The 114,942-nt window shown below is 45.0% G+C and carries 122 protein-coding genes, 3 pseudogenes and 2 riboswitches (1 of these 127 cut by a window edge); of the genes and pseudogenes, 96 read left to right on the forward strand and 29 right to left on the reverse strand.

Going from position 1 to position 114,942, the window contains the following annotated elements:
- The first annotated feature begins 89 nt into the window (after positions 1-89).
- The 9 genes from AC58PV_RS08960 (at position 90) to AC58PV_RS09000 (ending at position 13,437) form a co-directional block, all read left to right on the forward strand.
- On the forward strand, positions 90-2,132 hold the full coding sequence (locus tag AC58PV_RS08960; RefSeq protein WP_497431918.1) for a (Fe-S)-binding protein: 2,043 nt from the start codon (positions 90-92) through the stop codon (positions 2,130-2,132).
- Positions 2,133-2,143: 11 nt separating this feature from the next.
- Positions 2,144-4,537: a 3-hydroxyacyl-CoA dehydrogenase/enoyl-CoA hydratase family protein gene (locus AC58PV_RS08965; RefSeq protein ID WP_497431919.1), complete on the forward strand. Its 2,394-nt coding sequence runs from the start codon at positions 2,144-2,146 to the stop codon at positions 4,535-4,537.
- Between the two features lie 69 nt (positions 4,538-4,606).
- Positions 4,607-5,794, forward strand: coding sequence for an acetyl-CoA C-acyltransferase (locus AC58PV_RS08970; protein ID WP_497431920.1), 1,188 nt, complete (start codon positions 4,607-4,609; stop codon positions 5,792-5,794).
- Between the two features lie 62 nt (positions 5,795-5,856).
- Positions 5,857-7,629, forward strand: a complete 1,773-nt coding sequence (locus AC58PV_RS08975) for an acyl-CoA dehydrogenase FadE (RefSeq protein WP_497431921.1) — start codon at positions 5,857-5,859, stop codon at positions 7,627-7,629.
- 36 nt (positions 7,630-7,665) lie between these two features.
- Positions 7,666-9,336, forward strand: a complete 1,671-nt coding sequence (locus AC58PV_RS08980) for a long-chain-fatty-acid--CoA ligase (protein WP_497431922.1) — start codon at positions 7,666-7,668, stop codon at positions 9,334-9,336.
- Between the two features lie 52 nt (positions 9,337-9,388).
- Complete coding sequence (locus tag AC58PV_RS08985) at positions 9,389-9,805, forward strand: PaaI family thioesterase (protein ID WP_497431923.1); 417 nt, start codon at positions 9,389-9,391, stop codon at positions 9,803-9,805.
- Between the two features lie 219 nt (positions 9,806-10,024).
- Positions 10,025-11,626 carry a PucR family transcriptional regulator gene (locus AC58PV_RS08990; RefSeq protein WP_497431924.1) on the forward strand — a complete coding sequence of 534 codons (1,602 nt, stop codon included), beginning with the start codon at positions 10,025-10,027 and terminating at the stop codon, positions 11,624-11,626.
- 412 nt (positions 11,627-12,038) lie between these two features.
- On the forward strand, positions 12,039-12,380 hold the full coding sequence (gene ytxJ, locus AC58PV_RS08995; RefSeq protein ID WP_441992397.1) for a bacillithiol system redox-active protein YtxJ: 342 nt from the start codon (positions 12,039-12,041) through the stop codon (positions 12,378-12,380).
- Positions 12,381-12,555: 175 nt separating this feature from the next.
- Positions 12,556-13,437: a DMT family transporter gene (locus AC58PV_RS09000; RefSeq protein WP_497431925.1), complete on the forward strand. Its 882-nt coding sequence runs from the start codon at positions 12,556-12,558 to the stop codon at positions 13,435-13,437.
- Between the two features lie 135 nt (positions 13,438-13,572).
- Here AC58PV_RS09000 and AC58PV_RS09005 read toward each other — a convergent pair whose 3' ends face one another.
- The gene (locus AC58PV_RS09005) at positions 13,573-14,739 is read right to left on the reverse strand and encodes a M20 family metallopeptidase (protein ID WP_497431926.1); all 1,167 of its coding nucleotides are present in this window, start codon (positions 14,737-14,739) and stop codon (positions 13,573-13,575) included.
- A gap of 130 nt (positions 14,740-14,869) precedes the next feature.
- On the opposite strand from AC58PV_RS09005, the gene AC58PV_RS09010 reads away from it, so the two are divergent.
- From AC58PV_RS09010 to AC58PV_RS09025, 4 genes and pseudogenes are all read left to right on the forward strand, one after another.
- A complete protein-coding gene (locus AC58PV_RS09010; protein WP_497431927.1) occupies positions 14,870-15,178 on the forward strand; it encodes a hypothetical protein in 309 nt (102 codons plus the stop codon).
- Positions 15,179-15,247: 69 nt separating this feature from the next.
- A complete protein-coding gene (locus AC58PV_RS09015) occupies positions 15,248-15,901 on the forward strand; it encodes a GDSL-type esterase/lipase family protein (RefSeq protein WP_497431928.1) in 654 nt (217 codons plus the stop codon).
- Positions 15,902-16,034: 133 nt separating this feature from the next.
- Positions 16,035-16,668, forward strand: a pseudogene (locus AC58PV_RS09020) (SDR family NAD(P)-dependent oxidoreductase).
- Positions 16,669-16,873: 205 nt separating this feature from the next.
- Complete coding sequence (locus AC58PV_RS09025; RefSeq protein ID WP_497431929.1) at positions 16,874-17,716, forward strand: DegV family protein; 843 nt, start codon at positions 16,874-16,876, stop codon at positions 17,714-17,716.
- A 61-nt stretch (positions 17,717-17,777) separates the two neighbouring features.
- Here AC58PV_RS09025 and AC58PV_RS09030 read toward each other — a convergent pair whose 3' ends face one another.
- Positions 17,778-19,940, reverse strand: a complete 2,163-nt coding sequence (locus AC58PV_RS09030) for a HelD family protein (RefSeq protein WP_497431930.1) — start codon at positions 19,938-19,940, stop codon at positions 17,778-17,780.
- A gap of 186 nt (positions 19,941-20,126) precedes the next feature.
- Here AC58PV_RS09030 and AC58PV_RS09035 point away from each other — a divergent pair, with 186 nt between their 5' ends.
- The 6 genes from AC58PV_RS09035 (at position 20,127) to AC58PV_RS09060 (ending at position 26,388) form a co-directional block, all read left to right on the forward strand.
- Positions 20,127-20,606, forward strand: coding sequence for a glutathione peroxidase (locus tag AC58PV_RS09035; protein WP_497431931.1), 480 nt, complete (start codon positions 20,127-20,129; stop codon positions 20,604-20,606).
- 23 nt (positions 20,607-20,629) lie between these two features.
- The gene (locus tag AC58PV_RS09040) at positions 20,630-21,298 is read left to right on the forward strand and encodes a PIG-L deacetylase family protein (protein WP_497431932.1); all 669 of its coding nucleotides are present in this window, start codon (positions 20,630-20,632) and stop codon (positions 21,296-21,298) included.
- 321 nt (positions 21,299-21,619) lie between these two features.
- On the forward strand, positions 21,620-21,946 hold the full coding sequence (locus AC58PV_RS09045) for a DUF1904 family protein (RefSeq protein ID WP_497431933.1): 327 nt from the start codon (positions 21,620-21,622) through the stop codon (positions 21,944-21,946).
- Between the two features lie 222 nt (positions 21,947-22,168).
- The gene (locus AC58PV_RS09050; RefSeq protein WP_497431934.1) at positions 22,169-23,254 is read left to right on the forward strand and encodes a glycosyltransferase family 2 protein; all 1,086 of its coding nucleotides are present in this window, start codon (positions 22,169-22,171) and stop codon (positions 23,252-23,254) included.
- A gap of 159 nt (positions 23,255-23,413) precedes the next feature.
- Positions 23,414-25,672, forward strand: a complete 2,259-nt coding sequence (locus AC58PV_RS09055) for a type IA DNA topoisomerase (protein WP_497431935.1) — start codon at positions 23,414-23,416, stop codon at positions 25,670-25,672.
- Positions 25,673-25,692: 20 nt separating this feature from the next.
- Positions 25,693-26,388 (forward strand): uracil-DNA glycosylase, encoded by a 696-nt coding sequence (locus AC58PV_RS09060; RefSeq protein ID WP_497431936.1) that lies wholly within the window; start codon positions 25,693-25,695, stop codon positions 26,386-26,388.
- A gap of 93 nt (positions 26,389-26,481) precedes the next feature.
- Here the strand turns inward: AC58PV_RS09060 and AC58PV_RS09065 are convergent, their stop codons facing one another.
- On the reverse strand, positions 26,482-27,414 hold the full coding sequence (locus AC58PV_RS09065) for a zinc dependent phospholipase C family protein (RefSeq protein WP_497431937.1): 933 nt from the start codon (positions 27,412-27,414) through the stop codon (positions 26,482-26,484).
- Positions 27,415-27,603: 189 nt separating this feature from the next.
- Between AC58PV_RS09065 and AC58PV_RS09070 the strand changes: the two genes are divergently transcribed.
- The gene (locus tag AC58PV_RS09070; protein WP_497431938.1) at positions 27,604-29,778 is read left to right on the forward strand and encodes a PAS domain S-box protein; all 2,175 of its coding nucleotides are present in this window, start codon (positions 27,604-27,606) and stop codon (positions 29,776-29,778) included.
- Positions 29,779-29,841: 63 nt separating this feature from the next.
- Here AC58PV_RS09070 and AC58PV_RS09075 read toward each other — a convergent pair whose 3' ends face one another.
- Positions 29,842-30,072: a hypothetical protein gene (locus AC58PV_RS09075; RefSeq protein WP_497431939.1), complete on the reverse strand. Its 231-nt coding sequence runs from the start codon at positions 30,070-30,072 to the stop codon at positions 29,842-29,844.
- A gap of 342 nt (positions 30,073-30,414) precedes the next feature.
- Here AC58PV_RS09075 and AC58PV_RS09080 point away from each other — a divergent pair, with 342 nt between their 5' ends.
- The 4 genes from AC58PV_RS09080 (at position 30,415) to AC58PV_RS09095 (ending at position 32,589) form a co-directional block, all read left to right on the forward strand.
- Positions 30,415-31,071, forward strand: coding sequence for a deoxynucleoside kinase (locus AC58PV_RS09080; protein ID WP_497431940.1), 657 nt, complete (start codon positions 30,415-30,417; stop codon positions 31,069-31,071).
- Between the two features lie 124 nt (positions 31,072-31,195).
- Entirely contained in the window at positions 31,196-31,348 is a 153-nt protein-coding gene (locus AC58PV_RS09085) for a hypothetical protein (protein WP_157264939.1), read from the forward strand.
- Between the two features lie 123 nt (positions 31,349-31,471).
- Positions 31,472-32,191, forward strand: coding sequence for a copper homeostasis protein CutC (locus AC58PV_RS09090; RefSeq protein ID WP_497431941.1), 720 nt, complete (start codon positions 31,472-31,474; stop codon positions 32,189-32,191).
- A gap of 89 nt (positions 32,192-32,280) precedes the next feature.
- The gene (locus tag AC58PV_RS09095; protein WP_497431942.1) at positions 32,281-32,589 is read left to right on the forward strand and encodes a DUF4870 domain-containing protein; all 309 of its coding nucleotides are present in this window, start codon (positions 32,281-32,283) and stop codon (positions 32,587-32,589) included.
- Positions 32,590-32,656: 67 nt separating this feature from the next.
- Here the strand turns inward: AC58PV_RS09095 and AC58PV_RS09100 are convergent, their stop codons facing one another.
- A complete protein-coding gene (locus AC58PV_RS09100) occupies positions 32,657-33,415 on the reverse strand; it encodes an MBL fold metallo-hydrolase (RefSeq protein ID WP_497431943.1) in 759 nt (252 codons plus the stop codon).
- Positions 33,416-33,671: 256 nt separating this feature from the next.
- On the opposite strand from AC58PV_RS09100, the gene AC58PV_RS09105 reads away from it, so the two are divergent.
- The 6 genes from AC58PV_RS09105 (at position 33,672) to AC58PV_RS09130 (ending at position 39,793) form a co-directional block, all read left to right on the forward strand.
- Positions 33,672-33,932, forward strand: coding sequence for a hypothetical protein (locus AC58PV_RS09105; RefSeq protein ID WP_068667232.1), 261 nt, complete (start codon positions 33,672-33,674; stop codon positions 33,930-33,932).
- A gap of 229 nt (positions 33,933-34,161) precedes the next feature.
- Entirely contained in the window at positions 34,162-35,151 is a 990-nt protein-coding gene (gene cyoA, locus AC58PV_RS09110; protein WP_497431944.1) for a ubiquinol oxidase subunit II, read from the forward strand.
- Positions 35,152-35,191: 40 nt separating this feature from the next.
- Positions 35,192-37,162, forward strand: a complete 1,971-nt coding sequence (locus AC58PV_RS09115; RefSeq protein WP_497431945.1) for a cbb3-type cytochrome c oxidase subunit I — start codon at positions 35,192-35,194, stop codon at positions 37,160-37,162.
- Entirely contained in the window at positions 37,162-37,776 is a 615-nt protein-coding gene (cyoC, locus tag AC58PV_RS09120; RefSeq protein WP_497431946.1) for a cytochrome o ubiquinol oxidase subunit III, read from the forward strand. The genes AC58PV_RS09115 and cyoC overlap by 1 nt, the downstream gene beginning before the upstream one ends.
- Positions 37,777-38,106 carry a cytochrome o ubiquinol oxidase subunit IV gene (cyoD, locus tag AC58PV_RS09125; protein WP_497431947.1) on the forward strand — a complete coding sequence of 110 codons (330 nt, stop codon included), beginning with the start codon at positions 37,777-37,779 and terminating at the stop codon, positions 38,104-38,106.
- 205 nt (positions 38,107-38,311) lie between these two features.
- Positions 38,312-39,793 (forward strand): L,D-transpeptidase family protein, encoded by a 1,482-nt coding sequence (locus AC58PV_RS09130; RefSeq protein WP_497431948.1) that lies wholly within the window; start codon positions 38,312-38,314, stop codon positions 39,791-39,793.
- A gap of 73 nt (positions 39,794-39,866) precedes the next feature.
- On the opposite strand, the gene AC58PV_RS09135 is transcribed toward AC58PV_RS09130, so the two are convergent.
- Entirely contained in the window at positions 39,867-40,982 is a 1,116-nt protein-coding gene (locus tag AC58PV_RS09135) for an aminopeptidase (RefSeq protein ID WP_497431949.1), read from the reverse strand.
- A 169-nt stretch (positions 40,983-41,151) separates the two neighbouring features.
- On the opposite strand from AC58PV_RS09135, the gene AC58PV_RS09140 reads away from it, so the two are divergent.
- Complete coding sequence (locus AC58PV_RS09140; protein ID WP_497431950.1) at positions 41,152-41,694, forward strand: hypothetical protein; 543 nt, start codon at positions 41,152-41,154, stop codon at positions 41,692-41,694.
- Positions 41,684-42,841 (forward strand): MFS transporter, encoded by a 1,158-nt coding sequence (locus tag AC58PV_RS09145; RefSeq protein WP_497431951.1) that lies wholly within the window; start codon positions 41,684-41,686, stop codon positions 42,839-42,841. Before AC58PV_RS09140 ends, AC58PV_RS09145 begins: the two co-directional genes overlap by 11 nt.
- A 49-nt stretch (positions 42,842-42,890) precedes the next feature.
- On the opposite strand, the gene udk is transcribed toward AC58PV_RS09145, so the two are convergent.
- Both udk and AC58PV_RS09155 read right to left on the reverse strand, forming a co-directional pair.
- Positions 42,891-43,526, reverse strand: a complete 636-nt coding sequence (udk, locus tag AC58PV_RS09150; protein WP_497431952.1) for a uridine kinase — start codon at positions 43,524-43,526, stop codon at positions 42,891-42,893.
- Positions 43,527-43,637: 111 nt separating this feature from the next.
- Positions 43,638-43,955, reverse strand: coding sequence for a hypothetical protein (locus AC58PV_RS09155; protein ID WP_497431953.1), 318 nt, complete (start codon positions 43,953-43,955; stop codon positions 43,638-43,640).
- A gap of 41 nt (positions 43,956-43,996) precedes the next feature.
- On the opposite strand from AC58PV_RS09155, the gene AC58PV_RS09160 reads away from it, so the two are divergent.
- The 12 genes from AC58PV_RS09160 to AC58PV_RS09215 all read left to right on the forward strand — a co-directional run bounded on the left by AC58PV_RS09160 (position 43,997) and on the right by AC58PV_RS09215 (position 53,813).
- Complete coding sequence (locus AC58PV_RS09160) at positions 43,997-44,131, forward strand: hypothetical protein (protein WP_497431954.1); 135 nt, start codon at positions 43,997-43,999, stop codon at positions 44,129-44,131.
- Between the two features lie 145 nt (positions 44,132-44,276).
- A complete protein-coding gene (locus tag AC58PV_RS09165; RefSeq protein WP_497431955.1) occupies positions 44,277-44,657 on the forward strand; it encodes a hypothetical protein in 381 nt (126 codons plus the stop codon).
- A gap of 8 nt (positions 44,658-44,665) precedes the next feature.
- Positions 44,666-46,204: a sensor histidine kinase gene (locus AC58PV_RS09170; RefSeq protein ID WP_497431956.1), complete on the forward strand. Its 1,539-nt coding sequence runs from the start codon at positions 44,666-44,668 to the stop codon at positions 46,202-46,204.
- On the forward strand, positions 46,201-47,769 hold the full coding sequence (locus tag AC58PV_RS09175; protein ID WP_497431957.1) for a DUF3369 domain-containing protein: 1,569 nt from the start codon (positions 46,201-46,203) through the stop codon (positions 47,767-47,769). The genes AC58PV_RS09170 and AC58PV_RS09175 overlap by 4 nt, the downstream gene beginning before the upstream one ends.
- A gap of 81 nt (positions 47,770-47,850) precedes the next feature.
- Positions 47,851-47,991 (forward strand): hypothetical protein, encoded by a 141-nt coding sequence (locus AC58PV_RS09180; RefSeq protein ID WP_167355910.1) that lies wholly within the window; start codon positions 47,851-47,853, stop codon positions 47,989-47,991.
- 270 nt (positions 47,992-48,261) lie between these two features.
- Positions 48,262-49,113, forward strand: a complete 852-nt coding sequence (locus AC58PV_RS09185) for a patatin-like phospholipase family protein (protein ID WP_497431958.1) — start codon at positions 48,262-48,264, stop codon at positions 49,111-49,113.
- Positions 49,114-49,195: 82 nt separating this feature from the next.
- Positions 49,196-49,304, forward strand: a riboswitch (TPP riboswitch).
- A gap of 182 nt (positions 49,305-49,486) precedes the next feature.
- Positions 49,487-50,503 carry an ABC transporter substrate-binding protein gene (locus AC58PV_RS09190; RefSeq protein WP_497431959.1) on the forward strand — a complete coding sequence of 339 codons (1,017 nt, stop codon included), beginning with the start codon at positions 49,487-49,489 and terminating at the stop codon, positions 50,501-50,503.
- Positions 50,504-50,531: 28 nt separating this feature from the next.
- Positions 50,532-50,822, forward strand: coding sequence for a thiamine-binding protein (locus AC58PV_RS09195; RefSeq protein ID WP_056621187.1), 291 nt, complete (start codon positions 50,532-50,534; stop codon positions 50,820-50,822).
- Complete coding sequence (locus AC58PV_RS09200) at positions 50,822-51,589, forward strand: ABC transporter permease (protein WP_497431960.1); 768 nt, start codon at positions 50,822-50,824, stop codon at positions 51,587-51,589. Before AC58PV_RS09195 ends, AC58PV_RS09200 begins: the two co-directional genes overlap by 1 nt.
- An 18-nt stretch (positions 51,590-51,607) precedes the next feature.
- Positions 51,608-52,384: an ABC transporter ATP-binding protein gene (locus tag AC58PV_RS09205; RefSeq protein ID WP_497431961.1), complete on the forward strand. Its 777-nt coding sequence runs from the start codon at positions 51,608-51,610 to the stop codon at positions 52,382-52,384.
- Positions 52,371-53,171, forward strand: a complete 801-nt coding sequence (locus AC58PV_RS09210; protein WP_497431962.1) for a TatD family hydrolase — start codon at positions 52,371-52,373, stop codon at positions 53,169-53,171. The genes AC58PV_RS09205 and AC58PV_RS09210 overlap by 14 nt, the downstream gene beginning before the upstream one ends.
- 81 nt (positions 53,172-53,252) lie before the next feature.
- Positions 53,253-53,813, forward strand: coding sequence for a DNA-3-methyladenine glycosylase I (locus tag AC58PV_RS09215; RefSeq protein WP_497431963.1), 561 nt, complete (start codon positions 53,253-53,255; stop codon positions 53,811-53,813).
- Positions 53,814-53,877: 64 nt separating this feature from the next.
- Here AC58PV_RS09215 and AC58PV_RS09220 read toward each other — a convergent pair whose 3' ends face one another.
- The 3 genes from AC58PV_RS09220 to AC58PV_RS09230 all read right to left on the reverse strand — a co-directional run bounded on the left by AC58PV_RS09220 (position 53,878) and on the right by AC58PV_RS09230 (position 55,646).
- Positions 53,878-54,183 (reverse strand): hypothetical protein, encoded by a 306-nt coding sequence (locus AC58PV_RS09220; protein ID WP_497431964.1) that lies wholly within the window; start codon positions 54,181-54,183, stop codon positions 53,878-53,880.
- A gap of 134 nt (positions 54,184-54,317) precedes the next feature.
- Positions 54,318-55,304: a YpdA family putative bacillithiol disulfide reductase gene (locus tag AC58PV_RS09225; RefSeq protein ID WP_497431965.1), complete on the reverse strand. Its 987-nt coding sequence runs from the start codon at positions 55,302-55,304 to the stop codon at positions 54,318-54,320.
- Positions 55,305-55,466: 162 nt separating this feature from the next.
- Positions 55,467-55,646 (reverse strand): hypothetical protein, encoded by a 180-nt coding sequence (locus AC58PV_RS09230; RefSeq protein WP_068667294.1) that lies wholly within the window; start codon positions 55,644-55,646, stop codon positions 55,467-55,469.
- A gap of 171 nt (positions 55,647-55,817) precedes the next feature.
- On the opposite strand from AC58PV_RS09230, the gene AC58PV_RS09235 reads away from it, so the two are divergent.
- The 3 genes from AC58PV_RS09235 to AC58PV_RS09245 are packed head-to-tail and all read left to right on the forward strand — an operon-like array spanning position 55,818 to position 57,077.
- Entirely contained in the window at positions 55,818-56,126 is a 309-nt protein-coding gene (locus tag AC58PV_RS09235; RefSeq protein WP_497431966.1) for a Dabb family protein, read from the forward strand.
- A gap of 15 nt (positions 56,127-56,141) precedes the next feature.
- Positions 56,142-56,396: a DUF2164 domain-containing protein gene (locus tag AC58PV_RS09240; protein ID WP_497431967.1), complete on the forward strand. Its 255-nt coding sequence runs from the start codon at positions 56,142-56,144 to the stop codon at positions 56,394-56,396.
- Positions 56,397-56,438: 42 nt separating this feature from the next.
- Positions 56,439-57,077 (forward strand): NUDIX hydrolase, encoded by a 639-nt coding sequence (locus AC58PV_RS09245; protein WP_497431968.1) that lies wholly within the window; start codon positions 56,439-56,441, stop codon positions 57,075-57,077.
- Positions 57,078-57,191: 114 nt separating this feature from the next.
- On the opposite strand, the gene AC58PV_RS09250 is transcribed toward AC58PV_RS09245, so the two are convergent.
- Entirely contained in the window at positions 57,192-57,356 is a 165-nt protein-coding gene (locus AC58PV_RS09250) for a hypothetical protein (protein ID WP_157276792.1), read from the reverse strand.
- Positions 57,357-57,370: 14 nt separating this feature from the next.
- Positions 57,371-57,625: a YpbS family protein gene (locus AC58PV_RS09255; protein WP_497431969.1), complete on the reverse strand. Its 255-nt coding sequence runs from the start codon at positions 57,623-57,625 to the stop codon at positions 57,371-57,373.
- Positions 57,626-57,787: 162 nt separating this feature from the next.
- Here AC58PV_RS09255 and hrpB point away from each other — a divergent pair, with 162 nt between their 5' ends.
- Genes hrpB through AC58PV_RS09270 form a run of 3 tightly spaced genes read left to right on the forward strand, consistent with a single transcriptional unit; the run spans position 57,788 to position 61,283 of the window.
- A complete protein-coding gene (gene hrpB, locus AC58PV_RS09260) occupies positions 57,788-60,274 on the forward strand; it encodes an ATP-dependent helicase HrpB (RefSeq protein ID WP_497431970.1) in 2,487 nt (828 codons plus the stop codon).
- Positions 60,275-60,307: 33 nt separating this feature from the next.
- Positions 60,308-61,027: a lipase family protein gene (locus AC58PV_RS09265; RefSeq protein WP_497431971.1), complete on the forward strand. Its 720-nt coding sequence runs from the start codon at positions 60,308-60,310 to the stop codon at positions 61,025-61,027.
- Positions 61,020-61,283 carry a hypothetical protein gene (locus AC58PV_RS09270; protein WP_497431972.1) on the forward strand — a complete coding sequence of 88 codons (264 nt, stop codon included), beginning with the start codon at positions 61,020-61,022 and terminating at the stop codon, positions 61,281-61,283. Before AC58PV_RS09265 ends, AC58PV_RS09270 begins: the two co-directional genes overlap by 8 nt.
- 321 nt (positions 61,284-61,604) lie before the next feature.
- Here the strand turns inward: AC58PV_RS09270 and fabF are convergent, their stop codons facing one another.
- The gene (fabF, locus tag AC58PV_RS09275; RefSeq protein ID WP_497431973.1) at positions 61,605-62,840 is read right to left on the reverse strand and encodes a beta-ketoacyl-ACP synthase II; all 1,236 of its coding nucleotides are present in this window, start codon (positions 62,838-62,840) and stop codon (positions 61,605-61,607) included.
- Positions 62,841-62,951: 111 nt separating this feature from the next.
- Between fabF and AC58PV_RS09280 the strand changes: the two genes are divergently transcribed.
- The 5 genes from AC58PV_RS09280 (at position 62,952) to AC58PV_RS09300 (ending at position 66,181) form a co-directional block, all read left to right on the forward strand.
- On the forward strand, positions 62,952-63,794 hold the full coding sequence (locus AC58PV_RS09280) for a helix-turn-helix transcriptional regulator (protein WP_497431974.1): 843 nt from the start codon (positions 62,952-62,954) through the stop codon (positions 63,792-63,794).
- A 160-nt stretch (positions 63,795-63,954) separates the two neighbouring features.
- On the forward strand, positions 63,955-64,956 hold the full coding sequence (locus AC58PV_RS09285; RefSeq protein ID WP_497431975.1) for an aldose 1-epimerase: 1,002 nt from the start codon (positions 63,955-63,957) through the stop codon (positions 64,954-64,956).
- Positions 64,957-65,063: 107 nt separating this feature from the next.
- Positions 65,064-65,237 carry a hypothetical protein gene (locus AC58PV_RS09290; protein ID WP_497431976.1) on the forward strand — a complete coding sequence of 58 codons (174 nt, stop codon included), beginning with the start codon at positions 65,064-65,066 and terminating at the stop codon, positions 65,235-65,237.
- A gap of 88 nt (positions 65,238-65,325) precedes the next feature.
- Positions 65,326-65,673 carry an ASCH domain-containing protein gene (locus AC58PV_RS09295; RefSeq protein WP_497431977.1) on the forward strand — a complete coding sequence of 116 codons (348 nt, stop codon included), beginning with the start codon at positions 65,326-65,328 and terminating at the stop codon, positions 65,671-65,673.
- 70 nt (positions 65,674-65,743) lie between these two features.
- Positions 65,744-66,181, forward strand: a complete 438-nt coding sequence (locus tag AC58PV_RS09300) for a hypothetical protein (RefSeq protein WP_497431978.1) — start codon at positions 65,744-65,746, stop codon at positions 66,179-66,181.
- Between the two features lie 50 nt (positions 66,182-66,231).
- Here the strand turns inward: AC58PV_RS09300 and AC58PV_RS09305 are convergent, their stop codons facing one another.
- The 3 genes from AC58PV_RS09305 to AC58PV_RS09315 all read right to left on the reverse strand — a co-directional run bounded on the left by AC58PV_RS09305 (position 66,232) and on the right by AC58PV_RS09315 (position 68,285).
- Complete coding sequence (locus AC58PV_RS09305; protein ID WP_497431979.1) at positions 66,232-66,927, reverse strand: class I SAM-dependent methyltransferase; 696 nt, start codon at positions 66,925-66,927, stop codon at positions 66,232-66,234.
- Between the two features lie 148 nt (positions 66,928-67,075).
- A complete protein-coding gene (locus AC58PV_RS09310; protein WP_497431980.1) occupies positions 67,076-67,507 on the reverse strand; it encodes a threonine/serine exporter family protein in 432 nt (143 codons plus the stop codon).
- A 1-nt stretch (position 67,508) separates the two neighbouring features.
- A complete protein-coding gene (locus AC58PV_RS09315; RefSeq protein ID WP_497431981.1) occupies positions 67,509-68,285 on the reverse strand; it encodes a threonine/serine exporter family protein in 777 nt (258 codons plus the stop codon).
- Positions 68,286-68,489: 204 nt separating this feature from the next.
- On the opposite strand from AC58PV_RS09315, the gene AC58PV_RS09320 reads away from it, so the two are divergent.
- The 6 genes from AC58PV_RS09320 (at position 68,490) to thrS (ending at position 75,337) form a co-directional block, all read left to right on the forward strand.
- Positions 68,490-69,338: an HAD family hydrolase gene (locus tag AC58PV_RS09320; RefSeq protein ID WP_497431982.1), complete on the forward strand. Its 849-nt coding sequence runs from the start codon at positions 68,490-68,492 to the stop codon at positions 69,336-69,338.
- 61 nt (positions 69,339-69,399) lie between these two features.
- A complete protein-coding gene (locus tag AC58PV_RS09325; protein ID WP_497431983.1) occupies positions 69,400-69,957 on the forward strand; it encodes a DUF1697 domain-containing protein in 558 nt (185 codons plus the stop codon).
- 175 nt (positions 69,958-70,132) lie between these two features.
- A complete protein-coding gene (locus AC58PV_RS09330; RefSeq protein WP_497431984.1) occupies positions 70,133-70,888 on the forward strand; it encodes a polysaccharide deacetylase family protein in 756 nt (251 codons plus the stop codon).
- A 100-nt stretch (positions 70,889-70,988) separates the two neighbouring features.
- The gene (locus AC58PV_RS09335; protein ID WP_497431985.1) at positions 70,989-71,921 is read left to right on the forward strand and encodes a manganese-dependent inorganic pyrophosphatase; all 933 of its coding nucleotides are present in this window, start codon (positions 70,989-70,991) and stop codon (positions 71,919-71,921) included.
- A gap of 117 nt (positions 71,922-72,038) precedes the next feature.
- Complete coding sequence (gene msrB / locus AC58PV_RS09340; RefSeq protein ID WP_497431986.1) at positions 72,039-73,022, forward strand: peptide-methionine (R)-S-oxide reductase MsrB; 984 nt, start codon at positions 72,039-72,041, stop codon at positions 73,020-73,022.
- Positions 73,023-73,423: 401 nt separating this feature from the next.
- Positions 73,424-75,337: a threonine--tRNA ligase gene (thrS, locus tag AC58PV_RS09345; RefSeq protein WP_497431987.1), complete on the forward strand. Its 1,914-nt coding sequence runs from the start codon at positions 73,424-73,426 to the stop codon at positions 75,335-75,337.
- 5 nt (positions 75,338-75,342) lie between these two features.
- On the opposite strand, the gene AC58PV_RS09350 is transcribed toward thrS, so the two are convergent.
- Positions 75,343-76,233, reverse strand: a complete 891-nt coding sequence (locus AC58PV_RS09350) for a cation diffusion facilitator family transporter (RefSeq protein WP_497431988.1) — start codon at positions 76,231-76,233, stop codon at positions 75,343-75,345.
- 217 nt (positions 76,234-76,450) lie between these two features.
- On the opposite strand from AC58PV_RS09350, the gene AC58PV_RS09355 reads away from it, so the two are divergent.
- Together AC58PV_RS09355 and AC58PV_RS09360 are read left to right on the forward strand one after the other, a co-directional pair.
- A complete protein-coding gene (locus AC58PV_RS09355) occupies positions 76,451-76,714 on the forward strand; it encodes an HPr family phosphocarrier protein (RefSeq protein WP_497431989.1) in 264 nt (87 codons plus the stop codon).
- A gap of 125 nt (positions 76,715-76,839) precedes the next feature.
- Positions 76,840-76,956: pseudogene (locus tag AC58PV_RS09360) on the forward strand (gfo/Idh/MocA family oxidoreductase); the annotation flags it as partial.
- A 320-nt stretch (positions 76,957-77,276) separates the two neighbouring features.
- Here the strand turns inward: AC58PV_RS09360 and AC58PV_RS09365 are convergent.
- Positions 77,277-78,176, reverse strand: coding sequence for a YitT family protein (locus AC58PV_RS09365; protein ID WP_068667342.1), 900 nt, complete (start codon positions 78,174-78,176; stop codon positions 77,277-77,279).
- Positions 78,177-78,215: 39 nt separating this feature from the next.
- The gene (locus AC58PV_RS09370) at positions 78,216-78,578 is read right to left on the reverse strand and encodes a hypothetical protein (protein ID WP_497431990.1); all 363 of its coding nucleotides are present in this window, start codon (positions 78,576-78,578) and stop codon (positions 78,216-78,218) included.
- Positions 78,579-78,757: 179 nt separating this feature from the next.
- On the opposite strand from AC58PV_RS09370, the gene AC58PV_RS09375 reads away from it, so the two are divergent.
- From AC58PV_RS09375 to AC58PV_RS09400, 6 genes are all read left to right on the forward strand, one after another.
- Positions 78,758-79,807, forward strand: a complete 1,050-nt coding sequence (locus AC58PV_RS09375) for a YheC/YheD family endospore coat-associated protein (RefSeq protein WP_497431991.1) — start codon at positions 78,758-78,760, stop codon at positions 79,805-79,807.
- A 57-nt stretch (positions 79,808-79,864) separates the two neighbouring features.
- Positions 79,865-80,056 carry a hypothetical protein gene (locus AC58PV_RS09380; protein ID WP_497431992.1) on the forward strand — a complete coding sequence of 64 codons (192 nt, stop codon included), beginning with the start codon at positions 79,865-79,867 and terminating at the stop codon, positions 80,054-80,056.
- Between the two features lie 228 nt (positions 80,057-80,284).
- The gene (locus AC58PV_RS09385; protein WP_056621264.1) at positions 80,285-80,593 is read left to right on the forward strand and encodes a hypothetical protein; all 309 of its coding nucleotides are present in this window, start codon (positions 80,285-80,287) and stop codon (positions 80,591-80,593) included.
- A gap of 15 nt (positions 80,594-80,608) precedes the next feature.
- Positions 80,609-81,097, forward strand: coding sequence for a hypothetical protein (locus AC58PV_RS09390; protein ID WP_497431993.1), 489 nt, complete (start codon positions 80,609-80,611; stop codon positions 81,095-81,097).
- 83 nt (positions 81,098-81,180) lie between these two features.
- A complete protein-coding gene (gene hisA, locus AC58PV_RS09395) occupies positions 81,181-81,942 on the forward strand; it encodes a phosphoribosylformimino-5-aminoimidazole carboxamide ribotide isomerase (protein WP_497431994.1) in 762 nt (253 codons plus the stop codon).
- Between the two features lie 31 nt (positions 81,943-81,973).
- Positions 81,974-83,347 (forward strand): PDZ domain-containing protein, encoded by a 1,374-nt coding sequence (locus AC58PV_RS09400; protein ID WP_497431995.1) that lies wholly within the window; start codon positions 81,974-81,976, stop codon positions 83,345-83,347.
- A gap of 10 nt (positions 83,348-83,357) precedes the next feature.
- Here the strand turns inward: AC58PV_RS09400 and AC58PV_RS09405 are convergent, their stop codons facing one another.
- Positions 83,358-84,236, reverse strand: coding sequence for an alpha/beta hydrolase (locus AC58PV_RS09405; protein WP_497431996.1), 879 nt, complete (start codon positions 84,234-84,236; stop codon positions 83,358-83,360).
- 81 nt (positions 84,237-84,317) lie between these two features.
- Here AC58PV_RS09405 and AC58PV_RS09410 point away from each other — a divergent pair, with 81 nt between their 5' ends.
- The 14 genes and pseudogenes from AC58PV_RS09410 to AC58PV_RS09475 all read left to right on the forward strand — a co-directional run bounded on the left by AC58PV_RS09410 (position 84,318) and on the right by AC58PV_RS09475 (position 95,978).
- Positions 84,318-85,883, forward strand: a complete 1,566-nt coding sequence (locus tag AC58PV_RS09410) for a tetratricopeptide repeat protein (protein ID WP_497431997.1) — start codon at positions 84,318-84,320, stop codon at positions 85,881-85,883.
- Positions 85,884-85,987: 104 nt separating this feature from the next.
- Positions 85,988-86,893, forward strand: coding sequence for an S-layer homology domain-containing protein (locus tag AC58PV_RS09415; RefSeq protein ID WP_497431998.1), 906 nt, complete (start codon positions 85,988-85,990; stop codon positions 86,891-86,893).
- Between the two features lie 142 nt (positions 86,894-87,035).
- Positions 87,036-87,212: a hypothetical protein gene (locus tag AC58PV_RS09420; protein WP_497431999.1), complete on the forward strand. Its 177-nt coding sequence runs from the start codon at positions 87,036-87,038 to the stop codon at positions 87,210-87,212.
- Between the two features lie 91 nt (positions 87,213-87,303).
- The gene (locus tag AC58PV_RS09425) at positions 87,304-88,086 is read left to right on the forward strand and encodes an alpha/beta fold hydrolase (RefSeq protein WP_497432000.1); all 783 of its coding nucleotides are present in this window, start codon (positions 87,304-87,306) and stop codon (positions 88,084-88,086) included.
- A 216-nt stretch (positions 88,087-88,302) separates the two neighbouring features.
- On the forward strand, positions 88,303-89,211 hold the full coding sequence (locus AC58PV_RS09430; protein WP_497432001.1) for a Gfo/Idh/MocA family protein: 909 nt from the start codon (positions 88,303-88,305) through the stop codon (positions 89,209-89,211).
- A 38-nt stretch (positions 89,212-89,249) separates the two neighbouring features.
- Positions 89,250-90,233, forward strand: a complete 984-nt coding sequence (locus AC58PV_RS09435) for a Gfo/Idh/MocA family protein (RefSeq protein ID WP_497432002.1) — start codon at positions 89,250-89,252, stop codon at positions 90,231-90,233.
- A 147-nt stretch (positions 90,234-90,380) separates the two neighbouring features.
- On the forward strand, positions 90,381-90,962 hold the full coding sequence (locus tag AC58PV_RS09440) for a histidine phosphatase family protein (RefSeq protein ID WP_497432003.1): 582 nt from the start codon (positions 90,381-90,383) through the stop codon (positions 90,960-90,962).
- 9 nt (positions 90,963-90,971) lie between these two features.
- Complete coding sequence (locus AC58PV_RS09445; protein ID WP_497432004.1) at positions 90,972-91,277, forward strand: GNAT family N-acetyltransferase; 306 nt, start codon at positions 90,972-90,974, stop codon at positions 91,275-91,277.
- Positions 91,231-91,823 (forward strand): annotated as a pseudogene (locus AC58PV_RS09450) (class I SAM-dependent methyltransferase). Before AC58PV_RS09445 ends, AC58PV_RS09450 begins: the two are co-directional and overlap by 47 nt.
- A gap of 14 nt (positions 91,824-91,837) precedes the next feature.
- Positions 91,838-92,188 (forward strand): VOC family protein, encoded by a 351-nt coding sequence (locus tag AC58PV_RS09455; protein ID WP_497432005.1) that lies wholly within the window; start codon positions 91,838-91,840, stop codon positions 92,186-92,188.
- 42 nt (positions 92,189-92,230) lie between these two features.
- Positions 92,231-93,106 carry an RNA polymerase sigma factor SigJ gene (gene sigJ, locus AC58PV_RS09460; RefSeq protein ID WP_497432006.1) on the forward strand — a complete coding sequence of 292 codons (876 nt, stop codon included), beginning with the start codon at positions 92,231-92,233 and terminating at the stop codon, positions 93,104-93,106.
- Positions 93,107-93,435: 329 nt separating this feature from the next.
- Complete coding sequence (locus AC58PV_RS09465; RefSeq protein ID WP_497432007.1) at positions 93,436-94,539, forward strand: fatty acid desaturase family protein; 1,104 nt, start codon at positions 93,436-93,438, stop codon at positions 94,537-94,539.
- Positions 94,536-94,853: a MocE family 2Fe-2S type ferredoxin gene (locus tag AC58PV_RS09470; RefSeq protein WP_497432008.1), complete on the forward strand. Its 318-nt coding sequence runs from the start codon at positions 94,536-94,538 to the stop codon at positions 94,851-94,853. Before AC58PV_RS09465 ends, AC58PV_RS09470 begins: the two co-directional genes overlap by 4 nt.
- A 105-nt stretch (positions 94,854-94,958) precedes the next feature.
- Positions 94,959-95,978 (forward strand): substrate-binding domain-containing protein, encoded by a 1,020-nt coding sequence (locus AC58PV_RS09475; protein ID WP_497432009.1) that lies wholly within the window; start codon positions 94,959-94,961, stop codon positions 95,976-95,978.
- Between the two features lie 331 nt (positions 95,979-96,309).
- Here the strand turns inward: AC58PV_RS09475 and tatA are convergent, their stop codons facing one another.
- The 4 genes from tatA to AC58PV_RS09495 are packed head-to-tail and all read right to left on the reverse strand — an operon-like array spanning position 96,310 to position 99,854.
- The gene (gene tatA, locus AC58PV_RS09480) at positions 96,310-96,507 is read right to left on the reverse strand and encodes a twin-arginine translocase TatA/TatE family subunit (protein ID WP_068667381.1); all 198 of its coding nucleotides are present in this window, start codon (positions 96,505-96,507) and stop codon (positions 96,310-96,312) included.
- A 20-nt stretch (positions 96,508-96,527) separates the two neighbouring features.
- The gene (gene tatC / locus AC58PV_RS09485; protein WP_497432010.1) at positions 96,528-97,268 is read right to left on the reverse strand and encodes a twin-arginine translocase subunit TatC; all 741 of its coding nucleotides are present in this window, start codon (positions 97,266-97,268) and stop codon (positions 96,528-96,530) included.
- Positions 97,269-97,316: 48 nt separating this feature from the next.
- Positions 97,317-99,038 carry a GMC family oxidoreductase gene (locus tag AC58PV_RS09490; protein ID WP_497432011.1) on the reverse strand — a complete coding sequence of 574 codons (1,722 nt, stop codon included), beginning with the start codon at positions 99,036-99,038 and terminating at the stop codon, positions 97,317-97,319.
- A gap of 39 nt (positions 99,039-99,077) precedes the next feature.
- Entirely contained in the window at positions 99,078-99,854 is a 777-nt protein-coding gene (locus AC58PV_RS09495) for a gluconate 2-dehydrogenase subunit 3 family protein (RefSeq protein WP_497432012.1), read from the reverse strand.
- Positions 99,855-100,030: 176 nt separating this feature from the next.
- Between AC58PV_RS09495 and AC58PV_RS09500 the strand changes: the two genes are divergently transcribed.
- The 4 genes from AC58PV_RS09500 to AC58PV_RS09515 all read left to right on the forward strand — a co-directional run bounded on the left by AC58PV_RS09500 (position 100,031) and on the right by AC58PV_RS09515 (position 102,850).
- Positions 100,031-100,393 (forward strand): c-type cytochrome, encoded by a 363-nt coding sequence (locus tag AC58PV_RS09500; protein ID WP_497432013.1) that lies wholly within the window; start codon positions 100,031-100,033, stop codon positions 100,391-100,393.
- Between the two features lie 171 nt (positions 100,394-100,564).
- Positions 100,565-101,164: a DUF2238 domain-containing protein gene (locus AC58PV_RS09505; RefSeq protein WP_497432014.1), complete on the forward strand. Its 600-nt coding sequence runs from the start codon at positions 100,565-100,567 to the stop codon at positions 101,162-101,164.
- A gap of 277 nt (positions 101,165-101,441) precedes the next feature.
- Positions 101,442-101,873, forward strand: a complete 432-nt coding sequence (locus AC58PV_RS09510) for a hypothetical protein (protein ID WP_497432015.1) — start codon at positions 101,442-101,444, stop codon at positions 101,871-101,873.
- Positions 101,870-102,850: a glycerophosphodiester phosphodiesterase family protein gene (locus tag AC58PV_RS09515; protein WP_497432016.1), complete on the forward strand. Its 981-nt coding sequence runs from the start codon at positions 101,870-101,872 to the stop codon at positions 102,848-102,850. Before AC58PV_RS09510 ends, AC58PV_RS09515 begins: the two co-directional genes overlap by 4 nt.
- 82 nt (positions 102,851-102,932) lie before the next feature.
- Here the strand turns inward: AC58PV_RS09515 and AC58PV_RS09520 are convergent, their stop codons facing one another.
- The gene (locus tag AC58PV_RS09520) at positions 102,933-103,463 is read right to left on the reverse strand and encodes a DUF84 family protein (RefSeq protein ID WP_497432017.1); all 531 of its coding nucleotides are present in this window, start codon (positions 103,461-103,463) and stop codon (positions 102,933-102,935) included.
- Between the two features lie 235 nt (positions 103,464-103,698).
- Here AC58PV_RS09520 and AC58PV_RS09525 point away from each other — a divergent pair, with 235 nt between their 5' ends.
- Both AC58PV_RS09525 and AC58PV_RS09530 read left to right on the forward strand, forming a co-directional pair.
- A complete protein-coding gene (locus AC58PV_RS09525) occupies positions 103,699-104,496 on the forward strand; it encodes a hypothetical protein (protein WP_497432018.1) in 798 nt (265 codons plus the stop codon).
- The gene (locus AC58PV_RS09530; protein WP_497432019.1) at positions 104,483-104,938 is read left to right on the forward strand and encodes a hypothetical protein; all 456 of its coding nucleotides are present in this window, start codon (positions 104,483-104,485) and stop codon (positions 104,936-104,938) included. Before AC58PV_RS09525 ends, AC58PV_RS09530 begins: the two co-directional genes overlap by 14 nt.
- 55 nt (positions 104,939-104,993) lie before the next feature.
- Here the strand turns inward: AC58PV_RS09530 and AC58PV_RS09535 are convergent, their stop codons facing one another.
- The gene (locus tag AC58PV_RS09535) at positions 104,994-106,445 is read right to left on the reverse strand and encodes a hypothetical protein (RefSeq protein ID WP_497432020.1); all 1,452 of its coding nucleotides are present in this window, start codon (positions 106,443-106,445) and stop codon (positions 104,994-104,996) included.
- A 169-nt stretch (positions 106,446-106,614) separates the two neighbouring features.
- A riboswitch (cyclic di-AMP (ydaO/yuaA leader) is annotated at positions 106,615-106,747 on the forward strand.
- 5 nt (positions 106,748-106,752) lie between these two features.
- Here AC58PV_RS09535 and AC58PV_RS09540 point away from each other — a divergent pair.
- The 3 genes from AC58PV_RS09540 to AC58PV_RS09550 all read left to right on the forward strand — a co-directional run bounded on the left by AC58PV_RS09540 (position 106,753) and on the right by AC58PV_RS09550 (position 108,492).
- On the forward strand, positions 106,753-107,403 hold the full coding sequence (locus AC58PV_RS09540) for a CAP domain-containing protein (protein WP_497432021.1): 651 nt from the start codon (positions 106,753-106,755) through the stop codon (positions 107,401-107,403).
- Between the two features lie 151 nt (positions 107,404-107,554).
- Complete coding sequence (locus AC58PV_RS09545; RefSeq protein ID WP_497432022.1) at positions 107,555-107,983, forward strand: DUF2569 family protein; 429 nt, start codon at positions 107,555-107,557, stop codon at positions 107,981-107,983.
- A gap of 41 nt (positions 107,984-108,024) precedes the next feature.
- The gene (locus AC58PV_RS09550) at positions 108,025-108,492 is read left to right on the forward strand and encodes an SRPBCC family protein (protein ID WP_497432023.1); all 468 of its coding nucleotides are present in this window, start codon (positions 108,025-108,027) and stop codon (positions 108,490-108,492) included.
- A gap of 275 nt (positions 108,493-108,767) precedes the next feature.
- Here the strand turns inward: AC58PV_RS09550 and AC58PV_RS09555 are convergent, their stop codons facing one another.
- Both AC58PV_RS09555 and AC58PV_RS09560 read right to left on the reverse strand, forming a co-directional pair.
- Positions 108,768-109,589: a sugar phosphate isomerase/epimerase family protein gene (locus tag AC58PV_RS09555; protein ID WP_497432024.1), complete on the reverse strand. Its 822-nt coding sequence runs from the start codon at positions 109,587-109,589 to the stop codon at positions 108,768-108,770.
- Positions 109,590-109,690: 101 nt separating this feature from the next.
- Positions 109,691-110,590 (reverse strand): helix-turn-helix transcriptional regulator, encoded by a 900-nt coding sequence (locus AC58PV_RS09560; protein WP_497432025.1) that lies wholly within the window; start codon positions 110,588-110,590, stop codon positions 109,691-109,693.
- Between the two features lie 176 nt (positions 110,591-110,766).
- Between AC58PV_RS09560 and AC58PV_RS09565 the strand changes: the two genes are divergently transcribed.
- The 4 genes from AC58PV_RS09565 to AC58PV_RS09580 all read left to right on the forward strand — a co-directional run.
- Positions 110,767-112,878: a glycoside hydrolase family 52 protein gene (locus tag AC58PV_RS09565; RefSeq protein WP_497432026.1), complete on the forward strand. Its 2,112-nt coding sequence runs from the start codon at positions 110,767-110,769 to the stop codon at positions 112,876-112,878.
- A 104-nt stretch (positions 112,879-112,982) separates the two neighbouring features.
- Positions 112,983-113,432 (forward strand): NUDIX hydrolase, encoded by a 450-nt coding sequence (locus tag AC58PV_RS09570; protein ID WP_497432027.1) that lies wholly within the window; start codon positions 112,983-112,985, stop codon positions 113,430-113,432.
- Between the two features lie 39 nt (positions 113,433-113,471).
- The gene (locus AC58PV_RS09575; protein WP_497432162.1) at positions 113,472-114,047 is read left to right on the forward strand and encodes a YdeI/OmpD-associated family protein; all 576 of its coding nucleotides are present in this window, start codon (positions 113,472-113,474) and stop codon (positions 114,045-114,047) included.
- A 30-nt stretch (positions 114,048-114,077) separates the two neighbouring features.
- Positions 114,078-114,942 carry the 5' portion of an alanyl-tRNA editing protein gene (locus AC58PV_RS09580; RefSeq protein WP_497432028.1) on the forward strand. Its footprint extends 308 nt past the window's final position, so 865 of the gene's 1,173 nt are visible here — the first part of the coding sequence; it begins with the start codon at positions 114,078-114,080; its stop codon lies beyond the right edge, outside the window.

Consider the following 114,942-nt stretch of genomic DNA (forward strand, 5'->3'; position numbering starts at 1 on the left):
AAAAGGGATGAATGAAATGTGCTTTTTTATGATCCCTGAATGTAAGCGTTAACAATAATGATGATTAATTAAATAAAAGGAGGTCTTCCATGACGGGTATGCTGATTCAGTTTCTCCTTTTTCTGGCGGTTACGGGTTTGGCAGTCTACGGGTTCGGCCGGGTTGTGTATCACCGATATTTATATATCCAGTTGGGGAAATCGGTTGATTTGAAGAAGGAAGCAAGTATAAGACTCAAGGGGTTTATGGTTCAGGTATTTGGCCAGACGAAGTTGTTGAAGGATAAAAAAAGCGGCATTATGCATATCGTGATTTTTTATGGCTTCATAATTCTACAGCTAGGTGCTTTGGACCTTATTTTAAAAGGATTAATTGACCGAGGGTTACCTGTCCCAGGATATGAGTACTTCACCCTCATGCAAGAAGTGACGGTCGGATTGATCGTGTTAACCATGGGTTATGCCACCTATCGACGCTATATCGAGAAGCTTAAACGCCTTAAGCGGGGCTGGAAGCCAAGTATTGTTGTGTTTTTTATTATGTTTCTGATGTTATCAGTCGTTATTAGTGGTGGTTTTGAACGTATTCGTGAGGGGCTGCCAGCTTCAGGATTCGCTCCGCTAACATCAGGTTGGGCGGCCATGTTTGAAGGGATGTCGACTTCTGCGGCCACGATTGGATTTTATGCTGGCTGGTGGATGCATCTGTTGATTCTGCTATCTTTTCTAATTTATGTGCCGCAGTCCAAACATTTTCACATTATTACCGCTCCTATCAACATCTTGCTGCGACGCACGGAGCCGACAGGCAAGCTTGCATCTCTGAATCTAGAGGATGAGGATGCCGAGTCATTTGGTGTTGGCAAGATTGAGGATTTTACGCAAAAGCAGATGCTGGATTTCTACTCCTGTGTGGAATGTGGTCGTTGTACGAGCGTGTGTCCTGCGAATACGACCGGCAAGCTGCTGTCGCCGATGCATCTGATTACGAAGCTGCGCGATCATTTGACTGAGAAAGGTGCAGTCATTACATCGAAGTCGCCATGGGTACCTGCCATGTTGTTCGCGCCGGAATCGCAGGGTAATGCACTCGAAGTGGAACTTATCGGAGGCGTGATCACTGAAGAAGAGCTGTGGGCTTGTACAACCTGTCGGAATTGCGAAGATCAATGTCCAGTAGCGAATGAGCATGTGGATAAAATCATTGATATGCGCAGGCATTTAGTGCTGACGCAAGGCAGTATGCCGCATGACGGCCAGCGCGCGCTTCAGAACATCGAAAGACAAGGGAATCCTTGGGGGATTTCCCGCAATGATCGTGTGAAATGGGTCAAAGAGGTTGATCCAGAAGATGCTCTTGAGGTGCGAACCGTCAAGGAAAATCCAACGTTTGAGTACTTGTTCTTCTTAGGCTCGATGGGGGCTTACGACAATCGCAGTCGCAAAATCACACATGCTTTCGTGAAATTAATGAAGGAGGCGGGTATCTCTTTTGCCATTTTAGGAAATGAGGAGAAAAATTCAGGTGATACGCCACGCAGGATGGGGAATGAATTCTTGTTCCAACAATTGTGTGCGGACAATATCGCTACTTTTCATAAGTACAAAGTCACTAAGATTGTCACGACATGTCCTCATACGTACCACACATTCAAGAATGAGTATCCGGAATTCGGCTTAACCGCTGAGGTCTTTCATCATATCGAACTACTGGATCTATGGGTGAAGGAAGGACGTCTGACTCCGCAATACGAAGTCAATGAACGCATCACGTACCATGATTCTTGTTATTTAGGTCGTTATAACGAAGTGTATGAAGAGCCTCGAAACGTGCTGCGAGCGATACCAGGTGTGGAACTTGTGGAACAGGCTCGATCTCGTGAGAACAGCATGTGCTGTGGAGCGGGCGGAGGCATGATGTGGATGGAGGAAACGGCGGGTACTCGTGTGAATGTAGCGCGTACGGAGCAACTGCTGAGTGTTAAGCCAACGGTCATCTCTTCAGCGTGTCCGTATTGTTTGACGATGGTGGAGGATGGTACGAAGTTGAAAGAGGTAGAGGAGCAGGTTAAAGCGAGAGATATCGCAGAAATTTTGGCACAATCGGTGTTTGGTTTAGCGAAAAACTTTTAGGAGATGATCTCATGACAACTATTCGTACGGCGGCGGTAATCGGCTCAGGGGTAATGGGTTCAGGTATTGCTGCGCATTTGGCCAATGTAGGTATTCCTGTCTTGTTGCTCGATCGCGTGCCTGAACAGTTAACGCCACAAGAGGAAGGAGCAGGTTTAACGCTCGATCATCCCAAAGTTCGGAATCGTTATGCCGTAAGTGCGATAGAGAAACTCGGAAAGACGAACCCAGCACCTCTGTATAGCGAAACTTTTGCTTCACGCATCACGCCAGGGAATATCGAGGATGATTTGGCGAAGCTGAGCGGGGTGGATTGGATCGTCGAAGTCGTTATTGAAAATTTGCAGGCAAAACAAGAGCTTATTGCTCGGATTGAAAAGGTGTGGAAGCCAGGAACGATCGTATCATCCAATACATCGGGAATTTCCATTAATGCCATGGTGGAGAACGCCGGAGCAGACTTCAAGAAACATTTCTTAGGAACTCATTTTTTTAATCCACCGCGTTATATGAAGCTTTTGGAAATAATTCCCAATGAGCAGACGGATCCTGCTATTATCACCTATATGAGTGATTTTTGCGAGAAAAAGCTTGGTAAAGGCGTAGTTCAAGCGAAAGACACGCCGAATTTTATAAGTAATCGGATCGGTACTTATGGTTTGCTGGTAACGTTAAGAGAAATGTTGGCGAAAGGCTATACGGTTGAAGAGGTTGATGCGGTAACAGGTCCTGCGATGGGGCGGCCGAAAAGTGCGACATTCCGTACGCTAGATCTTGTTGGTCTCGATACTTTCGTACACGTGGCGAATAATGTGTTTGATCTTGTGACGGATCCGATTGAGAAGGATATCTTCGACACGCCCAACCTGTTGAAAGAAATGGTAGCCAAAGGCTGGATTGGTGAGAAGCAAGGTCAAGGCTTTTATAAAAAAGTAAAAACAGCGGAGGGCAAGGAAATTCAAGCATTGAACTTGGAAACCATGACATATTCGGTGGGTCGGAAAGTAAGTTCAGCCTCCTTAGAAGCGGCCAAACAGGCAAAGGGGACGGTCCAGAAGTTGAAGGCATTGCTGGGTGCGAAAGATCGGTATTCGGAATTGGCGTGGAACATTTTGAAGCCTGTTCTGCTGTATGCAGCAGAGAAGCGGGATGAAATTGCGGAATCAATCGTGGACATTGATAATGCGCTCAAGTGGGGTTTTAACTGGGAATTGGGACCGTTTGAAACGTGGGATGCGATTGGACTGAAACGTTCGGTAGAACGTATGGAGGCCGAAGGCAGTGCCGTGCCTAAATGGGTAAAAGATTGGGTGGAAGCGGGGCATGACAGTTTCTATGAACGCAAAGAAGGTCGCACTTTCGCGATCTTGAGTAGGGAGCTTCGCGAGGTGGCGACGCGGCCGGAAATCATTTCCTTGGCGGCGTTGAAACAGCAAAATAAAGTCATCCGCTCGAATAGCGGAGCCAGCTTGATCGATATAGGCGACGATGTCGCGTGTCTGGAGTTTAATTCTCCGAACAATGCCATTGGGGCCGATATTCTGACGATGATTCAGCAAAGCGTTGACGAGGTACGGGTTAATTATCGGGGGCTGGTTGTGGCGAATGAAGGGAAAAACTTCTGTGTTGGCGCCAATCTCATGCTCCTGTTGATGGAAGCGCAGGACGGCGAGTGGGATGAAGTGGATGGCATCATTCGGTTGTTCCAGAACGCGATGTTGAAGCTGAAAAGATTAGATAAACCGGTTGTCGCCGCGCCTCATAAAATGACGCTCGGCGGTGGCGTAGAAGCGTGTATGCCGGCGGATCAAACGATATTCTCAGCGGAGACGTATTACGGTCTCGTCGAAACGGGGGTAGGACTTATTCCTGCAGGCGGCGGATGCAAAGAGTTAGCATTGCTAGCGAGTCAGCAAGTGAGAGACCCTGAGGTTGATCTGCAGCCGTGGATCAATGCAGCTTTTGAGACGGTGGCTATGGCGAAGGTGTCTACAAGCGGGCATGATACGAAACGTCTCGGTTATATGCGATCCCAAGATTCCGTCGTGGTCAATCCCGATCATCGCATTTATGAAGCGAAGCAAGCTGTGCTTCGGATGGATGCGGCAGGCTACACGCCACCCGCAATTGAGAAAATCCGTGTGGTAGGCGAGAACGGGAAAGCTGTCATGCAGGTTGGCGCTTACTCCATGCTGAAAGGCGGCTACATTAGTGCGCATGACCAGTTAATTGCGAATAAACTTGCACATGTGTTAGCAGGGGGGAATGTACCTGCGGGAACGTTGGTGACGGAGCAGTATATGCTGGATCTGGAGCGTGAGGCGTTCTTGAGTCTATGCGGGGAGATGAAGACGCAGCAGCGGATGCAGTATATGCTCTCGAAGGGCAAGGCTTTGAGAAATTAGCTTGTATGGTGTGACGAGAGGGCTGCAAAGCACGAGATATACCTAACTATATCTAATGAGGTGAGTTCGATGAAGGAAGCCGTCATTGTATCTATAACGCGCACCGCCGTAGGGCGTGCCAAAAAAGGAAGTTTCGCGCAAACGCGCGCGGAAGATCTAGGTAAAGCCGTACTCGAAGAAGCTGTACGGCGAGTGCCAGGGCTCGACAAAGGCGATGTCGAGGACATTATCATCGGCTGCGCGATGCCCGAAGGCGAGCAAGGGCTGAACTTTGCCCGCACGATGTCGCTGTATGCGGGCTTTCCCGTGACCGTGCCGGCCATCACGGTCAACCGCTTCTGTTCCTCCGGCTTGCAAGCCATCGCATATGCGGCGGAGCGCATCATGCTCGGCCACGCCGAGGTGATCATCGCCGGAGGCGTTGAGAGCATGAGCCACGTCCCGATGACGGGCTTCAAGCTCTCGCCGCATCCGCGGCTGGTCGAGACCATGCCCGAGGTGTACATGGGCATGGGGCACACGGCCGAAGCCGTCGCGACGCGCTTCGGCATCTCGCGCGAAGCGCAGGATGGCTTCGCGACGCGCAGCCATCAGAAGGCGGCGGCGGCCATCGCAGCCGGCCGCTTCACGGATGAGATCGTGCCGGTGAGCACGAGCGTGAAGGGCGTTGACGAACGAGGCAAAGCCTTCGTTCGCTCGTATGTGTTTGCCACGGATGAGGGCGTTCGCCCCGATACATCCGTGGAAGGGCTTAGCAAGCTGAAGCCTGCGTTCAGCTTGGGGGGCTCTGTGACGGCGGGCAACGCGTCACAGACGTCGGACGGCGCAGCGGCGGCCGTGCTGATGAGCCGCGAGCGCGCCGAAGCGCTCGGGCTGAAGCCGATGGCGACGTTCCTGTCTTTCGCACTTTCCGGCGTGGAGCCGGAAATCATGGGCGTTGGTCCCGTCAAAGCGATCCCGAAAGCGCTGAAGATGGCTGGTATTTCGCAAGATCAAGTCGATCTCTTTGAGATTAATGAAGCTTTTGCTTCACAATGTGTGCATATCATTTGCAAATTGGGTATTGACGAGGAGAAAGTCAATGTCAATGGAGGAGCGATTGCGCTGGGGCATCCACTTGGCTGCACAGGAGCGAAGCTTTCAACAAGTTTAATTTATGAGCTGCAGCGCCGAGGCGGCGGATATGGCGTTGTATCCATGTGCATTGGCGGCGGCATGGGAGCGGCCGGCGTGTTTCAAGTGCATCCAGCGGAATAATTCTGACATCATATTACCATTCTTGCATTTTCCTATTCATCATCCTAAAGGAGAGTTGACTCATGACGAACAAAATCGTTGGCGGAAGCTTTGTTATATCGGATCTGGATTTTCATTCTATCGTAACGCCCGAGGATTTCACAGAAGAGCATCGCATGATTGCGGAAACAACTCGTGACTACGTGAATGGGGAAGTGATGCCACATGATGAGCATTTGGAGAAACTGGATTATGACTTAACAGTGAAACTCATGAGAAGCGCAGGTGATCTGGGTTTATTAGGTGCTGATGTGCCCGAAATCTATGGTGGACTCGGTTTGGATAAGGTGAGTTCTACGATTATCAGCGAAAATTTAGCTCGCGCATCCTCCTTTGCCTTATCCATAGGGGCACACGTCGGGATTGGAACGCTGCCCATCGTGTTTTTCGGAACGCCAGAACAGAAGAAGAAATATTTGCCAGACCTTGCCACAGGTGCCAAGATAGCGGCCTACTGCTTAACGGAACCGACTTCGGGTTCAGATGCTCTTGGTGCCAAAACAACGGCGCGCCTGTCTGACGACGGGAAGCACTACCTTTTAAACGGCTCCAAGCTATATATTACTAACGCTGGATTTGCAGATATTTTCATCGTGTATGCGAAGATTAATGGTACAGACTTCACTGCATTTATCGTGGAAAAAGGGGATCCAGGCTTTACGATGGGACCCGAAGAAAAGAAGATGGGGATCAAAGGCTCATCCACGCGCCCGTTATTTTTTGAAGACGTCAAAGTACCTGTAGAAAACCTGCTCGGTGAAATTGGGAAAGGTCATCTCATCGCTTTTAATATTTTGAACATTGGTCGCTATAAATTAGCTGTAGGTTGTCTAGGAGCATCCAAGGAAACGATTGAACTTGCTGTGAAATATGCGAATACGCGTCAACAATTCCAAACGCCGATTTCGGGATTCCCGCTAATTGGTAAGAAACTGGCAGAAATGAACATTCAAACGTATATCCTAGAAAGCATGGTATATCGAACGACAGGCCTCTTTGATACAATCCTCAAGGATATTGACCATTCCAGTCCTGATGCAGGCAAAATATCGGCAAAAGGCATTTCGGAATACGCGCTCGAATGCTCCATTAATAAGGTATTTGCATCAGAAGTTCTTGACTTTGTTGCGGATGAGGGGCTGCAAATTCATGGTGGATACGGCTTTATTCAAGAGTATAAAGTTGAGCGAATCTATCGCGACTCACGGATTAATCGTATTTTCGAAGGAACGAATGAAATTAACCGCTTGCTCATTCCGGGCACATTGGTGAAGAAAGCGATGAAAGGCGAACTTCCTTTGCTCCAAAAGGCGCAAGAGTTGCAAGGTGAATTGCTTTCCTACATGCCAGGCCAAACGTTTGAAGGCACGTTAGAAGAAGAAGCGCATCTTGTGCGCATGGCGAAGAAAGTATTCCTGATGGTTGGCGGGCTTGCGGTTCAGAAATACGGGATGGCGCTGGAGAAGAATCAAGAAGTGCTCAGCAACCTTGCGGATATTATGATTCAGATTTTTGCTGGGGAGAGCGGACTGTTGCGGACTCAAAAACTCATTGATAAACAGGGCGAAACTAAGTCTAAAAATGCCATTCAGCTCACGACGGTATTTATTCATGAAGCTTTTGACAAAATTGAGGCATATGCGAAAGAAGCCCTCAGTACGATGGAAGAAGGAGATGTGCTTCGGACTCAGCTTTCCATACTCAAAAAATTGTCCAGACGCAGCAGTGTTAATACAGTGGGGTTGAAGCGTGACATCGCCGCACGTGTAATTCAGGGTGAGAAATTCATCGGATGAGTATCGATGTCAAGAACCTGAAGGGGATGGTTTTGTATGAGGGAGACAAAGCCTTGGCTGCGTCATTATCCAGCGGAAGTGGCGCCGACTTACGAGTACCCGAAACATAATCTAGCACGTCTGTTGGTTGATTCAGCACATCAATTTCCCGAACGGCCGGCCTTGTATTTCTTGGGGAAAGAGCTTTCGTATCGCGAGTTGCTTCATGCATCGTATCAATTTGCTCACGTATTGCTGGATCTGGGAGTTCGACCTGGGGAAAGGGTATCGATTATGCTGCCGAATTGCCCATCAGCGATCATTGCGTATTTCGGTACGCTGATGATGGGTGGAATTGTCGTTATGACGAACCCGTTGTATGTAGAGAGAGAGTTGATTCATCAACTCTCTGATTCGGAAGCCGTCGTCATTATTACATTGGATCTGTTATTTGATCGCGTACAGAAAGCGAAATCGCGGACCGATTTGCGTCATGTCATCGTGACTTCAATTAAGGATTATTTGCCATTTCCTAAGAATTTGTTATATCCGCTTAAAATGAAAAAGGATGGCGCCAAGCTCGATGTTACGTATGGTGATGGCGTTTATCCTTTCAAGAAATTACTGCGTGCAGCTTCGGCTGCGCCTATCTGTGTCGATGTTAACGCAGACGATGATATTGCTTTGCTACAATACACCGGTGGAACGACGGGCTTATCCAAAGGTGTGATGTTAACCCATAGTAATCTAATTGCAAATACGTACCAGACGAGTCATTGGTGTTATCAAGTTCAGCCTGGCGGAGATCGGTTCTTAGGTGCCATTCCTTGTTTCCATGTTTTTGGTTTGACGGTCCTGCTGAATCAAGCGATGTATCGAGCAGGCATGCTAATTCTCATTCCTAAGTTCGATATTGATATGATTCTCGATACGATTCACAAATTAAAGCCTACGATTTTCCCGGGAGCACCTACGATGTATGTGGCGTTAATCAATCATAAACGAGTGAAAGAGGTCGATATTTCCTCGATCAATGTTTGTGTAAGCGGTTCAGCGCCACTGCCATTGGAGGTTCAAGAGCGATTTGAAGAGTTAACCGGAGGTAGATTAATTGAAGGGTACGGGTTGACAGAGGCTTCTCCCGTTACGCATGCGAATCCGATTTGGGGTTTTCGTAAAATTATGTCTATCGGTGTTCCTTTCCCGGATACAGTAACGAAAGTCGTGGATTCCGACACCGGTGAGGAAATGCCGATTGGTGAAATCGGTGAAATCATTATTAAAGGTCCTCAAATCATGAAGGGTTACTGGAAGCGAGAACAAGAAACGGCGAAGACGATCAAAGATGGCTGGTTGTACACAGGGGATATGGGACGCATGGATGAGGATGGATTCTTCTCCATTGTTGACCGGAAGAAGGATCTCATTATTGCGGGCGGTTTCAATATTTATCCACGTGATATTGAGGAAGTTCTCTATGAGCATCCAGCCATACTTGAAGCAGCTGTAGCGGGTGTACCAGATGAGTACCGTGGGGAAACGGTGAAAGCTTTTATTGTGCTAAGAGATGGCATGACGCTCTCGGAAAAGGATTTGGATATTTGGTGTAGAGAGCGACTAGCAGCCTACAAAGTCCCGCGCAAAGTAGAATTCAGGCAGTCATTACCGAAAACGATGATTGGAAAAGTTCTTAGACGTCAATTACTAGAGGAAGAAACTAAGCAGTAAAAGGTTTCTCATCATGCGTAAGGGCAGCCCTTACATAGAAGGAGGGATTCCAATGGATGATGGAAATGATCGGATGATTCGTAAATTGCAGCAACTCGCAGCAGCAGCGGAGCCCACCTTCTGGGGCTTTCTAGGTTGTGAATTTGTCGCCTTGAAGGACGGTGTTATCACAATTGCTTTGGAGGCGAAGCCCCATCATTTGAATCCCATCGGTATGGTCCATGGCGGGGTCACATCATCATTGTTAGATACGGCAATGGGCATCATTGCGATGATCGCTAGACCTGAGGAGAAAGTGGTAACGACGAATTTAAATGTGCATTTCGTTTCTCCACTGTATGCAGGGAGGCTGTTGGTAACTGCGGAACTTGTTCATCAATCACGTAAAATGATTACAGCACAAGGCCGAGTTGAGGATCGTGAAGGCAATTTGGGAACGATGGGAACGGGAACATTTCGTGTAATTTAGTCGAAAGTTTCGCATGTTGGGACCTTCATAACCACGTCGATTGTGGTTGTGAAGGTTCTTTTAGTTGATTCAATGTTATATTTTATAACACTTAATTAACATAGTTCAATAAATATTCATAAAATTTACTTTGATGTTATATTTTCTTACACAAACTCATTGACTGATGGCATTCGCTCATCCTATAATCGATAAAAAGGCATACAGGGGGGAAGCACGATGCATCTTACCATTCGTGAAGCGTTGGCGATTTATCCATTAACGGAAGCAAAGTTGGTAGCAGGCAAGCAAGGAGAATCCCGCATTGTTAAATCGGTCAATGTCATGGACGCGCCAGATATTGCTGATTGGACCAAATCAGGTGAAATGCTGTTCACGACTGCATTCGCGATGAAAGACAGCCCGCAAGAAACTGTGAACCTCCTGCGCAAATTAAATGACCGTGGTGCCGCTGGTCTAGGGATTAAGCTTGGGAGATTTTGGACGGAGCTGCCGCAAATAGTGATGGATGAAGCGGATCGCTTACATTTTCCGATTATTGAAATGCCTTTTCAATTTACCTTTTCAGATGGTATGAATGCGCTATTTAACGCGGAATACCGTCGGAATACAGAACTATTGCAAACGGTCCTAGAGAAGCAGAAGAAGCTGATGCAATTTGGACTACAACCCAACAATATGCTTGCTATGTTTCAACGCGTAAGTGAGATTCTAGGATATCCGATGGCGGTTGTTGGAGCGAGAGGCCAAGTTTTATATCATACAACTAACTGGACGTTAGATCCGCTTGCTCAGAATTGGCCGAGTAAACGGAAAGCTGGATGGGTGTACGCTGGGAAAGATCGAGCGTATCGTGTTGGATTACAACAACAAGATGATGAACCGATAGGTCAGTTGTTTCTTATCCCGGATGTTATGCTGCTAACAACGATTGAGGAAGGTTTGTTCCAGCAAGCTGCTGATATTTTGACCTTTCATATGAGTTATACATTTAGATCCCATGTTGAAGCTTCGGCTGAACGAGATTTACAGAATAATCTGGTCCGTTATTTGGATAAAGGTACGTCTCTTGAAGCGTTTATGGAACAAGCAGAGTCCAGGGGGTTATTCCTCTTTAGGGGTGCTTACCAATGTGTTGTTGGGAAATTCAAGAAAGAGTCATTTATTCCAGAAGCTACTGAGGGGAAACTCAATGACTTAAAGCAATACATGGAGTCTCATTCGAAATCCAGCAACTTACATGGGCATCATTTTGTACTTAAGGATCACTTGTTTTCCATTTATTCCACAACGCAAGCGGATGGCTTCCCAAATGAAGAGCTATCTCAATGGTTAAGTAAATATGAGTCAGATGCGGATCCTTCTTCTGAACAAGTTGGCATGGTGTTCTACACGTCAGCGCTGAAGATGAAACCGAACGCGCTTCGCGAAGCATACTTGGAATGCGGTGAAACGGCGAGAATGGCTGAGAAACTCGGTTTGCCAGACCGTGTTCTACATTATGAAACGATAGAATTCGCACATCTCTTTCAGCATTTGTCATCACCGATCATGGAGGCGTATTGTGCCAAGATCTTGCGCCCTCTCTTAGAGAAGGATCCCGAGTATTCCCAGGAGATGATTCGCACACTTGAAGTTTTTATCCGAACCGATGGTCAAGTCAGCGAGGCAGCTAAGCAATTATTCATTCATCGTAATACGGTTACGTACCGGTTAGAGAAAATTAGTGATCTTCTGCAAGTTGATTTCAAAAAAGTAAATGATCTCTTGAAACTGAAGGCGGTATTCCTGTTCCGTCAATTTTTGCAAGTAAGATCGTAAGGGAAATAACCCGAGGCTGCCTGTTGGCGCTAAGGGTTATTTGTCTTGTAAGTTCTACGCTTACCGGTCTGAAATCACTGTATTTTCTGATGTTAAATTTGCTGTATTTCCTGTTGAAATCCAAATAACTGGGTTTTCTGTAGTTAATTTTTTAGATTTATAGCACATTGGACGATTCTGATGGAATTAACTTCATTTTTTCCATCTAAATCGAATTTTGAGGTGTTTCCCTACTAAATAGATGTATATCTTCCAGTTATTACTTCTGAGGCGAGCCCACCAGTGCCAACAGCTCCGATTATTCAACTGGATTCTTCTATTTGCGAAGGAGTCTAAGAATGCTCATTAGTTGCATAAGCGTATGCGTTACCTTATAATTTTGGAGAGAGCGTAGAGAAAGGAGATGTGAAACATGTCTGCATGGAAAGAGTTAACGACGTTAACTGAATGGCAGGAAGTGCTTGATCGTTCTAGCGAAAAGCCTGCTGTCGTTCTCAAACACAGTACAACTTGTCCAGTAAGTGCGAGCGCACTTGATGAATACGAGCAATATTTGGCTGGTACACACAACGAGGCTGTTGATTATTTCTTGGTGAAAGTGATTGAATCTCGCCCAGTATCCAATCAAATTGCTGAGGACTTAGGTATCAAGCATGCGTCTCCGCAAATTCTTTATTTCAAAGATAAAGAGTCCATCTGGAATACTTCTCACTGGTCAGTGACGAACAAACATATGTCCGCGGTTCTGGACTAATACGGTTACACTTTAAGCCCTTCGTTTTGTCTACGTCATGTAGGTGGAACGGAGGGCTTTTTATGCTGTGTATTAAATGAACGGAGGTCAAAAAAAGATTGGCAAAGCCAAACATCCTCCTATATACTTATGGACGACAACATGACGGAAACGTTCAGTAAGGAGTAACGAATGAATGAATGCAATGAATAAAACCAAAATACCAATCCCGATCTATCTAGTAATAGGCATTATTGCGATATCGTTTTCCGCTATTTTTGTGAAATGGTCAGATGCTTCCGCCTCCATTATAGCCATGTACAGGCTGTTTATGACAAATGTAGTAATGTTGCCATTTCTTTGGAGTTATCGTAACGAATTTAAAAGAATTAAGATGAAAGATTGGCTGCGCACTGCCATATCAGGGATTGCGCTTGGCTTGCATTTTTTGTTCTGGATGGATTCACTGCGATATACGACGGTTGCTAGTTCAACTGCGATATTGACATTGGAGCCAATTTTTGTGCTTGTTGGTGCTTTTTTGCTTTATGGTGTTCGGACAAGCCGGACCGCATTGATTGCGATGTGTATCGCAATTGTTGGAGCTATTTGCATCGGTTGGGGCGATTTTCAATTTTCCGGCGTAGCGCTTAAGGGGGATGTCTTGTCTTTCGTGGGGACGATCGCTGTAGCGTTTCATATGTTACTGGGCAAAAGTTTACGGGAGCGCATTTCCGCTTATGTATACAGCTTTCTCGTTTTCTTATTCGCAGGGTTGACCCTTGCTGTGACGAATGTCTATTCTGGCGAATCGTTTACGGGTTATCCATTGAAGGAGTGGGGGATCTTTTTCTTGCTAGCTGTTGTCTCCACGATTTTCGGTCATTACGTATTTAACTGGCTCCTGAAATATATGAAAGCCTCTTCGGTATCAATGACCGTGCTGGGAGAGCCGCTTGGCGCATCCATTTTGGCATATTTCTTGCTTGGTGAATCGATTACGACGATGCAGCTTTGGGCAGGTGGTCTTCTATTGGTTGGAGTCGGTTTATTCTTGCGCAGTAATGAGAAACCATAGGCGAGGGAACTTGTGGAATAGCGTTATTTCGAACTAAATGACCGTATTTTGCTCATTTGATCGAAATAGCGCTATTTCATCATGCAATTCTATCGTGGAACCTACGTGTGGAGTGAAAAGCGTTATGACTGCCTCTTATTTGGAAGTAGCGACAAATTCTTCTTTAATGGCAGTTAATAATTCAGGTTTGGATAGTACTTCATAGGCTGTATAGGCTAGCGCCTTGGCTGTGAAAAGCATGCTGTCTAGGGCAGGCTCTGTCATGGCAAGATCACGGAATTCCTTGGTATGGAGCAAATACCGCTCGCTGACAACTTTCACGAAAGGGTGAATGGTGGGGCACTGCGTCGAAACATTGCCGAGATCCAGGGAACCATGATCTTTGCCGATTTCGATTTCCTTCGGTTGGATGCCAAGCTCGAATAGTTGATCAGTGAACACGTTAGACAAAACTTCATTGGTACGAAGCTCATCGTAGGAGTACTCATAGTTTGATGTCTTTAGCGTACATCCGGTTTGAAGTGCAGCGCCTTCAGCGCAGTGAAGAACTTTCTGAACGAGCTCATTCGTGTACGTGCGTGTAGCCGAACGAACATAAAATCTAGCGACGGCATAATCCGGAATAATATTCGGAGCTTTCCCGCCTTCGCTGATAACACCGTGAATACGGGCATCCGACTTGAGTTGTTGACGCAATGCATTAATGCTGTTGAATAGCTGCAAGACTGCATCTAGCGCATTAATGCCTTCGTAGGGTTGTGCTGCGGCATGTGCGGAACGGCCGAAGAATTCGTATTCGATCGCATCCATGGCGAGCGATTCGCCCGATTTTTCAAACGTATAATAAGGGTGGGCCATAAGCGCAATATCGACGTCATGGAAAAGTCCTGCAGCGGCCATCGGTACCTTGGCACCTTTCGTTTCTTCGGCTGGTGTACCATAGACGCGTATGCTGCCGCCAGTTTCGGCTAAGACGGATTTGAGGCCGATTGCAGCCCCGATACTCATCATGCAGATGAGATGATGGCCGCAGGCATGACCGAGTTCAGGAAGTGCATCGTACTCAGCCATGTACGCAACAACAGGACCTGGTCGGCCTGAGTCATACGATGCAATGAATGCTGTAGGAATATCCAAAACACCACGTTCGATTGTGAAGCCATGGTGGGCTAATTCTTCTGTTAACCGGGCAAACGCAAGGAACTCTTCATGACCAAGCTCTGGGTTTGCCCCGATAAAGCGAGAGATGTCTTTAAATCTTGCTGCATTGTTTTCTATGGTTTGAGCGATCATTGATTTCATGGTAGGTTTGGCTCCTTTGTTGAATGGTTCTTAACTCCATTGTAGTATATAGAAGCAAGAACTACCAAATGTAAAGACCTAGGATGGTTTATTGAACATTTTAGTAAAGGATAAATTGGAGGGATTAACGATGATGAAATATGGGGCGGAACATGTAGAACACCGATTTGGCTTGTGCTTACTTGAAGTGGAAAGCCGCGGACAATGGCAGGATGTTTATTTGGGTATCCAGTTAGAAGACGGGGAAGTGCTTCCAGAAGGACTAATGGATCCATCTATTCTTGTCATTTGCAACATTGAAGGTGACATTGTACAGATTGTCCTGCACGACGAAGGTTGTGATAGTGAGTTCCAATTCACGTATGCGGAGAAGGAACAAATTGAAACGTATGTCAATCAACATGTAAGCGCAAAAAAAACGACGAATGAACTCCTGTAGGTATCCCTTCCCAAACTGGGCGGTGGCGCATATAGTAATATACGTCATGCTTTAGGGGAGAGGATAGCGATGGAAAAAAGAATTCAATATTTGGCATTTGGTGATTCTTTAACCGTTGGTTATGGTGCTGAGGAAGGTCAAGGCTTCGTTTCGCTGTATCGACAAAGGTTGGAATATTTGCTGAATGTGCCTGTTTCCTTACGTCATGCAGGGACCAATGGTGCCACGACTGCGCAATTACTGGAGACTATCGAATCTGATCCGCGGCTTCAGAAAGATGTTCAAGAAGCAACTCTCATTACTATTACAGCTGGCGGAAACGATCTCATTCAGGCGGCAATTCCTTTCTTTTATGATGGCGATAATACGGTGCTCAAAACAGCTTTACAGACGTATGAATCTAACTATCGTAAACTTATCGCTCAAATTGAAAGGCTGCGGCAAGGTATTCAAACCCCATATTTATTGGCCTTAATTGGATTATATAACCCATTACCGCAGATTCCAGATGCTGCTTATTGGGTGCAGCGCTTCAATTTATTTCTGCGAAAATTAGAGCAGCCGCATATTCGAATCGTGCAAGTGTACGATGCATTCGTTGGTCAAGCGCCGTTGTTTTTGTCTGAGGATGCGATTCATCCCAATGAACGAGGCTATGAGCGAGTGGCTAATCAATTAGAGGTAGCTGTCTCTTTGCAGCAGTTGCAACAACTATTCATGTGACAATGAAATTATCACAGATGACCCATAGTAGAAATATAACGACAGGCGCTGCCAACCAGCACGAATAAGTGTCAGTGGTATGGATTTTCGGGATGCGCCTCCATACATAACTAATAGATTGGACGATGAAACGATGTACTTACCTTCATTTCAACTAAATAATAAAGTGGCCCTAGTGACTGGGGCCGGAAGAGGCATTGGACGAGCGCTCGCAATTGGCTTAGCTGAAGCGGGAGCAGATGTCGTAATTTTTGCTCGAACAGCTTCAGACTTGGAACTCGTTGCGGATGAAATTCGAACATTGGGTAGACAAGCCTATCCGTTTACGGTCGATGTAACGAATCGTGAGCAAATTGAGGCCGCGGTGTCGTCTATCATCCAATGAAACAGGGCGCATAGATATTCTGTATGGACGAATCATTAATATTGCTTCAGTGGCCGGACAAGTAGCGCTGCGGACGGGTGTTGTCTATGCTGCAACTAAAGCGGCGATGATCCAAATGACGAAGGTGCTTGCCCTTGAATGGGGGAAATATGGCATTTTGGTAAATGGCATCGGTCCCTGGTATTTCAAAACGCCATTGACTGAGAATATCCTAAGTCAACCGGATTATTTAGCTGAAATCCTAGCCCGCACACCACTTCGTCGTGTAGGGGAGCTAGAGGAACTCGTTGGGCCAGCTGTATTCCTATCATCGGATGCAGCGAACTATATTACAGGCCAAACGCTGTTTGTAGATGGGGGAATGACAATTTACGGATTCTAGTAAATAGTGACAAATCATAGAGATGTGGGGATTTCCCGAAACCTATTAACAGTTTTCACGTACTAGTAGGGAGGATGGCGGAAAAGGCAGTAAATTGTCGAAACACGTCGTAAATTTAAAATGATCTTTACGTTGTTTCGGGCCGTTTCGAACCGCATAAGCTAGATATTGTTTTCGCCAAATAATAAGAAATGAGTGGACAGCCATGACGACAATCAAGATTATCACGGATAGCAGCTGCGACCTTCCGAGAAGCACTGTAGAGGAAATAGGAGTAGGGATTGTGCCCTTATCTGTTCAATTTGGTGAGGAATGTATGCCGGCAGATATGGAACTTGCTGACTTCTATGCTAGGATGAAGCGGGAGAGTGCGTTGCCGAAAACCTCTAGCCCGTCACCTGGGCACTTCTTGCGTGCGTATCAGAAGGGTGGAGCTGATCAAGATATTCTTGTTTTATGTTTATCGTCGGCATTAAGTTCAACGTATGATCATGCTGTCATGGCCAAAGAAATGCTGCTGGAAGAAGGTTTTACAGGCCGCATTGAAGTCATAGATTCCAAGACAACTTCACTTGGTTTAGGCGTACTTGTATATCGAGCAGCCCAGATGGTGGCAAGGGGCATATCTTATGAAGAGTTGACAGCCACACTCCAACAGGCGGTTACGAGTTCAGGGACTTTCTTCTTCTTGGATACTTTGGAAAATGTGATTAAAGGTGGTAGACTCGATCGCGTCCGCGGTACAGTGGCGTCTGTCCTGAATATAAAGCTTCTCATGAAAGCAAGTGAAGAAGGAGCCATTGAGGTTGTCGAGAAAATTCGCGGATCACAGCAGGCTTTGAAGCGATTGCTTTCATTCCTTGGTGACAAGGAACATGATTACGAGAAGGATGTGATTGCCATCGCGCACAGTAATTGTGAAGCTAGGGCGCGCGTATTCATGGCTGAATTACTGCAAAAGCACCCTTTTCGTAATGTGCTGTTCGCTAATATGGGCACCGTGATTGGCACCTATGCGGGTGAAGGCGGCGTATTAGTCGCTTATTAAGCTGAAAAAAAGACACCTATCTCCCGATCCATGCAAGTGATCGGTGGGTAGGTGTCTTTATTTATTCTGGAAACTCTGTCGTCGTGATCTCCGATTGATCTACATCTACAAGTGGCGATATGTCCCCCGTCACGAGCAGCCATAGCTCATGCAAAGCACGTGTACAACCAACATAGAGGAGCTTCGCATCCATTAGGGTTGTTTCGTAATGCTCTGCTGTCACGTCCATCAGAATAACAGCATCGAATTCTAAGCCTTTGGTCAAATAAACAGGCAGCACGGATATTCCTCCGCGATAAACACGTTGTTTGGATGTAATCAGATTCGTTTCGATTCCAGCAAGGGTCAAAGCTTCATGCAGTTCCAGTGCTTGCTTCTCTGTTCGTGCGACTACAGCGATTGTACTGGAGGTGCCAGCCAATAAGCTCGCAATTGCCTTCTGCACCAGCGGAAGCCGTTCTTGGAGTGAAGTCTGCAGCACGCGAACTTTATTTCCGCTCCGGAAGACCGGTACAGCAAGCAACGGATTACTGACGCCACGCTGGAGCACTGAATTGGCAAACTGGATGATTTCCATGGTCGAACGATAGCTTCGTTCCAATTCGAAATACCCTGTTTCCTCCTCTTGGAACAGACTGGAAAATTCCTTCCAGTCATGAACGCCCTGATACGCATGTATCCCTTGCGATAAATCGCCCAAAATTGTAAAAGAGCTATTGCGTGTATAGGCATCTAAAACCGCCACTTGGAATGGCGAGAAATCCTGCGCTTCATCAATAACGACATGATCGAATAACTGATCGGATGAAGTGCCATGAAGCCGTGTATGAATGTAGAGGAGAGGAGCTAGATCCTCGAGCCCAACTTCTTTCTTTTTGAAAAGCTTAGCGGATGCTGTGACGATAGATTCTGGCAGGTACTGGAGCAAGTCTACAGGTAAACTGTCGGGTCGACCTTTGTCGCTGAACAGCATTTTGTAGAAGGTGAATGCCGTATATTCAGGCCAACTCGTCAAGTAAGTCCGCAGTTTCTGAGCGGATTTCTTCTTCAACTCTTTCTTCAAGCTCTGTTCCCAGACCTTCTCAAGCTGCATCTCCATCCATCGTTTGATCCTCGCAACAACGCGTTCGCGACGTTTAATCAGTGGATAATGCTTATTCTCGACGAAGAACCATTCGCGAATGGTGGCAATCGGTAGTTTAACGCCATCCCAAGGTGAGAAGTCAGCTGTAGGAACGTAAGTAGCTTCAAGTCGATTCAGACAGTCATCGAGGTAACTTTGGAAAGCGATAGCCCCTTTGAAACGACCTGGCGCATGGTCATCGATAGGAGGTCGCTTGCTGCCGAGGGCAAACCATCGTTGAAGCGTGACTTCTTGATCTGTGATTTGCACTTCATGGTCTAACATATCAAGTACCCAGTCTGTAAATGTGCTCTGCTGAATATTACCGACACCGAGCTCGGGCAATACACCTGAGATATAGTCCAAGAACATTGAGTTAGGCGCGAAAATAATCATGCGTTCCGCCCGAACTTGTTCGCGGTATTGATAGAGAAGGAAAGCGAGGCGGTGCAGAGCTACGGTCGTTTTACCGCTTCCTGCAACCCCTTGAATAATGAGTGCGGTATTCTTCGCAGCACGGATAATCCGATCTTGCTCCGCTTGAATCGTGGATACGATATCGCGCAGCTTATTATCTTTATTTTCACCTAAACGGTATAACAGGAACTCATCGCCGACAGATAGGGAGTCTTCATTTCGATCATAAGTGTCGACAACACGCTGAAGAATTTGTTTGCGCACTACGAGGTTTCGCTTCAAATAGACTAAGCCGTCGATTACACCATCCGGTGAGTCATAGGATGCTGCGTCCAAGCCGCCTGTGAAGGAATAGAATAGGCTTGCTACAGGAGCACGCCAATCAATGACGAGTAGTCGTCCTGTTCGTTCGTCTTCCACGCCAGCTTTCCCAATGTACAGCGGTGATGGCGATCCAGTACCCGTTTCTTCGAAGTCCAGGCGGCCGAAATAGGGCTCATCACTGGCTTTGGCTAAATTGTGCCTGCCGTTCTCGCGCAAAACTTCCAGAGCTTGTTCCGTTAAATCAGGACCGTAATAAACAGGAGTTGCGCGTAAGCGTTCCAGTTGTTTATCGATTTCCGTATTCGTTCGTTGGAGCCTTTGAAGTTCTTCTTGATAGGCACTTTGAGTCTTTGTGTCCAAGATCAGTTACCTCCTAAGATCAGATGTTGTCTATACGAATTGTAATAAACAGGTAAACACTATAACACACCTGAGGGGAGATAGAAAGCGATTAATGGAAAATCATCGGCGATGATTTGGGCTTCTGAGGAAAGGAATGGTATACTCAGGAAGTAGGCAATTTAATTAATGGAGGCGAAGGGATTCATGTCTATTTATGATATCGCAGTAACAACGATTTCTGGCGAAAAACAAACACTTTCAGCATATAAAGGGAAGGTGCTTCTTATTGTGAATGTGGCAAGTGCTTGTGGGCTTACGCCGCATTATAAGGGACTTCAAGCGCTGTATGAGCAATACCAAGATCAAGGATTGGTCGTACTTGGTTTTCCTTGCAATCAATTCGCTGGTCAAGAACCTGGGACGAATGAAGAGATCCAAGCATTTTGCGAGCTTAACTACCAAGTAACCTTCCCGTTATTTGACAAGATTGATGTGAAAGGTGAAAATGCCCATCCATTGTACACGTATTTGCTAAGCCATACACCTGAGCAGTATCGCACGGGCGACATTGAGTGGAATTTCGTGAAATTCTTAGTTGACGGAAGCGGGATTGTTGTTAAACAATATAGTGCACGGACAGAACCAGCGGACATAGGTGCTGATATTGAGGCTGTACTAGCCTAAATGAAAGATGAGGTGGACGCGCAATGGGGTCCCACAACGGGTTTATTTATGCCCATCCCGATGATGAAACATTCTTGAGCGGATGCCTCATTCGCCGTCTAGCTGACCAAGGAGAAGACAACGTCTTACTTCTAGCCACTCGTGGTGATGCGGGTAGACAAGGGTTAGAGCGGGCGAAAAATCGGCAAGAACTAGCGGATCTTCGCGAACAAGAGATGCTCGTAGCAGCAGATATCCTAGGGATTTCAGAGATTGAACACTTAGGCTGGCCGGACGGTCAGTTGGATGAAGTTGATTTTGAGACGCTCGTACAACAGATTATTACATTTATACAGCGTTACGAAGTGGAGAATGTCTACACATTTGCAGAGGATGGCGGCAATGGACATCGTGATCATATCGCAATCTCCAAGGCGACTACTGCGGCTGTGCACAGCGGAGCATGCCCAAGCGTAAAGAAATTGTATTATGCCTTTTCTCCGCTGCTGCGCGCGCAAGGATTTCAACCTTCGATTCTAGTGGACACCGAGACATTATGGACGGTCAAAGCTGCTGCGCTTAAGGCTCACGAGACACAGCATGTTACGATAGGTAGACATTTTGGCAATTTGGTGGATTTTCCAGAAGAGCGACGTTGGGAAGCTTTTGTCCTCGGTTGGCAGGATCGAAATGATGAATTGGCAGCATGGTAAAATTAGTTGAAAAGTACCCCCTCAAACCGGACTTTCATTACGAATGACATTAATAAAGCGGGTCATTCGACGTTTCTAGGAGAGTGTAAGGATGTCACTTTGTAATTGTGATAAATGTGGGCGCGTTTTCCTCACGAGATGGGAAACAAGATGTCCAAGCTGTGCGCAGCTTGTTTTGAAGGATTCGAATAAAGTAAAAGATTTTGTTCGAACGTATCCTCGCGCTACGCTTATTGAAATTTACCATCAAACAGGGGTCTCCTTGCAAACGATTAAAGAACTAATGAGGGCGTAGTCGCACCACTAAAGGAGCTTTCGAATATGCCTCATATGATAATAAGAGGAATTAGCGTTCCTCAAATTCAATCGATTAGTACCGCGATGATAACCCAATTAGCTGATGTTTGTTCTTGTGGAACCGACAATTTCATGTTGGAATGTTTGCCGACGGTCTCCATCAGCCAAGGTGAGATATGCGAAACTTATCCCTTTATTGAGGTGGGCTGGTTCGAGCGCGGGCAGGAAATCCGTGATGCCTATGCGGAGGTCGTGACGAGGCATGTCTTATCTCTCGGGATTCCAGAGGTTGAAATTGCTTTCAAGGTATATCGGGAAGATAGTTACTATTGGAATGGGAAGTTGGTTTAATAGGCCAATCTGCTCAAACTGTGCTAGCAAATTAAATTCTTTCATTCATGTGAACCTCTTAATCCACTTTAACGGTGGTGTGAGAGGTTTTTTTGTGTTGTAGATCTCCGCTGGGCCATAGGCTGGTTTACTGAACCTTTTAGTTGCTGAGGACATAAAATTGAATAAGGTTGAAAGAGCCAGCTAATGCGAGATCACTATCAGGATGAGGGAGGCTTTAAGATGATTTCTATTAGTCTCTGTATGATTGTTAAAAATGAAGAGCAGTCGCTTGGGCGATGTCTCCACTCGGTTCGAGAGGTAGCGGATGAAATCGTTATCGTGGATACGGGATCTACCGATCGTACGAAGGAAATAGCGGCTTCGTTTGGTGCGAAAATTTATGATTTTACATGGATCGACAATTTCGGTGCAGCACGTAACTTTTCCTTCTCGAAAGCTACGCAAAGCCATATCTTATGGCTAGATGCGGATGATGTATTTGAAGAAGTGGATCGTTTGAAGTTGATTCAATTAAAAACTACACTCGACCCAACCGTTGACAGCGTCACGATGAACTATCATTTGAGTTTTAATGAAGCTGGGCAAGTGACGGCAAGTTTGAGACGAAATCGATTAGTTCGCAGAGACAGAGGTTTTCAATGGGAAGGGCCTGTACATGAAGTTTTGATTGTTGGCGGGCATATTATCGCTGCCGATATAGCAGTCACGCATAAGAAGGATAAAGAATATACGGATCGCAATCTGCGCATCTATCGCAAACGGGAAGCTGACAACGAAGATTTCTCTCCGCGTGATCTTTACTATTTTGCCAATGAGTTAAAGGATCATAGGCTTCATTATGAAGCGATTGTCTATTATGAGCGATTCCTGAATACGAAGAAGGGTTGGATTGAGGATGTGTATGCCACCTGTTTGAAGCTGGGAGATTGCTATGGGGCGTTGAAGGATAAGGATCAGCAAATTAGCTCCTATTTCCGAGCATTAAATTATGATAAACCACGTGCGGAGATGTGTTGCCGAGTAGGTGCTTATTTTTTGGAAAACAATGCGATACCTATCGCGATTTATTGGTATGAAACAGCGACTAAATTGGGGTTGCCACAAGGTTTGATGGGGAATGTAGATCACGCGGCATGGACATGGCTGCCACATCTTCAGTTATGTCTGTGTTATGATCGATTAGGCGATAAAGTGAAAGCTAACCTGCATAATGAAAAAGCTTTTAAAATTCATCCGACGCATCCAAGTATGATCTATAATCGTTCCTATTTTGCTAAAGTACTGCCAAAGAAAAGGAAGAAATGAAATGCGAGGATAGATAGCCCTCTGTGGGCTTTTTTTTGTGCCAAAAGACATAATTCACGCAATCGATATTGCAGGCGATTATAAAGTGGGATACACTGAATCGACAGAATCTGATTTCCAGTATGACTTTGGGAATCTTATGATAGGAGCGATTTGGGGTTGAAGACATTAATTATTGCGGAAAAACCCGATATGGGGCGAAACATAGCTGCCGCAATAGAACCTAAAGCCAAAAATATGAGGTCTCATCTTGAAGGCGAGCAGTATATCATCACGTGGGCTATCGGACATTTGATTGAGCTGGCTGAACCGGATCAGTATGACGAAAAATATAAAAAGTGGAATATTAATCATCTTCCGATCATTCCTTCCGAATTTAAGTTAATTCCTAACCCGCGTACGTATGATCAACTCAAGGTGATCGCGGAGTTAGCTAAGAAGTGCAATCAACTGGTAAATGCTTGCGATGCGGGGCGAGAAGGGCAACATATTTTCTCCCTTATTCAACGGCATCTGGGGCTCAATCAACCCGTTAAGCGGCTCTGGATTTCTGACTTAACATCGGAAACGATTCGCAATGGGTTCGCAACGTTAAAGGATGGCGCTGAATACGAGAATTTAACGCGTGCCGCACGCTCTCGTAGTGAAGCGGATTGGTTAATTGGCATGAACGGTTCACGTGCGTTTACAACCAAGCATAATGTGTTGCTGTCTGTTGGCCGGGTTCAAACGCCGGTACTTGCGCTCATTTATGATCGACAAAAGCAGATTGAGGCGTTTTCCTCACTCAAATTCTATGAGCTGGAAGGTCACTTCGCGCAAGGTGAAACACCATACCGAGGCATGTGGCAGGGGGAACGTTTCACGGATGGGGAGAAGGCTGCAGCATTAGCTGCTAAGGTGAAGGGGAAGCCGGCACGAATCCAGTCTTATGAGGTAAAAGAAACCAAAGAATTCCCATTCAAATTATATGATTTGACACTACTGCAGCGTGAAGCGAATGGGAAGTACGCATTTTCTGCGAAGAAAACCTTGGATACAGCGCAAGCACTGTATGAGAAGCACAAGGTCATTTCTTACCCTAGAACGAATTCCAACTATGTGACGGAACAAAATATTCCGGACATGCATAAGGCGCTTAACGCTTTGCAAGGAACGGCTTATCATGACCTTGTACAAGGTGCGAATCGCAATCTGGTTCATATTAATAATAAATTTATATGTAATCCAACGAAGGTTGAGGATCACCATGCCATTCTGCCTACGAATAAGAAGGCTTCGGGACTAAGTCCAGATGAACAGAAATTGTATGATCTCATTGTTAGACGTTTTCTTTCTCAATTTTATCCGCCTGCTGCCTACAAGGTACATACGGTCATGACGGAAGTGGAACAAGAGCTGTTCAAAACAACCGTTAAAGAATTGTTGTCGCTAGGCTGGAAAGTTATTTATGCTGATCAGAAGAAAGAGAAAGCGAAGTCAACCAAAGGGAAAGAGAAGGAAGACTCAGAAGACGAAGAAGAGGTCGAAGTCAACGAGCCGTTCTCCATCGATGCGAATGGGGAAGTGGTATGTGCGGATGCGATCGTGAAGGAGAAAGACACCCAGCCGCCCAAGCATTTTAATGAAGGTACCTTGCTGAAAGCGATGGAAAGCGCGGGAAAACAGATTGAGGATGAAGAGCTCCGCGATGCGATGAAAGACTCCGGTCTTGGAACGCCTGCGACACGAGCAGCTACGATTGAACGTTTGAAGAAGGTCGGCTATATCGACATGCAAGGGAAGAAAATCTTGTTGACACAGAAGGGCAGGATGGTTGTCGAATTAATTCGCGGAGCGGGTATCGAGCTCTTAACGTCGCCCGAGATGACAGGGCAATGGGAACGACGGTTGAACGAAATTTCTCGCGGTACGGCATCGGATGACCAATTCATGCACAATGTCAAAAGGTTTGCGACGCTGATTGTCGATAAGGTGCGCAAGCAAGCTAGAGCTTCGAAAACGGATTTCGAAGGGGAAAATGCACCTGAACCGAGCGGCAAACGCGGCGCATCGGGAGCTAAGACATCCTCTCGTGGAGAAGGTGCGCCGAAAGCTCCTGCCAAAAAGCGGACGCCTGCTGCTGCGAAACCATCTGGGGATGGGGCGAGCACATTCATTGCGACGTGTCCTAGGCCTGGTTGCGGCGGTTCGCTTTTTATGGGGCGTAAAGGTTACGGCTGCTCGCATTATAAGGAAGGCTGTTCCTTCGTCATTTGGAAGGAAAGTTTCGGTCGAAGCTTAACGGACACGCAAGTACAGGCGCTTGTTCAAAAAGGGAAAACGTCGAAGCTGAAGCTAGTTTTAGCGGATGGGACAGAAACAGACGGGAAAATTGTGCTGCTAGATGCTGTTACAGGCGCACTCGGAACGGAATGAAAGTTTGGGGGAGCGAAGAATTGAAACCTTTGACGAACGATTGGTTGACGGTTTTGGATGACGAGTTTCAAGCACCTTATTATAAGGAGCTTGAACAGTTTTTGGAGACAGAGTATTCCCGGTATACGATTTATCCACCAGAGGATGACGTGTTCCGTGCGTTGGAGTGGACATCCTTTGCGGATACGAAAGTTGTTATACTTGGTCAAGATCCTTATCATGGAGAAGGACAAGCCCATGGACTCAGCTTCTCTGTGAAACCTGGGGTTGCGATTCCTCCTTCACTTAGGAACATGTACAAAGAACTAGCGTCGGATCTAGGCTGTGCTTTGCCTAATCATGGTTATTTGAAAGCATGGGCAGAACAAGGTGTCCTCTTGTTAAATACAGTATTAACGGTTCGTGAAGCTCAACCGAACTCGCACAAGGGTATGGGCTGGGAAAGATTCACGGATGGGATTATTCAAGCGCTAAGCGCACGAGAGAAGCCTGTTGTTTTCGTTCTCTGGGGAAGCCATGCGCAGGCCAAGCGATCATTGATCAACGCATCACGTCATGTGATCATCGCATCGGCTCATCCAAGTCCGTTATCAGCGTATCGTGGGTTCTTTGGCAGTAAACCTTTTTCTGCCGTTAACGCTGAGTTGAATCGACTTGGAATGACAGGAATCGACTGGGAAATCCCGAATATGACTAAAAGCGAAAACCATGAATGACAACATTCATGGTTTTTTTCGTTTTTATAGACCGAAACTTGGGTTGTGAACCGAATAGTATATATAAACTATGTAAAGATTTTCCTGACAATTCTACAAGATTGGTTGAACATAGGTAATTGGCAAGTTAAGTTCGCAGTTCTTACCCGTTTCGTAGGAACGATTTCCGATAACTTCGCGAAGGATGTCATAGTCTCGTTCAGCACCACTCTGTAGGACATGGATGGCAGCTTGGAGCACAAGAAGAGCATCTTCCATGGCAGTCTCCAATAACTCCCACACACTGTAGGTGTAGATGTCATTCAGATCCGTTGGACAGTTCCAAGTCGACTTGCTTTCATTGAAATAATCACGTGGAGTGGGGTGTTTCGTATAAACGAATGGCGATATTTGACCGAGTGTCAATATTCGTTTGATGCCGTGAGGATCATGAAATAATCGTTGTGCACGGATCATATCTCTGTAGGCGTCATCCCAATCAGAGTCGTTCATTTGTGCAGCAATGCTAGGGTAATGAATGGCGGTTGCAGCCGTGAGTGTAGGAACAATACCTAAGGGGAACTTGTCACCTACATAAATTTCTTTCCATACCGGTGTGTGCCACGTAAGGATATTTCGTTCATGCTTGGCGTATAGGGTATCCATAATGATTTCGAATCGTTGATGGTCCCATTTCTTGAAACCAGATTTATAAAATACATAGGGATGTAAATTACGATCTAAGACATGGTGTGTTAGAAATCCTAGAACATAGAGCACGGCAGGATTATAGAGGCCGCGGCCTTGTACCTGTCGAACTAAATCAAGTAAAAAGGGTCCGCAAGCGTCTTTGTGCATGAGAGTTCCAAGCTCATTTAACTTTTTATCTTTTTTCCAAGGAAGGAAGTTATGGTAAAAAAGAAAATCGGGTCCTTGGCAACCAAGAGAGAATATGTGTCGCTGCTGTTTATCGTTAAGAACCGAAGCGTGGCCCAGTTGATTCATAACTTTTTGTCCGAAAATTAAATGCGTCCAAATATTTGGCAAGGGAGCATCCTCCTACAGCTTGTAATGAAAGAAATGAACGTTTCCATTCTAACATATAGACGGAAGGCTAGGGCACATTTCGTGAACTATTTCAATCCGCAAAGCTTTAAAGGCAGGATTGATAATGGGATTGTCGAATCTATCCAACGGTGAGAATCACCGTCAAAGCATGTACCCTGGGGGTAAAATATGAATAATCAATCGGAAATGGAGCTGTCGTTCGATGCGATGTTTGACTTCACAACAATGGGAATGGCTCTGATTTCGCTTGAGGGTCATTGGTTGAGAGTGAATCGCAGCTTGTGCGACATACTTGGCTATTCAGAACGTGAACTTATGACAACTCAAGTGGAGTTGTTCGTAGAACCTAATCAAGTGAGTCACATACATCGTATCATGAAGGATTTGCTTCATAGTGAAATACCTACCTATCAAGAACAAATTAGCATCGTACATAAAGATTTATCACTACAATCCGTTAACTGGCGAATGTCAGTCATTCGAGATGTAGACAACTTACCAGTGACATTCATTGTTCAAGTCAATGTTGTTTCCCAGCAATCAGATATCGAACGAAAATTGGCGGAAAGCGAACAGCGCTATAAATCATTGATTGAACATAATCCAGCCGGAATTCTGACTTGCGACATTCATGGACGCATCCAAGGCGTCAATCCAGCAATGGCAAGGATTCTTGGTTACTCGGAAGATGAATTGATTTCTCAATACATCCATCATATCTTTCTGCAAAATGAGTTGAAATTTGATAGTGCTGCTGGCATTTTGATACAAAATGATAATTATATGTTGGAGTTCCAGCAAGAGAATGGGGAACGCATTGATTTAGGTGTCAAAAATGTGCCAATCATTGTTAATGATCAATTAGATGGCGTGTATTTAATTGCTAAAGATATTACACAATTTAATCGTGACCGAGAATCATTGCGAATTGCACAACAGGATCTTCATGACACCGTACGCAGACAACAGGGGATGACGTTGAAATTTAGAAAAATAAATACGAATTTCATCCATACGTTGTGTGACGGAGAGCTGCTTTATCGTTTGGGTTTTAAACCAACACATATTATAGGAAATACGCTTCATGAAATATGGCCCGCCTTCTTGGCTAATTCCATAGAAGCTTATTATCACCGCGCATGGCATGGCGAAGAAAATGTGATATTTGAAACGACGTTTAGGGGGATCACTTACCTTACTTCCTTAAGGCCAATTATGGAAAACGAGCGAATGGTGGAAGTGATCGGCTCCTGTGTAGATATTACAGAACGTAAGAGGATGGAGACTGAACTCAGAGAAACGAAAGAGCTTCTGGAATCCATCATCAATAACACCACTGATGCCATATGTGTATGCGATTTGGATGCGAAGGTAATCTCTATAAATGCGGCTCATGAGCATATTTTTGGCTGGAGTCAAGAGGAATTAAAGGGGCATCAATTGCCGATTTATCCAGATTATATGGAATATGAGCGCAAAGAGTTGTATGACAAGTTAAAGTCTGGGAAGCAGATTTCGGGGTTGGAGTCGGTTCGTCTGCGGAAAGATGGTCAACTCATCCACGTGAGTATTACGAAAACACCTATTCGAAGTGAAAAAGGGGACGTTTTTGGATTTGCTGAAATTACTCGGGATATAACTGAACGTAAGCAAACAGAGGAGCTTCTTCGGAAATCGGACAAATTATCCGTAGCTGGACAGCTCGCGGCAGGACTTGCGCATGAAATCCGGAACCCGCTTACGTCGCTTCGCGGTTTCTTGCAACTGCTTCAACATGATTTGAGGGATAAGAAACATTATTTTGACATCATGTTATCGGAGTTGGATCGTATCAATTTCATTGTAAGTGAATTCCTTGTAATAGCGAAGCCGGAAGCCATCGTGTATAAAAAAAGCGATTTAGTGATGATCCTGCAATCGGTTATTGCTCTTCTGGATACCCAAGCAGTTCTCTGTAATGTCGAACTTCTACTGGAATTCGAATCCGATATTCCGGAAATTACATGTTCGGAAATGCATTTAAAGCAATTATTTATTAATTTGATCAAAAATGCGATGGAGGCGATTCCGAAGGACGGTCAGATCAAATTGCTCGTTTCTTTGCATGGCGAAGATCAGATTAGAGTTCGGACGCAAGATAACGGGTGTGGCATACCAGAGGAACGACTGAAACAGTTAGGGGAGCCCTTTTATACAACGAAGGAGAAGGGGACTGGCTTAGGTCTAATGATGTGTTTCAAAATTGTAGAAGCGCACAAAGGTACAATGTACATTCAAAGTCAAGTGGGCTATGGGACGACAATTGATGTGTTCTTGCCAAGGTACACGGAAGAACTTAATTGATTGTTACTAAGAAAAAATGAAAACCGCCGTCGGATTAAACCGATAACGGCGGTTTTCTTATTTCTAGAATGCAATACTAAATTCCGAGGTCTCTCTTGAATACCAAGTAGCTTTAGTGGCGTTATTTTCATTGTAAACTTGTACATGATCTGGCGTGTATTTGACGATAATCCCTGTAGTTTCTTGGTAATAAACACCTAGTTGATCAAGTGACCATACGTACACAGGCGTTTTCGTTAGGGCAGCAGCAAATAGTTCTGAATCTGTATCTAGTAGCTTAGTTCCGTAAATCATCAATACACCTCTGTCATATGGATAGTAGTTGTAAGGCACTTATTAATAGGGACAGTACGGCAAAAGAAATCATCACACCGTATTTGTAATTTTTTTGTTGCGTACTTATTTTTATTGAAAAGGCTTGTTACTTTGAGGATTTCCTAAAATATGTAGAATATAAGTCGTTGATGCCATAAATTTCTATATTACAGTGATTAAGAAGATTTTTTTAAGCGACGGAAGAGGAACGAAAAGGTAAAAAAAGAGGGTTCCCTCACGTTTGAATTCCTTGTATAATAGGTAAGTTTTGCTGAATTGACAGCAGGTAAATTATGATTGGGTAGAAGGAGAAAGGGGTCAATGGCAGTGATTGTGGTTGGGGGAATGATCGGTCTTGGTAAGACATCTGTATCCACTTTACTTGGACAAGAACTAAATTCGAATGTTTTCTATGAAAGTGTCGATGATAATCCGATATTGCCGCTGTTTTACACAGCATCACCAGAAGAAATTGAAAAGCATCGGTATCCGTTTTTACTGCAATTGCACTTTTTGAATACGCGTTTTAAGGCCATTAAACAGGCATTGGTACATAATCGAAATGTACTGGATAGAAGTATTTATGAGGATTGGTATTTTGCCAAGGTGAACCGCGAGTTAGGGCGCATTTCACAATTGGAATTTGATGTATATGAAGGCTTAGCTGATAACATGATGTCAGAGTTGGCAGAGCTGCCTAAGAAAGCGCCTGATCTTATGGTCTATTTGAAGGCTTCCTTTGAAACGGTGATGCACCGGATCGGGCTTCGTGGCCGCAGTTTCGAACAGGATCAATCTTTGGTCGATTACTATCGCAAGCTATGGTCGGGATACGATGACTGGGTGATGAATCATTATCAAGCGTCTGAAGTTCTCATTATTGATATGGATCGGATCGATGTCGTTAATCGCGCGGCAGATGCCGCACAATTGGTTCAAGAAGTTCGTGCAAAGTTATCGGATCTAGGCATCGTTTAATCGGGACGAGCGAAAATTGTCGAAATGTCGAAAAGACCCCCTCAAACATGAGGGGGTCTTTCGAATGATATAGAACAAAATAAATTCAACGTTGTAATCCTAGAAAGCGAAGGTGATGATATTGTTGTTTATCGTATGTTACAAAGGCAAGCCTATGAGTGTTCCTCTGCCGAAATTAGCAGCAACGGAGAAAATGTTGAAGCTTAGTCGATCATTTGCCAATCTTGAGCTCGTCGAAGTGCATCAGCAACAATGGCAGACAGCTTCGAATATTTAGGATCCACATAGCGTAATCACAACTCCTTAATTCAATCGATTAAGGAGTTTTTGCATTGTTCACTTTGTGTTAGAGTGAGAGTGAAAGTGGGAATCATTCATTCAAATGGAGGCAGTTCGAGATATGATATTGGAAGTAATCGCAACTACGCTGCAAGACGCCATGCGTGCTGAAGCTGGGGGTGCAGACCGAATTGAACTTGTTGCAGATTTGCAACAAGGGGGGGTAACACCGGATGTGGAGCTCCTGCAACAAATCAGAGCTTCCGTGCAAATACCTGTGAACGTGATGATTCGACCACATGCACGATCCTTTCATATGTCAGAGGCAGATATCGCAACTATGCTTGGATCGATCCAAAGTATGGAGCAAGCAGGTGCAAGTGCGCTTGTATTCGGTGTCTTGACGCCTGATCGAAGGATTGATTGCCATCATCTTAATATTCTGTTGGCGGCTACATCTTTGCCTGTGACTTTTCATCGGGCCTTCGATGAAATACTGCAGCAAGAGCAAGCTTTATCCATGTTGCTGCCATATAAACAAATTCACTCCGTGCTCACTTCGGGTGGGGCTGCAAGTGCACTTCAGGCAGTTGAGCAGATACGGCGGCTAACTGACCTTACCCGCGGTACTCACTTAAACATCTTGCCAGGTGGTGGTCTTACACTGGACAGTTTAGTATCATTTGTCCAAGCTACAGGAGTGCAAAGTGTCCACCTTGGTACGGCTGTTAGAGAAAATGGGAGTGTGCGTGGAGCCGTGGAGGAAGAGAAGGTAAGAAAAGCGAGAAGCTCCTTAGATGACTGGAAGGTAGGGCAGGAACGAGAGACTGGTCAAAAATAATTTAAGATTTGTCCAAAAGACGGATGAATAGCTGATGGAAATTGAATATAATGGAAGAGGTAAAACTCTGAAAAGATGAGGTGCTATCTATGTACGATTCCACAGATATTCAAAGTAACAAGGGAATGGCCATTCTCGGGTATATTTTGTTTTTCATCCCGTTAATTGCGGCGAAGGATTCCAAGTATGCCTGGTATCATGCCAATCAAGGACTTACTTTATTTTTGGCATGGGTCATTGTGAATGTTGTCCTCGGCATTATCCCATTCATTGGTTGGATTCTTCAGCCGATTGCTAACTTGGCTTTGGTTGTTTTGGCTGTGCTGGGTATTGTAGCAGCAGCGCAAGGTCAAGTGAAGCCACTTCCGATTATCGGCAGCTACACACTTCTTAAGTAGAACGTACATAAGCAACTTGGGCTGACTCCTGTAGATCATCTACGGGGAGTCAGCCCTGTTTCATTTCCTAAGCTTCTATTGTTTGAATGATTTCAGCGATCCGTTGGTTGACATGACCTGTGATTAAGCCACCGTGATAACAAAGAACTCTCTCAATATCATACTGTAAGAATTTGCGCAATGACTGCAAGGCCAAAGGATAATCAGCACAATAAGCAGGTATAGGTCCTTGAAGCTGCCCTTCTGAGACTACCATGGAATCCGCGGCAATTAAGGTTTTGCTTGATGTATGATACAGACTCATATGCCCAGGGGTATGTCCAGGTGCAAGGATGACAACAATTCCACCACATCTGTCGATGATTTGACCATCTTCTAATATCGTGTTAACCGGTGCTTTCGGCGGGTTCTCTAGGTTGCGTCGAAACGCGTCTCGCCATTCAGGAGTCGTGTCTGCTGGCAAATTGGCAACTGCGCGTTCAATCGAAGCAGGAGTTACTTTTATTAACATTTTATCACCTTGAATATAAGGCTTTTCTAGTTCGGATGCGAATACTTCTAAGGGACGTGTAGAGACTTGAAGTAGTGAAGGAAGTCCTCCGATATGGTCGATGTCCTGATGTGTAAGGATGACGGAATCCAAAGTAGTTGCATCAATGCCTAAGTTATCGAATGATTTATGTAAGAGTGGAAGTGTACCTGGGTAGCCAGTATCAACGAGTAGAGCTCCTTGCTCATCAACGAATAGCGCGGGATAAATGACATTGGTTCTACCCATGAGTTGAATGGATAATTCAACATAGTAAAGTCCTTCTGAAATTTGCATGCGAAACCCTCCGATTTGGAATGATAAGTGTGGAAAGACACAGAATTATCATAACTATCGGCACGTTTTGTGTCAATTAAATATTTAATCATAACATATTAATCGAGAAAAGTCAACTTATTTTTTGGTTCAGGAATTCCCTTGTATATTTTTGTCCATTTTTTGATCATCGTGTGAATAAAATATGAACAAAATCTAATTTTTGTGTTATACTAGTTTTAAAGCACTTACATTTAAGTCAGGAGTTGAGCTGATCATGTCAAACAGAGCCGTGTCCGTAAATACCGTTGAGCGTGTGGAACGAGATGTAATGCCGTTAGTGAAATTAATGACGTTTGCTGCGTGGGCGTTGCTTGCTATAGGTTTAGTTCTTAGCTTAGTCAGTTTAGAAAGCTTCAGTGATCGCAATACAACTCTAATGGTAGGTATTGGGTTCATGGTAGGTAGTGTCCATATTTATGTGATTCGTACCGCTATTCATTTGGTTCATTCTCGCAATGTTTCCAAAGGTGAATGAGAACGAGGGTTCGAAGGAATACTATGCAAGCCTTTCAAGTTAATACTTGGAAGGCTTTTTCCTGTTCATATTTTTCCAGCAGAGTCAACAAACGTTCTGTGACATTTGTTTTACATTACTTCGTCGAACCGTTGACGTATTTGTTAAGTTGACTTTGCGATGGTGAACTTTCATGAACAAGATGATATGGTGATAACAGGTAGGATTTGTTGATTGGGAGGTTAAATGGATGAAGAAGAGAAAGCTTGTACAAGCAGGAATGCTCTTCATGATGGTCGCCATCATCTTAGTACTTTCTGGCTGCAGCCAAGCTATGGTGTTGGATCCTAAAGGACCTGTTGGTGCTGAGCAGAGAGATTTAATTGTGATTGCAACAATTTTGTGCGGGGTAATCCTCGTTCCGGTTCTTGTTCTCACAGGTTGGATTGTGTGGCGATATCGCGATAGCAAGAGCAATAAGGCATCGTATAAACCGAATTGGTCTCACAGTACTTCACTAGAAATCGTGTGGTGGACTGTGCCGATCATCATCATTGTTACATTGGCTGTGATTACTTTAAAGTACACGTATGCTTTGGAGCCATCAAAACCATTGAAGTCGGATAAGGAACCGATAACCATTCAAGTAACATCACTTGATTGGAAATGGCTGTTTACGTATCCTGAGCAAGGGATTGCTACTGTGAATTATTTGCAAATCCCAGAAGATACACCTATTAAGTTCGAGCTCACTTCCGATGCGCCAATGAACTCATTTTGGATACCGCAATTAGGTGGACAAATTTATACAATGTCTGGCATGGCAATGACGCTTTATTTGCAAGCTGACGAGATCGGACATTACTTCGGTACGGGAGCGAATTTCAGTGGGGAACATTTCGCGGACATGACGTTTGACGTGAATGCAACTTCGCGAGAAGATTTTGATTCTTTTATTGCGAAGACGAAGAAAGTTCCTACGAAATTAACCAAAGAAGGCTACGAAGAATTAGCGATGCCAGGTAAATCTGGTGTGAAATATTTCTCGGAAGTTCCCGAAGGGCTATTTGAACAAGTGGTAAACAAATATACGAATGGTCAATCTGTTCACAATGGTCACGGCGCTGGTCATGAGAGCAAGGAAACCAAAGCCACGAAGGAAACCAAGGAAACAACAAAGAAAGAAAACTCTATGAATGGTACACAAATGGATCATAGTCAGATGAATATGTCGAAATAAATGGATATCGATTAAAGTTTTATGAAAGGGAGATCTGCTCATGTTGGATAAAATAAAAGATTTTGCATCTGAGTTTTTCGTAACGGGCGATCCCATGATTCTGGGAGCTCAAGTTAGTATTGGGCTCTCATTAGTAGCCATGGTATTCGTGCTCACCTTCTTCAGAAAATGGGGGTGGCTCTGGCGGGAATGGTTGACAAGCGTTGATCATAAACGAATTGGTATTATGTATATCATCTGTTCGATTCTGATGTTATTCCGCGGTGGTGTGGATGCGCTTCTCATGCGCGTACAGCTCGCCATTCCGGATAGTCAGTTCTTGCAGCCTGATCATTATAATCAAATCTTTACAACACATGGCGTTATCATGATTTTATTCATGGCGATGCCGCTTATGTTTGGTTTATTTAACATTATCGTTCCCCTACAAATTGGAGCACGCGATGTTGCGTATCCATTCTTGAATTCACTCAGCTTCTGGATGTTCTTCTGGGGCGCTATGTTATTCAACGTTTCCTTCGTGATCGGCGGTTCACCTGATGCAGGTTGGTTAAGTTATCCACCGCTATCGGAATTGTCGCATAGCCCAGGCGTTGGACAGAACTTCTATATTTGGGGTATTCAAATTTCCGGTATCGGAAGCTTGGCAACAGGGATTAACTTCATTGTAACTATTTTGAAAATGCGTACACCAGGCATGAAGTTAATGAATATGCCGATGTTTACGTGGTCCGTCTTTTCTAGCTGTGTAATTATTATTTTCGCGTTTCCGATCTTAACCGTTACACTTGCACTGCTTTTCCTAGATCGTTTCTTAGGTGCGCACTTCTTCACATTAGACGGCGGCGGAAATCCGATGATGTATATCAACTTGATATGGATGTGGGGACATCCTGAAGTTTACATTGTGGTCCTGCCCGCATTCGGTATTTTCTCGGAAATTGTATCAACCTTCTCGAAGAAGAAACTATTCGGCTATAAATCAATGGTCTTTGCCATGCTGATTATCAGCTTATTGTCCTTCTTCACATGGGCGCATCACTTCTTCACGATGGGTTCTGGCGCAGATGTGAATGCCTTCTTCGCCATCAGTACAATGCTTATTGCCATACCTACCGGGGCAAAAGTCTTTAACTGGCTGTTCACCATGTTCAGGGGTAAAATTCAGTTCACAACACCGATGCTATGGACGATTGCCTTTATTCCATGTTTCGTTGTTGGGGGAATGACAGGGGTCTTGCTATCTGTAGCGCCTGCTGATTTCCAATTTCACAATAGTTACTTCTTGATCGCGCACTTCCATCAAGTCTTAATCGGCGGAGTTGCCTTCGGATATTTCGCAGGTCTCTATTACTGGTGGCCGAAGATGTTCGGCTTTAAGCTCAATGAACACTTGGGCAAATGGGCATTCTGGTTGTGGAACATTGGTTTCTATGTGTGTTTCATGCCGCAATATTTCCTTGGTTTAGACGGTATGACTCGTCGTACCTACACGTATAGCTGGGATATGGGTTGGGGACCGCTAAACGTTGTTTCTACTGTCGGTGGCTTCCTGATGGGGATAGCTTTCCTATTCCAAGTGTGGCAAATCGCGCACTCCATTAAATTCATTAAACAACACAAAGTGTCTGGGGATCCTTGGGATGGTCGGACATTGGAATGGTCGATTGCTTCACCAGCTCCGATCTACAACTTTGCAGTGCTTCCTAAAGCAGATGTTGCTGATTCATGGTGGGAAGAGAAACAGGGTACAGTTAAAAAGCAACCCGTTCCAACCACCTATGAACCGATTCATATGCCTAAGAATTCTTCGATTCCATTCATTATTTCGACGCTTTGGTTCTTCGCGGGATTCGGATTCGTTTGGGATTGGATGTGGCTCACGATTCCTGCATTAATCGGTGTTGCCATCTGTATGATAGCTCGTTCGTTCAGTTATGATACAGATTACTATATTCCAGCGGACGAAGTGAAAGCCACGGAAGACGCATGGAAAGGAGTGAAGGCATAATGGCGCACACAGCAGCACACGGAAGTCACGGTCATGAACATGATCATGAACAAGAGCACGAATCGCTCAAGACGTTCGGATTTTGGATATTTCTGATCACAGACGTTATCCTATTCGGTTCTTTATTCGCAACGTATATCGTCCTTCACCAGAATACGAACGGAGGACCAACACCGGAAGAATTATTCAAAATGCCGGGTATCATCGCAGAAACCTTCATCTTGCTTACAAGCAGCTTTACGAGCGGATTAGCTTTGCTCGGCATGCATAAAGGAAACATGAAACAACTGATCGGCTGGTTGATTGTAACTGTGCTATTGGGAGCTTCTTTCATTGGATTGGAGCTTTCAGAATTCATTACTATGGTTAATCATGAAGGAGCAACAATCTCCACGAGTGCTTTTCTATCTGCATTCTTCACGTTGGTAGGTACGCACGGATTACACGTTTCCGTTGGTCTTATTTGGATGATTGGCTTGATCTTTCAATTGAAACGCCGTGGTATCACGACGGTTACTAAACGTAAAGTTACGATCATTTCTTTGTACTGGCATTTCTTGGACGTCGTGTGGATCTTCGTATTTACGGTCGTCTACCTCATGGGGGTGATGTAAGTGAGCAAACCACATGCAGAAACTCATAATAATCATGAGTCTCATGGATCATTGAAATCGTATATTATCGGTTTTGCTTTATCGATCCTGTTGACCGTCATTCCTCTAGTTGTTGTAATGAATGATATGCTTGGAAGAACAGGTACATTGTTTCTGATCTTACTCATGGCGGTTCTCCAATTTGCTGTTCAGTTGTTCTTCTTCATGCACGTCAAAGAAGGCGAGAATGCAAAGTGGAATATCATGGCGCTGCTATTTGGATTAGTTATCCTAGTAACGATTGTAGGCGGATCTATCTGGATCATGACTTACAACACAGTAGCTCATTAAGTCGTTACAACGCATGAAGAGAAGACGTTTTTGGCCTTATTCAAAGAGGCTGAAAACGTCTTTTTCTCATTGGTGGCCTACGTCGATCATATTGTTGAAAAAGGGTTGTCTTTCGATTTGCAACATGATACATTATGTATCAGAGATACTTTTTGTATCACGCTTCAGGTGTGACTAGCTAAATAAATGTACGGAGAGGAGTCCAATGATCCGACGAAACCAACGATTTCGTAATCAACTCGATGATCACCTCGTCCATTTGCACAAGAATTTGTTCATTAGTCACGGAGACCCCAATTATCACGAGAAGGTTATTCGTTATTTGGATGCCAATTCGCCTGAGGCTCATTTCAATCTTGGGCAGAAATTTCGTGAAAAAGGGAATTGGAAGCGAGCCAGATTTCATTACAAAGAAGTGCTCAAAACGTATCCTTCACCGTTCTTTTCTGCTGCTAATCGTGCGATTCACCTTCTTGATGAGCAGCAAGCCGTTCACACTGCGAATCTAGAACAGACGCTGCCCGAGAAACCGAAGCCATTATTACCGCCTTTTATGAAAATGTTATTGCTCGTCTTATTGATCCTCAATGTCATTTTAGTCTTATTTTTTACTGGGAATCAGGCAATCCCACGTACGATAAGTTCATTGAAACTGTGGAGTGCAGGCACGCAAGTATCCTATGAATCGGTGGACAAGCCATTTATTCTGTATCTTTCTCCAGAGATGTCACATGCTGAGATTGAGAAGAAGCTCCATGCTCAAGCATTGGTATTGGCTAAGGAAGTACCGAAAGTAACGATTCTCCTGTATGGTATTGTCACCGAGGACAACAGGGACAAGGGGAAAACGATGCTGTTGACCAAAGAAGAGGATATCGGACGGGCGATGGTTATCGCCACGTATCAGCCAGAGGCTGATCCCTTGGTTCACATCCGATTCCTGAACGCCGAATTTGAAGAGCACCAACCGCTTAGTGCGATTGGTGCTAATTTAGTTCGAACGGCATTGGCATCTTATCGTGAGGATGTTGGACATGCTCCTACACGTATAAATGATCTCCTGCAAGATTATCCGCTTAATTATTTGAGCTATATTCCGCTAGAAGCTGTATCGGGTTCGAATGAGATCAAATCCGTTTACCAAGGTGATGGCGGATGGGTATTTAACCCCAATGCGGCTGATATTGCCCATATGTTCTATGCGAATGTAGCTGGAGGAGAAGGGGTTCCATATGAACCTGTTCACCTCGAAGTAAATCAGCGTGCGTACCAGCTCCAGTTGGTAAGCGGTTCATATGTATTATGGAACAAACCAATAGGACTCGGTGTCAATGGGAGCACGCCTGATGGCCTATATCGGGTCATAGAGCGAGTACAACAGCCAAAAGGTAAGACAAGTCAAAGTTATGGTGATGCAGGCTTAGGGCTAGGATCTATCGCTTTACACGGCACATACGATGAGAGTTCAATTGGTGAGGCGAAGTCACTAGGTTGTATTCGATTAACCAATGACGACATCCAACAGCTTTTTCCTTTCGTGCCGAAAGGTGCGGAGGTTCGGATACTATCCAATGACCTTCAACCCAATCTGCAAGGTCAAGTCAATCAAATCTCTAAGCTTATTCCTACGAACCTGCCACTACACGGAGAATCCGCGGAAAATACCATCTTCCATTGGTTAGGCTAAAAGCAGTTGAAGCTAACCGAGTGAATACTCGGAAGTCTCAACTGCTTTTTAAGTGTTCCTTTTTTATCGTTAACTACATTAAGTTCTCTGGGTTAAGTTGTTCTAGCTCAGGAATAACGAAACGGCCGTCTTTGCGAATCAGCACATCATCGAAATAAATCTCGCCGCCTCCATACTCAGGACGTTGAATTAGCACCATGTCCCAATGGACAGACGAACGATTGGAATTATCCGCAGTTTCATAGGCTTGCCCAGGTGTGAAATGGATGCTGCCGTCAATTTTCTCATCAAATAAAATATCCTTCATCGGATGTTGAATGTGCGGATTCACTCCAATGGCGAATTCACCGATATAGCGTGCGCCATCATCTGTATCCAGAATCTCATTCAACTTCTTGGAATCGTTACTTGTTGCGTTAATAATTCGGCCATTCTCGAAGGTCAGCACGATGTTCTCAAAAGAAGTTCCGGAGTAAATCGTCGGTGTATTGTAACTGATCGTACCATTGACGGAATCTTTCACTGGAGCCGTATAAACTTCGCCATCCGGGATATTTCTCAGCCCTGAACAAGGAACAGCGCCGATCCCTTTAATCGAGAAGCTGAGATCCGTGCCTTTTGCGACCAAGCGGACACGATCTGTGCGGTTCATCAAATCAACGAGCCCTTCCATCGCTTTGGCCATTTTGCTGTAATCGAGGTTACAGACGTTAAAGTAGAAATCCTCGAACGCTTCCGTGCTTTTACCAGCCAATTGTGCCATCGACGGATTGGGGTAACGCATAACGACCCATTTGGTATTGTTAATTCGTTCATCAAAGATAGGACGTTGGAAGTATTTCAAGAATAGTTTCATTTGCTCATCAGGCACATCAGAAGATTCCGTAATGTTATCGCCGCTGCGAACAGCTACATAGGCATCCATTTGTTTCATACGAGCAAGCTCAATGGCAGACCAAGCGCTGAATTGTTCTTGTGTTCCTTTCATTTGTAAGCTTCGCGTAATCGCTGGATCACGCAATTCGATGAAAGGGTTACCCCCGACCGCATAAACCTCTTCGATTAAGCATTTTGCAAGTTCAGGATCTTTAACACCTATCATTTCAATCAATATGTTCTCACCAGGCTGTAGGCTCACGGAGTATCGAATAATGTTTCGGGCAAAAGTTTGTAATCTCGGATCTCTCATACAGTAGGTCTCCCTTAATTGAAAATACGTACCCCCAAATTATAACGTAATGCGTTTCTGTAATCCAATCTAGGCAATGGTTTCATGGGGATGGAAGGGGTATACTAGGAATATGTGCACGTTATTCCAGCGAATGAACGACATGTAAGATCAACTAGAGGAGGAAGCCATGGCACGAGAACAAATCAAAGTACCCTACGGGTATGAACCACCGACGCATGCAGATAAGGGAACTGTTCTGGTTTTCGAGACATTCGAAGATTGGACAGAGCACGAAATGAGAGCTTGTATCGCTTGGGCAGAAGAACGGAAATTCGTTCGCGTGATCTTCTACCCACAGCATGAAGAAACGCTTCGAAGAATGGACATACGAACAGAAATGCCCTATTATGCCCGTGTGAAGCATCTTGAACAACTGGTGGAGGAGGTAGATACTCAGCTACAAGTTGAAGTGGACAAATGGGAAGGGAAACGGAAGAAATACACGCCGCTAGATACATCGTTAAACTTTCTAACGGAGAAAACCCCAGGTCCTCACTTTATTTGTATGAGTGATCGTTATGCAAATCTCTTTGTTACCTACCCATCCTTCAAAGAATGGATTAAAAAAGCTCGACTCGTCATCTTTACGCAGTTCCGTGTTCCCCTTCATGGCAAGCTAAATGACTGTGCCGAGAGATGGGAAACGGTGGATTTCGGGAATGGCGTTTAAAAGGTTTCGATCCAATTATCAATTAACGACATTAATAATGGTTATCATTGTGGCGGGAATGAGTCAAGGGATGCTCTTGCCCTTGCTTACAATTCTACTCGATCGGTCTGGTGTATCCACAGATGCAAACGGTGTAAACGCGGCGGCGCTATATATTGGGATTTTCGCGACGATGTTCTTCATCGAGAAACCAGTTCGACGGTATGGATATAAACCCGTCATTATGATCGGAATGACATTGATTATTATTGCAAATTGCCTTTTTCCAGTCTGGCAACAAGTTGGCTTCTGGTTTGTACTGCGGCTTATCGTGGGGATTGGCGATAGTGCCTTGCATTTCGCTACACAGCTCTGGATTGTTGCCTCGAGTCCGAAGGAGAAGAGGGGACGCAATATCTCCCTGTATGGGATGGCTTATGGGATTGGTTTTAGTTTGGGGCCATTAGGCATTACCTTGTTGAAAGCAGGGATGTGGGTCCCTTTCATGGTGACAAGTGGATTCTTTCTTCTAATCTTATTGCTTCTAACGAGGCTCAAAAATGAGAAGCCAGAGCGAGCCGAACGTGCGGAAGCTGCGCATAAACGTGCGACTACCGTCATTTCGTTAGCCTGGTTTCCACTAATAACTTCCTTGCTCTTTGGCTATATGGAAGCTGCCATGAACAGCAACTTTCCGCTCTATGGTCTCCGGATTGGCATTTCGGAGTCAACAATTGGTCTTTTGCTGCCCGTAACTGGGATCGGTGGGCTTATCATGCAATTGCCGCTCGGGATATGGAGTGACCGTATAGGGCGTAAACCTATTCTAATGGGGACAGCCATAGTAGGCGCTTTAGCGTTCAGTTGTGTGCCGTTCGTTGGGACGAGCTTATGGGGACTTGGACTTTGTTTAGGCGTAGCAGGCGGTATGGTAGGATCATTCTTCTCGTTAGGGCTAGCCTATGCAGCAGACATTTTACCGCGTCATTTGCTCCCAACAGCTAATATTATTGCGTCTATTCAATACAGCGTAGGGAGTATCATCGGACCTTTAGTAGGCGGGATGGCCCTTCACTATTTAAGCGTGTTTAGTATTTTCTACTTTCTTGGCCTTGTCTATTTGTTGTTTGGCCTTGCAGGGTTTATTTTCAAAGCGCGTTCGGCATGAAAAAGCCACTTTCCTAGTTGAAGGAAAGTGGCTTCTTGCGGTTAGGCAGCTATCCGATTTCATAGTTAGCGGCACGATCTGTCATATAGCGTTCAGTCAAAATCGTTAGCAAGGAGATCCCGATTTGATTCTCGCCGCCTTCAGGAATAATGATGTCCGCATACTTCTTGGACGGTTCAATAAAGGCATCATGCATGGGCTTAACTGTTGTCAAGTATTGGTCGAAAACGGATTGCAAAGAACGACCACGTTCATTAATATCACGAGTTAAACGGCGTAGAATACGTACATCCGGGTCAGTATCTACAAAAACCTTAATATTTAACGCCCCGCGGAGATCCTCATCCGTTAGAACGTGAATGCCTTCAAGCAACACAATCGGTTTAACATCGATGCGAATCGTTTCTTGCGAGCGAGCATGCGTAGAGAAATCGTAGACAGGTATGTCGACGGGCTGCCCGCTTTTCAACATATTCAAATGCTGAAGAAGCAATGTATTTTCAAAAGCACGAGGGTGATCATAATTGATGTGTTCCCGCTCTTCAAAGGTCAGACCGCTATGATGAAGATAATAATTATCTTGTGAAATCAAAGTCACATTCGTGGATCCGAGTTTTGTAATAATCGATCTTGCTACTGTAGTTTTACCTGAACCGGTACCTCCGGCAATTCCAATCACGAGCATGTAAGTAGTGCCTCCCCAAATAACTTGAAAACCTTCCTACGTAGTTTAACATAATGTATGCCTAAAAAGAAAAAGTGATCGAATATCGATCACTTTTGGGAGGCAAAGCGGTTACCGAACCTGCTTTGGCGTATGAAACTTTTCTTGATAAGCTTCAATATCCTGAGCAGCTTGGTTTAACTGTTCGAACGTTTGCTTGATTTGCTGTCCAAATTGTTCGTTGGCAAATTCAGCTAATTGTCTTTGGGCTTGGGTAACTTGTTGGTCTGCTTGAACAAGTGCCGCTTGAGCGGATTGAATCGCGTTAGGGTTGGCTTCCGTTATGGCGACTTGCAGCTTATGCTGGGCGTCTTGTGCTTGTAGAATGGCGTGATCAGCGGCGTCGATTGCGTGCTGAACGGGCTGTTGATGCTGATTGGTTCCTGTCATGGGAAACCTCCTTAGGGTTCATAAAGAGAAGGGGAGTAGCTATGAAAAGCGACTTTACTACATTGCACCAAAAGTGGGGAAATGATGCGGATTCGGGAAATGAAATTATTTCCTGGGTAAGCGCAAAATATGAGCGTTATCATGCGAATTCGACATTAGTTGTCAGACAATTATGAATTAATGGACTATTCACTTAACGGCGCTTATTATTACACATGTTTCCAAAATAAAAGTGGACAAATTAACTGATTATTCTTAAGCTAAGGAAGATAGCTTTTTTTGGCAAATAGAGACTAAAAACATCTTCACGGGGGATGACAAATGAATAAAATCAAAGGTTTTTGTTTGTTAGCAGCATTAACAATCGCAATTACTGGCTGTGGTAAAGCCAAAACGACAACGTCCAACGCGTCTTCTTTTACACCTACGTTAGAGGTCGCTTATGTTGTGAAAGATGATACTGTCACTTTAGACTTTACGACCGATCTGAAGATATCGAAGGAACATTATGATCATCAACGTGTCGAAGGTGAAGGTCATATTCATATATCGTTAGACAAAGGTGAGAAGATCGTTGTCACTGAGAAACAGAAGGTATTGGATCATTTGAGTAAAGGAACACATGAAGTGAAGATCTCTTTACATAACAACGACCATACACCGTATGATGTTAGTAAAACAGTCACGTTCGATGTGAAGTAGGTGTAGGGATGCCTTCTCGTCAGAAGAAAATAAGCTTACAGAAACGAATTGTATTCCTTGTCACAGCAGTCACAGCTGGTATGATTTCGACAATGATGGTGTTCGATACGATCAGCTTGAATCAATCGATTCGCGAAGCATATGTTAGTCAAATTAGCGGGATGACGATTGCTATCAACGGGCGTTACGAAGAATCGAGATCAATCGCAGATATCCAACAGATTTTCGATTACATCCAATATAAGAATACTCGCGTTCTGGATATGAAACTGTATGACAAACAAGGGAAAGTTTTAGCCTCCTCGAATCGTCAAGAAGTAGGGACAGTCTTGAATGCAGCAAAAGTTGTGATTCCCAAACAAGACAATACAATTGTAGATCGTGTCCCCATGTTTGAAAATGATAAGCCGATCGTTCGATTGACGGCACCACTGCAAGAAGATGGCTCGGTTGTCGGGGCAGTTGAGGTTATTTTCGACTCATCGGAAGAAGAATTGCTGCTCCAACATAGAACAAAGCTGATTTTGTTCGTTGGACTAAGTATTGCGATTGTACTTTCAATTTTATTATGGTTAATCCTAAGAGTAATTGTTATCCGGCCGTTAAGCCGGTTGCGTGAAGCAGCTGTAATTGTAAAACAAGGTGGAGAGTTGCCCAAATTGCAGTTCAAAGCTTCGCCTGAAATTGCTGAAGTTTCTGAAGCATTCAATGATATGGTCAGTAACTTGGATGAACGGTATCAGGAGTTGCAGCAGGCCTTGACTACCTTACAGGTTACCCAAGATCAGCTTGTACATTCGGAGAAAATGGGAGCCTTAGGCAGTTTAGTTGCAGGCGTGTCGCATGAAATTAACACCCCAATTGGCATTGGTGTAACGGCTATCAGCTACTTGGACCAGAAAGCGAAAGAGTTCCAGGCACTGTATGAAGCAGGGAAAATGAAGAAATCCGACTTGGAGCAATTTCTATCGATTTCCCATGAGAGCATTGTGATGGTCCAATCGAACTTGGAGCGAGCGTCTTCTTTAGTTAAAAGCTTCAAACAAATCTCCGTGGATCAAAGTGTAGAGATGAAACGGACCTTCCTATTCAAAGAATATGTGGAAGGAATTATCGCGAGTTTGAAGCCTGCACTCAAGAAAACTCATATTAAATTGGACGTTTACTGCGATGATCAACTGCAGTTGTATACATACCCAGGCGCTCTATCACAAATTATTACGAATTTAGTTATGAATTCTCTGAATCACGCTTACGATGCGGATGACGATGACGGATGTTTAAGTATCCGAGTGCTAGACTATCCCGATCATGTCATGCTAGCTTATTCAGACGATGGGAAAGGGATGTCTGAGGAAGTGTTGGATCATATTTTCGATCCCTTCTTTACAACAAGCCGGGGGCAAGGTGGGACAGGCCTAGGCATGAATATCGTATACAATCTTGTAACGGAATCGTTAAATGGTACGATTCAATGTTCAAGCGTACGAGGACAGGGCAGTTTATTTGCAATTACAATCCCCAAAGAGGAGGAAGCTGAGATATGACAAATGAAGTGGAGTCTGTCGATCAGGATGAGCTTCTTTTTGCTGCTGAGGAAGATAGCGTTGCAGCAGCAAATCTAAGGACTGTGGAACAAGACCCGTGGATCGTACTCATTGTCGATGATGAGAAGCAAATACACCAAGTTACCAAAATGGTGCTGCAAGATCTCGAATTTGCTGGCAGAAAACTGGAGTTTCATAGTGCTTATTCTGCTTTGGAAGCGAAACAACTGTTGAAAGAACAGCCACAAACGGCGCTTATCTTATTAGATGTTGTCATGGAACAAGAAGATGCAGGATTGCAAATTGTCAAATATATTCGCGAAGTGCTGAATAACCAAGCTGTACGTATTATTTTGCGGACGGGCCAGCCAGGACAAGCTCCTGAACGAACGGTTATCATGGATTATGACATTAATGATTATAAAGAAAAGACGGAGTTAACATCGCAGAAATTGTTTACTACGGTAGTCACGGCGCTGCGCTCCTTTCGAGATATTAAAACGATTGAGAAAAGTAGAGTTGGCCTGGAAGAAATTATTAAGTCTTCGGCGACCTTGTTCGAGTTACAGTCCATGAAGAAATTTGCGTCTGGCGTTCTAACCCAAATGACATCTATCGTTAATTTACATAAGAATGCGATACATTGCAGTTTTGCCGTAACGAAAGGGATCGAGGACATCTACATTCTTGCAGCCAGCGGCGATTATGCGAAGAACCAAGATGCAAGAGCTCGTGATGTGGTTCCTGTCGAAGTTCTTGAGGAAATTGAATTAGCTTTCCATACCCGCAAAAGCAGCTTTGCTGCGGATCGTTTCATCATCTATTTCCAGAGTAAGATGGGGATGGAAAACGTAATCTATATGAACGGTTTTAATGCCCTAAGTGAATGGGAGCATTATTTGGTTGATATTTATTGTGCGAATGTTTCTGTTGCTTTCGAGAACATTTATTTGAATAATGAGCTTGAAAGTACACAGCAGGAAATCATTTATACCATGGGCGAGATTACAGAAACGCGCTCACAGGAAACAGGTCATCACGTTAAGCGAGTAGCCGAGTATTCACGTCTGCTGGCGCTGAAATACGGCTTATCTGAGCAAGAAGCTGAAACGATTCGACTAGCAACACCGATGCACGATGTAGGCAAGGTTGGGATCCCGGATGCCATCCTCAATAAACCGGGTTCTTTATCCAAAGAAGAATTCGAAATTATGAAAACACATTCTAACTTAGGCTATGAAATGCTCAAGCATTCGAATAAAAAGGTGCTGCACGCCGCGGCAATTATCGCTCATCAGCATCATGAACGTTACGACGGGACGGGTTATCCACAAGGGCTAAGTGGGGAAAACATTCACTTATATGGCCGGATAACAGCCTTGGCTGATGTATTTGATGCACTGTGTAGTGATCGTGTCTATAAGAAAGCATGGGAATTAGATCGCGTCTTGGATTTATTGAAATCGGAGCGCGGCAAACATTTTGACCCTGTCATTGTTGATCTCTTTCTGAACAATCTGGACGAGTTTATGGTCATCAAGGAACTGTACAAAGAAAATCGTTAATAACCTTAATGATTTCAGTGAATTGGCATAAGATTAGGATCACCTTCTCATACTACGGTTGAGATGATGGAGGTGAAAGGAATGCCTAAAGTAAATCGACCTGATAAAAAAAATAATCAACAAAATGCTGCTCACTTCACGGAAGAGGCAGAGACACTAAAAAAGCAGAATGCGGCTGAGTTTCCTCCTAGCCTAAATAACATTAGTAAAAACAAATCATAATTGTAGTATGGTTACCGACCCTTGCTCCTCGGAGCAGGGGTCTTTGGTAATTTCATGAAGGTGTCCCATTAGTTAAGGTTCGAAAAGTTGACGTACACGTTAAATTTCGGCAAAAATACGGTTGAACTGGGATTTCCCCTAATTTGTCTTAGAAAGTAGGAGGAAATCTTCGTCTTCGTCTCATTTTCGAAGAGGGAAGCCCGTTTCTTTTAATTTACAATTCCTGTATGCTAGAAAGGGGCTTGAGACAGACAGAAAGAAGGTGTCACCATGGAAGGGATTGGACTCGTACTGGAAGGCGGAGGTATGCGAGGGGTATACACCGCGGGAGTCTTGGAATACTTTATGGAGCAGGATTTATATTTCCCCTATGTGGTGGGTGTTTCAGCGGGCGCGTGCAATGCGGTTTCTTACATTTCTAAACAACCTGGGCGGAATAAAAAGGTAACGATTGACTATGTTGCGGATCACCGTTATTTAAGCTATCGCAACTTGTTGCGCAGTAAGAGCATATTTGGCATGGATTTTATTTTCAATGAGCTGCCGAATAGACTAGTACCCTTTGACTATGACACGTTCTACGCTTCTTCACAGCAATTTGCAATAGGTACAACAGATGCGCATACCGGGGAGCCGATTTATTTTACGAAACATCAGCTTCAACAGGAAACGATGCCCATCGTACAAGCTTCGAGTTCGTTGCCTTTTGTAGCTACGCCGATTCATTATGAAGGCAGAACATTATTTGATGGCGGATTGGTCGATCCGATTCCGGTACAGAAATCAGTCGCTGACGGCAATAAAAAGCATATCATTGTATTAACGAAAGAACTGGGCTACCGCAAACGGCCGTTCAAGCAGCGTTGGTTAGCGAAAAGTTTTTATCCAAAATATAACGGCCTTGTGAATGTGCTTGTGAATCGCAGCGAAATTTATAATTCTACACTTGAAACAATTGAACGAATGGAAGCGGATGGCAGTGCTATCATTATTCGACCTTCAACCAAAGTAGAAGTAGGACGAATGGAGAAAGATCCGCGGAAACTCGAGAAGTTACATGAACTAGGTTACGCAGATGCGCAGAAGATGGGATTGCAGTTAAAGGATTGGTTATTACACTAATGGGTGTAATTATACCCATACAACGGCAAATAGGGATAACTTGCTTATTTAGTTAACTAGGGTTATAGTAATGTAAATTGAATAGTAACCATCCGGGAGCTTGAGTAGTCAGGCTGAGAGTGCGGGATATACCGCTGACCGTTCGATCTGATCTAGATAATGCTAGTGCAGAGAATGATTGTACACGACTATACGTGTACGAATGTCAACGTATACGCCGCGAGAGACCTTTGGTCTTTAGCGGCTTTTTAGTTTCTATTAACTCCTGGGGTAATGCCAGCGTAGAATTTGATAGAATTGCACTGGCGCTCCCGGATAACGGGGGCTTTTTCGTATGGTTACATCAAGATCCACAGAGAAGGGGTAGAAGAATATGAAATGGAACAAAATTGCACCATTGTTGTTAGTCAGCTTTACCGTAGTAATGGCAGGTTGCGGCAACGACACAGGAAAGTCAGTTCAACCGACAGAAGGAAGTAAAAAGCTAACTGACGTAAAAGTTGTCCTAGATTGGACGCCAAATACGAACCACACGGGGTTGTATGTCGCGAAGGATCAAGGATTTTTTGAGCAAGAAGGCTTGAATGTGCAAATCATTTCCCCTGGCGAAAGTGGAGCGGATACGATGATCGCTTCTGGCGCAGCAGAGTTTGGGGTGAGTTATCAAGAAAGCATCACGCAAGGTCGTATTCAAGGAGTGCCACTAGTCTCGATTGCTGCAGTTATTCAACATAATACCTCTGGCTTTGCTTCACCGGTTGCGAAGAATATCAAATCACCGAAGGACTTCGAGAACAAATCGTATGGCGGTTGGGGTGCCCCTTCCGAAAGTGCCATGATTGAATCCCTGATGCAATCAGAGAAAGCGGATGCGACAAAGGTGAAAATGGTTAATATCGGTGACGCGGATTATTTTACAGCGGTCAAACGCGATATCGACTTTGCATGGATTTACTATGCATGGACAGGCGTAGATGCGGAACTTCGTGGTGAGCCGATGAACATGATTTATTTGAACAAATATTCGGAGAAACTGGATTATTATACACCTGTATTGGCGACAAATGAGAATATGATCTCTTCGAAGCCAGAAATCGTGAAGGCGTTCGTTGCTGCAGCGACCAAAGGGTATCAATTTGCCATTTCCAAACCGGAAGATGCGGCAAACATATTGATTAAAGCTGTTCCAGATCTAGATCCTAAGCTGGTCGTTGCTAGTCAAAAGTGGTTAAGCCCACGTTATCAGGATGATGCGGCACGTTGGGGTGAGCAAAAGAAATCCGTGTGGGAAAACTACGCCACGTGGATGCTGGATCACAAGCTTTTAGAGAAGAAGTTGGATGTGGATGCGGCATTTACGAATTCATTTTTACCTGAAAGTAAGAAGTAATTCCTAAATTGAAGAGGAGATGTCCATCATGGCTAATGCACTTGTTAGTATTCAAATAATCCCGAAAACAGTAAACGGTGAAGATGTCATTCCGTATGTAGATCGAGCCATCGAAGTGATTGCAAAGTCTGGTGTTAAATATTTTGTTTCACCGCTGGAAACAACGATGGAAGGTGAGTTGGATCAACTCCTTCTCATTATTCAAGATATGAACACAGCCATGATTGACATGGGCAGCCCGAACGTCATTTCTCAGGTTAAAATTTACTTCAATCCGTCAGGTGCTTCAATGGACAAGTTAACGGAGAAGTACAGATAATGAACATCCGTCGCTGGATTCAAGCAGGATGGCCGCCACTTGTGGTAGTCATCCTTCTGTTGTTTATTTGGCAGTTGGCTGTCTCATGGGCTGGAACCGCAGACTGGCTGCTTCCAAGCCCGCTCAAAATATGGCGAGACGGTACCACAGATATGCCGCGCGTATGGATGCATATGTGGGCTACCGTTCGTTTGATGTGCATGGGTTTTAGTATCGGTGCCATCGGTGGTGTACTAGTTGCCAGCGTACTACATAGGCTTCCTTTCGTTAAAGCGGGTTTCTATCCACTGCTGATCCTATCGCAAAATATCCCAGTTATTGCATTGGGACCACTGTTAATTATCTTATTTGGTTTTGGCCTATTACCTAAACTTATATTGATTTCACTTGTCTGTTTCTTCCCTGTAACGATGTCAACGTTAGATGGCTTCATGCAGACAGATCGCAGCATGTATAATTACATGCAAATGATTGGTGCATCGAAACGCCAAATTTTCTATAAATTAGAGATGCCTCATGCTTTGCCATTTCTGTTTACTGGGCTCAAAATATCCGCTACTTATAGTGTGATGGGGGCAGTTATTGCTGAATGGCTAGGCGGAAATGTGGGTCTTGGCTATTATATGATCTTACAAAAATCAGCCTTCCGTGCAGACCGGGAATTTGTGGCAATCGGAATTATCGTGATTCTGAGTTTGCTCTTTTTCTGGCTCATCGCTGGGTTAGAGAAGCTCATCATTCGTTGGAACGTCAAACGTTCCTCGTAGGAGAGGAGGGCTGTGGCCATGAGCAAATTAAAGCTTACTGGGATTCATCATATGTTTCCGAATAAAAAAGGGCAAGTCACCGTGCTTGTAGATATTCATATTTATGTCGAGCAAGGCGAGTTTGTATCCATCATTGGCCCTTCTGGCAGTGGTAAGAGCACCTTATTCCATATCATAGGTGGACTCGTGCAGCCGACATCCGGTGAAGTGTGGCTGGATGACGAGAAGGTGACAGGGAAAAAAGGACTTATTTCTTATATGCCGCAGCAACCGGCCTTGTTCCCATGGCGCTCTATTGAGGAAAATGTAGCACTAGGGCAGGAAGTAGCCGGAGAGTCGCGCTCTGCGGCGATCGCCAAAGCTAGAGAATGGCTGCCGAGAGTTGGACTAGGAGGCTATGAACGGGAATTTCCACATGTCCTGTCAGGTGGGATGCAACAGCGTGTTTCGTTCTTACGCGCTTTATTAAGCCCGCAGGAACTTATGTGCTTAGATGAGCCATTCGGTTCCTTAGATGCGTTAACACGGCTTGATATGCAAGCGTGGCTTCTTAACATTTGGGAGCACAATAAACGCTCCATCTTATTTGTCACCCATAGTATAGAGGAGGCACTCTTCCTATCTGATCGTATTTATGTGCTGTCTAATAAACCTGCAAGTATCTTGGAAGAGTTGAAAGTACCATTTGCAAGACCACGTCAGGAATCTATCATGCAGGAATCAGAGTTTATCGCACTAAGACAGCATATACAGGGACTCTTGCGACGGGAGAAAACAAACAATGTCAGCTATTGATGCACATATTCATCTCGATATGTACGACGAAGAGTCAGCGAAATTGATAATTGCAGAACTAGAAGCTTCGCAGGTGTTGGCCTTAATCGCGGTATCCCGCCATCTAGATTCCTGCAAAGCAACGAAGCAATTGAAGTCGCTTGCTCCCGGTCGCATTTTTGCGGCTTACGGATTTCATCCAGAACAAGAGTTGCCTACGACAGAGCAGTTGGACGCATTAATAGATTGGATGAGTGAGCATGTGAATGACATGATCGCAGTTGGTGAAATTGGACTTCCATATTACACGCGTCATGAAGTAGAAGGGGCAGGACAGGCGTTTGACGTAACACCTTATATTGGGTTGTTAGAGCGTTTCTTGCAGCTTGCTGCTCAGTGGGACAAGCCAGTTGTCCTGCATGCCGTATATGAAGATGCGGATGTCGCATGTGCGTTACTAGCCAAATACGGAATCAAGAAGGCGCATTTCCATTGGTTTAAAGGATCTGACGAAACCGTGGAGCGAATGATAGGCGCTGGTTATTATATTTCTATCACGCCAGATGTTCTCTATGAAGAAGAAATCAGAACATTAGTTCGTAACTACCCTTTGGAGCTCATGATGGTAGAGACAGATGGACCTTGGCCATTTGAAGGACCGTTCTCAGGTGAAGAGACACATCCGTGTATGATTCACACAGTCATTGAACAAATCGCTGAACTGAAGGGGAAGAACGTGCAAGAGACGGTTGCGATTTTATTCCAAAACACCAATCACTTCTACAAGTTGCCTGGCGACCTTAAATAAATCCAACTGGACAAGTGTTCGTATAGGATCTATAATGAAATAGAACACATGTTCGATACTTGGATGAGGTGAAGGAATAACATGACAAACCGCTGCGGTTGGGTCAACGAAGACCCTTTATATCAAGATTACCATGACCATGAATGGGGAGTTCCTGTGCATGATGACCGCGTCTTGTTTGAGATGCTGAATTTGGAAGGTGCTCAAGCTGGTTTAAGTTGGTATACAATATTAAAGAAGCGAGATAGCTATAGGGAAGCGTTCGATGGTTTTGACCCGCACATAATTGTAAATTATGATGAGGCGAAGCTGCAGGAATTGCTCTTGAATCCTGGCATCGTGCGTAATCGTCTGAAAATAGCTTCCGTCGTCCAGAATGCCAAAGCCTTTCTTAAGGTGCAAGATGAATTTGGCACATTTGATTCGTATATTTGGAGCTTCGTAGGTGGCAAAACCATAAAGAATAATTGGGAAGACAGTCGTCAATTGCCTGCCAAAACGGATATTTCTGATCGTATGAGCAAGGATTTAAAGAAGCGTGGCTTCAAATTCGTCGGTTCGACGATTTGTTATGCTTATATGCAGGCAGTAGGTATGGTGAATGATCACGCCCAAACTTGTTTCTGTTATCATAGCGAATAGCATGAGGTACACATAAGGCCATCTGAAGGACGAAAGAGTCCGAATCAGATGGCCTTATTGTGCTTCAATTGGCATGTTGGAGTTGTTTCTCTATTAAATTAACTCTGATCATGTGAATCCGTTTGCGGATATAGAAATCATAAATGGCACCTGTCAGTTCCTTTGGTTTAATGCGGTTGTTCGTATCGTTATCTATGATAGTTACCGATCCATCGTCATAAAACTTGAACGTGTAATCGGCATAGTAGGTGTGCGATTCATCAAGCATCTCATCAATTTGTTCAGGCAAAAGATGGTCAGTGTCACACAATGCCTTATGGTACCAATAATCTCTCTCGATAAAACGAAAATTGTGACTGGGGTTCATCATGTTAACTACCTCCTCATCTAATTGGAACGTTTGTTCTTGTTTTTATTATAGCAAACAAGTGTTCGTAATGGAAGAGGAATCTCTGAAAAATAGGAAATATTTTCATAGAAAGTATGCAAAAAAGCCACCAATCACTAAGATTGATGGCTCTGACCGTTAACAATATGTGCAGTAATGGAAAGTCCGTGCAAACGGCCGCTCTCAATGAAGATCTCGTTCGCATCGTATTTGGAAGAAGCGACAACCCCAGCGACATATAAACCAGGGATGTTCGTTTCCATTGTGTCTGGGTTGACTAGAGGTGCGTTCGTTTCTTCATGAAACTGGACACCAATATCTGTTAGCAGCTGCCGATCTGGGCGAAAGCCAGTTAAAGCAAGCACGAAGTCATTATCTAAAGTGACGTGTTCGCTCCCTTTTCGTATTAGAACAGATTGTTCGTCTATTCGTTCTACCTGTGAGTCAAACCACATGCGGATGCGTCCTTTATTCACCATGCTTTCAAACAAAGGGCGAACCCATGGTTTAATATTGGCTGAGAAATCTTTGCCACGATAGACGACAGTTACCTCAGCACCTACCCGGAGCAAATCCATAGCTGCATCCACAGCTGAATTGTTGCCGCCGATAATCGCGACTTTTGCTCCAGCATAAGGATGTGCTTCTTTGTAGTAATGCGTCGTTTTGGGAAGTTCCTCACCTGGAATACCCAACAAATTAGGGTGATCGAAGTAGCCTGTAGCAACAACGACCTTGTTCGTGTCGTAAGTGGCTTTGTTGCCAAACTGATCGGACGTATGGACCTTAAATCCAGAGGCTACTTGATCAATCCGAACAGCTTCTTCATAAGAGTGAATACGCAGCTGCTCACGGCGAGCGACCTCACGATAATAAACAAGCGCTTCCTGACGGTATGGTTTGTCGTGTGGAGTCGTAAAGGAATAACCGCCAATCTCTAATAATTCCGGTGTACTAAAAAATTGCAAATACGTAGGATATAAATAAATGGCATTTACGATACAACTTTTTTCTATGAGTAATGGTGAGAGTCCAGCGCGTTCTAAAGCAACTGCTGCCGATAATCCGCAAGGACCCGCACCAATAACAATGACTTGTTCCAATGTTGCAACCTCCTTCAATTCAAGCCTATTAGTCTATAGTAGCTCACGAAATAAGAGATGCCAAGTTTGAAACCCCCCGAAAATAAGTCGAATTAACGAAAATAGAGCAGCCTCCACCTCCTAGGAAGGTACGGAATGACTGCTCTAAACGTATGAAGCCGACTATTTTTGATTCAATTGATTTTCTTCATTATCTTCACTAATATCGTCTTTGGCTAGATTAATGGAAGATGTGCTTGGAGCATTTTCCAACGTATCGTTTACGAAAGCCATATCTTGATTCTCCGCATTCGTATTCGTAGTACCTGTATAGTTGCCTTCATGTTTATTATTTTCTACCATAGGAGCACTTCCTTTTCTTCTAATTTACAGTACTCGGTTAATCTGCGCATAAGAGGAGGATTATATTCCCTTTTATAAAACGTGGTGAGAAGGCAGTGAGAGTCTATATAGTTCCTTGGGACAAAATCCGCTATAATAAGCGAAGATGAAGAAAAAGGAGAGATGTCAAAGATGAATACGTCTAACATTAAACATATGGTTGTTTTTAAACTTCATGGGGGTAAAAACAACGCAATTGCGGAACAATTCCTCAAAATCAGCGCGGAAGAGCTAACGACAATACCTGGTGTTGAGCAATTTGAGGTACTGCGTCAAGTGAGCGTTAAAGCGGATTATGACTATGGTTTCTCTATGGTTTTTGCCAATCAGGCTGCGTATGAAGCTTATAATAATCACCCGGTACATACCCAGTATGTGGCTGAGCGTTGGATGAAAGAAGTTAGCTCCTTCCAAGAAATCGATTTTCAAATTTACGAGTAAAAGGGGGGCGTACTGATGAAAGTGCTGAAATTACCCAAGGAAGAGAAAGATGCGCTAATTAGTGATTTGCAGGAACATTTAGATGTCGAGCTAGGGGTAACGGTAGGTCAGATTGCTGCAGAGCAATTGATCGACTACATGATTCAGCAGCTTACAGCTCCTATTTATAATCTTGCGATTGAGGATGCACTGAAGGGTGTTAGAGACCGAATGGCTGTGCTAGAGGACGACCTCTACGCGCTGAAAGTTACTAAGCTTACTCGGAGATAACGGAAATTTCTTCAAAGCAAGAGCCTGATGGTGAGGGAGCGTATGATGATGAAGTCGGAAGAACAGTTTGATGTGTTTGATGAAAAAAGGAAGTGGCTCGGCGTGGCGCCTCGCTCCGAGGTTCATGCCAAGGGACTATGGCATCAGACCTTCCAATGCTGGATTGTCAGCTTGCATGATAACGTACCGAAGCTTCTGCTTCAGCTACGGCATCCTGACAAAGATTTGTTCCCAGATCTATTAGATATCTCTTGTGCAGGGCATCTAGCTGCTGGTGAAACAGTCGTAGAGGGGACCCGCGAACTCGAGGAAGAGTTAGGGCTCTCCGTTTCATTCAAAGATTTAATCCCCTGTGGTGTATTTGCCGAGGAGGATCTGATTTCGGACACATTGATAGATCGCGAATTCTGTCATGTATTCCTATATCGCTGCGATCAGGCTCTTCGGAGTTATGAATTACAGCCAGATGAGGTGACAGGATTATTCGCTGTGACTGTTTCAGATTTGAAACAACTCGTTAATGGTGAGCTGACGGAGATTAAGGCAACGGGGTTTAAAAGAGGAGTCAATAACGAGTATGAAGATATCGAGTGGCCAATTTCGTTGAAAGAAGTGGTACCTCATCCCGCTGCATATTTCGAGCTTCTTTTTCAAAAGTTGCGGGAACAGGGTTGGGAATAAGATCGGGTGTAGATATGAAGGAAATGAAGAACGAAGAATAAAGGAAATGAAGAGAAGAATGAAAAAGAACCGAATCAGTTGATCTGATCGGTTCTTGTCGTTGCGTAATGTGCTTTAAACGAAATAGGCATTCGCAACGTAGACATACGCGATGTAACACACGATGGAGAGCCCAATACAGGTGATTCCCCAAGCGATTTTTTGCTTAAACAAGAGTAAGAATCCTGCACTGAAAGCGGATCCCATGATAAGCATTGAAATAAAAGTTAGCACACCCATGGAAATGTATCTCCTTACCCTTTGTTTACGTAATCACGAACCATATCCTCAGTAACAAGGGAACGGACTGGAGAAATACCTTTTTGGGCATGGGCGATAATTTGGGTTGTAACTGAGTTGATGGCATCAACGTTAAATGGCAACCCGCGTTTGCACAGATCAACAGCCGCTTCGATGGCATGCTCACGCTGCGCATCAAGCTCAGCAAATCGAACGAGATGCAAATGCTGTGCATTCGAATGTTTGGAAATCGCTTCATGTACATTCATGTTAAAGTTCTCCTTTAGTGACTAGATTGTCTTCTAGTATACACGATTGAAAAGCGAAGGAACAGGTTTCCGAACAGAAAACAGATGAACAAATCGTGATCTTTCATTCATTGTACTAACAATTAACGGCATTAATAAGATAGAGAACTCGGAGTGAACCATATGAATGTGTTACCTATTACGGCAATACTCCCACAACTATTACATACTTTACAAGAACGCACCTGTGCAATCCTAGTCGCGCAGCCAGGTGCAGGCAAAACAACCCAAGTTCCACTAGCCTTATTGGCGGCAACGTGGCTGCAAGGTCAGAAGATTCTAATGCTCGAACCAAGAAGACTTGCGGCACGTGCAGCAGCCCGCTACATGGCGAAGTTGTTAGGGGAAGAGGTCGGCCAGACGATTGGTTATCGAGTAAAAAATGATACAAGTGTTGGACCGAAAACGCGCATTGAAGTTATCACGGAAGGTGTTCTAACCCGTATGCTGCAGCAGGATCCAGCGCTAGACGGGGTGGGCATCGTCATATTTGATGAATTTCATGAACGCAGCCTGCATGCAGACATTGGGCTGGCATTGTGTCGTCAATCACAAACGTTGCTTCGGGACGACTTAAGGATTTTGCTGATGTCCGCAACTTTGGAAGCACAAGAGATTTCGGCACTTTTGGACGATGCTCCCATTATTGAGAGCGAAGGACGAACGTATCCAGTTGCTACTCACTATCTACAACAAAAAGTAATAGGGAGAATAGAACCAGCAGTAGTCGCTAGCATTGGGCAAGCGATACAAACGCACACTGGAAGTATACTCGTATTCCTGCCAGGTGCAGCAGAAATCCATCGTGTTGCGAACGGACTGACCGCTTTGCGATTAGGAGAAGCGGTGCATGTTGCACCTCTATACGCGAATCTTTCGTTGGAGGATCAAGACCAGGCGCTGGCGGCTGTCCGCACGCCTGGGCATCGTAAGGTCGTGCTCGCCACCTCGATCGCCGAGACCAGCTTAACGGTCGAGGGGATCGAGGTGGTGATCGACGGCGGCCTCATGCGAGTGCCGCGCTTCTCGCCCCGCACCGGCATGACCCGTCTCACGACGGTGCCTGTTTCTGTTGCCTCAGCCGATCAACGCAGAGGCAGAGCAGGGCGTCTCGGTCCAGGCGTGTGTTACCGCCTATGGACCGAGACCGAGCAGCGGCAGCTCCCGCCGAGCTCAACGCCCGAGATCCGCGAAGCGGATCTCGCTCCGTTGGCGCTGGAGCTCGCCGCCTGGGGCGCGCCAGACCCCGCTGCGCTGGTCTGGCTAGACCCACCGCCTGCACCTGCCTATCAGCAGGCGCGGGAACTGCTCGTGCAGCTAGGCGCGCTGCACGAGAACGGGAGCCTAACGCCGCACGGCAAGCGTGTCGCGGCGTTAGGCTTGCACCCGCGGCTTGCGCACATGGTGCTGCAAGCCATCCCGCTTGAGCTCGGCGCGCTGGCGTGCGAGCTCGCGGTCTTGCTCAGTGAGCGCGATTTCATGCGCTCAGCTGAGAGGGATGCGGATGTGCGCAGCCGCATCGAAGAGCTCTGGCGCGCGCTGCGTGGCGACGCGCGCGATGGGGTGGACCTTGGCCTTTGCCGCCGCATCGCGGCGGAGGCCAAGGTCTTGATGCAGTCGCTCGGCGTGCAGCCGAGCGTGAGCCCTGCGGCGGCGAGCGGGCTGCTGCTCGCCTTCGCCTACCCCGACCGCGTTGCGCAGCGGCGGTCGATGGGGCGGTTTACTCTCGCGAACGGCCGCGGAGCCGTGTTGCCGGAGTTGCAGCCGCTCTCGAACGAGCGATATATTGTCGCAGCAGAGTTGGACGATAGTGGAACAGAGAGCCGCATCTATCTTGCAGCTCCACTGCAAGAGGAAGAGCTGTTCACTGCTTTTGAAAACCATATTCGTAAAGAACAAGTTGTGGTATGGGATGGTGCAGCAGGTTCCGTGCGAGCGAGAGAACGGTGGCAGTTAGGTGCGCTTACACTCAAAGATAAACCGCTTCAAGCCCCCGACCCTGAACTAGTTCTTCAAGCTATGCTTCAAGGCATACGTTCGGAATCCTTGGATGTCCTGCCTTGGACGCGATCGGCGCGTCAATTTCAGGAACGCAGCATCTTTCTATACCATTTTATAGAAAATTGGCCTGATCTTCGGGATGAAACGCTGCTGATGACCCTTGAGGATTGGGTAGGTCCACAGCTATATGGAATCAAGAGTAAAAGTGCATTTAACCGTCTTAACTTGACAAGCCTATTAGAAGAAATGCTAACATGGGAGCAAAGACGTTCGTTGGACGAATGGGCGCCTACGCACATTCAAGTGCCAAGTGGGTCACGAATTCCCGTTGACTATAGCAACATAGAATCACCGACACTATCTGTACGTCTTCAAGAGATGTTCGGATTAGCGGATACACCTCGTATTGCAAAAGGGAGGGTGCCTGTCACTTTGCACTTGTTATCGCCAGCCCAACGTCCGATGCAGGTGACGAAGGATTTGGCCAGTTTTTGGCGAGAAGCTTACTTCGAAGTGAAAAAAGATCTGAAAGGCCGCTATCCCAAGCACTACTGGCCAGATGATCCGATGGCAGCCATTCCTACGAATCGTGCAAAGCCTAGAGCTTGAATCCAGGTATCCTAGAAAGGAACGGAGCATGTCATGACCATTCACGCTGATACTGCTGACATCGTTATTTATGTTTCAGCTGGATTTGCAACCGCGTCTAACTTCCTGGACGACTTTGCGGCAAAACTTGCTTCGCGTTATGAGCAAGCAGGCAGACGTGTGCGTGTTCATGTTCACTTTCCATATGGCGACTGGGACCGATCGAAAAGTGGTCAATTGACTGAAATCATCCGGGATATGTGGCATAATGCCCACCGAAAGAATTCGGTTCATGGTGGCAAGAGCTTGCTTGAGCTCGTCGGTTCGACAAGGGGGCAGGGGGAAAAGCTGCTTTTTATAGGGCATAGCGCTGGTGCCATAGCCTCTATCTTGGCTGCAAAAGAATTGGAACACCAAGGCGGTAACATCCTTGGTGTCATCCAAATTGGCTCACCGAGATGTGCGATTCCAATGTCCCTAAAAAACAAAGTGTTGTACATACACGCGGTGAATCCTCGGAATCAATCTCGAGATCCCATTCCAAGGCTGGGGACATGGGGCGGGTGGAGTCGAACACGCATAGGAATTCATGGCTGGAACCGTGGGAAGCATGCGCCAATTCACCAGTTAATGCTTCCAATTATCGGGAGTCATGCTGATTATTTTAGAGATCACAATCCTTATATATGGGAAAATGCATCAAACCTACAAACCACCATGAACGCGATTTGGGCATGGCTACAAACTATTGAAAAGGATGTTGTACATGATTGAAATTTTGAAAGCAAGTATGGAACACAGCAAAGAAGATGGCTACCTTGGGCATGTAGAATTCAAAGTCGAAGGCCATGAGCATCCTTACGAAATCACGCTTCAAAGCACCAAAGGCAAAAACGACTGGAGCTACGCCCTTCACTTCCTACGTGAATCCGGCAAAGAAGAAGATATCGAGGCTGTTGAGGAACTACTAGAGGAAGATGAATGGTTTGATCTACTTGTGAATGCAGCACGAGAAACTGTGTCCAAGTAAATTCATGTTTGTCGCATACGGATTGCGCATCGAATAGCAAACAACCGTGCGATTGCACGGTTGTTTGTGCTTGAAACTGTTTTTTGGACTGCAATAACGTAATTAAGAAGACATCGCGGAAAACAAACAAACGATCCTACTCAGATGCGATGGCTTGATGGAAAGTGTATTTCAATTCACCATACATCAAACTGACAAATTACAACTAACATTATTTGAATTTTGTCATTTCACAATTTGCAAAAAAGAGAAGTGCTATCCTGTTCCCAAATTGCCAATTGCTAGATGCAAGAGCCAGTTTCCGGTTGCGGGTTCGCCTTTTCACCCGAACTTCTTAAATATCAACACGGCATTATGCCCGCCGAATCCGAATGAGCTTGACAGTCCATACTGCAGCTCTGCACGTCGTGCTACATGAGGTACGTAATCCAGATCGCACTGTGGATCGGGATTGTCCAAGTTGATGGTCGGAGGGATGAGGCTGTCCTGTAAGGTTTTGATTAGGGCGACAGCTTCGACGCCGCCCGCGGCGCCTAACATGTGGCCGATCATGGATTTGTTGGCGCTGATCGGCACGTCGTAGGCGCGCTGTCCAAGTAGACGCTTGATGGCCAGCGTCTCGGAGAGATCACCCGCAACGGTGCTCGTCGCGTGTGCGTTGATGGTGTTGATCTCCGAGGCGTCGATCCCCGCATCCACCGTCGCTTCGCGCATGGCTCGGTATGCCCCCGAGCCCTCAGGATCGGTCGCCACGATGTGGTAGGCGTCCGATGTGGAGCCATAGCCGACGATCTCGGCATGGATCCGTGCCCCGCGTCGCTCTGCATGCTCGAGCGACTCCAAGACCAACACGCCGGCGCCTTCGGCGGAGACGAACCCGTCGCGCTGCGCATCGAACGGCCGGCTCGCCTGCTCCGGCGCGTCGCAGCGCGTCGACAACGCGGTTGCATTGCCGAAGCCGGCGAGCGCGAGGTCGGTGACTGTCGCTTCGGCGCCGCCGGCAATCACGGCATCTGCGCCTCCGCGCTGGATGAGCTTAAAGGCTTCGCCAATGGCGTTATTGCCCGTTGCGCAAGCGGTAACGGGAGCTAAGGAAGGCCCTCTGGCGCCGTACAGAATGCTTACCTGAGCAGCCGCCATGTTCGCGATCATCATCGGGACAACGGTCGGACTGACCCGGCTTGGCCCTCGGTCAAGCAAGGTCCGATAGTTGTCCAAGATGGTCTGGATGCCGCCAATGCCAGAGCCGATATAGACACCAACACGTTCCTCGTTGGTAGCATCAATTACGAGTTCAGCGTCTTCGAGCGCTTGCTTGGCTGCCGCAACAGCAAACTGGCAATACCGATCCATGCGTCGTACCTCACGACGTCCAACGGCGGCTTCAGCATCGAAATCCCGGACGATGCCAGCGAAGTTTGTTTTGTAATTGGATGTATCGAAATGCTCAATTGAAGTAATGCCCGATTGTCCCTTCGTCAAATTCCCCCAGAATGTATCCACCTGATTACCTATTGGCGTAATGACGCCCATACCTGTAATAACCACACGTTTCATCGTAACGTCCTCCTTTTTTACTTAGAATGTCATACCGTGTATCCTATTACAAGTTACCGTTTATACTGGTATAATGGCTTCTATGATACTAGGTTAGGAGGAATCACGAGCATGAACACGAAGGAGAGACTTCAAGAATTATCTAACTTTCTTACGGCACACCGCTCACGTATCCAACCGCAGGAAGTAGGATTATTGGGAGGGAGCAGGCGCCGCACGCCTGGTCTGCGTCGAGAGGAAGTTGCGACGATTGCTGGTGTTAGTACGACGTGGTATACATGGCTGGAACAAGGACGAGACATCAAAATGTCCGTACAAGTATTGGATCGCATAGCAATGGCTTTACAACTGAACGAGGATGAGCGGCAGTATTTGTTCAGTTTAGCGTTGGAACAACCAGCGCCAGCGACATTCGTTGATCAAATACCGACGATAAGTCCGGCCTTGAATCGGATCTTGACGGAGCTTCATGATTGTCCCACGATTGTGTCTGATCGCCGGTGTCACATTGTGGGTTGGAATCAGGCGGCTGCGGCTGTCTTTCTTGACTTTGCTAAACTCCCGGAGCTAGAGCGTAATATGATATGGTTGCTTTTTACCCGAAAAGAATTGAAATCGCTAGCTGTCAATTGGAGCGACTTCGCCAAAGGTTTCTTGTCGATGTTCCGTTCTTATTATGGTCAATATGTAGGAGATAACTGGTATAGCGAGTTTATTGAAGAATTGAGTGAGCGGAGCAAAGATTTCCGATCTTTCTGGAATGAGAGTGATGTTAGCACTGCACCAGAAGTTTTCATTGAGTTTCGACACGCCAAGGTGGGGAAAATGTTATTTGACCTCACAACCTTGCAGGTACAAGGACGGACGGATCTGAGATGTAGTGTATATACACCATCCATCGGATCGGATACGGATGCGAAGATCAGACTCCTGATGAGTAAATTAGGTGAATAACATTTTCACAACGCATGTTTTCCAAATGTCACATTTGTCTATATAAAAGCAATTTACGTCCATTGACTTTTTTTGCTCATATGGGCTAAAGTGAAATCATTGTGTCCGTCCAAATATTGGACAGAGGATAAGCAGTTATTTAGGAGGAGAATGAGAAGAAATGTCTACCAAAGCATATGAAGGAACGTACAACGGAGAACAAGCGATTTGGCTGCAAGCAGGGCGTTATGAAGCAGTAGTATTGCCAGATGTTGGGGCAAATCTGATTGCTTTCCGTGATATAGAGAAGGAATACCGTTTCTTGCGTGAGCCTGCACTAGAAGAGATGGAAGCGTTTAAAGAACGTCCAATTGTTCATGGGATTCCTGTCTTATTCCCACCCAATCGTTATGAGGATGGCAAGTTCCCGTGGAAAGGGAATGTATTCCAATTCCCAGTCAATGAACCGAAGACAGGCAACCATTTGCACGGATTTGTACACAATATTCCATGGGCCGTTGAGCATTTCAGCAGTGATGGTCATGAAAGTCGCGTTTCATTAGCGCTACGAGTTCGTGAAGGACATTCTGTTCATGAATTTTTGCCATTTGATTTTACAATTCGCTTAGTCTATACCTTGAACGAGCAAGGTTTGCACCAACAGATTTCTGTACATAATGAAGGCCATGTAGCAATGCCGTGCTTGTTGGCGTTCCACACAACGATTAACGCACCATTTGCTGCCAATAGTCAGCCTTCGGATTATACGTTCCAAATGACGATCGGTGAGCGTTGGGCGTTGAACGAGCGTATGCTGCCAACGGGTGAGTATCAAGCGCTATCCGCGGATGAAGAGAAAATGAAGTCAGGTGGACTGTCGCCATTCTTTGAAAGCATGGATAATCACTATACGAGTGTTCCGCAAAATAGCCGCAACTTCATGGCATTGACGGATTCACGTGAAGGCATCAAACTTGTGTATGACGTAGGGACTTCCTACAAGCAATGGATGATTTGGAATAATGGCAAAACAGAAGGTTTCTTCTGTCCAGAACCGCAAATGAATTTGGTTAATGCGCCGAATGTGGATCTGCCCGCTGATCAAATCGGTCTTGTTTCCTTAGAACCCGGTGAAGTTTGGGAAGAAACTGCGCGTTTATATGCGATCCAAATCACAAAGTAATCGTCAACTAATTAGTTAGAGAAAGCACCCCCTTTGAAGCAGGCGAGAATCCGTTGGGATCATCACATTGCGAGGAGGGGGTATTTGTGAGCCGAGGAGGGGTAAAGATGGGGAAGTGGGATCATTTAGATCGCGACCAGATGATAGCCAAAGTTGAGGCGTTGATGTCAGAGAATGAGAGATTAAAAGCAGAAATTGCGCGTCTGCGCGGTGTTAAACCTCCTTCATTGGGTTCTATGGAGAGCATGTCAACAAAGCTGAAGGAAGCTTTAAGAGAGTAATGACGACAGTTGAATTAGGTAGTTAGTGTCAGTTCGACAAAGTGAAGTAGATTCGCTATAATGAAAACTGGCAAAAGGAGGGAACAACATGAGTGAGACGAACGTAAACGAGACATTACCGGCGAAAACCTGTTCCATCGACCGATTGGTAACGAAGGAAGCGGAGGTAAGCAAAGTTCTTGCGGGACAAAAAACAGCTTGCCGTCGAAATGGACGCTATGCGGATATTGGTGAAACCATGGATCTGCAAGGAACGAGCTTTACAGTAACCAATGTATATCAGCAATCTTTGGGTGAACTGACACCTGAACATGCGAAACAAGAAGGTCACGAAACCGTTGATGAGTATCGCGACAGTATTTTGGCTATGCATCCTGGTATGCCTTGGCTGCCGCAGATGAAAGTTTGGGTACACGAATTTAAAAAAGCCGAATAAAACAAACCGTGTGGATCCTCGGATTCACACGGTTTATTCACATTACTTACTGATAGAATGGATGATCACATTGTCTTGGTATATTATTATGCTCTATATTCATATTTTCAGCGTTGTACTCAGTATCGGCCCTTATTTCGTCCTATTTCCACTATTGGCACTTATTCGTAGAGCGCCATTCGAGTCGCTGCCTGATTATTTAGAGCCGTTTCGGATAACGGTTCGACTGACGAAGCATGCGGGACATGTGTTGGTCGCAACGGGCATTATTCTTACTTGGATTACAGCTTGGAGTTGGAAAACTTCCTGGATTGTCGCAACGGTTCTCATTATGGTCGCTTCCCTATACTTCATTGCACGTGCCTTCTCACCGCTGCTGCGCCAGCTCAAAGCTCCTCATGAAGATCGCAATACGCTCGTAAACAAGCTGCGCAAAGCACTCATCTGGTATGTGATCATAACGCTGGCGATGATGTGGTTCATGGTGTCTAAGCCGACAATTTGGTAAAGCGCCAAGAAGCAACTTCGTATCTTTGAGATGAATGATCGCTAGGGAACTTACATTTTTCTAGCAAACATCACGACAAAATTATAAGACTTATAAACACAGTCGACATCTGTAAAGCCTGCGTCGCGAAGCCAGCCAAGCTGCGTATCTAATGGAGCCATTCTGTCCAGCTTCGTACGCTCATAGGCGGCTTGCAGCGCTTCGGGAGATAGATCCGTGGCTTCAATTTTAGCAACCCAGTCCGAGCGGTATAAAATATCAAGAAAGGGAGTCTTGCCTAAGACTTGATCAGCATTAACGAAGACTCCGCCTGGCTTTAGTAGGTGGAAAATATGTGCATATAGAGCTTTCTTAGCCTCATCCTCCAGATGATGAATGGAGAGGGAAGAGATAATCGCATCATAGGGCTCTGCATCCTCAAAGGTCGAATAATCCCAGATAAGATATGTTACTTCTGACGCTCCAGCCTCCGCAAATCTATCTTTGGCAATATCCAACATGCCTGGCGACAGGTCAATCAACGTTAACCGCGCTTCTGGGTACGTACGCATCATATACGATGAGAAAAGTCCTGTTCCTGCACCTAAATCAAGGATCCGTGGCGCTTTCTGCTCTAATTGAACCAAAGAAGATGCCGTATTGTAAAAATCATCAAAGCAAGGAATCAATTTTCTGCGTTGGCTATCGTACTTTTGAGCAATTTCATCGAATTTGGTTAAAATGTGATGGTTCTTGTTGTCTGTCATATGTCTTCAGCTCCATTTCCAATACTTGGTTGAGATGTTCTATACCCTTAGTGTATAGGGCAACTGCGAAAAAATCCAAGATGTAAAATCACTGGAGTTATAGGTAAAAACTATTAATGGTTATATGTTTATTTGTTTTCGATCTAATTTAAGCTCTTATTCGTCTTAACAGTACGTTAATGACCTCGGAGAACACCAGTCCAATAGCAATCGCGCCAGACAGTAAAAAAGCTTTTGCAGCAAGCTGCACAGCAACATCATAATGATTTTGGACGACATTGCGCATGGCATCATAAGCTAGACCACCAGGAACAAGGGGGATAATGCCAGAGACACTGAATACGATGACAGGTGTTTTATATATTTTCGCAAAAAATTGAGAAATAATCGTGACCAAAAAGGACGCGATGAGGGTGGCTACGATGGGATCCAGATCTGCTTTTTGAAAAGAGAAATAGAGCATCCAACCAATCATCCCAACAAACCCGCATTGGACAAGCGTTCTGCGAGGTACATTGAAAATGATGCCGAAAGCGGACGTCGAAATGAAGCTAGTAACGAGCTGCTCCAACATGTCCATGCTAGAACCCCTTCCCTGGATAAAATGTCAGTACAAAGGCAATGCCTGCGCCGATGGCGAATGCGGTTAGGAAAGCCTCCGCTCCTTTGGAGACGCCAGATACGAAATGACCTGCCATTAAATCACGCACAGCATTGGTGATCAGTAGGCCAGGCACGAGGGGCATGACGGAGCCTATGATAATCTTATCTAGATCATGTCCGAGCCCTATTGTGACGGTTACAAACGCAATAAACCCAATGATTAAGGATGCGAGAAATTCAGCGAAAAATTTGATAGGAACTAACCGGTGGAAAAAAGTGAGTGATATCGTACCCGCACCACCAGCAAGGAAAGCCGGGAAGAAATCGGACCATGTTCCTTGAAACATGATAAGAAAACAACCGCTAGCCATTGCCGCAGCCAATGCCTGCAACCATGCGGGATATCTGCGTGTATCGGCACTTAAAGCTTCAAGTTCCTGATACGCAGCTGTCGGTGACAGTTCTCCTTGACTGATTCTGCGAGAAATGGCATTCACCACCGTTACTTTCCGTAAATCGGTCGATCGAGAAGAGATGCGAATGAGGCGGGTCGTCTGCTCAGGCCCATCAATGGAGAAAATGATGCCAGTCGGTGTGACAAAACAATGGGAATTCGGAATACCGAAGGCTTGGGCTACATGAGTCATTGTATCTTCTACCCGATAGGTCTCGCCGCCATTTTCCAACATGATTTTACCAGCAAGTAAACACACTTGTGCGATTTCATAATTCGTCGCTGCAGGGGGCTGCGCCATGTGATTCGTATCCTTTCTACATAGGAAATAATTGACCTAAGTATAAATCAAATTGGTTACGAATGAAAATGAGCGAGAGGTGCGGTGGTGAGGAGTAAAGTAAGGCATAAGGATTAGAAAAGGATGAGACAGGGCTAAATTTTTGTTATATAATGCTGGGATAAAAAGGAAGGCAGAATTGAAACAGAAACTAGGGGGCTTCCTATGGTTGCTAGTTATTTCTTAACTGATTTGGACGGAACCTTGCTGAGTACCCATGCCAAGCCATCAGACCTTACGATTCGTGTTATCACATCAGCACTTGAGCAAGGAGTGGTCGTTAGTTATGCCACTGCACGGAGTTATCAGAGTTCGCGGGCCGTCGCATCAGCAATTCCGTGGCGCTATCCACTCGTTCTGTATAACGGAGCCATGTTGTTTGATCCTATAGAGAAGCGGGTTATCGGTGGTCGTTGGCTCGATTGTGAGCGAAGTAATGCAATTATTGATATAGGAAAAAGATATGGTATTGCACCACTTCTATTTGCACTAGATGGGCAGGATAACGAGCGGGTGCATCATGAAAAGTTGGAGCGTACTGGGGATCTTCAATTCTTGTCTAGTCGCCCGAATGACCCGAGATTTCAAGAGGTTGGTGAGCTCTGCAGCACAGAAGGATTGCGAACGTTGATTCTGACGTATATCGGTCTGTTGGAAGAGCTGTTGCCTTTGAAAAATGCCGTCCAAGACGTGATGGGGTCCGAGGTTCACATTCATTTGATGAAGGATAACTACATTGCAGACCACTATTTCCTGGAGTTCAGTCATCCTGAAGCAAATAAGGGGATGGGCTTGCGGTTATGGGCTGAGCTTGTTGGTTGTACAACTGAGGATGTGACGGTGTTTGGTGATAATCTGAACGATACCGGCATGTTCCTTGAAGCGGGTCGTAAAGTTGCAGTGGCGAATGCGCATCCTGATCTTAAGCTACTTGCGGATGAGGTAGTCTTAAGTAATGACGAGGATGGCGTGGCCGTGTATATAGCTGCTCGAACGCGAATGGGACATCTCTGAACGAGTAGGGTAAGTTGTTGAGGGATTGGTATGAAGTGCAAGTTGTAAAGGAGGGAATTCTATGGCTAGGTACATCGCAATGTTGCGTGGAATCAATGTGAGTGGTCAGAAAATTATTAAAATGGACAGGCTTAGACAGCTTTTCGAAACGATGGCATTTCGTAATGTGAGTACCTATATTCAGAGTGGGAATGTGATTTTTGATGGGGAAGAGTTGGATGCTGCGATCCTACGTGATCGGATCGTTCATGAGTTGAAGGAACAGTTGACGTTTGACATTCCCGTAATCATTCGTACCCCTGAAGAGTTGCAAGAAGTTGTTCAGAACACACCGTATGCGACAATCAACACGGATGAGAATGAACAAAGGTATGTTACCTTTCTATCGCAAGTTCCGTCAGAAGCGGCACTTGCAAAACTAGCTGCAGCGCAGAGTGAAGTGGACGAGTATCAGGTTAAGGGATTAACGGTGTATTTACTCATTCGTAAAAACTATGGCGATTCCAAATTCAGTAACAATTTTATTGAGAAGAAGCTTGGTGTGGCTGCCACAACGAGGAATTGGGAGACAGTGAATAAGCTGATTCAGTTGGCGGATGGCGCACCAAGTAACAAATAGTCCGGAAAAGCCGACTTAATCTCTCATAGCTCCTCAAGGTAAGTATCTATAGAGATGATGTGTTGACGAGCAGCGCAAGTATTTGGGATATATTGCATATTCGAAGAGTTGATAGGGGAGGCTTAGGAGATCAAACCGTGAACATCCGTGTTCAAATAGAGGTAGGCGACCTAAGATGAACCTTTGGAAGAATAAAATTGTGCTGCTATTCGCAGCCCTCACCCTGGCGTGCTTCGCCACGCCAGTGGAGGCCAGGCACGGGGTTTCCATCCCCGTGCTGAACTACCACAGCATCGGGGTGGACCCGGGGAACACGTACGTGCTCCACCCCGATACGTTCGCGCGCCAAATGGACTATTTGGCCGCGCATCACTACACACCCCTGACGCTGGCCGAATTCGCCAGCGTCCTTACAGACCAAATGCCGTCACCGGCTCACCCCGTGCTGCTCACGTTCGATGACGGCTATGCCAATAATGCGGAGGTGGCGTTGCCAGTCCTCCAGCAACACGGCTTTCCGGCGACGCTGTACGTGTCGACGGGTCTCATCACCACGCCAGGTTATCTGACCTGGCCGCAAGTTCAGCAGCTGAGCGCAGCAGGGTGGGATATTGCGTCGCATACCGTGACGCACCCGCATCTGCCCAAGCTCAGCAAGAAAGCGCAGCGCGAGGAGATACTCGCCGCGCGCGCCAGGATAGAACAAGAGCTGGGCAAACCAGCGGACACGTTTGCTTTTCCATACGGCGAGTACAACCGTACGACTTTGCGAATTTTACGCAAGGCTGGATTTCGTTACGCCTTCACCACGCATCCAGGCTGGGCCTCTTCTTCTCAATCGCCGCTGGAGCTGCATCGCATCGTTGTGGACAGCCAGAAACCATTTGAAGATTGGGTGAAACAATTGTCAGAACCTAAGCTGCACGAGTGATCTTTCGAGTTTACTAGTGAATTTACCTAGCATTTTGAGTATAATCGTAAACAGAGATAATTACTGCTCTCACTAAAATATGTCGTTTAAGGAGTCTACAATGTCAAAAACACTTATTTTCGGACATAAAAATCCGGACACTGATTCAATCACATCCGCTATTGCGTATGCTGCACTGAAAACAAAACTAGGTCAAGAAGTAGAAGCAGTTCGTCTTGGTTCCGTTAACGGCGAAACGCAATTCGCGCTTGATACGTTCAAAGTAGCCGCTCCACGAGAAGTTCAAACCGTTGCTAACGAAGCAACTCAAGTTATCTTAGTCGACCACGTTGAGCGCCAACAAAGCGCTAGCGATATCGATCAAGTACGTGTTGTGGAAGTCATTGACCACCACCGTATCGCTAACTTCGAGACGAGCCACCCGCTTTACTACCGTGCAGAGCCGGTTGGTTGCACAGCAACGATTTTAAATAAATTGTACAAAGAAAACGGTGTTGCCATCGATGCCGACATCGCTGGTTTAATGCTTTCTGCTATCATTTCTGATTCCTTGTTATTCAAATCCCCAACTTGCACAGAGCAAGATGTTGCTGCGGCTCGTGAACTTGCTGCCATTGCAGGTGTTGACGCTGAAGTGTATGGTCTGAACATGCTGAAAGCTGGTGCAGATCTGAGCGACAAAACGGTCGCACAATTGATATCATTGGATGCCAAAGAGTTCCAAATGGGTGGCTACAAAGCAGAAATTGCACAAGTTAACGCAGTTGATGTGAACGATGTTATTTCCCAACAAGGGGAAATTGAAACGGCGCTCCAGGCTATCATCACGGAGAAAAACCTAGACTTGTTCTTGTTCGTTGTAACGGACATTTTGAACAATGATTCCGTAGGTCTTGCACTTGGACGTAAGGCAGATGCTGTTGAGAAAGCTTACAACGTAACGCTTGTTGACAACAAAGCCGTACTTAGAGGCGTTGTTTCCCGCAAATCACAAATAGTACCTGTGCTTACCGATGTTTTCAATAACCTGTAAGATACATAACTAGGGTATTGCCGCGCACCGTTCATGTTGATGGACGGTGCTTTTTGGCTATAGCCGTTAACTTTTGGTATGATAAGAGGATACATTGAGAAAGAGGTGGCATTTCACATGACAAACAACAATCAAGGCGTTCATTTAGATAAAGCGACGTTTGCGGGAGGATGTTTCTGGTGTATGGTGACACCATTTGAGTCCTTGCCTGGTATTATTTCTGTAGTTTCGGGTTATATTGGCGGGCACACAAGCAATCCGACGTATGAAGAAGTTTGCTCCGAGACGACGGGCCATGCGGAAGCTGTACAGATTACATTTGACCCTGAACTTTATCCGTACGAGAAGTTATTGGATACGTACTGGCGCCAAATTGATCCAACCGATGCGGGTGGACAATTTCATGATCGTGGATCTTCCTATCGTACCTCGATATTTGCCCATAGCGATGAGCAGCTAGCCAAAGCGGAAGCATCCAAACAAGCACTGCAAGATAGCGGCCGATTCGATCGTCCGATCGTAACGGAAATCGTGCGCATAGATGCTGATGCCTTTTACCCAGGAGAAGACTACCATCAGGACTATCATCACAAAAATCCGCTTCGCTATAAAGCATACCGCAAGGGTTCAGGGCGCGATGCGTATATTTCGCAATATTGGAACACGGCCAAGGATAAAGAAGAGCGCAAGAAAAAGCTCACGCCAATCCAGTACGAGGTGACACAAAATAACGCGACAGAACGACCTTTCCAGAATGAATTTCATGACCACAAAGAAAAAGGTCTCTATGTTGATATTGTGTCTGGCGAGCCTTTGTTCACATCCCTCGATAAATTCGATTCTGGTTGCGGTTGGCCGAGTTTCACCAAGCCATTATTCGAAGGGCATGTGAAAGAAGTAACAGATACGAGTCATTTCATGATACGGACAGAGGTTCGCAGCACAGAGGCGGATTCGCATTTGGGTCATTTATTTAACGATGGTCCAGGTCCAAATGGTCTTCGTTACTGCATCAATTCCGCATCTCTGCGATTCATTCCATGGGCTGACTTGGAGAGGGAAGGCTACGGCGCATACTTGCGATTCTTCGACCAGAAGTAAGGCATCACGGGTAAGTAGGAGAGAATGACTATACTTATTTTATCCTCAGATGCCCCTTGACGTTGACCTGCTTATGTGGGTATTATGAGTTCCATAATCACATATGAAGTTATGATCAAAGACATGATTTTCATCACGAACTGTCCAGAGAGAGAAGTACTAGCTGAAATCTTCTCCTGTTACCGGTTGAAAATTACCCCTTTGTAGCTGTGACGCTGAACCCACTGTATGGTTATGCATGGAAGTAAGTGGCACCGACTTATCCCCGATATCGGATACTAATAAGGACTTGCACGTTAGAGTCGAATTAGGGTGGAACCACGAGCTGAACGCACTCGTCCCTTTCTGGGCGAGATGCGTTTTTTTGCGTTCACAAAACTAGGAGAAGGAGGTAGGAAGGCATGGAAATTGAAGTAATTTTGCCAGATGGAACTAGTAGGAGGTACGTACAAGGCACGACAATTGAACAAGTTGCCCAATCGATTAGCACGGGGCTGAGGAAACAAGCGATCGCTGGTATACTGAATGGTCAATTGGTCGATTTACAGCGGCAGATTGAAGAGGATAGTCACGTGACGATCGTCACTTTGGAAAGTGAAGAAGGATTAGAGGTATATCGACACACTACAGCTCATGTCCTAGCACAAGCCCTTAAACGTATCTATGGCGATCAGGCTATTAAACTGGGTATTGGACCTGTTATCGAAGACGGTTTCTACTACGATATTGATATTGAGAAACCATTATCAATTGACGATCTAAGAGCAATAGAAGATGTCATGAGTCAAATTATTCAGGAGAACATTCCGATTGTTCGACGAGTCGTCTCCCGAGAGGATGCATTGGACATTTTTGCGAAGTTGGATGAGTCTTATAAAGTTGAACTTATCCGAGATTTGCCCGCGGATGTGTTGATTTCGATCTATGATCAAGGCGAATTCTTCGACTTGTGCCGTGGACCTCACCTCCCTTCAACAGGAGGGATTAAAGCTTTCAAACTGCTCCATGTAGCAGGTGCGTATTGGCGAGGTGATGCGAAGAATCCCATGCTGCAGCGCATTTATGGTACGGCATTTCTGAAGAAAGCGCAGCTCGATGAGCATTTGCATAGGCTTGAAGAGGCGAAAAAACGTGACCATCGTAAGCTTGGAAAAGAACTTGAACTCTTCATGTTCTCAGAAGAAGCACCAGGTATGCCTTTCTATTTGCCGAAAGGGATGATCCTGCGCAATGAGCTTGAGAACTTCGCTCGCGAATTGCAGCGCCTTAGAGAATATGATGAAGTACGTACACCGCTCATGATGAATAATCGCATTTGGGAGGAGTCAGGGCACTGGGATCATTATAAGGACAATATGTACTTCACGCATGTGGACGAGACGAAGTTCGCACTTAAACCGATGAATTGCCCAGGCCACATGTTGATTTATAAAAACAGCTTGCATTCTTACAGGGAATTACCGATTCGGCTTGCCGAATTTGGTCAGGTTCATCGCCATGAGTTTTCGGGAGCTCTGAATGGGATGATGCGTGTGCGGACGTTTTGTCAGGATGATGCTCACCTATTCGTATTGCCAGACCAAATCGAAGATGAAATCGGACGTGTCATTGAGCTAATCTCGCATGTCTATCACGTATTTGGTTTCGACTATCGGATTGAGCTTTCCACTAGACCAACTGATTATATGGGTTCAAGTGAGCTCTGGGATCAAGCGGAGCAAGCGTTGCAGCATGTGTTGGATAACAGAGGGATCTCGTACCGCGTTAATGAGGGAGACGGTGCTTTCTATGGGCCCAAAATTGATTTTCACATCCTAGACGCCTTAAAGCGGAGCTGGCAATGCGGAACGATCCAGTTGGATTTCCAAATGCCGGAGAAATTCGATTTAACCTATATTGGAGATGATAGTCTCAAGCATCGGCCAGTCGTGATTCATCGGGCTGTATATGGTTCGATTGATCGCTTTATCGGGATATTAACTGAGCATTATGCGGGAGCATTTCCGTTATGGCTGGCGCCAACTCAAGTGAAATTGCTGCCTGTTTCAGATCACTACTTGGACTATGCTTTCCAAGTGAAAAAAGCGCTTGAAGAAGCGGGAATCCGTGTGGAGTTGGATGCGCGGTCTGAGAAACTAGGATACAAAATTCGCGAAGCACAGCTAGATAAAGTACCATATATGTTCATCCTAGGTGAAAAAGAGCAAATCTCCGGCAGCGTCTCCGTCCGAAAACGAGGAGAGGGAGATCTTGGAATGGGATCGCTGCCGGAGATTGTAGAGTCAATTGTTGCAGGGATTGCCTCCAAGCAATAACAGGATTATTCATCATACCACGGATTCAAATGAATCAGAACCTCATCTACGTCACTGTGGTGATCCATAATGGATTTCTTGATAGCACGTGAGATGTCATGGCCTTGTTGAATGGTGAGTTCGCCTGGTACCGAAATACGCGCATCAACCAGAATATAATGGCCATGCTCTCTTGCACGAACACGATCAATACGTTTCACGTCTGGAACCGCTTCGATCAACGCTGTATATTGCGAAAGCATGTGTTGATCGACGGTTTTTTCCATGAGGATATCGAAGGATTCTTTGGCCATTTCGATACCTAGCTTCAGAACTAAGAGAGAGACAATTACGCCCGCCGCTGCATCGCCATAGGCTAACCAGTGAATGTCATAAGCTTTACCGATGAATGCCAAACCAATACCAATGACCGCTGCAAGCGAGGCATACACGTCTGCTATATGATCGTGAGCTGTCGCGATTAAGCTCTTGCTGTTCGTACTGCGTCCGATCCGCATGGTGTATACGTAAAGCAGATATTTCCATACCACAGAGACAGCGGATGCAATCAAGGCGATTAGACTTGGCGCACTCGGTTCATGGAATAATGCCGCAACCGCATGGTATCCGATATATAGCGCAGCCGTTACAAGAATAAAAGCAACGAATCCTGAGCCAAGTACTTCGGCTTTGCCATGACCGTAAGGATGGTCCTCATCTGCGGGGAGTTTGGAAATGCGCATAGCGCTAAGTGCTGCAATGGTTGCAATGATGTCTCCTGCATTGTGAACACCATCGGCTAGTAGAACTTCGCTGTGGAAAATGAGGCCGATAATAATTTTGATAATCGTTAATAAAATGTTACTGATGAGAGAGAGCCAGATAGCCCAAACGGATGACTTGTTGTTGATGTGCATGAATGATGACCTCCTACAGAAGTGTTTCCCGAAGGAAAAAAAATCCCTCGACCTAAGGTCGGGGGATTGGGCTGTTTTTTTTATATAAAAATAAATCTACCAAACTATCAAAATTCGTCATATTCAACACTTCACTTTTCGCAAATATCTTTGTATAATACCACACATAATGAGAAATCACAAACCTCCAAATGTCATGGAAAGGAAGTCGAGCAGCATGCGCGTGCATGAATTTAAGGTTACGAAGGATCTAGATCGAAGCGACTTATCTGGTATTTCTGTGAAATCATCTCATTTTATATCAGATATCACGCTCGACTTTCAATGGGATGATCAGCACCATAAAGTTGATGTGAAAAGTGTATTAGGCATGCTACTAGTTCCCATCAAGGCAGGCACAACATTGCGTTTGCTCACGAGAGGGAAAGATGAGGAAGAGGCTATGCATTTTATGTTCGATTTATTTCGGATCTTTTGTTAATAGTAGGTTCGTATGCGCTTTCAATATGTAGAATCAAGCAGTTATGTGACTGGATTGGATAGCGTAATGACATGATAAAAAAGACTGTTGCCCAAGCGATGGTTGAGCGACATGGAAGTGCCAGCATCTATGAGTTGTCAGACGGCTCTGTGTTCTGCTACCGCGGCTCCTGGTGCGCGGAAGGTGTGCTGGCCTCCCGGGAGGAGGCTTGGCGCGTGACGGGCGAGCAGGGCACTGGAGTTGGGCAGCATAACTGCATGACAAAAAGCCAACAATTCACACGAGGTGTGGAATTGTTGGCTTTTCTGTGCGCAGCATTTCACCCGTTCACCTAACTAAATGTACAAAATACAGCTAATTTCACTCCAGCGTTCCGAAAAAACACGTTAGATGGATTTCCTACAACTAATTATGTCAATTTCAACGTTTTTGGAGAAATCGAGTCTAATTAGCTACATGAAATCCAGTTATTTGTTTTTTTTCGCTTAGTTTGAGTGAAATTAGCTGTATCAAATCCAGTTATTTGCCTACGAGGGCCAACGACAGGGCACTATAGCTCTGATTAATGGATATCTTTCTTCTTAAACCGTCCGCCTTTAACATCATGGATATTCCCGATGGCTAGGAAAGCTTTGGGATCCAAGTCGTCGACAATGGATTTGAGCTTCGCCTCTTCGAGTCGAGTAATGACGCTGAAGATAACCTTTTTATCATCGCCTGTAAAAGCGCCTTCGCCATTGAGATACGTAACTCCCCGACCCAGTCGATTCGTAATCGAATCCCCAATTTTGACATACTCATCGCTGATAATCCAAACCGATTTAGACTGATCAAGACCTTCAATCGTGATATCAATCATTTTATAAGCAATGAAATAGGCAATCAGAGAATACATCGCACGATCCCAACCGAAGACAAAGCCTGCGCTAGCAAGAATGAAAAGGTTGAAGAACATGACAATTTCGCCTACCGAGAAGGCAGTTTTTTTACTAAATAAAATAGCTACAATCTCCGTGCCATCTAGCGATCCTCCTGAACGAATAACGAGCCCGACGCCAATCCCAAGAATAATTCCGCCGAATACAGCAGCTAACAAAGGATCCATGGTGATCGCTTTAACAGGGTGAAGCAAAGATGTGCCAATCGACATGATAATTACAGAGAAGGTTGTTGATATAGCAAAGGTTTTACCAATTTGCTTATATCCGAGTAAGACGAAAGGCAAGTTGAGCAGTACGAGAAATATACCGAGAGGGAAACCAGATAAATGAGATGCAATGATGGAAATCCCTACAATACCGCCATCAATAATATGATTAGGAACTAAGAAAATTTCTAATCCAATGGAGACGAGAGCGGCACCAATGATCATAAAAAAGATTCTGCGTGCAAATTTCAAACGTGTAATTTTTTGATGTTGGGCATGAGCGTGTGCTTGTGCTTGAGCTTGTGAATTAGCCATGAAAGTTTCCCCTTTTCCTCAATCATTCAATTTCGTTACTTATGAGTAAGAAGGAATGAGGCCCGCATAACGTGAGGTGAATTTGAGGAAAGCAAGAAGAATGACTTTCAGCTTTTTCCATATGACATGTGCCAAAAATACGATGAATACAACAAAAACCGTAATTTCATAATGTTTGTGAAACTGGTCATGCAATTGTATTTTTTTTACGTAAATATGAATGAATTCCTTATTTGGCTGTTGCTGTTGACTAGTCAAGACCTGCGTGGTGTTGGCTGAAATGAGAACATCGGTATCGGCTGCAGCATGATAAGATATTGGGGGTGTTAATGGGAAGACGAAAAGTCCGAGAATCAGCCAGACCATGATTGTCCAACAGCATCTGCGTGTTAAAGGGTTCACATACATCCCCTCCAGACAATATGAATCCAAATTTGCTTGAATTGTAGCACTTCATTTCCTTGGAGTCAAACATAGCAGGACTATAATTGGTTTGCGACGATTTCCTTACGTGAAATTGGACCATTTTATGCCAATTGTGCATACAATAGTAGGATGAACCCAGCAGGAGAGGTGTAAGTGTGAGTAATGTAATCGGCATTCTCCTAGACCGTAAAACCTATCTCGGCATCCTTCGAAAACAAACTGGATATGAGCATATCGACTATTATAATCAAGCTGCAATTGAGCTTGGTATGACACCATTTTACATGTGTTTGAAGCATATTACTACGAAATCAGCCCTGGGCTTGAGTTATGAAAATAATAAGTATACGCTGAAGCGCCTGCCAATTCCTAAGGTCATTCATAACCGAGCGATGACGCTTTCCGCAGTATCTCTTAAGAAATTAAAGAATATAGCCAAGATCAGCCAAGTGTTCAACGGTCAGAATAGACATGATAAGCTTCTCATTCATCGCATGCTGCGTGCGAGCGCGAATAGCTCTGCCTTTCTCCCACCCGCTATGCGCTATACACCTGATAATCTGGGAAAAGCTATGAACCGTTACGAGTCTTTTTTCGTAAAACCTACGAATAGTTCTGTTGGGAAAGGCGTACTTAAAGTATCCGTGATTGGGAGTCTACTATGGCAGGTGTGGTGGGGAAAACAACCACCTAAGGAGTTTGATGAACAACAAGCCATTGCTTTTATAAATGAGAAAGTTAACGGCCAATCCTATCTGATTCAAAAAACGATACCGCTCGCGATGTACAAAGGGCGTCCTTATGACTTACGGGTGTCGGTTCAACGTGGTGCTAAGGGATTATGGGGTGTTACAGGAATTGCCGGGAAAGTTGCTGCGAGTGGTCGGCATGTTACCAATTTGGCAAGGGGCGGCGAAGCTGTCATTTGCGAGAAGTTGTTCTATAGTAATGGCTTTGATCCGTTATTAAAAAGAGCACAAGTGGAAGAAGCGGCTTTACAGATTGCCGAAAGTCTAGGTCAACAAATTCCCTCGCTATCGGACGTAGGGATGGATATTGGCATTGATCATCAAGGTGAGATTTGGCTAATCGAAGTCAACGGCCGAGACCAGCGATATCAATATAAGCATTTGAATTTGAATAAGACTTTCTATCGTACGTATGAAACCCCGATGCTTTATGCCAAATACTTATTGAGCAAATGAGTTCAAGCAAACCCAAAATCATATAGTAAACCTACGTGGAAAAGGTGGAGTGGGGATGTGAGTGAGCGTGTACTCGTCATTAAAATGAATTTATTACCCTGGTATAACGAGCTTGATGATCGTTTAGAAGTATATCATCCAACTTTTCCTGAAGCTGTTCGTGTGCGAATCGAGACATTTGGCGAATTTCGCATCCTCTCGATTAATCGGCTTCAGACACGGGTACGGCGAATTCCGGAAAAAGCTTAATGACAATTATGCGTAGAAATTAGGTAAATGTGGCATAATTAGTATAGAAGCAATACTCGTAGAAGCAGGGAAATACCTGCTTCTTTTTGTGTACAGAAAATGAATTTGGCTTTAGTGTTGCTTCATACCCCTATAAACAAGTAAAATAGAAGTGAAGCATTAATCGTTCGATGTAGGCTTTTACCCACAAGCAAATACAGGGTGTACAGGAAAAGGGGACATTTAAAAGTGAACGTTCATTTAAATTTTACAAACAAGGGCAAAGTGGTCATTGAGAATTTCAATAATGAGGAGCTTATTGAAATTTTTAGCCGTTATATTAACACGTTAACGAAGAAGTACGCAGTTGATATTACGGTGCCTGCTGAAGCAAATCAGAATATCGTCCAAGATGGTTCATTTAAAGTTGTTCTTTCCAATGTACAATGCGATGTTGAGACTTTTTTCAAAGAGCTCGGAAGAGATATTAAAGTGCCTCTGAAGAAGAGAGCGGACGGCAAGCTTGAGAACGTGTTTAAAATTCAAGTGATCGATTAAGTGACGGGGGCTTGTATGCTTAGTTTAGACGAGAAGTTAGCAATAGCAGCATCCTTTTCGGAACTTGCGCGTAAGGATGTTTCACTGGGACGAATTAATTTTCATTATCTAGAGAGTGACTATGAGAAGACAACTGTGCTTTATCATCTTCACCCTAATGGGAATGGATTCGTGTATGCCGAATACATACCAGGTTGTAAGGCAGATGCCAAAGGATTAATTAACATTCGTGATTATGGGGAAGACGAGCTTCGTGAGATAATTGCGAAGTCGATTCAGTCTTTAACGCGCAGCGGCAGCCCTAAGAGCTCGAAGGTTGAGGAATTGCCAGAAGTTCAAGACCAACAAGAAGAGATATGGATTGACGAGGATGGCAACACGTTGAGTGTTACTTTCGTTGAAGATTTGTGGTATATCTATGCGGGTGACAACCTCGATTGTGCCTTCGAGACATACGAAGAAGTACAAGAGTATCTGGAAGAAGAAGGATTCGATAAGAAGTAACTGTGCATGAGCGCCCTCCTTGGAGGGCTTTTTTTGTGCTATAATGGAAAGAATTATGACTATCAAAGGGGAAACATAACGTTATGAAATTTAGACCATGCATCGATCTACATAATGGGAAAGTGAAACAAATTGTTGGTGAAACCTTAGGTGGCGAGGGGCAAGCTGTCGTTGAGAATTTCGTGTCCTCGCATGACTCCACCTACTATGCAGATATGTTCAAAAGAGATCGTTTAACTGGCGGGCATGTGATCATGCTTGGCGATGGGAACAAAGAAGAGGCGCTAAAAGCACTTAACGCGTATCCGGGAGGATTGCAAATCGGTGGCGGCATTCAGGCAGAGAACGCCAGCTTTTACCTGGAGCAAGGAGCATCCCATGTCATTGTAACGTCGTATATTTTTCGCGATGGACAGCTGAATATGGATAATCTATCACGGATCGTTGAAGCCATTGGGAAAGATAAACTAGTGATTGATCTTAGCTGCAAGGAAAAAGATGGTAAATGGTATGTTGCGACGAATCAATGGAAACAGTTAAGTGATGTAGAACTGAACCAAGAGACGATTCGATTCTTTGAGCAGTATTGTGATGAGTTTCTGATCCATGCGGTTGATGTGGAAGGGAAGCAGAGTGGCATTCAACAAAGCCTCGTAAGTTCGTTGGCTGCGTGGGTTACCATTCCAACGACTTATGCAGGCGGGGCTAGATCTTTTGAGGATTTGGCGTTATTTAGAGAGCTTTCCCAAGGGAAATTAGATATTACGGTCGGCAGTGCACTTGATATTTTCGGTGGCAAGCTCTCTTATGAGGAAGTCGTGGAGCAGTTAAGCAACCCATTGTAGGTTAGTTTTCGGCAAAAAAAGGATGTGTGCGATGGCACTGTGGCACAAGCTGTATGTGTGGGGAATTGGACTAATTCTCCTCTTGATTATAATTGGAGAGCTGGTTTGGTTGCCAGATCCCTTAAGATGGGGGACTCACTTTTATTGGATAGATCTTATCGATGGGTTAATTTACGCCATTGCCGTTGTACCCTTGATCTGGATGGTCGCTGCACTACTGCATCTTACACAGACACAATCAAGCCGAATAAAGGTATTTCGTGGCCTGGTTGCCCTCGTATGTTTGCTTAGTGTTGTTATTGTCGTATCCGTACCCAAGAAGTTAGAGTTCTCTGCTTCAGCAATGATCCTAAGTCTCTTACTTGTCGCAACGGACATCGTTCTACACGAGAGGAAGACACGCAAGGTGCCGCATCGAAGTATCATTTTTTTCGGTGTGACACTCGGTTTATTGGCCGTATTGTTGTGGCCAACCCAATATTTAGTGACCTATCCGGGAATCACACTGAACATGAATCGATATGCACAAGCCGAAAGTGGCACCAAGCATGGTGATATTTCGGGAGTTCTTATTTTCGAACGTCCAGCGTTTCCGATGGACTGGTTGTATGCGAAGCTTTTTAAAGATTACACCTTTGAGAAGATTGAGACCTTAGGGATGTCGCTTGGCGAATATAATCAGGAAGTTCGAACGATGAAGGAAGATGCGAACGCCGCGGGTAGTGCGATTGCCTTCCATAAAGTGGGGATTGGTAAAGGCATCCTAGCTGATGGGGTTCGGATTACGGCCGTTTTGCAAAATACAAAAGCAGCAGAGGTGTTGCAGCCAAGCGATGTTATTACCGCATTGAATGGACAACCGATTACCATGACTCAGGAATTAACTGAGCTAATGCAGGTAATTAAGCCAGGAGAATCCATCAGACTGTCTGTGATGCGCAATAAAGCGAAGATCGAGTTGACGGTTGCGACACGCGCAAGTACAGACGACCCAGCCCGTGCATCGATTGGAATTATGATCGCCAATGAGGTGCGATATGATATTCCTGATCTAGTTACGTATCATAACTATTTATTGCACGAAGGTGGACCGTCTCATGGGGCTATGCTGGCTTTAACGCTAATAGATCAACTAACACCGTGTGGTGTGACATATGGTCATCACGTTGCCGGGACAGGTACGATTGAACCGGATGGCTCCGTCGGTCCTGTCGGCGGACTCGTTCAGAAAGCTTATACGGTGAGCCGTACGAATGCGGATGTGTTTTTCGTTCCGGCGTCGAATGAAGCAGATGCGAGAAAGGGTGCCGGTGATTTACAAATCGTACCTGTGCAAACATTAGATGATATCTTGAATTGGTTGAAGGCAAATCCCAAAACTGGTGCTCCCGCTTGCGCATCATGATGCATGGAAGTTAGTCTCGTGCAGCCTCATATAGCTTATCCGCGACAAGCTTGGGTTCATATTGCGGAGTCGTCATATGATCGCCGTGGAGTTGTATGAATCGGAAAAGGCCGAGCCTGCTTGACATGTGAGGATGCCACCCATAGTTGGGGTCGCCAAATGGGATCACATTATCTTCCATGAGGTGCACGTAGCTTTTGGGAATAGGAAGGCTATAAAATTTCTTCAGGTCTAATTTCTCAAATAACGGGCCTACCGGTTCGGGGAAAGCTTTCCTGTAGATCTGTTGAGCTTGGCTAAGACTGGCCAGATTGGTGAAGGCTTCTCTAAAAAAATCAAAAGGAAGTGTAATCGTATTGTTTTTGGAGCTTGCGGCGAGCTGCTTAAATTGTTCAACGACTTGTGGTGGCAACTCATCAGCAAGCATTTCCCCATCTTTGAGGACAAAAGCATTGAGAAAAACGAGTCGTTTCAAGCGATCGGGTACTAGTTCCGCAACTTTTTGGATCACTGATCCTCCAAAACTATGGCCAACAAGGATGACGTTATGCAGCTTATGAGAAATGATGAAATCCGCGACTGATTTGCTTATCATTGCATGCGTCACATTTTTATTCGGGTCAGCGCCATGTCCTGGAAACTCAGGGACGTAGACGGTATGACCTTTTTTGCTTAGTTCGGAAGCAATGCCAGCCCAGAAGCTGGTATCTGCCCATGAACCGTGGACAAGGACGAACGTAAGCGGCTGTTCCTTAGCACGATAAGAGGAATCCTCTTCTTGGTACCAAGGGGTTGGCATATAAGGCCAGTTCGCAAGCATGGGATTGGTTGGATATGGGGATGGCCATGATGGGCTTGGATGATGGTAATTCTCATTGGGATACGTCATTGTGGTCTTCCTCTCGCGTAGTGATGTATTACTATATGCCCAGATGACGTTTGTGCGATTAGAATTTGAAATAGAAGGGAAATGGATCACATCATGATGAGCGGGGAGCAAATGACATACCGTTTTAGTGAAGCACCGATTTGGGAGTTGCAGCGAACCTACTACGAGGAACAGGGGATTACGGCTTGGCAGAGCGGAGAAGTCCCCCAGTACATCACGAGTAACCGGGTAATGGCAATTTCTTATGCGGAAATGGTATTTGGTTTCTTACAGGATCGAGCAAGAATGGGGCAGTTGACAGCCCAAGTAATGATTCTCGAACTTGGAGCGGGTTCAGGCCAATTTGCCTTCTATGTGCTGCAAGAGTTAACGAAACGAATCAGGCAGGCGGGAATTCCGCTCCCACCATTCCGCTATGTGATGAGCGATTTGGCAGAGAAGAACATTGCCTTCTGGCGGCAACATGCTAGTCTAAGGCCATTCGTGGAGCAAGGTGTGTTGGACTTTGCCAAGTTTGATGCGGTGCATGATGAAGCCATCTATTTGCAACATGCCGGTGAACGCATCGGAACTGGAGATCTTGCGCAGCCGTTAGTTCTCATGGCGAATTACTTTTTTGATAGTCTGCCACAGGAATTAATTTATGTCGAAGATGGGCAGGTCTATGATTGCCGAATCTCCTTGCAGTTTCCAAATGGTGCTCATGCAATGAGCGCTTCCCAGCTCTTAAAAGAGGTCGTGGCGAGCTATCAGTACCAACGGGAACACATGTATGATGACGAATCCTATCCGTATCGTGAGCTACTAGAGGTATATCGTCAGCAAATTTCGGACTCCCACATTCTTATGCCTGAAGTCAGCTTGAACTGCTTGAATCGGTTGAAAGGATTATCTCAGGAAGGGTTCCTGCTGCTCACAGCGGATAAGGGCGATCATCGCCTAGAAAGCTGGGAATTTAACGAGCCTCCGAAGCTCATTCATCACGGCAGCATTTCATTGACGGCGAATTATCATGCGATTAGCTATATATGTGAAGCGCAGGGGGCTCAATCGCTATTCACTAGCCATCCCTATACATACTTAAACATCGGTTGTATGCTCAATCTTTCTGAACCGCACGCGTATGGACTGACAAGATTAGCGTATGATAGGTTTGTGGAACGATTTGGTCCTGATGACTTTTTCAATCTGAAGGAAGCTTTCGATGCGCAGTTGGAGGAGAAGACGATGCCTCAGCTATTGGCCTTGTGGCGCTTGAGCGGTTATGATACGCAGTTTCTACTTCCCTGCACGAAACGTCTGATTGAACTGATCCCTGACAGTAAGGACCATGAATGGATCGCGCTTCAGCAAGGAATCGATCACATGTGGATACATTATTATCCAATGGACGATAATACGGATGTTGCTCTCGCTTGTGGGATTCTCTTGTATCAAATGGATATGTATCGCGAAGCAATTCCGTATTTCGAACGCACACAGCCTAAGCTTGCGAATGATGCAACTGTGCTCTATGAGATGGCGGTGTGTTACTACGAGTTAGGTCAAGATGATGAGGCCAAGCGGTATGTAGATCAGACGCTTCTGCAATCCCCTGAGCATGAGGAAGCGATCGCTCTACATGCCTTATTAATTTCTCTGGCGTAATCAAATGGCAATAACCTGCAACATTTTCAGTGCTCCTGACGTTAGGAAAGTATCCATAACCTATAAGGTGCTAAATACCAACCGAAAATGAGAGGAGTATTCACATGAAAAAAATAGCAGCATTAAGTTTAACCTTACTTTTGGGCAGTAGTTTAACATTTGGTTCCGCCTACGCATTCTCAGACTTAGATGAGGGACAAGCAACTGCCGTTCTAGCGCTGAAAGATCGTGGGATTGTCAGTGGATTTGATAATGAGCATTTCGTGCCAAAGGGTAAAATCAGCTATGCCCAAAGTGTCCAAATGATCGTCAAGGGTCTGGACCTTAACTTGGATCATTTGCGTTTCATTAAGCAACCGCTAGCGTCGGATAGTTATTCCAATATCCCGAATGATGCGTGGTATGCGGATGCATTCATTATTGCGCATTATCACAACCTAGACATTCCGAAGGATGTGAATCCGAATGCAACGATTACACGTGAGCAATTCGGAAATCTGTTGGTTAAAGCGCTTGAAACCAAGGGCCAATTTCCATTAGTCAAAATGTTTATCAACATTAATGATGAAGATCAGCTTAATGTGGATTATCAAGGCACCATTCAAAGATTGTTGCTGTACAAAATTACAGCTCTAGATGGGAATGGAAACTTCCAACCCAAAAGTGAGCTAACAAGAGGAGAAGCCGCGACTTGGTTATACAATGCAATTCGCGTGCTAGAGGCGCATGTGCAGAAACCACCACAAGTAGATGAAGTCACAGTTTCGGTTGAAAAAGTGAACGATGATGTGAACAAAGTAACATTGTCCCGAGGTATGAAGCCGAATCCGGGTTATGGCATTCGCATCGACAGCATTCAGTTTGAGTCAGGCACTCAAGCGATCGTGAAGTATTCACTGATAGAGCCACAACCTGATATGATGTATGCGCAAGTCATGACAGAAGCCAAGGCAGAGACTTATCTATCATCGAAATATGAAGTGAAGGCCGAAGCTAGCGGACTGAAATAATAGGTGAAATTGGTTGAAATGCTGCTATCCGATAAGGATGGTGGCATTTTTTTGTGCTTTTAACCCCCTGTATTCGAACTGTGCAAGCTCGTAATCTCTCACATAGGATATAGCATCCTCTAATAGACGGGTGGTGAGAGATATGAAAACAATCAACTATTACACGTTAGCTTTAGGCTTAATAGGTGCAGCCAAATTGATTTTGGATGCATTTGGTATGGAAATCATTACAGATGAGTCAGCTAATGCCATTGCCAATGGTGTTGCTGCCTTGTTGTCTGTCATTGGTGTTTATACAAACCATCAAAAAGTAGAATAATTCAACGGGGATTAAAGCCCATTGACACCGATATTTGCCTAGTTGAATATCGTATTGGACAGAAGTGATTTCCATAACGGAGGCGTCAAACATGGGATACTATGTTCAAGTGGAAAATGGTGTGAAAGTATTTATTGAAGATGTAAATCCAAAAGGGACGAAGACCATCCTGTTTATTCATGGGTGGCCTTTGTCACATACACAATTTGAGTATCAATTTAACGTGCTTCCCGCTCTGGGGTATCGTTGTATTGGTATGGATTGGCGTGGATTCGGACAATCGGATAGACCGATGGATGGTTATACGTATGATCGGCTTGCAGATGACTTGCATGCGGTGATTCAATCGTTACAGTTGGAAGGTATTACACTTGCAGGACATTCAACAGGCGGCGCTATCTCGATCCGTTATATGGCTAGATATCACGGGCAAGGTGTAGCGAAGCTTGTGTTAATTGATGCAGCTGCACCAACAGGTTTTACGAAGGAAACGGCAGCTAAGTTTTTACATGAGAATGCCAATGATCGTGCGAATATGTTACAGAGTGTGACGGATTCGTTCTTCTTTCAGTATATTACGGAGCGATTCTCGGATTGGTTTTTCCAGATGGGTTTACAAGCGGCCAGCTGGTCAACCGCGGCCGTCGTTCGCTTGCTAAGAGATGAGAATGTGGCAGAGGATCTAGGTCGAATTGAAGCGCCTACCTTAATTATTCACGGGATACATGACAAAGTGATTCCCTATTCACAAGCAGTCGAAATGAATAAACGGATAGCGAATTCGCAGCTTATCCCCTTTCATTACAGCGGACACGGTGGATTCTGGGAAGAACGAGATCGCTTTAACTATGTTCTTACGCAGTTTATTGGATGATACGGCGCATGAACTTTCATGGATTATGAAGACTAGCTTCCCTAATGGGGAGCTTATTTCATTTCAGCAAAGTTATATCGCGCAAGTTTATAGACCATTAAAAGACTTGTCTCTTAAGCGGAAGTTCTTTATGATGAAAGGGAAGGAGTTCTGGGTTCAACATTTCATTTAGTAGCTTACAAAATCATATAAACAGTCTTGGAGGTAGTTCCAATTATGAGTCATTCGACATTACGAGTTGGTATCATTGGTATTGATTCCTCACACGCCCCTGTGTTCACACAATTGTTAAACGACAAGGATCATCCTTTTCATGTTGCTGGCGGCAAGGTGACGATTGCTTATCCAGGAGGTTCTCCGGATTTTGAGATGAGTTATTCCCGTATCGAAGGGTTTACTGCTCAACTTCGTGAACGAGGAGTGGAAATTGTCGACTCAGCAGCAGAGGTTGCAGAGAAATGTGATGGCATACTCATGACATCGGTGGATGGTCGCATTCATTTGGAACAATTCCGTCAAGTTGCTTCGTATCGCCGTCCCATTTTTATTGATAAGCCGATGACAGTCTCGTCTGCCGATGCGAAGGAAATCTTCGCGATTGCGAAAGAGAATCATATTCCCATTATGAGCTGCTCTTCATTGAGGTATGCAGAGGAATTGACGATAGCGTTAGAAGAATCAGATACGAGTAGTCCAATTATCGGAATGGATTGCTATGGTCCTTTGGCGCTTCAACCGACACAGCCAGGATTGTTTTGGTATGGTGTGCATACGGTTGAGATGCTTTTTAGAGCTCTTGGCAAAGGGTGTCTGCACGTGACTGCGGCTACAACAGAAGATCATGACCTGATAACTGGCGTATGGGCTAATGGCGTTATTGGTACCATTCGAGGCAATCGAAAGGGGAATGGTCAATTCGGTGCACTTCTACATCGGGCATCACACACGCACTTTATTGATGTCAATAAACATCCTAAGCCTTACTATGCAAGTCTCATGGAAAAAATTATGGGGATGTTCGTCAGTTCAATTCCGGATATCGATGAGGAAGAGACATCACAAATCATTCGATTTATGGAAGCGGCTAACGAAAGTAGAGAAACAGGGCGTACTGTGCATTTATAGGTAGTAATAGACATGAGTTGAAGGAGAGGACTACAACGATGGAAAAAGCGGATTTAAAGGTGGCTGTTCTTGGGGCGGGGGCCATAGCTTCTCAGCATTTTGAAGCGATTCGTCGCACGAATGGGTTCGTGGCTTGCGCTGTTGCGGATATTCAACTTGAGAGAGCCCAAGCAATTGCTGAAACCTATGGGATTAACGCTTATCAAGATTATCAGGAACTTATTCAACTTGAGCGACCTGACGTCGTGGCCATAGCGCTGCCGCATTTTCTACATAGAGAATCAGCTATTTTCGCTGCTGAGCATGGGTGTCATCTGATGTTGGAGAAGCCAATGGCCTTGAACGTTGCAGAATGTGATGACATTATGGAAGCTGCGAAGAAAGCGGATATTCGGATTTTAATTGGGCATACGCAACATTATATCGCTGAGAATATTCATGCCAAGCGGATCATTGAAAGTGGCGAATTAGGCGAGATTGTCATGATCAATGATGTCAGGCATCTGAATTACTTCCAAGACACAAGGCCGCAGTGGTTTCTGGAAAGGGATAAATCAGGTGGCGGCATCCTTGCCAACTTGGGCACGCATTCAATTGATAAGATTCAATGGTTGATGGATAGTTCTGTTCGCAAAGTAAGCGCCACCGTAAGCCATCATGGCAAACGAGGAAATGTTGAAGGAAGCGGCATCATTTATTTGGAACTCGCTTCGGGGCTGCCGGCGTCAATTGCTCAATCGGGCTATCCAGGGGCTACACGCAATGAAACTGAAATCATTGGTACATTAGGGATGCTGAAGTTGGTTACTGGCGTAAGTTTATGGCGCAGTGGTGGCGGCGCCTATGAGCAAGTCGAGGTGCCTGCGATGGATGCGCCATTCGAGCTGCAATATAAGGACTTATTAGAGGCAATTGAATCGAGAAATGAAACCAATTGTCCACCTGAATATGCACGTGGAGTCATAGCTGTGCTTGAAGCTGTTTACCGATCTGCGGAGACAGGCGTGGAACAATTCTTATAAGATGACACGAGTAATAGCTGGAAGCATCCAGCTATTTTTTGTTATGTACGTGGATCCATTGTAATATCGATCTGAATGTGTTACAAAGTAAGAAAATGTACTTAATTAAGCACAGTAGTGAATGTATTGCTAGGAGGTTGAACATAAATGACGGTTATTGGACTGGTACGACATGGGTTAACGGATTGGAACACGGAACGACGCATACAAGGGCAAACGGACATTCCGCTTAATGAGATAGGGCGCAAACAAGCCGAATTATTATCCCAGCGTATGAAGGATGAAGAATGGGATTATATCTATGCGAGTGATTTGGGGAGAGCTAGAGAAACTGCGGCATGTATAGGACATGTAAAACAGATGGAAGTGAGCACAGATGAGCGTTTAAGAGAAATGTTTTGCGGTGAGATTGAAGGGACAACACTCGAGGAACGTGTAGCCAAATGGGGAGAAGACTGGTCTCAATTGGATCTAGGAGTTGAAACACATCAACAAATTGCAGCACGTGGTGTGAGTTTCATCCAAGAAGTAATCGAGAGGCATCCAAATCAGAAGGTGTTAATCGTTAGTCATGGCGCTCTGCTTAGTCTGACACTGATGAATTTGATCCCGCATGAAGATATAGAGGAACATTTGCATAATACATCTGTCACGAAAATTCGCCATGCGGAGAGCCGTTGGGAATGCTTACAGTACAATTGTATTGCGCACTTAGATGGTTTTGAATAAGGAGATGCCATGATGCTAATCTACCAGACGGATGCGTTGACCATTCGAGAGCTTGAACCCAGAGATAAAAATGTATTAATTTCCTGGTTGAATGATCCCTTAGTATTAACCTACTACGAAGGTCGCGATCGTCCCCACGATGCGGATTTGGTAGATGCACATTTTTATATGGAAGAAGATTCGGCGGTCAGATGCCTTGTCGAATATGAGAATCGGCCGATTGGTTATATTCAATTTTATGAAATTGAGGAAGAAGAGCGTCTCGCGTATGGCTATTCGGAAGCGACGGATAAGATCGCGGATTACGAAGATTAGAGAAGAAGAAAGAAAGTATCATGATGCCTGTTACGAAAATTATAAGTTATTGAAGAAGGCTCATGGTTATCTAAGCCAGTGAAGACTGTCATGGATACGTTATCTTATTTCGACGATTATGATGATGTCACTAAGGGTGTTCAAGGTCAAATCGAAACGTATCTCTCTGACATTGGCGAGTATGAAATTACGCCGGATACCTATGATTATATCGTTGCTGTTTCTTCTCTTGAGCATGTTGATTCTGAAAGAATCTTCAAACGTGTATTGGAAAAAATGGTCCGAGGCACGAGAATTAATGGGGTTAATTGTTTGATCGTGAATTCGAATCTCCAAGAGATTGATGCGTTAACTGGGGAGGAATTAGCTCCATTGATAGAGCTAAATCTCACGACAGCCCGCTTGCAAGACATTTTGAACGAACAATATGCGGGTTGGGATATTTCATTAACGACATTAAAGATATTGACATTTAACATAGAGCGAAATGGTAGACAGATCCTATTGAAGACAGATTGTCTTACTTATGTTGCAAGGAATACATAGAAGGAGGCGGCCTTATGAATCCCATTATTAACGAAATTGGCACCGTATTTATCCCTGTCCGAGACATTGTCAAAGCACGTGATTGGTACTGCGATCTGTTGGATTTTCCCAATGAGGGGGAAATACTTCACGGGCATTTATATGTGTTGCCTATGAAAGGGACAAGCATTGTGCTAGATAGTAAGATTTTCGCTGAAGATCATATCTTCAAGGCGCCAGCTTTTCATCTCAATACGAAGGATATCCAAGCTGCTTATACGTATATGCAAGGGAAGAATGTCGAGCTGGTAACGGGCATCGAGCATGGACATTGGTTTAATTTCAAGGATCTCGATGGGAATTTACTCATGATATGTATGTGTTAAGCCCCACCGGTTACACTACCTAGGGGAAAGGAGCATCATTTCATGGAATTGGAAACAGTCTATCTGACCTACAAACAGCTGTTATTCTCTGTCGCATACCGTATGTTAGGTTCCGTATCTGATGCGGAAGATATGTTGCAAGACATGTTCATCACACTACAGAAAACAGACACCGGTCATGTCACGAATATGAAATCGTATTTAGTGAAAATGGTCACAAATCGTTGCTTGAATTACTTGAACTCAGCTAGTAAGCAAAGGGAAACTTACATAGGTGAATGGCTTCCTGAGCCGCAAGTAACCTCATCTCGCGAAGATCCGATGGGAAGGATTGTTCAGGATGAAACAATTTCATATGCATTTCTAGTCTTGCTGCAAGAACTGTCCGCGGTAGAAAGAGCGGTCTTCATACTAAGAGAAGTGCTCGGTTACGATTATGAAGAGGTTGCGGATATGCTTCACAAAACGGTAGCAAATTGTCGCAAAATTCATAGCCGCGCCAAGAGCAAAATTCATGTGACTTCGGACGAAGGGGATCATGTATTAGGAGAAACAGAGCCGTTGGTCGAGAAGTTTCTTCAAGCGGTGGGAACAGGGGATTTCAATGACTTCGTTCAATTACTAATGGAAGATGCTGTAATGGTATCGGATGGAGGCGGGAAAGCAAGTGCTGCCATTCATCCGATTTATGGTAAAGAGCGAATTGCTGCATTCTTTGAAGGGATTCAGTCCAAAGGGGCACTAGTGGGAGAATGGTTGAAAGTGATGTTTAATGGACAATCGGGACTCATGCTAGTTAAGGATCAATCTCCATTCATGGTCATTCTGTTTGAGTTAGCTGCGAGTCGACAACAATCCAACCATCTCTATGTGATTCGTAATCCAGATAAATTGCTTCAAATTTATGGGGAACTGTAAGTTTGCAAGTAATGTGTGACAGGTACCATGCTTGATTCGGAGCCATGAAAGGAAGATGTCCTTTCATGGCTATTTTGCTACTTGAAAAGGACGCAAGGATGTTTTAGAATTGAAGTGTGCCCGGGCACGAAAATGTGTAATAAGTAAATGTGAATTGTTTAAAGCCAAGGTGGCTTTATTTTTTGGACATTTCCGTGCGCGGGCACGAAAATGTGTAATAAGTAAATGTGAATTGTTTAAAGCCAAGGTGGCTTTATTTTTTTGACATTTCCGTGCGCGGGCACGAAATTAAGAAGTCGTTGTTTGTTCTAACTAAAGGAGGCGTTAATATGGCCATTGTTGTTCAGAAAAGAGATTACAGTATTACAGGCCAAGAAAGCGTTAGAGCGCAAGAACGTGGGTTAGTTAGTGCAAAGTGGTATGCCAGTCCTATTCCCCGCGCTAAAATGAAGGAGTTAATGAAACGCAAGGATGGACCAGCGATTCGAGATACTGTCATTTGGTTTGGAGCCTTGCTGATATTCGGCTATTTGGCTTATTTGTCATGGGGAACTTGGTGGGCTGTTCCCGCTTTTTTCATCTATGGGGTGATTTACGCATCACCTGGCGACTCGAGGTGGCATGAGTGCGGTCATGGCACAGCGTTTAAGACGCCATGGATGAATGATGTGGTATATCAGATTGCTTCGTTTTTCGTGTTGCGTTCAGCTACACCATGGCGTTGGAGCCACGCACGTCATCATACAGATACCATTATAGTCGGTAGAGATCCTGAAATTTTGACAGAGAGACCTCCCATCTGGAAAATCATCCTTATGCAAATATTTCACTTATATGGCGGTCCGATTGAGATGAAGCGATTTGTGCTACACACGGTAGGTCGATTGGAATCGCAAGAGAAGGAGTATATTCCAGCTTCCGAATTTCCGAAAGTATTTCGCGAAGCGCGCATGTACATGTTGATTTTCCTAGCCGTTGCAGCTGCATGTGTAGATATGGGGAGTCTGCTTCCCGCCATGTTTATTATTTTACCGTCCTTTTATGGCAATCTGTTCGTACTACTTTTTGGAATGACACAGCACCTTGGGCTGTATGAGGATGTATTGGATCACCGATTGAATTCACGTACGATTCTAATGAATCCGATCTTTCGATTTTTGTATTGGAATATGAATTATCATGCTGAACATCATATGTTTCCAATGGTTCCCTACCATGCATTACCCAAGCTGCATCAAGAGATGCAGGCAGACTGTCCAGCTCCTCGAACAAGCTTATGGGCGGCATTGAAAGAAGTGATTACTGCGCTTCGATTGCAAAAAAAGGATCCTTCATATGTGGTGGTTAAACCGTTACCCGTAACTGCTCAACCTTATTATTTTGGCGGCAGCCGTGAAGAAGAACAATCTACGTTAAGGAGACAGCCATCATGATGAACGAATGGATAGAAGTATGCGCAACCGATGAGTTAGAAGAGGAGGACGTCATTCGATTTGATCACGGAGATGCGACATTCGCTATTTATCGAAACGCTCAGGGGCAATTTTTCGCATCAGACGGATATTGCACACATGAGAAAATACATCTGTCCAAAGGTCTTGTCATGGGAAACCTCATTGAATGTCCCAAGCATAACGGTCGATTTGACATCACGACAGGGGAAGCGAAGCGAGTTCCCGTATGCAAGAAACTTAACACCTATACAACGAAGGTTGAAGCCGGTAAGGTGTATATGCAATTGACATAAGTAACGAGAATCCATATGGAGCTCATACACTGACTTGATATTGCGCGGCATTTCAATCATACTTGGATTGTGCCCGCACACAATTCCTTGTGAATGGAGAACCCTATGAGCGTTACGATTAGAGAAATTGCCCAGCACGCTGGGGTATCAAGAGGTACAGTTGATCGTGTACTGAATGGAAGATCGGGTGTAAAGCCCGAAATAAGGGAACGTATTCTTGCGATTGCAGATCAGCTTCAGTATGTGCCCAATGTGGCTGCGAAGGCACTCGCTTACAATAGAAAACCGATTCAAATAGGTATTGTGATGCCTCCGAAAGAGATTTCGTTCTTTGATGACATCCGAAGAGGCATTCACGCTGCAGAAGATGAGCTGAAAGGGCTAGGTATTTGCTTAGAGTATGTCTATATCAATAATCAGCTGCCAGATGATGGAGCGAGAGCCATTGAGACTTTGATTGCGAGCGGAGCAAGCGGCATTCTATTCTGGTCTATTGATGATGAAGTTAATCGAGCAAGTATCAATAAGGCAGTTGAACAAGGTATTCCCGTCGTTACATTTAATTCCGATGTCGAGAAATCGAAGCGAAGTTGTTTTGTTGGTCAGGATCTGGGCAAAAGCGGTGAAATCGCAGCTGGACTCATGTCTCGCATTTTCAAAGGCAAAGCCAAGGTGCTAGTTGTCGTATCGAATCTGAAGTTTCATGCCCAACGGATGCGATACCACCATTTTAAAGCGAGTTTAGCTCACAGTGAGATCGAAGTTGTTGATGTGATTGAGGGGAATGATCGCTATGAGGATACGTTTCGGGAATTAGAGAGGGCATTAAAGACTTATCCAGATTTAGATGGCCTCTATTTGTCAATAGGACAGGCAGGAGCTTGCATTGATGTGGTGAAATTGACAGACAAAGGAGGTCAGCTTCGCATCGTGTGCAATGATTTGATGCCTGAAGTTGAGCAAGGATTGCGAGAGGGTATAATTGATTTTACGATTATGCAAAATCCGTTCCAGCAAGGCTATCGCTCACTGCGCATATTGTACGATCTCATCTTCACGGGGAAGAAGCCTGACCATGAATTTCAGTATACCGACACGAGTATTCTCATTGCTGAGAGTCTTTAAGTTATAAAGGTGAAAAGCCGTCACTCAAGGTTGTATGACCTTGAGTGACGGTTTTTCGTCGTATGGATGGAGGGAGCAGCCCGGATTCAGCGCGATTAGTGATGAAAAACATCACTATTGACCGAAAACAGCCGAGCGCAGCCCAGATTCAGCAACATTAGTGATGAAAAACATCACTAACGACCGAAAGCAGCCGAGCACAGCCCGGATTCAGCGCGATTAGTGATGAAAAACATCACTATTGACCGAAAACAGCCGAGCGCAGTCCGGATTCAGCAACATTAGTGATGAAAAACATCACTAACGGCCGAATTACCTAAGCGCTGCCAGCTTACAACGGCTTCTTGCCCTCATTTTCGATCAAATGGTCATGATCGCCTTCCTCCATGATGTTCCGAGTTGAGTTGCGGAACTCACGAAGGGTATCCCCGAATGCACGGCCAAGCTGTGGCAGCTTGGAAGGTCCGAAGACAATTAAAGCAATGGCCAGAATTAAGATTAATCCGGATACGCCAATATTGTTGAACATGGTATTCATCCTCTTTTCTGTTAATCTTCGATTAGATTCAATTGAGCAACACGTTGCATCGCACGCCACTGCCAACCAGCAACCAATACGCTGATTTCGAACAGCAGAATTAAGGGTACAGTGACCGATAAGTGTGAAATCATGTCAGGCGGCGAGATGCACGAGCCGGTGATGGTGAGCGCGATGTAGGCGTATTTTCTGGACATTTTCAGAAGCTGAGGCGTTAATAACCCTATTTTCGTCAAAAACAAGAGAACCACCGGCAGCTCAAACGCGATCGCCATCGGAACTACAATTTGAAACAAGAAGGCAAAATATCGATCGATTCCATACGTCTCCACCGCACCAATTGATTGATTCATCCGAATCATAAAGCGCATCATCATGGGGAAAACGACCCAATAACTGAATGACACGCCGATGATGAACAAGGCAAAAGCGACAGGGATGTAAGGGAGTGCGCTTCTAGATTCGGCCTCGGTTAAACCTGGTTTCACGAACACCCATGCTTGGTAGAGAAGCACAGGCACCGTAAATAAAGCGGCGAACAGAAACGCACACTTCATATAAATCATTAGCCCGTCCGTGAATGAGAACACATTCCATTTGATTTCACCAATCAATGGCTGTGATTTCAAGTACAGAAGAATGTCAGACGAGAGGTACAAGCCCACACATAGCGTGACGATGAACCAGGCGAATACAATGAGCAATCGCTTGCGAACCTCTGTCAAATGTAAGATCCAATCTTCTTGCTCCATGTCAGTCCTCCTTGATCATGAAACTGGTGGGCTGCCCGTGTCCGTGCATTAAACGACACTGCCACCTTGTTTCAAATACTTCGCAATACCGTCTACAGCGCGGTAAGCCAATGCGCCAACGGTACCTGTAGGATTGTAGCCGCTGTTGTGAGCAAACGCGGAGGCGCCTACGACGAATACATTTTCAGCATCCCACATTTGTAAATAGGAATTAACCGCAGAGGTGGATGGATCTGCCCCCATAATCACACCACCTGTATTGTGGGTTGATTGATACGGAACGATATTGTACGGACCTAACTGATCCGAAGAACCAATGGTCGTTGGGTTCATTTCCTTCATAATTTCTGCCGCTTTACCAGCAACGAATTTGATCATTTGTCGATCCTGTTCTTCAAAATCGAAGGTGATCCGCGGAAGCGGCAAACCATACGCATCCTTATACGTCGGATCCAGATCCACATAATGATGTTTCCAAGGCATGCTGCTGCCCTGCGGGGAGACCGACAGTACGCTGTTCGCATATTTCAGCGACTTCTGTTTAAAATCTTTCCCCCAACCAGGCGTGCCCTTGGGAACAGAGTTCGTTGCAATCGGCCGTTGGCCGGTTTGCGAAATTCGAATACCAGCGCCATGGATGAAATTCAGATTCGTATGGTCGAAATTGTCCCCATTGAAATCAGGAATTTCCATGCCGAGGGAACCAGCTCCCGCATACAGGTTGAACTGCTTTTCATCGAAAAAGCCTGTCGCACTCCCGCCGTTCGTTTGGTAGCAGTAATTTTTACCGATAACACCTGTACCCGTAACGGGATCATAGGGTTTCCCCAATTTGGAAGTAAGCAGAAGCTTAATGTTGTTAAATACATAGCTGGCCATGATAACGACGTCTGCAGGCTGCTCGAATTGCTCACCCGTTACCGTATTCACGTACAGAACACCGCTTGCTTTTTTGCCATCATTCAGCACTTGAGTCACATTGGAGTAAGAGCGCAACTCGAAATTGCCAGATTTCTCGGCAATAGGAAGTGCGGTCACGATGACATCCGCCTTAGCTCCGTACTCACACCCAAAACGTTCGCAATAACCGCAATATTGACAAGCGGCACGGGTAATGCCATCGGGATTCGTATATTGCTCGGATAAGTTAGCCGAGGGCATCATGTACGGATGGTAGCCGAGCTTTTTAGTTGCATCTTCGAACAATTTCAATACAGGTGTTTTCACCATCGGTTTGGTCGGGAATGGCGCGGAACGTTTTCCTACCAGAGGATTCTGCTCTGCATCTCCTGAAATTCCGGCCAATTTCTCGAATTTATCGAAATAAGGCTCTAAGGTGTCGTAAGTGATGCCCCAATCCTGAATCGTCATGCCTTCAGGAATTTTCTCCTTCCCGTATCGTTCCACAGTCTTGCTATGAATCTCAAAATCATAGGGGAGAAAACGATACGTTTGTCCATTCCAATGCACACTTGCACCGCCAAGACCTTCCCCAAGCAAGAAGGAGCCGTATTCGCGCATAGGCACAGCGGCCATTTTCTCGGTATTGCGAAATGTGACCGTTTCTTTGGATAAATCCTGCATGAGATCATAACGAGAAGCATAACGCAGTTCATCATGCACCATATAGTAATCAGCTGTACTGCGCGGCTTTCCCCGTTCTAAGCCAACAACTTTAACTCCTTGTTTCGTTAATTCTGCGGCGATAATTCCCCCGACCCATCCCATTCCGACAATGACAACGGGGACTTTCGGCATTTTAGTAGCCATTCATGTATTCCTTCCTTCGTGAGATATGTACCTTAACCTTTAATGGACGAAATGATCGTGCAAGCTGCGTGGCTCCATGACAACAAACTGATCTTTGTCGATCATGTTCGTATACGTCATCTGATTGCCTGGATATTTGCGCATTTTCCAGCCAGCCATATTCTTATTCCCGCCGTATAAAGGATCGGAATAAACACCTTCCATTACGAGTACTCGAAACAGGTTGAAAAAGGTTTTACCTGTTATCCCATTTACGACACTGATTTCACCTTTTTCCATCGAGGTTAGGATCGCATCTTGTTCTTCAGGTGTAATATCAATGAAGCCTTTCGTATACTTGGTTTTGGCTGTTTCTTCAAGGCTGTGAAGTCCCATTGTAATGAGCTCATGGCGTTGAATGCTGAGATAATCCCCTTGCGTGACTTCACCTTTCACGAACGGTCCCATCCGATAAGTGCGGGCATTCACTCCCCAAGGGCTCGCTAACTGATGGTCAATGTAGAAGGCAGCGCCAAGCTCTGCAGCTCCCGGTCCGCTATCATCCTTAGGGAAAATTCGTTCTGCTGCGGCTTCAGCGATTTGCAGTTGGGATTGATTGAAGAACATCGGCGCTTGATTATAATCAGCCGTGACTTGCGTTGTCGGACTCGCTGAAGGGGAAGGAGAAGTCTTGGTGGCATCTTTCTTAAAGCCTCCAGATACTGCGCTTCCAATGACACCACCAACCACGACGCCACCAATGGCAGTTCCGGTGTACTTGAGAAAACGGCGACGTGAGTGATCAGGCGTATGATTGTGCGTGTTTTTATCAGCCAACTTGTCATACCTCCATGGAATTTTATGTACTTCTTGGTAGTTATGGATATGTTGAGCTGTAAGCGTATTTCCTATGCATGAATTGCATGAAAATATGGAAACGTGGGTAATGTATTGGTAGGTTTCCGATTTCTATACATGGATTTGACCCTATGAATGTAAGGAGACGCATACGTATGAACAAAAAGATCGTAGTTCTCACCCTTATACTCGCGGGAGCTTTATCGGCTTGCGGTAAAAGTGAAACAACGCCTAGCCCAAGTGCGGGTACATCAACAGCGCCAACAGCATCGGCTACGACTGGAACAACAACCAAAGCTGATGGACAGACAGTCTATAAGGCCAATTGTGTCAGCTGTCATGGTGCCAATTTGGAGGGCTTAGTCGGTCCAAGTCTCCAGAAGGTTGGCGGAAAGCACTCGAAGGAACAACTGACCGCGATCATCACCAATGGGAAAGGTGCAATGCCTTCTTTCAAAGGGAAGCTGTCTGATGACGAGATTAATTCGTTATCCACATGGCTTGCAGACAAAAAATAGTCAGGATTAACCCGCCTCTTCGCTGTAAAGCGGGAAGGCGGGATTTTTCTTTTGCAGCGGGATGGACAACTCATTTTGTGCCATGGTAGGCATAGGATTAATTAGTCATGGATACAAAGTGGAAATAGTAGGCGCTTCCTTTTCACATTAAGCCATAGGGAGTTGAACCAGATGAAAGGTAAAGATCGGTGGAATGATCTCTTTGAACTCGCGATGTATGTATTAGCAGGGGGCTGTTTTGTTTACTTTCTTGTAAAAGGAAATGGCGCGAAAGTGTTTCAAGCTGTGCTTATTGTGGCCGTTCTCCAGCTCATTCGACTCGTTGTCAAATGGACGAAGACAACCATGTTTACTTCACTGCGTTTCTGTGTGCTGCTGTTTATTTTCGTTACGATGTTCCTTGCCAATGAATTCGGCTATTATGGTGTCATTCCTTATTTGGATAAAATCGAACATCTTTTCTCTGGGGTAATTCTCTGCTTCATCGGTTTGATGATTTACAGCAAAGCAGCGAGCCATCCCGAAGGAACAGAGCCACCATCCTCGCAAGTCGCGGTGTGGCTGTGCTTGTTCTTTTCTGTCGCGATGGCGGGCGTATGGGAGATCTTCGAGTTCGCGACGGACCACCTCTTCGGGCTCAACTCACAGAACGGCAGTCTGCTCGATACGATGACGGACATCATTTGTGGCACTTGTGGGGCAATAATTACCGCAGGTTACTTGGTTCTGAAAGCGAGGAAACGGGAGCTGCCATTGGTGGATGTTAGATAATTGGAGAGGAGGGGATCTGTTGCAATTATTTCATCTGAGTTACATCGTATTGTTTAGCGTTGTCCTTGCGGCTGGAACGATCGGAATTGCTTGGTTCGTCTTTCATAAGCGAAAAAGAAAAGCACGATAATGCTATTTATGTAAATTGCCCGCGGGAGCCATGATGCTCTAGTGGGCTTTTCAAGTTGGGGTTGAGGGTTCCAATCAGGTAAAAAAAGGGAAGTGACAGCTTTTCACGAATTACTGTAGGAAAGGATAGTAAGGAGGGATACGAACTGTGAAGCTATACGAACGGTCATTGAAAGCTCAGCTTGTTGGAGCTTGTATATTTTTCTTCATGTGTTTGCTACAACTCATCATTCATATAGGTGCCCATCATCCTGTTGGTTTTGTTGTTATTTTCAGTTTTTGTCTGGGTGTTTTTCTTATTCTAGCAATGATTATTATCATCGATCTCGTTCAAAATGATGCGGAGAAAATGGTGGCGAAAGTGGAATTTGTTGAGGAATTTCGCATTCATATTCGAAAACCAAATGGGAAGTTATTGAAATTGCGTGTAAAAGCTACAGAATACGAACAATTTCATGTAGATCAATTACTTGAATTACGGGTAGCCAAACGGACAAGTGCCCTGCTCACCATTTACAGTTTGGAGGAGAAACAGGAGGACGGATTTCAAACGGATCTGATCCAATCGGAGGACGTATGACGCGATTGCGTAAACTATTCAGAAGTAAACTAGTGTGGGCTGTACTCATTCTTATTGGATTTATCTATATCAATAACACATCATTGCTTGCCAATGAACGGAGTGGACCGCCTTTTCTCATGGCACATCGCGGTCTCGCGCAAACGTTCCACACGGAGAATTTGAAAAATGATACGTGCACAGCGGAGCGAATCTATGAGCCGGAACACGCGTATCTAGAGAATACGATTCCATCCATGCAAGCCGCGTTTGACGCTGGTGCCGATGAGATTGAATTCGATATCCATATCACGAAAGATGATCAGTTTGCCGTATTTCATGACTGGACGTTAGACTGCCGAACGAATGTATCAGGTCAGTCGAAAGATTATACGATGGCTGAGCTGAAAAAAGTGGATATTGGCTACGGATACACGGCTGATAATGGGAAATCGTACCCTTTTCGAGGCAAAGGCATTGGGTTAATGCCCTCATTACAGGAAGTGCTCACACAGTTCTCGGATAAGATGCTCCTCATTCATATTAAAACCGATGATCCTCATGAAGGCAAAGTATTGGGGGATATGTTGGCTAAGCTTTCACCGGAACGCAGTAGCCAGCTGACCATCTATGGCGGGGATTTACCTGTATCTATGATAAAAGATAAACTGCCAGATATGCGAGTCATTTCCGTTGATGCGATGAAAAGCTGTCTGCTCCCATATCTGGCATATGGATGGACAGGTATTATTCCAAGTTCATGTGAACATATGCAGATTCATATGCCAGAGAAGTTAGCTCCGCTGCTGTGGGGATGGCCGAATAGGTTTCTAAATCGAATGGATCGCGTAGATACCAGAGTGATCGTAGTTGGTGGAAATGGGACGGAGTTCTCAACCGGATTTGACACGCCGGAGGACCTGAATCGGCTACCAGCTGCTTTCTCAGGTGGGATATGGACGAATCGAATTGATCGCATTGCACCAATCTATAAATAAACAGAAGAGGGCAACTGCTAGTAGAATTGTCTACAGGCAGGAAGCCCTCTTTCGCTGTCTCATGAATACGATCATTCGAATTTTACTTATAAAACTTAGATTGAAAAGGTGTCAGGGCTGCAATGACCGCATCGCGAAAAACATCACTCCTCGTAATACGCCCATCTGTAAATAGACCGTAAGCACCTTCTTTGTGATTGCTTCCCACCGTAGAGCTCAGTTCATCTATAATGTGACGCAGCTCGGTTCCACCTTGCACTAATTTCTCGCCAATATGGTTTGGAATGGGGAAATATAAACCCTTGCCGATGAAAAGCTGATTCCCGTCCCAAGCGGCACAAACCGAGAAGAGATACCACTGCCTAGTGTAGGCGCTGTCGTAGGTAAGTCCACCTTCAAGTCCAAGTCCAAATTCGGCATTAGGTTCCGCCGCAAGTACATTTCGAGCTCTAGTGATGGCACCTAAGATGGTTTCGTCTTCTGTCAACGGCTGGTCAGATACACCAGAGGGAACAGCGTGACAAATCGGTTCTATGCCAGTAGCGGCTACTACAGCAGCTCTCTTTGCTTGATTATTTGTGCCTAATGCAATTCGTATCGTCTTGTCGAACATTTGACATCACTCCTAACTTCTCTTTATCCGATGAACGTATGCAATAAGAACTAGTATATCATGTTTTCCTAATAATCACGTGGAGAGGTGAAATCCTACATTCACTGTAAGGTTTTAAAATCATGCATGTTGGGAATATTTGTTAAAACTACATATAAATAAATTCGACTAGTCTGATGGAATACTGGGAAAAATTTGTTTATACAAACCAATTGATAAGGAGAATCAATCGAACTTGAGCACTGTACAATCCCAGACGCCTCGGAGGCACCAAGCTTTATTAAGTCAGGACGGTTTAAGCAGCTTGCGTTGGCAGGACCCGAAGATTATTGCGTGGTGGTCAGCGTCGTTTCCAGGATTTGGACATTTCTTGCTCCATCAATTTATTCGCGGATTCCTGTTGTCAGCTTGGGAAGTGGCTATCAACTCACTTGCTGGAATTAATGAGGCGATCTATTACTCTTTCAGTGGACAATTCGACATGGTAACACAAGTTATTGAACCGAGATGGGCATTTGCTTATGCTATCGTTTATTTATTTTCAATTTGGGATAGTTATATCAAAGCCATTCATGCGAATAAACAATATCATCTGGCCAAACTGGAGGGAGCCAAGCTTACTTCCAATCTAATGAAACCGTGGACGATCACGAATATCGGTCGCAAGAGGCCATGGGCCGCACTGATTAGTTCCTTTGCTTTTCCTGGTCTAGGGCAACTCTACAATAACCGAATCGGCTTAGGTTTCTATGGGGTGTTCTGGTGGTTTGTCTATATGAGCATGTCGCGTTCACATGAAGCTGCACTTTATCTAGTACTTGGCAATCTATCCAAATCAACATCGCTTTTAAGCCCACATTGGCTATTATTTATGCCTTCGGTCATTTGTGGCGCAATGTATGACGCCTATATGACGGCAATTGATCATAACAGACTTTTTCGAATTGAGCAGAAACAGTATTTAACGGAGAAGTACCCACATTTTCCAATCCAGTTATTTGAAAAGGAGAATGCCCCGCATGTTGATTATTAGTACATTTGAGCATTCGATTGAGGTAGAAGAAGCTCTGGCCGTGCTGGAAAACATGGGAGTACCTCGTAATGAAATTATGACCGTCATGATGGATAATTATATGGACATACCCGATAATAATTACAATTCGAATCCGAATAAGAAAAGTCTTGCATTTGAGGTGGGGATGGCAACTTCCACAGCGTTTACGGTAATTGGGATTTGTATTGGCTTTGTTTTGTATTGGGGTCCGATTATTTGGGGAGTTATGTGTGCGATTGGTGGATTTATTTTAGGATATTGCATCACGAGGTTCTTACAAACGAGAGTGTTTAAACATGTGCTTCGGAAAAAAGTGAAACTACCCGAGTTGGCTGTCATTATTCAATGCCATGAGGAACGCTATCGAGAGATAACGCATGTGTTGTGGGAGTATCAAGCATTATCTGTGGGAAAGATGTAAAGAGGCTAATGGATCTGTATCCAATAGCCTCTTTCGATTTACAACCTAAGTATTCTTATTTCATAGCAGCTAATTCATAATCAAACCACGTTCGAATCTCGCCTGTAGCCAAGTTTTCAATCGTATTATTGCGATGCTTAATGAAGATGTCTCGGTTTTTATCCAAATAATAGTCGCCAAAAACATAGTTAGATAATCGTTTTGTTTCCAATTTCGTATTCAGCGTATAGAGCCCCGCTGTGTCTTGCGCAGTATAGTCCTTATTTGAAATACCATTCAGTACGATATATAGACTACCATCTTGGGATGCTGGATTGGGCAAAGAAAGGTTCGTTAAACCTAATACCATAACATCCGATTCATGAAGCAATCCGTTTACCATTTGGACAGTACCATCTTGCTTGAGCAAGCCAACGCGTGCACTTCCCCCAATATAGTTATTTCGACTAGGCAATCTGTCAGAAGCGATCCATACTGTACCATCAGAATTGGGGATGACGCGATCAATCTTTTGATTGAAGTCCTCGAGTCGTGTCACGTTCCCATTTTGAATGAGAAATGTATAAGTCGAGCCATAGTTTGGACCAATAACCGGAAGGGGCAAGGTCAAATTAATGGATAAGATCGTTCGATTATCGCCTGCAGCGAATGCCTTGTATGTATGAACAGGGGCTCCCCAGTCAGCCGCTTCCCATACATCGGCGTCTGTTAATGTGTATACTTTTAACTCACCATAGTATAAATCACGATCTTTACGCACCAACTCTACGGGTTGGCCAGCTAATGGATGTGGTGTGGTGGATAGGCCTTTGATGAATTGTTCTTGTTCTTTGAGATTTTTCCATTGTACTTGCAAGTTGCTTTTATCCATCTTCAGCATTGATTTGGAAGGGTCCGCGTTAAGCAAGGAGTAGAAATATAACGAATGATCATCGTCACCGATGATCGAATAGATGGCATTTTGTCCGCCAACTAGCGATAGGCCTTTCTCATCACTCCATTGGATGTCGATCTTAAGAAGATCATGAACGAATCGCCAAGTCAGTGGCATATAAGTTACATCTTGATACGTTAGAAAAGGGTAGGGCTCTGTTCGATTATTGATTTCGATCTGATTCATTGTGATCGGCACATCAGCAACTTGGACAACGTAACTGTTTGCATTCCGCTTCGTTGTTAGATCTTGTTCGAGTGGTGTTTGACGAATAGGCGGAGGGAAGTTGCGATTGGACCAAATTTGCAATCCATCCGCATCACTCCAGTTGTACTCAATGCCGAGCGTTTGGAAGTTATTCCACGTCATGGGTAAGTAAGTGATGTCTCTATACACGAGAAACGGGTATTTACTATGAGCGATATCCATATTCTGACCATTAATTTGAACGGAAAAATAGGGCAGAGATGCTTTCACAGATACGCTAGCTGAAACCTGTGTTGGAAGTAACGGAAACAACCAAAACATGAATCCGAGAATGACAAACGTGCATTGTATGGCAAATTTTTTCAAATTCATCACCCTTTTCTAAATTTATATAGCTACTGATTAGACGCAGGATGATGGGAAAAGTTGTATGTTTAAAGGAGGAGATATCCAGTTGGTGATGCTGTTGGTAAATTTTGAGTCATGATCTCACTGATTTCCCATGTTACAATCGTTGAGATCCAAGCTGGATCCATAACTTAGAAGGCCGAAGCTTTTTTGAAGCACGGGGGAACCAATCTTTGGGGTGAAGTCGCGTTGTGCGACCGGGTGATTACTCTTTGATCCGAATCCGACAGCTAACCTCGCAGGCCGCAAAAAGGAGAGGTTTGATTTGAAGCGTTACAAGAAGCTAGTTATGACAGGTGCCTTAGGTTTGAGTGTGCTTATGGGGGCAAACGCAGCGTGGGCTGCAACGGGAACGCATACCGTAGCGGGGAACGATACCATGTGGTTAATTTCTCAGAAATATGGCGTCAGCCTTACTTCGCTTATTCAGGCGAATCCACAAGTAGCCAATCCCAATGTGATTTGGTCGGGGATGAAGCTAAACATTCCTGGAGGCTCGGGCACAACCGTTGTGACGAAACCACAGGTTACGCCAACACCGACTCAGTCCACTTTTGCAAGTCAAGTGGTTACCTTGGTCAACCAAGAACGATCGAAGGCAGGATTGAAGCCTCTAACCAGCAATAGCGCACTGACGACGATGGCGCTGGATAAAGCGAAAGATATGTACAACAACGGATACTTTGATCATACGTCACCAACGTACGGTTCACCTTTCGATATGATGAGCGCTTATGGTATTCCTTATTCCTACGCAGGTGAAAATATCGCCAAAGGGCAACAAACACCACAAGCCGTCATGACCGCATGGATGAACAGTTCAGGTCACCGCCAAAACATTCTAAGCCCGAACTTCACTCAAATCGGTGTTGCCTATTATAACGGTGAGTGGGTACAGGAGTTTATTAGTAACTAAATGTATAAATCGAAGATCATGGCAGTCTCCCTGTGGGAGGCTGTTTTTTGTAATTTTAAAAATCCATCTACTATTTGTATGTGATAGTATTATAGATGTTGGATCTGAGAGGTTGTAATATGGAATTTACATAGATGATGGAGATGATAGCATGACTATAGCAGAAGAAAACTACTCCAAACCAGTCGGAGGATGGCTACTTATTTATTTATTAACACTACTAATTAGCGCGACTTTATATGGGATGGGAACGATTAACGGATTTAGCCAATTTATTCGAGATTTTCAAGAAAGAAATGGGATGCTTATCATCATAGATGTTGGAACAATAATAAAATTACTCCTATCAGTTTTGATTCTTTATTTATTTATGACTAAGCAGGCTTATACTTATAAGATGATAATTGGGTTTGAACTCCTTTGTATTTTAATAAGAGTGTTCTCTCTAGGATACGTAATAATACGCTATCATGTAATACCAAACTCGTATTATGTGTCGATCTTAATAGGATTGGTTAGTATGGTATGGATCTTATATTTTCTGAAATCGAAGAGAGTAAAAGCTACGTTCGTCAATTAAAAATCTAATAGGTTTAGTTAATGAATAATGAGGTGCATCCAGTGATCAAGATACTCACACAAATCGAAATTGAAGCAACGATAGATGTTTGTTTCGACATGGCATCAGATATTGATATCCATACGCAAACTGTATGGCCACATACCAAGGAGCGTGCGATAGCTGGAACAACATCAGGCATGGTTCGCGGAGGGGATACGGTTACTTTTGAAGCGAGACATTTCTTCATTAGGCAAAAACACACGTCACTCATCTCAAATTATATTCGACCGTACCGCTTTGTTGATGAAATGTTGCGGGGGACGTTCAAAAGCATGCGACATGAACACGAATTCATTGATTTAGGTGGCAGAACATTAATGAAAGATACATTAAGTTTTGAGGCCCCGTTAGGCTGGATCGGATGGGTCGTGGAGCGGGTAGTATTGCGAAGATATATGACACGATTTCTAAACTATCGGAATGAGCAGTTGAAGATGTTGGCTGAAAAGCAGGGGATGGCGCAGTAGAGGAGTATTCTCCATTTAGTTCGATTTTGCCTACTTAAATGGGACAGATGCCGTAGATAAGCGGGAATAGTTCGATTTTACCTACTTAAAATGCGTTTTACTGCGGGTCAGCACGGAAACTTGTTAAATAGGTGGGTAAAATCGAACTATTCACTCATCAGAGTCGAAATCCTTGTATGCAGTTCGGTTTTTTCGGACTAATAACCAAATGCGTGCTGGGCTCTTATCCCATTTTCAATAAACTCTTCGAATTCCCTGTTAGGTGTGGTGCACAGTTATTGACCGTGGGCCACAAACTTCGCCTCAAACCGCGCTTTAAACGTCCGAAACATCCACAGATTCACATCCCACAAATCTGAAACGGGTTGCTGTGTGAACGGCAGTACCGGCATATACGGCGGCGGCCCGAATTCTGGCGTGAAAGTCAACGTGTCAGCACCGGCATGGAATCGGTGCTGGCAAATCGACAGCCATAAGCCGATGAAGGTTTCCACATGTTCGGCGAATTCTGGTGCCCGCGGGTCCGATACCTGCGGACCTTCCGGGTAGCCGACGCGCCCGTGAATGTGGATGGCGCGTGCTAGGCTCAGCTGGACGTCCTCGTCCTGCGGACTCGGCATGCTTTCGCAGGCTGCGCACCAATGACTGAAGTCGGCGCCAATCGTAAGCGCCGGCAACTGCCTCAACACGGCCGCCGTTTGCCACGGCGTGAAAAAAGCTCTCCCGCGATGCGTCTCATGTGCGATCGGAATCCCGATCTCTTGCTCGACACGCAGCGCCGCATCGAAGAATCGCAGCTGCTCATCAGCAGTCATGCGATCAGCAGCGCTGTGCGAATTAATCAGATCAGGTCGCAGCGCAGCTGCACGCAGCACCTGCTCACGAAATGATTGGATGTGATTCGGGCCACGCGTCACCACTTGTGCGATGAATGATAAGTTCATCTCATCCAAATCTTTTCGAAATTTTGCATCATCCTTAGCGTCGGCAGGAGGTATGTACTCGACACCGTAATAGCCAGCCTCTACGATTTGCTCCAATTTCCCCTTCCAGTTACCGTTCCATTCCCACAAGGATTTATATCCATTTAATTGCATATCCAGTGCTCCTTATCTCATAGCTCATTAGAAATATCTATGAGTATAGGATACGCGACACCATAAAGCTTAGCGTTTCTTCAGAAATACTCAACCTATTCTCACCATGAGAGATGTCTGTAGGCAGTGGGGGATAGATTCGTCCATCGTTTGAATTGTTTGCTGAATTGCGACAAATCCTTGTACCCCAGTTGTTCGGCGATATGTTCAATAGAAAGGGTAGGGTCTATGAGCATGAGCTTAGCTTGACGGAGTTTGATCGTGCTTAAATAATGCCGTGGCGAGACCCCATATGCTTTGTGAAAAACTCGATTGCAATGTGCAGGACTATAACCGAGTTCTTTGGCCATGCGTGTTATTCGAAAAGTTTCCTGCCCTTGCAGCAGTGTAGATGCTTGTGCCTCGATTAAACCTGCAAGCCGTGCAGCTAAGCCAGAATCGCTTGATTGGGAAGAAGAAACGACAGTCTCATCGAGCAATATTTCGCTTAACGCGGTGAAAATACGAAAAGAAGCATGCATCGTCTGCAATTTCAGACTCAATCCGCTGGAGGTATTTTCTCGTGCTACTTGTGCGAGATCCATAAGGATTGGGCGGAGTAAGCTCTCCATTTTGCTCCCAGCTGGGTGAACGATTTGCCCAATTTGACTTAATTGCTGACGAAACCAAGGATCAGTAACCTCCAAATGCACACACACATACTCCATCGTGGCATCGTCGACTGCGCCTAAGCTTGCATGCACTTCATTCGGAAGTATCCAAACTAATTCGCCTTGTTTTTGTACAAAATGCTTGTCCCCTACACGCATGCGTTGTGAACCGTCTAAGACAAGATTGAGCTCAAACATCGGATGTTGATGCTCAGGGAATGACCACTGCGCGTTAACCTTGCGAAGATGTGCGGCAAAAATCCGGAAAGATGCTTGTACATCAGGCAGCATACCGCCATGAACGACATTATCGAGACCCGCGGGTAAGGATTCTTGTTGAAAGACTTTCATACATAAAGACTCCTTTAGGAAGAGGATATATGCTATTCGTTACCCTAACTATCTCACTTATAAAGCTAGGAATCAAATGTTTCTTTTGTCCAAATGAAAGATCATATTGCCCATGGGTTCAGGGTTTTGATCATTGTATAATAAGGGCAAATAGCAGAGAGGAGCATTATCCTGATATGAAGAATCACTTTTTCAATGCACACCATTCGCCAATCGGCGCATTTGCAAGCTTTACACTTGGATTTCCAGGCAAGAGCGGAGGGTTCGATCTTGAACAAGCACGTCCGCCAAAGCAAAATATATATATTGGACTAGAAACGACCCAAGGAGGCACTTATGATGCATTGCCTTTCTTTGAGTATGTGAGTGAGGACGAAAGTCTTCGTTATGATATCGAAAATCCGGATCCAAAGCCGAAAAAAAAGAAAACGGTATTCCCATTTGCACAGGATGAGGTTGGGCGAGAATTCAATGTCAGTACGGATACGTGGACAGCTGGGGATTTGACATTCACACTTATATCTCCTGCTCAGTCTGTACCTGATCCTACAACAGCCAGTGATGAGGAGTTACGTTTAGCGCTCGTTCCCGCAGTGCTTGCTAAGATAACTGTGGATAATACCAAAGGAACAGCAGCAAGACGAGTATTCTTCGGTTATCAGGGATCAGATCCCTACAGTGCGATGCGCAGGTTGGATGATACGATGGAAGGTGCCGCGGGAATAGGTCAAGGCCGAATTACGGCGATTGTTTCCAAGGATCCTGATGTACGTTCAGGACTTTATTTTAGTATTGAAGATATTTTGAAAATGAAAATTGCAGAAAACTTGACTTTCGGACTCGGTACCGTTGGAGCTTTATTCGCGGATACCCCTCCTGGTGAGAAACGTTCGTATGATTTCGCCATTTGTTTCCACCGTGGAGGCATTGTAACGGCAGGTCATGATGCATCCTATACTTACACACGTCTATTCAAGAATATTGAGGCCGTTGCCCATTATGCGTTAGGTCATTTCAATGAATTATTCGCATTAGCGCAAACTTCAGATGCCAACATTGCAAATTCTCGCTTATCGGATGATCAGAAGTTCATGCTTGCCCATGCGATCCGCAGCTATAATGGGAACACGCAACTGCTGGATATGGATGATGAGCCATTCTGGATCGTGAATGAAGGCGAATACCGGATGATGAACACGTTCGATTTGACAGTTGACCAATTGTTCTATGAGATAGCTGCCAATCCTTGGACGGTTCGCAATGAACTTGATATGTTCGTGAAACGGTATAGTTATGAAGACAAAGTTTGTTTCCATGGCGATCCTACAGAATACCCGGGTGGCATTTCGTTCACGCATGATATGGGCGTAGCTAACACGCTGTCTCGTCCAGGATACTCCGCTTATGAGCTCTACGGTTTGGACGATTGTTTCTCTCACATGACGCATGAGCAGTTAGTGAATTGGACTTTATGCGGAGCAACCTATGTAGCTCACACCGATGATCAAGCATGGCTGCAAGCGAATCTTGCGATTTTCGAGAAATGTTTAACGAGTATGCTGCATCGCGATCATCCGAATCCAGAACTACGCAACGGGATTATGTCACTGGACAGCACACGCACGATGGGCGGAGCAGAAATCACGACGTATGACAGTTTGGATGTCTCGCTGGGACAATCGCGTAACAATATTTATATGGCGGGCAAATGTTGGGCGGCTTACGTGGCGATGGAAACGATTTTTGCTCAAAATGGTAGAGAAGATCTGGCTCTTATCGCAAGCGAGCAGGCGTTGAAATGTGCACAAACGGTCACGTCTTACGTTACGGAAGAAGGGTACATACCTGCGGTTGTTGGTGAAGGGAATGATTCCAAAATCATTCCAGCCATTGAAGGCCTAGTTTTCCCATACTTCACGGGCAATAAATCGGCATTGGATATCCATGGTCCTTATGGTTTTTATATCGAAGCATTAAAAAAACATCTGGATGTTGTCCTTGTTGAAGGTACTTGCCTATTCGCGGATGGCGGTTGGAAGCTTTCTTCGACGAGCAATAACTCCTGGTTAAGCAAAATTTATTTGTGCCAATTCGTCGCACGCGAAATCTTAGATCTACCTTGGGATGAAAAGGGAGCTGGGGCAGATGCAGCCCATGTTGCTTGGTTGACGCATCCTACCTTGTCCATCTGGAGCTGGAGTGATCAAATTATCTCCGGTGAGATTACGGGGAGCAAGTATTATCCGCGCGGGGTTACGAGCATTTTGTGGCTGCAAGAAACGAAATAGTAACATAGGAGCAACTGAAGCTATTCGCTTTGGTTGCTTTTTTGTTGGCACTATTTGTAAAATAGAAGGGATGAGGTGCGTTCGATTGGAGGTAATTGAACATTATGAAAAAAGAAATCTCAGCAGGCGGTGTCGTTTACCGACAAATTGGCGATGATTTTCAAATATTACTTATCGAAGATCGCTATCGGAAACTGGCTTTTGCGAAAGGTCGTATGGAAGCCGGGGAGACGATTGAGCAAGCAGCGCTTCGAGAAATAAAAGAAGAAACCAATATTGATGGCAAGATTATTCAGCCGCTTATCATCAATTATTATCAGTTCGAGCACTCCGAACATGGACAAGTCGAGAAGGAAACACACTATTATTTGGTCGAAGCCCTTAGTGCTGAACTCAAAGCTCAAACAGAGGAAATTCGCGGAGTGAATTGGCACAATGCGGAGGAAGTGTGGGCAGAACACAATTTGAACGGTTATGAGAATAATCGCGGTATTTTAAAAATGGCGCTTGAAATCTTGGGGTTTCTAGGCGAAACGGATGAGATGAAGGTATAAGGTAAGCATGTAGATTTTAGGGGGGCGAAACTTTTGAATATGAAAAACGAATTACCACTGCTTCATGTCGAAGATCAACTTGCTTTTGAACAGTGGCTTGCGATAAATCATAGCACCTCTCCGGGCGTTCGGTTGCAAATCGCAAAGAAAGGAGCTCGCATTCGAACGGTTTCTTACGATCAAGCTCTTGAAAGTGCCCTGTGTTATGGGTGGATTGATAGCCAGAAAGAAAAGGCGGACGAGCAGTCCTGGCTGCAACGCTTTACGCCGCGTGGTGCTCGAAGTATTTGGTCCAAAGTGAATAAAGACAAGGCTGAGGTTCTAATTGCCAATGGAAAAATGAAGCCGTCAGGCTTGAAAGCCATAGAAGCTGCGAAGAAGAATGGGCAGTGGGAGAAGGCATATGAATCGCAAAGTAACGCAACCATTCCAGAGGATTTTGCGTTGGAATTGGAGCGAAATAGCGATGCGAAGGCATTCTATGAGACGCTGGATCGGCAAAATAAATATGCGATTACGTTCCGCATTCATACTGCCAAGAAGCAAGAAACGCGTCTGAAGCGAATTCAGGAGTTCATTACGATGCTCGAGAATGGAGAAAAAATTTATCCTTAGACTTTCACATACAGAGAGGAAACGCACATCATGACGAATAAGCTTTATTATGAAAATGCCTATCAACAGGAGTGGCAAACTACGATTCTTGAAAAAATGGAACGCGAAGATGGTTATTATGTCCTCTTGGAAGAGACGGCATTTTATCCGCATGGTGGTGGACAGCCTTGTGATGCTGGGGAGATTAATGGTATTCCTGTCCTGGATGTACTACTGGAGGAGGACGAAGTTCTACATAAGCTAGAGCGGATGCCTGAAGATACGCATGTGAATTGTAAGCTGGACTGGCAACTCCGTTTCGATCATATGCAGCAGCATAGCGGTCAGCATTTACTGTCGGCGGTATGCCGAGATCTATTTGAAGCTAATACGGTGAGCTTTCATCTGGGCACGGATTACTGCACCATTGATGTCGAGACGCTTGATCTTGAATCAAGTAAACTGGCAGCGATTGAGATTGAGGTGAATCGTAAGATTTACGAGAATCGCTCGATCAGCAGCTATTTCGTTACACCTGAGGAGTTAGCTCGGTTGCCGCTTGTCAAACAACCTAAGGTGACGAAGAACATTCGCATTGTTGAGATTAGTGGCGTAGAGTTTAACGCATGCGGAGGTACGCATGTTTCGTCAACGGGCGAAATCGGGATGATTAAGCTTTTGAAAACAGAGAAGCAAAAGGGCAACACTCGGATTTACTTCCTATGTGGCTTTCGTGCGTTAGCTGAATTTAACGAGAATGTGAGAGTTCTAGGGGCACTGTCTAGTAAATTCAATACGGGTAGAGATGAAATCATGGACCGTATTGCGAAGTGGGAGCATGAGCACAAGCTTGTTCAAACTGAGTTAGCCGGGCTGAAAGAGAAACTAGATGAATACTTGGCGCAGGAGATGTTGG

The organism is Paenibacillus sp. J22FR83, assembly GCF_059691955.1.

Coding starts and splice junctions, on each gene's coding strand:
- AC58PV_RS08965 (WP_497431919.1), top strand. CDS start 2,144: ATGACAACTATTCGTACGGCGGCGGTAATCGGCTCAGGGGTAATGGGT.
- AC58PV_RS09515 (WP_497432016.1), top strand. CDS start 101,870: ATGACGCGATTGCGTAAACTATTCAGAAGTAAACTAGTGTGGGCTGTA.
- AC58PV_RS09265 (WP_497431971.1), top strand. CDS start 60,308: ATGACCATTCACGCTGATACTGCTGACATCGTTATTTATGTTTCAGCT.
- AC58PV_RS09070 (WP_497431938.1), top strand. CDS start 27,604: ATGAATAATCAATCGGAAATGGAGCTGTCGTTCGATGCGATGTTTGAC.
- cyoC (WP_497431946.1), top strand. CDS start 37,162: ATGGCGCACACAGCAGCACACGGAAGTCACGGTCATGAACATGATCAT.
- AC58PV_RS09475 (WP_497432009.1), top strand. CDS start 94,959: ATGAGCGTTACGATTAGAGAAATTGCCCAGCACGCTGGGGTATCAAGA.
- AC58PV_RS09270 (WP_497431972.1), top strand. CDS start 61,020: ATGATTGAAATTTTGAAAGCAAGTATGGAACACAGCAAAGAAGATGGC.
- hisA (WP_497431994.1), top strand. CDS start 81,181: ATGAAATTTAGACCATGCATCGATCTACATAATGGGAAAGTGAAACAA.
- AC58PV_RS09280 (WP_497431974.1), top strand. CDS start 62,952: ATGAACACGAAGGAGAGACTTCAAGAATTATCTAACTTTCTTACGGCA.
- AC58PV_RS09350 (WP_497431988.1), bottom strand. CDS start 76,233: ATGCACATCAACAACAAGTCATCCGTTTGGGCTATCTGGCTCTCTCTC.
- AC58PV_RS09000 (WP_497431925.1), top strand. CDS start 12,556: ATGAATGCAATGAATAAAACCAAAATACCAATCCCGATCTATCTAGTA.
- AC58PV_RS09205 (WP_497431961.1), top strand. CDS start 51,608: ATGAGCAAATTAAAGCTTACTGGGATTCATCATATGTTTCCGAATAAA.
- AC58PV_RS09100 (WP_497431943.1), bottom strand. CDS start 33,415: ATGCAAATTTCAGAAGGACTTTACTATGTTGAATTATCCATTCAACTC.
- AC58PV_RS09355 (WP_497431989.1), top strand. CDS start 76,451: ATGCGCGTGCATGAATTTAAGGTTACGAAGGATCTAGATCGAAGCGAC.
- AC58PV_RS09230 (WP_068667294.1), bottom strand. CDS start 55,646: ATGGTAGAAAATAATAAACATGAAGGCAACTATACAGGTACTACGAAT.
- AC58PV_RS09025 (WP_497431929.1), top strand. CDS start 16,874: ATGACGACAATCAAGATTATCACGGATAGCAGCTGCGACCTTCCGAGA.
- AC58PV_RS09155 (WP_497431953.1), bottom strand. CDS start 43,955: ATGACAGGAACCAATCAGCATCAACAGCCCGTTCAGCACGCAATCGAC.
- AC58PV_RS09530 (WP_497432019.1), top strand. CDS start 104,483: ATGTTGATTATTAGTACATTTGAGCATTCGATTGAGGTAGAAGAAGCT.
- AC58PV_RS09445 (WP_497432004.1), top strand. CDS start 90,972: ATGATGCTAATCTACCAGACGGATGCGTTGACCATTCGAGAGCTTGAA.
- AC58PV_RS09555 (WP_497432024.1), bottom strand. CDS start 109,589: ATGCAATTAAATGGATATAAATCCTTGTGGGAATGGAACGGTAACTGG.
- AC58PV_RS09365 (WP_068667342.1), bottom strand. CDS start 78,176: ATGGCTAATTCACAAGCTCAAGCACAAGCACACGCTCATGCCCAACAT.
- AC58PV_RS09400 (WP_497431995.1), top strand. CDS start 81,974: ATGGCACTGTGGCACAAGCTGTATGTGTGGGGAATTGGACTAATTCTC.
- AC58PV_RS09330 (WP_497431984.1), top strand. CDS start 70,133: ATGAACCTTTGGAAGAATAAAATTGTGCTGCTATTCGCAGCCCTCACC.
- AC58PV_RS09235 (WP_497431966.1), top strand. CDS start 55,818: ATGAATACGTCTAACATTAAACATATGGTTGTTTTTAAACTTCATGGG.
- AC58PV_RS09160 (WP_497431954.1), top strand. CDS start 43,997: ATGAAAAGCGACTTTACTACATTGCACCAAAAGTGGGGAAATGATGCG.
- AC58PV_RS08960 (WP_497431918.1), top strand. CDS start 90: ATGACGGGTATGCTGATTCAGTTTCTCCTTTTTCTGGCGGTTACGGGT.
- AC58PV_RS08980 (WP_497431922.1), top strand. CDS start 7,666: ATGAGGGAGACAAAGCCTTGGCTGCGTCATTATCCAGCGGAAGTGGCG.
- AC58PV_RS09415 (WP_497431998.1), top strand. CDS start 85,988: ATGAAAAAAATAGCAGCATTAAGTTTAACCTTACTTTTGGGCAGTAGT.
- AC58PV_RS09115 (WP_497431945.1), top strand. CDS start 35,192: ATGTTGGATAAAATAAAAGATTTTGCATCTGAGTTTTTCGTAACGGGC.
- AC58PV_RS09250 (WP_157276792.1), bottom strand. CDS start 57,356: ATGGGTGTGCTAACTTTTATTTCAATGCTTATCATGGGATCCGCTTTC.
- AC58PV_RS09505 (WP_497432014.1), top strand. CDS start 100,565: ATGAAAGGTAAAGATCGGTGGAATGATCTCTTTGAACTCGCGATGTAT.
- AC58PV_RS09010 (WP_497431927.1), top strand. CDS start 14,870: ATGATGAAATATGGGGCGGAACATGTAGAACACCGATTTGGCTTGTGC.
- AC58PV_RS09440 (WP_497432003.1), top strand. CDS start 90,381: ATGACGGTTATTGGACTGGTACGACATGGGTTAACGGATTGGAACACG.
- AC58PV_RS09465 (WP_497432007.1), top strand. CDS start 93,436: ATGGCCATTGTTGTTCAGAAAAGAGATTACAGTATTACAGGCCAAGAA.
- AC58PV_RS09575 (WP_497432162.1), top strand. CDS start 113,472: ATGAAAAACGAATTACCACTGCTTCATGTCGAAGATCAACTTGCTTTT.
- AC58PV_RS09180 (WP_167355910.1), top strand. CDS start 47,851: ATGCCTAAAGTAAATCGACCTGATAAAAAAAATAATCAACAAAATGCT.
- AC58PV_RS09195 (WP_056621187.1), top strand. CDS start 50,532: ATGGCTAATGCACTTGTTAGTATTCAAATAATCCCGAAAACAGTAAAC.
- AC58PV_RS09220 (WP_497431964.1), bottom strand. CDS start 54,183: ATGATGAACCCCAGTCACAATTTTCGTTTTATCGAGAGAGATTATTGG.
- AC58PV_RS09410 (WP_497431997.1), top strand. CDS start 84,318: ATGGATCACATCATGATGAGCGGGGAGCAAATGACATACCGTTTTAGT.
- AC58PV_RS09315 (WP_497431981.1), bottom strand. CDS start 68,285: ATGGCGCAGCCCCCTGCAGCGACGAATTATGAAATCGCACAAGTGTGT.
- fabF (WP_497431973.1), bottom strand. CDS start 62,840: ATGAAACGTGTGGTTATTACAGGTATGGGCGTCATTACGCCAATAGGT.
- tatC (WP_497432010.1), bottom strand. CDS start 97,268: ATGGAGCAAGAAGATTGGATCTTACATTTGACAGAGGTTCGCAAGCGA.
- AC58PV_RS09035 (WP_497431931.1), top strand. CDS start 20,127: ATGTCTATTTATGATATCGCAGTAACAACGATTTCTGGCGAAAAACAA.
- hrpB (WP_497431970.1), top strand. CDS start 57,788: ATGAATGTGTTACCTATTACGGCAATACTCCCACAACTATTACATACT.
- AC58PV_RS09310 (WP_497431980.1), bottom strand. CDS start 67,507: ATGGACATGTTGGAGCAGCTCGTTACTAGCTTCATTTCGACGTCCGCT.
- AC58PV_RS09405 (WP_497431996.1), bottom strand. CDS start 84,236: ATGACGTATCCCAATGAGAATTACCATCATCCAAGCCCATCATGGCCA.
- AC58PV_RS09165 (WP_497431955.1), top strand. CDS start 44,277: ATGAATAAAATCAAAGGTTTTTGTTTGTTAGCAGCATTAACAATCGCA.
- AC58PV_RS08975 (WP_497431921.1), top strand. CDS start 5,857: ATGACGAACAAAATCGTTGGCGGAAGCTTTGTTATATCGGATCTGGAT.
- AC58PV_RS09040 (WP_497431932.1), top strand. CDS start 20,630: ATGGGGTCCCACAACGGGTTTATTTATGCCCATCCCGATGATGAAACA.
- AC58PV_RS09080 (WP_497431940.1), top strand. CDS start 30,415: ATGGCAGTGATTGTGGTTGGGGGAATGATCGGTCTTGGTAAGACATCT.
- AC58PV_RS09140 (WP_497431950.1), top strand. CDS start 41,152: ATGGCACGAGAACAAATCAAAGTACCCTACGGGTATGAACCACCGACG.
- sigJ (WP_497432006.1), top strand. CDS start 92,231: ATGGAATTGGAAACAGTCTATCTGACCTACAAACAGCTGTTATTCTCT.
- AC58PV_RS09320 (WP_497431982.1), top strand. CDS start 68,490: ATGGTTGCTAGTTATTTCTTAACTGATTTGGACGGAACCTTGCTGAGT.
- AC58PV_RS09245 (WP_497431968.1), top strand. CDS start 56,439: ATGATGATGAAGTCGGAAGAACAGTTTGATGTGTTTGATGAAAAAAGG.
- AC58PV_RS09095 (WP_497431942.1), top strand. CDS start 32,281: ATGTACGATTCCACAGATATTCAAAGTAACAAGGGAATGGCCATTCTC.
- AC58PV_RS09335 (WP_497431985.1), top strand. CDS start 70,989: ATGTCAAAAACACTTATTTTCGGACATAAAAATCCGGACACTGATTCA.
- AC58PV_RS09285 (WP_497431975.1), top strand. CDS start 63,955: ATGTCTACCAAAGCATATGAAGGAACGTACAACGGAGAACAAGCGATT.
- AC58PV_RS09210 (WP_497431962.1), top strand. CDS start 52,371: ATGTCAGCTATTGATGCACATATTCATCTCGATATGTACGACGAAGAG.
- AC58PV_RS09045 (WP_497431933.1), top strand. CDS start 21,620: ATGCCTCATATGATAATAAGAGGAATTAGCGTTCCTCAAATTCAATCG.
- AC58PV_RS09420 (WP_497431999.1), top strand. CDS start 87,036: ATGAAAACAATCAACTATTACACGTTAGCTTTAGGCTTAATAGGTGCA.
- AC58PV_RS09290 (WP_497431976.1), top strand. CDS start 65,064: ATGGGGAAGTGGGATCATTTAGATCGCGACCAGATGATAGCCAAAGTT.
- AC58PV_RS09295 (WP_497431977.1), top strand. CDS start 65,326: ATGAGTGAGACGAACGTAAACGAGACATTACCGGCGAAAACCTGTTCC.
- AC58PV_RS09560 (WP_497432025.1), bottom strand. CDS start 110,590: ATGAAAGTCTTTCAACAAGAATCCTTACCCGCGGGTCTCGATAATGTC.
- AC58PV_RS09430 (WP_497432001.1), top strand. CDS start 88,303: ATGAGTCATTCGACATTACGAGTTGGTATCATTGGTATTGATTCCTCA.
- AC58PV_RS08970 (WP_497431920.1), top strand. CDS start 4,607: ATGAAGGAAGCCGTCATTGTATCTATAACGCGCACCGCCGTAGGGCGT.
- AC58PV_RS09050 (WP_497431934.1), top strand. CDS start 22,169: ATGATTTCTATTAGTCTCTGTATGATTGTTAAAAATGAAGAGCAGTCG.
- AC58PV_RS09170 (WP_497431956.1), top strand. CDS start 44,666: ATGCCTTCTCGTCAGAAGAAAATAAGCTTACAGAAACGAATTGTATTC.
- AC58PV_RS09455 (WP_497432005.1), top strand. CDS start 91,838: ATGAATCCCATTATTAACGAAATTGGCACCGTATTTATCCCTGTCCGA.
- AC58PV_RS09490 (WP_497432011.1), bottom strand. CDS start 99,038: ATGGCTACTAAAATGCCGAAAGTCCCCGTTGTCATTGTCGGAATGGGA.
- AC58PV_RS09305 (WP_497431979.1), bottom strand. CDS start 66,927: ATGACAGACAACAAGAACCATCACATTTTAACCAAATTCGATGAAATT.
- AC58PV_RS09500 (WP_497432013.1), top strand. CDS start 100,031: ATGAACAAAAAGATCGTAGTTCTCACCCTTATACTCGCGGGAGCTTTA.
- AC58PV_RS09570 (WP_497432027.1), top strand. CDS start 112,983: ATGAAAAAAGAAATCTCAGCAGGCGGTGTCGTTTACCGACAAATTGGC.
- AC58PV_RS08990 (WP_497431924.1), top strand. CDS start 10,025: ATGCATCTTACCATTCGTGAAGCGTTGGCGATTTATCCATTAACGGAA.
- tatA (WP_068667381.1), bottom strand. CDS start 96,507: ATGTTCAACAATATTGGCGTATCCGGATTAATCTTAATTCTGGCCATT.
- AC58PV_RS09145 (WP_497431951.1), top strand. CDS start 41,684: ATGGCGTTTAAAAGGTTTCGATCCAATTATCAATTAACGACATTAATA.
- thrS (WP_497431987.1), top strand. CDS start 73,424: ATGGAAATTGAAGTAATTTTGCCAGATGGAACTAGTAGGAGGTACGTA.
- AC58PV_RS09105 (WP_068667232.1), top strand. CDS start 33,672: ATGTCAAACAGAGCCGTGTCCGTAAATACCGTTGAGCGTGTGGAACGA.
- AC58PV_RS09015 (WP_497431928.1), top strand. CDS start 15,248: ATGGAAAAAAGAATTCAATATTTGGCATTTGGTGATTCTTTAACCGTT.
- AC58PV_RS09135 (WP_497431949.1), bottom strand. CDS start 40,982: ATGAGAGATCCGAGATTACAAACTTTTGCCCGAAACATTATTCGATAC.
- AC58PV_RS09190 (WP_497431959.1), top strand. CDS start 49,487: ATGAAATGGAACAAAATTGCACCATTGTTGTTAGTCAGCTTTACCGTA.
- AC58PV_RS09390 (WP_497431993.1), top strand. CDS start 80,609: ATGCTTAGTTTAGACGAGAAGTTAGCAATAGCAGCATCCTTTTCGGAA.
- AC58PV_RS09240 (WP_497431967.1), top strand. CDS start 56,142: ATGAAAGTGCTGAAATTACCCAAGGAAGAGAAAGATGCGCTAATTAGT.
- AC58PV_RS09200 (WP_497431960.1), top strand. CDS start 50,822: ATGAACATCCGTCGCTGGATTCAAGCAGGATGGCCGCCACTTGTGGTA.
- AC58PV_RS09325 (WP_497431983.1), top strand. CDS start 69,400: ATGGCTAGGTACATCGCAATGTTGCGTGGAATCAATGTGAGTGGTCAG.
- udk (WP_497431952.1), bottom strand. CDS start 43,526: ATGCTCGTGATTGGAATTGCCGGAGGTACCGGTTCAGGTAAAACTACA.
- AC58PV_RS09005 (WP_497431926.1), bottom strand. CDS start 14,739: ATGAAATCAATGATCGCTCAAACCATAGAAAACAATGCAGCAAGATTT.
- AC58PV_RS09215 (WP_497431963.1), top strand. CDS start 53,253: ATGACAAACCGCTGCGGTTGGGTCAACGAAGACCCTTTATATCAAGAT.
- AC58PV_RS09130 (WP_497431948.1), top strand. CDS start 38,312: ATGATCCGACGAAACCAACGATTTCGTAATCAACTCGATGATCACCTC.
- AC58PV_RS09470 (WP_497432008.1), top strand. CDS start 94,536: ATGATGAACGAATGGATAGAAGTATGCGCAACCGATGAGTTAGAAGAG.
- AC58PV_RS09185 (WP_497431958.1), top strand. CDS start 48,262: ATGGAAGGGATTGGACTCGTACTGGAAGGCGGAGGTATGCGAGGGGTA.
- AC58PV_RS09425 (WP_497432000.1), top strand. CDS start 87,304: ATGGGATACTATGTTCAAGTGGAAAATGGTGTGAAAGTATTTATTGAA.
- AC58PV_RS09435 (WP_497432002.1), top strand. CDS start 89,250: ATGGAAAAAGCGGATTTAAAGGTGGCTGTTCTTGGGGCGGGGGCCATA.
- cyoA (WP_497431944.1), top strand. CDS start 34,162: ATGAAGAAGAGAAAGCTTGTACAAGCAGGAATGCTCTTCATGATGGTC.
- AC58PV_RS09255 (WP_497431969.1), bottom strand. CDS start 57,625: ATGAATGTACATGAAGCGATTTCCAAACATTCGAATGCACAGCATTTG.
- AC58PV_RS09090 (WP_497431941.1), top strand. CDS start 31,472: ATGATATTGGAAGTAATCGCAACTACGCTGCAAGACGCCATGCGTGCT.
- AC58PV_RS09175 (WP_497431957.1), top strand. CDS start 46,201: ATGACAAATGAAGTGGAGTCTGTCGATCAGGATGAGCTTCTTTTTGCT.
- msrB (WP_497431986.1), top strand. CDS start 72,039: ATGACAAACAACAATCAAGGCGTTCATTTAGATAAAGCGACGTTTGCG.
- AC58PV_RS09545 (WP_497432022.1), top strand. CDS start 107,555: ATGACTATAGCAGAAGAAAACTACTCCAAACCAGTCGGAGGATGGCTA.
- AC58PV_RS09075 (WP_497431939.1), bottom strand. CDS start 30,072: ATGATTTACGGAACTAAGCTACTAGATACAGATTCAGAACTATTTGCT.
- AC58PV_RS08985 (WP_497431923.1), top strand. CDS start 9,389: ATGGATGATGGAAATGATCGGATGATTCGTAAATTGCAGCAACTCGCA.
- AC58PV_RS09520 (WP_497432017.1), bottom strand. CDS start 103,463: ATGTTCGACAAGACGATACGAATTGCATTAGGCACAAATAATCAAGCA.
- ytxJ (WP_441992397.1), top strand. CDS start 12,039: ATGTCTGCATGGAAAGAGTTAACGACGTTAACTGAATGGCAGGAAGTG.
- AC58PV_RS09565 (WP_497432026.1), top strand. CDS start 110,767: ATGAAGAATCACTTTTTCAATGCACACCATTCGCCAATCGGCGCATTT.